Origin of the sequence: Methylobacterium sp. WSM2598 (assembly GCF_000379105.1) — a bacterium.
Taxonomy (GTDB): domain Bacteria; phylum Pseudomonadota; class Alphaproteobacteria; order Rhizobiales; family Beijerinckiaceae; genus Methylobacterium.
The window spans coordinates 5,254,587-5,368,782 of record NZ_KB900609.1 but is presented as its reverse complement, the minus strand read 5'-3'; the positions used below and the strand labels follow the sequence as shown (position 1 = coordinate 5,368,782).

General features: G+C 73.1%; 92 protein-coding genes and 3 pseudogenes (1 of these 95 running past the window's edge). 37 read left to right on the top strand and 58 right to left on the bottom strand.

What is annotated here, in order from left to right:
• Positions 1-139 precede the first annotated feature (139 nt).
• From MET2598_RS0125300 to MET2598_RS0125280, 5 genes are all read left to right on the top strand, one after another.
• The gene (locus MET2598_RS0125300) at positions 140-1,570 is read left to right on the top strand and encodes a homospermidine synthase (protein ID WP_012330432.1); all 1,431 of its coding nucleotides are present in this window, start codon (positions 140-142) and stop codon (positions 1,568-1,570) included.
• Positions 1,571-1,705: 135 nt separating this feature from the next.
• Entirely contained in the window at positions 1,706-2,272 is a 567-nt protein-coding gene (locus MET2598_RS0125295; RefSeq protein ID WP_012330433.1) for a Uma2 family endonuclease, read from the top strand.
• A gap of 14 nt (positions 2,273-2,286) precedes the next feature.
• Positions 2,287-2,628: a hypothetical protein gene (locus MET2598_RS0125290; protein WP_012330434.1), complete on the top strand. Its 342-nt coding sequence runs from the start codon at positions 2,287-2,289 to the stop codon at positions 2,626-2,628.
• 31 nt (positions 2,629-2,659) lie between these two features.
• On the top strand, positions 2,660-4,075 hold the full coding sequence (locus tag MET2598_RS0125285; RefSeq protein WP_018262789.1) for an amidase: 1,416 nt from the start codon (positions 2,660-2,662) through the stop codon (positions 4,073-4,075).
• Between the two features lie 40 nt (positions 4,076-4,115).
• A complete protein-coding gene (locus MET2598_RS0125280; protein ID WP_018262788.1) occupies positions 4,116-6,077 on the top strand; it encodes an SDR family NAD(P)-dependent oxidoreductase in 1,962 nt (653 codons plus the stop codon).
• A gap of 306 nt (positions 6,078-6,383) precedes the next feature.
• On the opposite strand, the gene MET2598_RS0125275 is transcribed toward MET2598_RS0125280, so the two are convergent.
• Positions 6,384-7,421: a DUF2865 domain-containing protein gene (locus tag MET2598_RS0125275; RefSeq protein ID WP_415926897.1), complete on the bottom strand. Its 1,038-nt coding sequence runs from the start codon at positions 7,419-7,421 to the stop codon at positions 6,384-6,386.
• 161 nt (positions 7,422-7,582) lie between these two features.
• On the opposite strand from MET2598_RS0125275, the gene MET2598_RS0125270 reads away from it, so the two are divergent.
• Complete coding sequence (locus MET2598_RS0125270) at positions 7,583-8,104, top strand: CreA family protein (RefSeq protein ID WP_018262787.1); 522 nt, start codon at positions 7,583-7,585, stop codon at positions 8,102-8,104.
• A 130-nt stretch (positions 8,105-8,234) separates the two neighbouring features.
• Here the strand turns inward: MET2598_RS0125270 and MET2598_RS0125265 are convergent, their stop codons facing one another.
• Positions 8,235-8,570 carry a hypothetical protein gene (locus MET2598_RS0125265; protein ID WP_012330439.1) on the bottom strand — a complete coding sequence of 112 codons (336 nt, stop codon included), beginning with the start codon at positions 8,568-8,570 and terminating at the stop codon, positions 8,235-8,237.
• Between the two features lie 345 nt (positions 8,571-8,915).
• Between MET2598_RS0125265 and cysS the strand changes: the two genes are divergently transcribed.
• Positions 8,916-10,298 (top strand): cysteine--tRNA ligase, encoded by a 1,383-nt coding sequence (gene cysS / locus MET2598_RS0125260; protein ID WP_018262786.1) that lies wholly within the window; start codon positions 8,916-8,918, stop codon positions 10,296-10,298.
• A 208-nt stretch (positions 10,299-10,506) separates the two neighbouring features.
• On the opposite strand, the gene MET2598_RS0125255 is transcribed toward cysS, so the two are convergent.
• Positions 10,507-11,100, bottom strand: coding sequence for a TIGR00730 family Rossman fold protein (locus MET2598_RS0125255; protein ID WP_012330441.1), 594 nt, complete (start codon positions 11,098-11,100; stop codon positions 10,507-10,509).
• A 213-nt stretch (positions 11,101-11,313) separates the two neighbouring features.
• On the opposite strand from MET2598_RS0125255, the gene MET2598_RS0125250 reads away from it, so the two are divergent.
• Positions 11,314-12,633, top strand: a complete 1,320-nt coding sequence (locus MET2598_RS0125250) for a LysM peptidoglycan-binding domain-containing protein (RefSeq protein WP_012330442.1) — start codon at positions 11,314-11,316, stop codon at positions 12,631-12,633.
• A gap of 293 nt (positions 12,634-12,926) precedes the next feature.
• Here MET2598_RS0125250 and MET2598_RS0125245 read toward each other — a convergent pair whose 3' ends face one another.
• Genes MET2598_RS0125245 through MET2598_RS0125230 form a run of 4 tightly spaced genes read right to left on the bottom strand, consistent with a single transcriptional unit; the run spans position 12,927 to position 16,297 of the window.
• The gene (locus tag MET2598_RS0125245) at positions 12,927-13,658 is read right to left on the bottom strand and encodes a maleate cis-trans isomerase family protein (protein WP_012330443.1); all 732 of its coding nucleotides are present in this window, start codon (positions 13,656-13,658) and stop codon (positions 12,927-12,929) included.
• Complete coding sequence (locus tag MET2598_RS0125240) at positions 13,658-14,431, bottom strand: ABC transporter ATP-binding protein (protein ID WP_018262784.1); 774 nt, start codon at positions 14,429-14,431, stop codon at positions 13,658-13,660. The genes MET2598_RS0125245 and MET2598_RS0125240 overlap by 1 nt, the downstream gene beginning before the upstream one ends.
• A 2-nt stretch (positions 14,432-14,433) precedes the next feature.
• On the bottom strand, positions 14,434-15,300 hold the full coding sequence (locus MET2598_RS0125235; RefSeq protein ID WP_018262783.1) for an ABC transporter permease: 867 nt from the start codon (positions 15,298-15,300) through the stop codon (positions 14,434-14,436).
• Complete coding sequence (locus MET2598_RS0125230; protein WP_018262782.1) at positions 15,284-16,297, bottom strand: ABC transporter substrate-binding protein; 1,014 nt, start codon at positions 16,295-16,297, stop codon at positions 15,284-15,286. Before MET2598_RS0125230 ends, MET2598_RS0125235 begins: the two co-directional genes overlap by 17 nt.
• Before the next feature lie 233 nt (positions 16,298-16,530).
• Between MET2598_RS0125230 and MET2598_RS0125225 the strand changes: the two genes are divergently transcribed.
• Positions 16,531-17,250, top strand: coding sequence for a GntR family transcriptional regulator (locus tag MET2598_RS0125225; RefSeq protein WP_018262781.1), 720 nt, complete (start codon positions 16,531-16,533; stop codon positions 17,248-17,250).
• A gap of 3 nt (positions 17,251-17,253) precedes the next feature.
• The gene (locus tag MET2598_RS0125220) at positions 17,254-18,006 is read left to right on the top strand and encodes an aspartate/glutamate racemase family protein (protein ID WP_012330448.1); all 753 of its coding nucleotides are present in this window, start codon (positions 17,254-17,256) and stop codon (positions 18,004-18,006) included.
• Positions 18,007-18,029: 23 nt separating this feature from the next.
• Here MET2598_RS0125220 and MET2598_RS0125215 read toward each other — a convergent pair whose 3' ends face one another.
• From MET2598_RS0125215 to MET2598_RS0125195, 5 genes are all read right to left on the bottom strand, one after another.
• Positions 18,030-18,563, bottom strand: a complete 534-nt coding sequence (locus MET2598_RS0125215) for a gamma carbonic anhydrase family protein (RefSeq protein WP_012330449.1) — start codon at positions 18,561-18,563, stop codon at positions 18,030-18,032.
• 64 nt (positions 18,564-18,627) lie between these two features.
• Complete coding sequence (locus tag MET2598_RS0125210) at positions 18,628-19,344, bottom strand: di-trans,poly-cis-decaprenylcistransferase (protein WP_026190938.1); 717 nt, start codon at positions 19,342-19,344, stop codon at positions 18,628-18,630.
• A 56-nt stretch (positions 19,345-19,400) separates the two neighbouring features.
• The gene (locus MET2598_RS0125205) at positions 19,401-19,769 is read right to left on the bottom strand and encodes a transcriptional regulator (protein WP_415926898.1); all 369 of its coding nucleotides are present in this window, start codon (positions 19,767-19,769) and stop codon (positions 19,401-19,403) included.
• Positions 19,756-20,376 carry a hypothetical protein gene (locus MET2598_RS0125200; RefSeq protein WP_012330452.1) on the bottom strand — a complete coding sequence of 207 codons (621 nt, stop codon included), beginning with the start codon at positions 20,374-20,376 and terminating at the stop codon, positions 19,756-19,758. Before MET2598_RS0125200 ends, MET2598_RS0125205 begins: the two co-directional genes overlap by 14 nt.
• A 315-nt stretch (positions 20,377-20,691) precedes the next feature.
• Positions 20,692-22,245, bottom strand: coding sequence for a response regulator (locus tag MET2598_RS0125195; RefSeq protein WP_026190937.1), 1,554 nt, complete (start codon positions 22,243-22,245; stop codon positions 20,692-20,694).
• A 380-nt stretch (positions 22,246-22,625) separates the two neighbouring features.
• Between MET2598_RS0125195 and trxA the strand changes: the two genes are divergently transcribed.
• Positions 22,626-22,949 (top strand): thioredoxin, encoded by a 324-nt coding sequence (gene trxA / locus MET2598_RS0125190; protein ID WP_012330454.1) that lies wholly within the window; start codon positions 22,626-22,628, stop codon positions 22,947-22,949.
• A 123-nt stretch (positions 22,950-23,072) separates the two neighbouring features.
• Here trxA and MET2598_RS0125185 read toward each other — a convergent pair whose 3' ends face one another.
• The 7 genes from MET2598_RS0125185 to MET2598_RS0125155 form a co-directional block, all read right to left on the bottom strand.
• Positions 23,073-23,981, bottom strand: coding sequence for an outer membrane protein (locus tag MET2598_RS0125185; RefSeq protein WP_012330455.1), 909 nt, complete (start codon positions 23,979-23,981; stop codon positions 23,073-23,075).
• A 331-nt stretch (positions 23,982-24,312) separates the two neighbouring features.
• The gene (locus MET2598_RS0125180; protein ID WP_012330456.1) at positions 24,313-25,638 is read right to left on the bottom strand and encodes a bifunctional folylpolyglutamate synthase/dihydrofolate synthase; all 1,326 of its coding nucleotides are present in this window, start codon (positions 25,636-25,638) and stop codon (positions 24,313-24,315) included.
• A gap of 341 nt (positions 25,639-25,979) precedes the next feature.
• On the bottom strand, positions 25,980-26,891 hold the full coding sequence (gene accD, locus MET2598_RS0125175) for an acetyl-CoA carboxylase, carboxyltransferase subunit beta (RefSeq protein WP_018262776.1): 912 nt from the start codon (positions 26,889-26,891) through the stop codon (positions 25,980-25,982).
• A gap of 110 nt (positions 26,892-27,001) precedes the next feature.
• The gene (gene trpA, locus MET2598_RS0125170) at positions 27,002-27,829 is read right to left on the bottom strand and encodes a tryptophan synthase subunit alpha (protein WP_012330458.1); all 828 of its coding nucleotides are present in this window, start codon (positions 27,827-27,829) and stop codon (positions 27,002-27,004) included.
• A 72-nt stretch (positions 27,830-27,901) separates the two neighbouring features.
• Positions 27,902-28,921 (bottom strand): ABC transporter ATP-binding protein, encoded by a 1,020-nt coding sequence (locus MET2598_RS0125165; RefSeq protein WP_018262775.1) that lies wholly within the window; start codon positions 28,919-28,921, stop codon positions 27,902-27,904.
• A gap of 6 nt (positions 28,922-28,927) precedes the next feature.
• Complete coding sequence (locus tag MET2598_RS0125160; protein WP_018262774.1) at positions 28,928-29,209, bottom strand: hypothetical protein; 282 nt, start codon at positions 29,207-29,209, stop codon at positions 28,928-28,930.
• 149 nt (positions 29,210-29,358) lie between these two features.
• Positions 29,359-30,213 carry a LysR family transcriptional regulator gene (locus MET2598_RS0125155; RefSeq protein WP_012330461.1) on the bottom strand — a complete coding sequence of 285 codons (855 nt, stop codon included), beginning with the start codon at positions 30,211-30,213 and terminating at the stop codon, positions 29,359-29,361.
• Positions 30,214-30,329: 116 nt separating this feature from the next.
• Between MET2598_RS0125155 and MET2598_RS0125150 the strand changes: the two genes are divergently transcribed.
• From MET2598_RS0125150 to MET2598_RS43885, 7 genes and pseudogenes are all read left to right on the top strand, one after another.
• On the top strand, positions 30,330-30,962 hold the full coding sequence (locus tag MET2598_RS0125150) for a cysteine hydrolase family protein (RefSeq protein ID WP_026190936.1): 633 nt from the start codon (positions 30,330-30,332) through the stop codon (positions 30,960-30,962).
• Positions 30,963-31,195: 233 nt separating this feature from the next.
• The gene (locus tag MET2598_RS0125145; RefSeq protein WP_018262772.1) at positions 31,196-31,867 is read left to right on the top strand and encodes an SCO family protein; all 672 of its coding nucleotides are present in this window, start codon (positions 31,196-31,198) and stop codon (positions 31,865-31,867) included.
• Positions 31,868-31,883: 16 nt separating this feature from the next.
• The gene (locus MET2598_RS0125140; RefSeq protein ID WP_018262771.1) at positions 31,884-34,358 is read left to right on the top strand and encodes a galactose oxidase-like domain-containing protein; all 2,475 of its coding nucleotides are present in this window, start codon (positions 31,884-31,886) and stop codon (positions 34,356-34,358) included.
• Positions 34,359-34,606: 248 nt separating this feature from the next.
• Positions 34,607-34,951 (top strand): DUF2293 domain-containing protein, encoded by a 345-nt coding sequence (locus tag MET2598_RS0125135; protein ID WP_018262770.1) that lies wholly within the window; start codon positions 34,607-34,609, stop codon positions 34,949-34,951.
• A gap of 79 nt (positions 34,952-35,030) precedes the next feature.
• The gene (locus MET2598_RS0125130) at positions 35,031-37,223 is read left to right on the top strand and encodes a primosomal protein N' (RefSeq protein ID WP_018262769.1); all 2,193 of its coding nucleotides are present in this window, start codon (positions 35,031-35,033) and stop codon (positions 37,221-37,223) included.
• Positions 37,224-37,464: 241 nt separating this feature from the next.
• A pseudogene (locus MET2598_RS43890) lies at positions 37,465-37,746 on the top strand (cupin domain-containing protein); the annotation flags it as partial.
• Positions 37,747-37,897: 151 nt separating this feature from the next.
• Positions 37,898-38,140, top strand: a complete 243-nt coding sequence (locus tag MET2598_RS43885) for a helix-turn-helix domain-containing protein (RefSeq protein WP_442919013.1) — start codon at positions 37,898-37,900, stop codon at positions 38,138-38,140.
• A gap of 79 nt (positions 38,141-38,219) precedes the next feature.
• On the opposite strand, the gene MET2598_RS0125115 is transcribed toward MET2598_RS43885, so the two are convergent.
• Entirely contained in the window at positions 38,220-38,420 is a 201-nt protein-coding gene (locus tag MET2598_RS0125115; RefSeq protein WP_012330467.1) for a Trm112 family protein, read from the bottom strand.
• A 461-nt stretch (positions 38,421-38,881) separates the two neighbouring features.
• On the opposite strand from MET2598_RS0125115, the gene MET2598_RS0125110 reads away from it, so the two are divergent.
• Complete coding sequence (locus tag MET2598_RS0125110) at positions 38,882-39,136, top strand: hypothetical protein (protein ID WP_236728813.1); 255 nt, start codon at positions 38,882-38,884, stop codon at positions 39,134-39,136.
• Between the two features lie 190 nt (positions 39,137-39,326).
• On the opposite strand, the gene addA is transcribed toward MET2598_RS0125110, so the two are convergent.
• Entirely contained in the window at positions 39,327-42,800 is a 3,474-nt protein-coding gene (gene addA / locus MET2598_RS0125105) for a double-strand break repair helicase AddA (RefSeq protein ID WP_018262766.1), read from the bottom strand.
• A 352-nt stretch (positions 42,801-43,152) separates the two neighbouring features.
• On the opposite strand from addA, the gene MET2598_RS0125100 reads away from it, so the two are divergent.
• Positions 43,153-43,713, top strand: coding sequence for a cytochrome b (locus MET2598_RS0125100; RefSeq protein ID WP_018262765.1), 561 nt, complete (start codon positions 43,153-43,155; stop codon positions 43,711-43,713).
• A gap of 64 nt (positions 43,714-43,777) precedes the next feature.
• Here the strand turns inward: MET2598_RS0125100 and addB are convergent, their stop codons facing one another.
• The 8 genes from addB to MET2598_RS0125060 form a co-directional block, all read right to left on the bottom strand.
• Positions 43,778-46,900, bottom strand: a complete 3,123-nt coding sequence (gene addB, locus MET2598_RS0125095; protein WP_018262764.1) for a double-strand break repair protein AddB — start codon at positions 46,898-46,900, stop codon at positions 43,778-43,780.
• Positions 46,897-47,634 (bottom strand): nucleotidyltransferase family protein, encoded by a 738-nt coding sequence (locus MET2598_RS0125090; protein WP_012330472.1) that lies wholly within the window; start codon positions 47,632-47,634, stop codon positions 46,897-46,899. The genes addB and MET2598_RS0125090 overlap by 4 nt, the downstream gene beginning before the upstream one ends.
• A 36-nt stretch (positions 47,635-47,670) precedes the next feature.
• Positions 47,671-49,200: a tRNA (adenosine(37)-N6)-threonylcarbamoyltransferase complex ATPase subunit type 1 TsaE gene (gene tsaE / locus MET2598_RS0125085; RefSeq protein ID WP_236728927.1), complete on the bottom strand. Its 1,530-nt coding sequence runs from the start codon at positions 49,198-49,200 to the stop codon at positions 47,671-47,673.
• A 481-nt stretch (positions 49,201-49,681) separates the two neighbouring features.
• Positions 49,682-50,845 carry an N-acetylglucosamine-6-phosphate deacetylase gene (gene nagA, locus MET2598_RS0125080; protein WP_018262763.1) on the bottom strand — a complete coding sequence of 388 codons (1,164 nt, stop codon included), beginning with the start codon at positions 50,843-50,845 and terminating at the stop codon, positions 49,682-49,684.
• A complete protein-coding gene (locus MET2598_RS0125075) occupies positions 50,842-51,840 on the bottom strand; it encodes an SIS domain-containing protein (protein WP_020493674.1) in 999 nt (332 codons plus the stop codon). The genes nagA and MET2598_RS0125075 overlap by 4 nt, the downstream gene beginning before the upstream one ends.
• Before the next feature lie 17 nt (positions 51,841-51,857).
• A complete protein-coding gene (locus tag MET2598_RS0125070) occupies positions 51,858-52,757 on the bottom strand; it encodes an N-acetylmuramic acid 6-phosphate etherase (protein WP_012330476.1) in 900 nt (299 codons plus the stop codon).
• A 117-nt stretch (positions 52,758-52,874) separates the two neighbouring features.
• Positions 52,875-54,494 carry an ABC transporter substrate-binding protein gene (locus tag MET2598_RS0125065; RefSeq protein ID WP_026190933.1) on the bottom strand — a complete coding sequence of 540 codons (1,620 nt, stop codon included), beginning with the start codon at positions 54,492-54,494 and terminating at the stop codon, positions 52,875-52,877.
• Positions 54,495-54,877: 383 nt separating this feature from the next.
• Positions 54,878-55,285 carry a DUF6455 family protein gene (locus MET2598_RS0125060; RefSeq protein ID WP_018262760.1) on the bottom strand — a complete coding sequence of 136 codons (408 nt, stop codon included), beginning with the start codon at positions 55,283-55,285 and terminating at the stop codon, positions 54,878-54,880.
• Between the two features lie 195 nt (positions 55,286-55,480).
• Between MET2598_RS0125060 and ahcY the strand changes: the two genes are divergently transcribed.
• Together ahcY and MET2598_RS0125050 are read left to right on the top strand one after the other, a co-directional pair.
• Positions 55,481-56,887, top strand: a complete 1,407-nt coding sequence (ahcY, locus tag MET2598_RS0125055; RefSeq protein WP_012330479.1) for an adenosylhomocysteinase — start codon at positions 55,481-55,483, stop codon at positions 56,885-56,887.
• A 364-nt stretch (positions 56,888-57,251) separates the two neighbouring features.
• Entirely contained in the window at positions 57,252-59,744 is a 2,493-nt protein-coding gene (locus MET2598_RS0125050) for a sensor histidine kinase (protein ID WP_012330480.1), read from the top strand.
• A 204-nt stretch (positions 59,745-59,948) separates the two neighbouring features.
• Here MET2598_RS0125050 and MET2598_RS0125045 read toward each other — a convergent pair whose 3' ends face one another.
• Complete coding sequence (locus MET2598_RS0125045; RefSeq protein ID WP_018262758.1) at positions 59,949-63,260, bottom strand: DEAD/DEAH box helicase; 3,312 nt, start codon at positions 63,258-63,260, stop codon at positions 59,949-59,951.
• A 267-nt stretch (positions 63,261-63,527) separates the two neighbouring features.
• On the opposite strand from MET2598_RS0125045, the gene MET2598_RS0125040 reads away from it, so the two are divergent.
• A complete protein-coding gene (locus tag MET2598_RS0125040) occupies positions 63,528-65,309 on the top strand; it encodes an SLC13 family permease (protein ID WP_018262757.1) in 1,782 nt (593 codons plus the stop codon).
• A 33-nt stretch (positions 65,310-65,342) separates the two neighbouring features.
• On the opposite strand, the gene MET2598_RS0125035 is transcribed toward MET2598_RS0125040, so the two are convergent.
• Positions 65,343-66,272 (bottom strand): LysR family transcriptional regulator, encoded by a 930-nt coding sequence (locus MET2598_RS0125035; RefSeq protein WP_018262756.1) that lies wholly within the window; start codon positions 66,270-66,272, stop codon positions 65,343-65,345.
• Between the two features lie 98 nt (positions 66,273-66,370).
• On the opposite strand from MET2598_RS0125035, the gene MET2598_RS0125030 reads away from it, so the two are divergent.
• The 4 genes from MET2598_RS0125030 (at position 66,371) to MET2598_RS0125015 (ending at position 68,930) form a co-directional block, all read left to right on the top strand.
• The gene (locus tag MET2598_RS0125030) at positions 66,371-66,751 is read left to right on the top strand and encodes a hypothetical protein (protein WP_012330484.1); all 381 of its coding nucleotides are present in this window, start codon (positions 66,371-66,373) and stop codon (positions 66,749-66,751) included.
• A gap of 264 nt (positions 66,752-67,015) precedes the next feature.
• Entirely contained in the window at positions 67,016-67,651 is a 636-nt protein-coding gene (locus MET2598_RS0125025; RefSeq protein ID WP_026190932.1) for a MotA/TolQ/ExbB proton channel family protein, read from the top strand.
• Positions 67,651-68,115, top strand: a complete 465-nt coding sequence (locus MET2598_RS0125020; RefSeq protein WP_018262754.1) for an ExbD/TolR family protein — start codon at positions 67,651-67,653, stop codon at positions 68,113-68,115. Before MET2598_RS0125025 ends, MET2598_RS0125020 begins: the two co-directional genes overlap by 1 nt.
• Positions 68,112-68,930 (top strand): energy transducer TonB, encoded by an 819-nt coding sequence (locus MET2598_RS0125015; RefSeq protein ID WP_018262753.1) that lies wholly within the window; start codon positions 68,112-68,114, stop codon positions 68,928-68,930. Before MET2598_RS0125020 ends, MET2598_RS0125015 begins: the two co-directional genes overlap by 4 nt.
• A gap of 18 nt (positions 68,931-68,948) precedes the next feature.
• Here MET2598_RS0125015 and MET2598_RS0125010 read toward each other — a convergent pair whose 3' ends face one another.
• The 3 genes from MET2598_RS0125010 to MET2598_RS0125000 form a co-directional block, all read right to left on the bottom strand.
• Positions 68,949-70,013 carry a LacI family DNA-binding transcriptional regulator gene (locus tag MET2598_RS0125010; RefSeq protein WP_036271012.1) on the bottom strand — a complete coding sequence of 355 codons (1,065 nt, stop codon included), beginning with the start codon at positions 70,011-70,013 and terminating at the stop codon, positions 68,949-68,951.
• A 925-nt stretch (positions 70,014-70,938) separates the two neighbouring features.
• The gene (locus MET2598_RS0125005) at positions 70,939-71,781 is read right to left on the bottom strand and encodes a DUF1868 domain-containing protein (protein ID WP_018262751.1); all 843 of its coding nucleotides are present in this window, start codon (positions 71,779-71,781) and stop codon (positions 70,939-70,941) included.
• A 3-nt stretch (positions 71,782-71,784) separates the two neighbouring features.
• Positions 71,785-74,181: a TonB-dependent receptor gene (locus MET2598_RS0125000; protein WP_018262750.1), complete on the bottom strand. Its 2,397-nt coding sequence runs from the start codon at positions 74,179-74,181 to the stop codon at positions 71,785-71,787.
• Between the two features lie 336 nt (positions 74,182-74,517).
• Here MET2598_RS0125000 and MET2598_RS0124995 point away from each other — a divergent pair, with 336 nt between their 5' ends.
• The gene (locus tag MET2598_RS0124995) at positions 74,518-76,431 is read left to right on the top strand and encodes a potassium transporter Kup (RefSeq protein WP_012330491.1); all 1,914 of its coding nucleotides are present in this window, start codon (positions 74,518-74,520) and stop codon (positions 76,429-76,431) included.
• Between the two features lie 191 nt (positions 76,432-76,622).
• Complete coding sequence (locus tag MET2598_RS0124990) at positions 76,623-77,654, top strand: helix-turn-helix domain-containing protein (RefSeq protein WP_012330492.1); 1,032 nt, start codon at positions 76,623-76,625, stop codon at positions 77,652-77,654.
• 362 nt (positions 77,655-78,016) lie between these two features.
• Here MET2598_RS0124990 and MET2598_RS0124985 read toward each other — a convergent pair whose 3' ends face one another.
• From MET2598_RS0124985 to MET2598_RS0124940, 10 genes and pseudogenes are all read right to left on the bottom strand, one after another.
• Complete coding sequence (locus MET2598_RS0124985) at positions 78,017-78,859, bottom strand: outer membrane protein (RefSeq protein WP_026190931.1); 843 nt, start codon at positions 78,857-78,859, stop codon at positions 78,017-78,019.
• Positions 78,860-79,088: 229 nt separating this feature from the next.
• Positions 79,089-79,658 (bottom strand): NUDIX domain-containing protein, encoded by a 570-nt coding sequence (locus MET2598_RS0124980; protein ID WP_012330494.1) that lies wholly within the window; start codon positions 79,656-79,658, stop codon positions 79,089-79,091.
• Between the two features lie 120 nt (positions 79,659-79,778).
• Positions 79,779-80,939 carry a hypothetical protein gene (locus MET2598_RS0124975; RefSeq protein WP_018262748.1) on the bottom strand — a complete coding sequence of 387 codons (1,161 nt, stop codon included), beginning with the start codon at positions 80,937-80,939 and terminating at the stop codon, positions 79,779-79,781.
• Positions 80,940-81,051: 112 nt separating this feature from the next.
• Positions 81,052-81,510: a hypothetical protein gene (locus MET2598_RS0124970; RefSeq protein ID WP_012330496.1), complete on the bottom strand. Its 459-nt coding sequence runs from the start codon at positions 81,508-81,510 to the stop codon at positions 81,052-81,054.
• Positions 81,511-81,553: 43 nt separating this feature from the next.
• Positions 81,554-82,768: an MFS transporter gene (locus MET2598_RS37335; RefSeq protein ID WP_036270522.1), complete on the bottom strand. Its 1,215-nt coding sequence runs from the start codon at positions 82,766-82,768 to the stop codon at positions 81,554-81,556.
• Complete coding sequence (locus tag MET2598_RS0124960; protein ID WP_018262746.1) at positions 82,765-84,102, bottom strand: NAD(P)-binding protein; 1,338 nt, start codon at positions 84,100-84,102, stop codon at positions 82,765-82,767. Before MET2598_RS0124960 ends, MET2598_RS37335 begins: the two co-directional genes overlap by 4 nt.
• Positions 84,103-84,149: 47 nt before the next feature.
• A pseudogene (locus MET2598_RS37330) lies at positions 84,150-84,475 on the bottom strand (ArsR/SmtB family transcription factor).
• A gap of 54 nt (positions 84,476-84,529) precedes the next feature.
• Entirely contained in the window at positions 84,530-85,585 is a 1,056-nt protein-coding gene (gene arsB / locus MET2598_RS0124950) for an ACR3 family arsenite efflux transporter (RefSeq protein ID WP_012330500.1), read from the bottom strand.
• A 7-nt stretch (positions 85,586-85,592) separates the two neighbouring features.
• Positions 85,593-86,018 (bottom strand): arsenate reductase (glutaredoxin), encoded by a 426-nt coding sequence (gene arsC / locus MET2598_RS0124945; RefSeq protein WP_012330501.1) that lies wholly within the window; start codon positions 86,016-86,018, stop codon positions 85,593-85,595.
• 115 nt (positions 86,019-86,133) lie between these two features.
• Positions 86,134-86,493 carry an ArsR/SmtB family transcription factor gene (locus MET2598_RS0124940; RefSeq protein WP_018262744.1) on the bottom strand — a complete coding sequence of 120 codons (360 nt, stop codon included), beginning with the start codon at positions 86,491-86,493 and terminating at the stop codon, positions 86,134-86,136.
• A 50-nt stretch (positions 86,494-86,543) separates the two neighbouring features.
• Between MET2598_RS0124940 and arsH the strand changes: the two genes are divergently transcribed.
• The 3 genes from arsH to MET2598_RS0124925 all read left to right on the top strand — a co-directional run bounded on the left by arsH (position 86,544) and on the right by MET2598_RS0124925 (position 90,670).
• The gene (arsH, locus tag MET2598_RS0124935) at positions 86,544-87,287 is read left to right on the top strand and encodes an arsenical resistance protein ArsH (protein WP_018262743.1); all 744 of its coding nucleotides are present in this window, start codon (positions 86,544-86,546) and stop codon (positions 87,285-87,287) included.
• Positions 87,288-87,693: 406 nt separating this feature from the next.
• Entirely contained in the window at positions 87,694-88,665 is a 972-nt protein-coding gene (locus tag MET2598_RS0124930; protein WP_012330504.1) for a DctP family TRAP transporter solute-binding subunit, read from the top strand.
• A gap of 13 nt (positions 88,666-88,678) precedes the next feature.
• Positions 88,679-90,670, top strand: a complete 1,992-nt coding sequence (locus MET2598_RS0124925; protein WP_018262741.1) for a methyl-accepting chemotaxis protein — start codon at positions 88,679-88,681, stop codon at positions 90,668-90,670.
• 117 nt (positions 90,671-90,787) lie between these two features.
• Here the strand turns inward: MET2598_RS0124925 and MET2598_RS37325 are convergent, their stop codons facing one another.
• The 5 genes from MET2598_RS37325 to MET2598_RS0124900 all read right to left on the bottom strand — a co-directional run bounded on the left by MET2598_RS37325 (position 90,788) and on the right by MET2598_RS0124900 (position 97,214).
• Positions 90,788-91,225 (bottom strand): multinuclear nonheme iron-dependent oxidase, encoded by a 438-nt coding sequence (locus MET2598_RS37325; RefSeq protein ID WP_018262740.1) that lies wholly within the window; start codon positions 91,223-91,225, stop codon positions 90,788-90,790.
• A 67-nt stretch (positions 91,226-91,292) separates the two neighbouring features.
• Complete coding sequence (locus MET2598_RS0124915; RefSeq protein WP_012330506.1) at positions 91,293-93,236, bottom strand: adenylate/guanylate cyclase domain-containing protein; 1,944 nt, start codon at positions 93,234-93,236, stop codon at positions 91,293-91,295.
• 292 nt (positions 93,237-93,528) lie between these two features.
• A complete protein-coding gene (locus MET2598_RS0124910) occupies positions 93,529-94,932 on the bottom strand; it encodes an MFS transporter (protein WP_012330507.1) in 1,404 nt (467 codons plus the stop codon).
• Positions 94,933-95,011: 79 nt separating this feature from the next.
• Complete coding sequence (locus MET2598_RS0124905; protein WP_012330508.1) at positions 95,012-96,532, bottom strand: aldehyde dehydrogenase; 1,521 nt, start codon at positions 96,530-96,532, stop codon at positions 95,012-95,014.
• A gap of 19 nt (positions 96,533-96,551) precedes the next feature.
• Entirely contained in the window at positions 96,552-97,214 is a 663-nt protein-coding gene (locus MET2598_RS0124900) for a GntR family transcriptional regulator (protein ID WP_236728812.1), read from the bottom strand.
• Positions 97,215-97,322: 108 nt separating this feature from the next.
• Here MET2598_RS0124900 and MET2598_RS0124895 point away from each other — a divergent pair, with 108 nt between their 5' ends.
• Complete coding sequence (locus MET2598_RS0124895) at positions 97,323-98,117, top strand: alpha/beta fold hydrolase (RefSeq protein WP_018262738.1); 795 nt, start codon at positions 97,323-97,325, stop codon at positions 98,115-98,117.
• 7 nt (positions 98,118-98,124) lie between these two features.
• Here the strand turns inward: MET2598_RS0124895 and MET2598_RS43060 are convergent, their stop codons facing one another.
• Positions 98,125-98,283 (bottom strand): hypothetical protein, encoded by a 159-nt coding sequence (locus tag MET2598_RS43060; RefSeq protein ID WP_236728811.1) that lies wholly within the window; start codon positions 98,281-98,283, stop codon positions 98,125-98,127.
• Between the two features lie 263 nt (positions 98,284-98,546).
• On the opposite strand from MET2598_RS43060, the gene MET2598_RS0124885 reads away from it, so the two are divergent.
• Positions 98,547-99,815, top strand: coding sequence for an adenylate/guanylate cyclase domain-containing protein (locus tag MET2598_RS0124885; RefSeq protein WP_018262737.1), 1,269 nt, complete (start codon positions 98,547-98,549; stop codon positions 99,813-99,815).
• Positions 99,816-100,142: 327 nt separating this feature from the next.
• Here the strand turns inward: MET2598_RS0124885 and MET2598_RS0124880 are convergent, their stop codons facing one another.
• From MET2598_RS0124880 to MET2598_RS43055, 5 genes are all read right to left on the bottom strand, one after another.
• On the bottom strand, positions 100,143-102,071 hold the full coding sequence (locus MET2598_RS0124880) for an adenylate/guanylate cyclase domain-containing protein (RefSeq protein ID WP_012330513.1): 1,929 nt from the start codon (positions 102,069-102,071) through the stop codon (positions 100,143-100,145).
• Between the two features lie 327 nt (positions 102,072-102,398).
• The gene (locus MET2598_RS0124875) at positions 102,399-102,596 is read right to left on the bottom strand and encodes a hypothetical protein (RefSeq protein WP_018262736.1); all 198 of its coding nucleotides are present in this window, start codon (positions 102,594-102,596) and stop codon (positions 102,399-102,401) included.
• Between the two features lie 200 nt (positions 102,597-102,796).
• Positions 102,797-103,726, bottom strand: coding sequence for a Brp/Blh family beta-carotene 15,15'-dioxygenase (locus tag MET2598_RS38240; RefSeq protein ID WP_012330515.1), 930 nt, complete (start codon positions 103,724-103,726; stop codon positions 102,797-102,799).
• Positions 103,727-103,731: 5 nt separating this feature from the next.
• The gene (locus MET2598_RS0124865) at positions 103,732-104,490 is read right to left on the bottom strand and encodes a bacteriorhodopsin (RefSeq protein WP_018262734.1); all 759 of its coding nucleotides are present in this window, start codon (positions 104,488-104,490) and stop codon (positions 103,732-103,734) included.
• A 515-nt stretch (positions 104,491-105,005) separates the two neighbouring features.
• Positions 105,006-105,158 (bottom strand): hypothetical protein, encoded by a 153-nt coding sequence (locus tag MET2598_RS43055; protein WP_236728810.1) that lies wholly within the window; start codon positions 105,156-105,158, stop codon positions 105,006-105,008.
• Between the two features lie 731 nt (positions 105,159-105,889).
• On the opposite strand from MET2598_RS43055, the gene MET2598_RS0124855 reads away from it, so the two are divergent.
• Positions 105,890-106,741 (top strand): DUF1206 domain-containing protein, encoded by an 852-nt coding sequence (locus tag MET2598_RS0124855; protein WP_012330518.1) that lies wholly within the window; start codon positions 105,890-105,892, stop codon positions 106,739-106,741.
• Positions 106,742-106,859: 118 nt separating this feature from the next.
• Here the strand turns inward: MET2598_RS0124855 and MET2598_RS39845 are convergent.
• A pseudogene (locus MET2598_RS39845) lies at positions 106,860-106,964 on the bottom strand (IS5/IS1182 family transposase); the annotation flags it as partial.
• Positions 106,965-108,235: 1,271 nt separating this feature from the next.
• Here MET2598_RS39845 and MET2598_RS37315 point away from each other — a divergent pair.
• Complete coding sequence (locus tag MET2598_RS37315; RefSeq protein ID WP_036270520.1) at positions 108,236-111,406, top strand: tetratricopeptide repeat protein; 3,171 nt, start codon at positions 108,236-108,238, stop codon at positions 111,404-111,406.
• Positions 111,407-111,785: 379 nt separating this feature from the next.
• Here MET2598_RS37315 and MET2598_RS0124840 read toward each other — a convergent pair whose 3' ends face one another.
• Positions 111,786-112,064 carry a hypothetical protein gene (locus tag MET2598_RS0124840; protein ID WP_012330520.1) on the bottom strand — a complete coding sequence of 93 codons (279 nt, stop codon included), beginning with the start codon at positions 112,062-112,064 and terminating at the stop codon, positions 111,786-111,788.
• A 1,154-nt stretch (positions 112,065-113,218) separates the two neighbouring features.
• Between MET2598_RS0124840 and MET2598_RS0124835 the strand changes: the two genes are divergently transcribed.
• Complete coding sequence (locus MET2598_RS0124835) at positions 113,219-113,752, top strand: GlcG/HbpS family heme-binding protein (RefSeq protein WP_236728809.1); 534 nt, start codon at positions 113,219-113,221, stop codon at positions 113,750-113,752.
• Positions 113,753-113,856: 104 nt separating this feature from the next.
• Here the strand turns inward: MET2598_RS0124835 and MET2598_RS0124830 are convergent, their stop codons facing one another.
• A protein-coding gene (locus MET2598_RS0124830; RefSeq protein ID WP_018262727.1) for a flagellin hook IN motif-containing protein crosses the window boundary here: on the bottom strand, positions 113,857-114,196 show its 3' end. It continues 1,742 nt past the right edge of the window; 340 of the gene's 2,082 nt are visible here — the last part of the coding sequence; its start codon lies beyond the right edge, outside the window; its stop codon occupies positions 113,857-113,859.

Here is a 114,196-nt window from a genome sequence, read left to right as displayed (position 1 = left end):
GCCTCATGGCGGCGGCAACGCTTCGTTCCCCCGGACGGCCGGTTGACCCTGCGGGCCGGAGTCGCCAATCACCGCGTCGCCGGCCCGTCACCGATCTCGGCTAACCACGCGCACTTTCCCATCCACGGAGGCACTTCCCATGACCGACTGGCCCGTCCACGGCCATATCAGCGGCCCCATCGTGATGATCGGCTTCGGGTCGATCGGACGCGGCACCCTGCCGCTGATCGAGCGCCACTTCACCTACGACAAGGCGCGCTTCACGGTCGTGGAACCCTCCGACGCGCACAAGGCCCTGGCCGAGCGGCACGGGCTGCGCTTCGCGCAGGTGGCGCTCACCCGCGACAATTACCGCGAGGTGCTCACCCCCCTCCTCACCGAGGGCGGCGGCCAGGGCTTCTGCGTCAACCTCTCGGTCGATACCTCCTCGCGCGACATCATGGAGCTGTGCCGGGAGATCGGCGCGCTCTACATCGACACCGTCGCCGAGCCGTGGCCGGGCTTCTACTTCGACAAGAATGCCGGCCCGGGCGACCGCACCAACTACGCGCTGCGCGAGCAGATCCTCGACGCGCGCCGGCGCAGGCCGGGCGGCACGACCGCGGTGTCCTGCTGCGGCGCCAATCCCGGCATGGTGTCCTGGTTCGTCAAGCAGGCCCTCCTCAACGTCGCGGCCGATCTCGGCCTCTCGGTCGAGGAGCCCAGGACCCGCGAGGGCTGGGCGGCGCTGATGCGCGAGGTCGGGGTCAGGGGCATCCACATCGCCGAGCGCGACACCCAGCGCGCCAAGTCCGAGAAGCCGATGGGCGTGTTCGTGAACACGTGGTCGGTCGAGGGCTTCGTCTCGGAGGGCAACCAGCCGGCCGAGCTCGGCTGGGGCACCCACGAGACCTGGATGCCGGAGAATGCCCGCACCCATGCGGGGGACGCGCCGGCGATCTACCTGCTCCAGCCCGGCGCCGACACCCGCGTGCGCTCCTGGACCCCGACCGCCCAGGCCCAGTTCGGCTTCCTCGTCACCCACAACGAGGCGATCTCGATCGCCGACTATTACTCGGTGCGCGAGGGCGGCAAGGTCGTCTACCGGCCGACCTGCCACTACGCCTACCATCCCTGCAACGAGGCGGTGCTCTCGCTGCACGAGATGTTCGGCCAGGCCGGCCGCGTGCAGGAGAAGCACCACATCCTCGACGAGAACGAGATCGTCGACGGCATCGACGAGCTCGGCGTGCTCCTCTACGGCCACGGCAGGAACGCCTACTGGTACGGCTCCCAGCTCTCCATCGAGGAGACGCGGGCCATCGCGCCCTACCAGAACGCCACCGGCCTGCAGGTGACCTCGGCGGTGCTCGCCGGCATGGTCTGGGCGCTGGAGAACCCGGAGGCCGGCATCGTCGAGGCGGACGAGGTCGATTTCCGCCGCTGCCTGGAGGTCCAGCTGCCCTATCTGGGGCCCGTCGTCGGGGTCTACACCGACTGGACGCCGCTGGCCGACCGTCCCGGGCTGTTCCCGGAGAACATCGACGCGAGCGATCCCTGGCAGTTCCGCAACGTGCTGGTGCAGCGCTGAGACGCGGGCGCGGCGCCCGCTGCGGCGCCGCGCCCCACCGTCGCGCAGCGCCGCAGGGCCGCACGGCGAAGAGCCGCCGCAGGCTGTCGCGCTTGCCCGCCCGGTGCTAGCATCGGGGCACGGACGGGAGCTTCGATGTCCCTCGCGCTGCGCCGCGAGCCGCGCATGCGGTTCGCCGAATTCCTGAACCTGATCCGGGCGCGCCCCGACGAGGAACGCTGGGAACTCCTCGACGGCGAGCCCGTGCTGATGGCGCCCCCGACGGGGCGCCACCAGCAGATCGTGATGAATCTCGGCCGACACCTCGCCGAGCTGGCCGAGCGGCGCGGCTGCCGCGCCCTGCCGGGACTCGGGCTGCACAACGACGCCGTGGACGATTTCGCGCCGGTGCCGGACCTCGTCGTGCGCTGCGGCCCGCTCCTCCAGGACGGCTACGCCCGCGATCCGATCCTGGTGGCGGAGGTGCTGTCGCCCTCGACCATGCACGAAGACCGCGGACGCAAGGCCGCGTTCTACCAGTCGCTCCAGACGCTGCGGGCCTTCCTGATCGTCTACCAGGACGAGACGCGGGTGGAGGTCTGGTCGCGGGGCAACGGGCCGGACTGGACCAAGCGGGCGCTCGGCGGGGGCGACGCGATCGACCTGCCGGATCTCGGCGGGAGCCTGCCCGTCGCCTCCCTGTATGCCGGCCTCCACACCTGACCACGGGTCCGCCCTTGCCCCATTTCGACGAATTCTACGCCAACAAGCTGCGCGGCACCCTCGGGGTGACGGATGCCGAATCGGTGCTCGACCTGCGCGGCACGCCCCGGGCGAAGGCGGAAGCCTCGCTGACCGACATGCTGGAGCGCAGCCGCTTCGCCAAGGGCAAGACCGTGGCGGTCCGCCTCGACGCCCCGGTGCCGGGCGGCGGCGAGACCCTGTTCCAGCCCGTCGGCCGCCTGCTGCTCGAAGCCAAGCGGCGCGGCTGGGTCGACCGCCTGCAGACCCTGCCGGCCCAGGACGGGCTCGGCTTCTACATCGCGCTCGCCGGCAAGCCGGCCCGGGAGGGCGCGTGACCGCCCGCGCGATCTCTCCCCGCGAGGCGCGATGACCGAGTCCCTGGCCGACCTCTGCGCCACCGACCTCCTCGCCCGCTACGCCGCGCGCGACCTCTCGCCCGTCGAGGTGACCGAGGCGGTGCTGGCCCGGGTGGAGGCCATGGAGCCCACCCTGCAGGCCCTCTGCCTGCTCCTCCCCGAGGAGGCCCGGGAGGCCGCCCGCGCCTCCGAGGCGCGCTGGCGGCGCGGCGAGGCGCTCGCCCTCGACGGCGTGCCCGCCACCGTCAAGGAGAACATCGCCACCCGGGGCGTGGCGATGCCCCTCGGCACCGCGGCACGGCGCGACGCGCCCCCGAGCCCGGAGGATGCCCCCGCAGCCGCCCGCCTGCGCGAGGCCGGGGCGATCCTGTTCGCGCGCACCACCATGCCGGATTACGGCATGCTCTCCTCGGGCCTCTCCAGCATCCATCCCCTCACCCGCAACCCCTGGGACCCGACCCGGACCCCGGGCGGCTCCTCGGCCGGGGCGGGCGCCGCCGCGGCTGCCGGCTACGGGCCCCTGCATCTCGGCACGGATATCGGCGGCTCGATCCGCCTGCCGGCCGGCTGGTGCGGCATCGTCGGCCTCAAGCCCAGCAACGGCCGCGTGCCGGTCGACCCGCCCTATTACGGCCGCTGCGCCGGGCCGATGACCCGCAGCGTCGCCGACGCGGCCCTGGCCATGCGCGAACTCAGCCGCCCGGATCACCGCGACGGCACCGCGCTCCCGCCCGCCGGCCTCGACTGGCTCGCCCTCGACGGCCTCGACCCGAAGGGCCTGCGCCTCGGCCTCCTGCGCGAGGCGGGCGTCGGCCTGCCGGTCGACCCCGCCGTCGCGGCGGTGATCGAGGACGCGGCCGCGCGCCTCGCGGCGGCGGGCGCTCGGGTGGAGCCGGTCGCGCCCTTCCTCACCCGCGCCATGCTCGACGGGCTCGACACGTTCTGGCGCGAGCGCGCCTGGAGCGACATCGGCGCCCTCGCCCCGGAGCGGCGCGCCGCCGTGCTGCCCTTCATCCGCGACTGGGCGCAGGCCGCGCGGGGGTCGAGCGGCGCGGCCGTCTTCGCGGGAATGAGCCAGATGGGGGCGATGCGCGACGCGGCCCTGCGGGCGATTCGCCCCTTCGACTTCCTGATCAGCCCGGTGGCGCCGATCCCGGCCTTCCCGGCGGAGCTCGCCTCCCCGACCGACGACCCGATGCGCCCCTTCGAGCATATCGGCTTCACGGTCGCCTTCAACATGTCGGAGCAGCCCGCCGTCGCGGTCCCGGCGGGCCTCACCCCGGAGGGCCTGCCGGTGGGCCTCCAGATCGTCGGGCATCGCTTCGACGATCTCGGCGTGCTGCGCCTCGCGCGGGTCTTCGAGGATCTGCGGGCGCCGCTGCCGCGGCGGGCGCCGGCCGCGCCGCCGCGGGCCCCGGCGCGTTGACAGCGGGGGAAGCCCGGCCGATACCCGCGCCGGCTTCCCGATGCGCAGACCGACCCTCAAGAGCGCGGCGATCGTCGCCCACGACCTCGTGGCGACCGCCCTCGCCGTCACGCTCACCTTCCTGATCCGCTTCGATGACGCGCGGCTGGCCGAGCGCCTCGCGCATCTGCCGGTGCTGCTCGGCCCCTTCGTGCTCTATGCCGGGCTCGTCTATCGCTGGTTCGGGCTCTACCGCACCAAGTGGCGCTTCGCCTCGCTCCCCGACCTCGCCGCCATCGTGCGGGCGGTCGCCGTCCTGGCCCTGTCGCTGCTGCTCCTGGATTACGCGCTGGTCTCGCCCGCCCTGTTCGGGATCTACTTCTTCGGCAAGATCGCGATCGGGCTCTACTTCGTGCTGCAGCTCTTCCTGCTCGGCGGCCCGCGCGTCGCCTTCCGCTACCTGAAATACAGCCGCTCGCGCCAGAGCCACGCCCGCGCCGCGACGACGCCCGCGCTCCTCCTCGGCCGCGGCGCGGAGATCGAGGTGGTGCTGCGCGCCATCGAGGCCGGGACGGTGCGCAAGCTCGCGGCCCAGGGCATCCTCTCGCCCCGGGCCGAGGATCGCGGCCAGAGCCTGCGCGGCGTGCCGGTGCTGGGCGCCTTCGCCGACCTGGAGCAGGTCGTGGCGGACCTCGCCGCCCGCGGCGTCGCGGTGCGGCGCCTCGTGGCGACGCCGAACGCCCTCGCACCCGAGGCCGATCCCGACGGGCTCCTCGCCCGCGCCCGCCGCCTCGGCCTGCCGCTCGCCCGCGTGACCACCCTCGGCGAGGGCCTGCGCGACGCCGAACTGGCGCCCCTCGAGATCGAGGACCTGCTGCTGCGCCCGACCGTCCCGATCGACCGGCCGCGCCTGGAGCGCTTCCTCGCCGGCCAGCGCGTCGTGGTGACGGGGGGCGGCGGCTCGATCGGCTCGGAGATCTGCGCCCGGGCCGTGGCCTTCGGCGCCTCGGCGCTCCTCGTCGTGGAGAATTCCGAGCCCGCCCTGCACGGGGTGCTGACGCGGCCGGCCCTGGCCGAGAGCGAGGCGGAGGTGAGCGGCGTCATCGCCGACATCCGCGACCGGGAGCGGCTCTTCCACGTCCTGCGCGCGTTCCGCCCCGACGCGGTCTTCCACGCCGCCGCGCTCAAGCAGGTGCCCTACCTGGAGCGCGACTGGACCGAGGGCATCAAGACCAACGTGTTCGGCTCGGTGAACGTGGCCGACGCGGCGCTGGCGGCGGGCGCCCGCGCGCTGGTGATGATCTCGACCGACAAGGCGATCGAGCCGGTCTCGCAGCTCGGCGTCACCAAGCGCTTCGCCGAGATGTACGCGCAGGCCCTCGACGCGGCCGGCGGGCCGGCGCGGCTCGTGGCGGTGCGCTTCGGCAACGTGCTCGGCTCGGTCGGCTCGGTGGTGCCGGTGTTCAAGGCGCAGATCGCCCGCGGCGGGCCGGTCACGGTCACCCATCCCGAGATGGTGCGCTACTTCATGACCGTGCGCGAGGCCTGCGACCTCGTGCTCACCGCCGCCTCCCACGCCGACCGCGAGGGTCGCGACCCGCGGGCGGGCGACCAGCGCGCCGCCGTCTACGTGCTGAAGATGGGCCAGCCGGTGCGGATCCGCGACCTCGCCGAGCGCATGATCCGCCTCGCCGGCTTCGAGCCGGGCCTCGACATCGAGATCGCCGTGACGGGCGCGCGGCCCGGGGAGCGCCTGAACGAGATCCTCTTCGCCCGCGACGAGCCGATGGTGACCCTCGACGGGATCGAGGGGGTCATGGCGGCCAAGCCCGTCTTCGCCGACCGGGCGCAGCTCGCGCGCTGGCTCGAGCGGCTGCGCGCGGCGGTGGCGCAGGCCGACCGCGCGGCGGCCGAGGCGGTGTTCGCGGAGGCGGTGCCGGATTTCGCCCGGCGGCCGGGCGCGGCGCGCGAGGCGCCGGCGGCCGAACTGGCGCCGCGGGATGTCGGGGCGGGCGGGGCGTGAGCGAAGCCGACATCCGCATGGCCGAAATCGGAGATGGCGAAGCAATCAACCGGAGCACGAGCCCGCGCGGCGCCTGAGCGAAGCCGCCATCCGCATGGCGAAGCAATCAACCGGATGGCGTAATGACGCCCGCCCTCGGCCGGACCGCGCTCGCGCCGGAGGACGCGCGGCGTACCGGCGGTCGTGAGAAGAAGCGACCGCTGGCCCGGTCCGGCAACGCGTCCTTCGCCCAATCGGCCGGCGGTCCGGGCCACGGGATGCTGCGGCGTCCGACCGTCCCGGGGACGCGGGTCGCGCGGCCCCGGATCAGGGCGTGGCGACGGGCTCGGTCCCGGGCGCCGGGCTCGCCGGCGCCGCCGCCTGGGGCCCGTCGATGCGCGCCTGGATCGGGACCGGGATGATCGTCGGCGCGATCACCCGCACGGCGGGCCTCTCGTCGGGCCCGGCGGGCTTCGCCGCGGGCGTCGCCGGCGCCTCGGCGCCGGGCGGCTCCTCCAGGCCGTTGCGGGCCGCGGCCGAGGCGGCCACCACCGCGGCCGAGCGGTCGGCGCGGCCGACGAGGGTGAGGCGGACCTTCGGCCGCGAGAGCGCCTCCGCCTGGGCCGGCGTGACGAAGATGTCGCCCTTGTGCTGGACCAGCATGCTCTCGGCCTTCACCAGGGCCTGCGCCCAGGTCTGGCCCTGGCCCCGGCAGGAGCAGTTCGGCACGAAGGTCTTCTGGAATTTGAAGGCGTTCGGCAGCGCCGCGTAGGCGCGCCGGGTCTGGATCGCGGCCGCGTCCTTGAGGCCGTTGTCGCTCGCCGGCATCGAGTAGGCGGCGGCCTCGGTGCCGGGGCAGAGGGCCTTGCACATCTCGTCGGCGCCCTCCCGCCCGTCCGGCAGGTTCGGCATCGGGAAATAGGCGCCGTCGCACAGGCGCACGCAGATCACGTGGCCGCCGCCGCGGGCGAAGCCGTCCGCCAGCTTCGCCGCGGCCGGCAGGCCCGTGCACGAGTCCTTGACGGCGGCGACGAGCTGCTCGCGCCGGGCATCCGCCACCTGCGTGTTGCCCGCCCCGTAGCCGGCGTTGAGGGCCCGGATCCGCTGCTCGACCTGGGCGCATTGCGGCGGGCGCATGTCGAAGAACAGGAAGCGCCCGCCCTCGCAGCCGATGGAGCTGCGGTAGGCGACGAGGCGCTGGATCTCCTCGACCTGGCCGCGGTTCGACTCCCGCTGCAGGTTGGCGAGCTCGGCGCGGAAGCGCTGGCAGGCGGCGGCGTTCGGCTCCGCCCAGGCACCCTGAACGAGGGCGGCCACGGCGACGATCCCGGCGAGGAGCCGGGCGAGCAGGCGGGACAGCGTCATGGCGTTCCGGCGATGGATCTGACAGGGGGCGGGCTCGGCCGCGGAGGCCGAGCCGGCGGCGTCCCGCATCGACGCCGCGAGACTTGGCTGTTCTAACCGCCCTCGCCGTTCGGCAACAGCCTTCCTACATGCCTTAACGTTGGTTTGACGGGGATCCGGGAATGGTGTGGCGGCGGAGTCTCATGCGGGTGGCGCTGGCGGCGGGAATGCTCGCAGGTCTCGGCGGAGCGGCGCGGGCGGAAGAGCCCGACCGCATCTTCGACAAGTCCACGGTCTGGCGGCCGCTGACGCCGAACGACAAGCTCGTCGTCTACGGGATCGACGATCCGGACGTTGGGGGGGTGGCCTGCCACTACACCCTGCCGGAGCGCGGGGGCATCAAGGGAACGCTCGGGCTCGCCGAGCAGGTCTCGGACATCTCGCTGTCCTGCCGGCAGATCGGGCCGGTGCAGTTCAAGCGCAAGCTGACCCAGGGCGAAGTGGTGTTCAGCGAGCGCCGCTCGCTGATCTTCAAGAGCATGCAGATCGTCAGGGGCTGCGACGCCAAGCGCAACACCCTGGTGTACATGGTCTATTCCGACAAGCTGATCGAGGGTTCGCCCAAGAACTCGACCTCGACGGTGCCGCTGATGCCGTGGGGCACCGAGCCGCCGCCGAAATGCGGCGACTTCCTGAAGGGCTGATCCGCTGTCCGGACGATCACGTCCGGAGAGCGGATGCCAAGCCCGCGCGGCGCGTGAGCGACGCCGACATCCGCATGGCCGAAATGGGAGATGGCGACGCAATCCGTCGGATGTCGGATGACGACCCGCGTCAATCCCGGCAGGTGATGCGGATCGGGCGGTCGGCGGGCCGGCTCACGGGCGCCGACGGGGTGTCGATTGCACCCGTGTACTCGTCCTGCGCGGCGGCCCCGAAGGAGGCGGCCTTGGCGAAGCCCTGGGACTCGCACCACGCATCGGCGACCACCTGGCCGCACTCGCCGCCGCCGGTGCTCAGGCACTCGGCGACGCCGTAGCCGTCGCTCGACGGGATCAGGAAGGTCTTCTCCGCCCCGGGCGCCGCCGCCGCCTCCGATCCAGCGGCCAGCGCGGGGCCGGCGAGCGCGAGGAGACCGACGAGGCCGAGGGCGGCGAGGGAGCGACGCATGGGATTGCCTTCTGGATCGGAACGCTTTGGCAACCGACACTCGGAGGCGTCGGTAAACAAAGGCTAAACGGAACCCGCGCACGGCCGGCGGGCGGGAGGGCGGAGAAGGGTTTGGGCGGGTGGCCCGCGCCCGTCGCCGGCGGCTCGAAAACCGTGCCGAGCTGGGCTAACCCGGTTCGGCCGTCCGCGGCGTCTCGCGGCTGCAACAGCGGCCGGAAACGGATGACCCGCCCGATCCGGCGCGGATCGCGATTGGGCCGGGGGGATCTCCGGCAGGCCAATGTGTTAGAAGCGCCGCGGGCGCGCCCGACCGCGCCGCCGCATCATCCCAGGGAGCAGGGTTTCATGGCCCCGTTGTTGCGCCTCTACAACACGCTCACGCGGGCCAAGGAGCCGTTCGCCCCGATCGACCCGTCCCGGGTGCGGATGTACGCCTGCGGCCCGACCGTCTACGACGCGGCCCATATCGGCAACGGCCGGCCGATCATCGTCTTCGACCTGCTCTTCCGCCTGCTGCGCCACCTCTACGGGGCCGACGCGGTCACCTATGTCCGCAACGTCACGGACGTGGACGACAAGATCAACGCGCGGGCGGCCGAGCGCGGCGTCTCGATCCGCACCCTGACGGACGAGACCCTGGCGGGCTTCCACGCGGACCTGCGCCGGCTCGGCGTGCTGATGCCCGAGGACGTGAACCGGCCGGGCGCGCGCCCCGCCTTCATCGAGCCGCGGGCGACCGACCACATCGCCGAGATGGCGCAGATGATCGAGCGGCTCGTCGCCGCCGGCCACGCCTACCTCGCCGAGGATCACGTGCTGTTCGACGTGCCCTCCATGCCCGATTACGGGGCGCTCTCACGGCGCCCCCTCGACGAGATGGAGGCGGGGGCGCGGGTGGACGTGGCGCCCTACAAGCGCTGGCCCCTCGACTTCGTGCTCTGGAAACCCTCGAAGCCGGGCGAGCCGGCCTGGCCCTCCCCGTGCGGGATCGCGGCGCCGGGCCGTCCGGGCTGGCACATCGAGTGCTCGGCCATGTCGTGGAGGCATCTCGGCGAGACCTTCGACATCCACGCGGGGGGCATCGACCTCGTCTTCCCGCACCACGAGAACGAGGTCGCGCAGTCGCGCTGCTGCTTCGGCACGCCGGTGATGGCCAATGTCTGGCTGCACAACGGCTTCCTGCAGGTCGAGGGCGACAAGATGTCGAAGTCGCTCGGCAACTTCGTCACCCTCAGGGAGGTGCTGGCGGACTGGCCCGGCGAGGCGGTGCGGCTGGCGATGCTGCGCACCCATTACCGCCAGCCGATCGACTGGACGCTCCGGGCGCTGGAGGAGGCGAGCCGCACCCTGGAGCGCTGGTACGAGAGCGTCGGGGACCTCAGCCCCGCGCCCGCCGTGCCGGAGGGGGTGCGGGACGCGCTCCTCGACGACCTCAACACGCCGGCCGCGCTCGGCGAATTGCACAGGCTGGAGGATCCGGCGGCGCTCAAGGCCGGGGCGGGGCTGATGGGGCTGCTCGGCGCGACCCGCTCGGCCCGGGCCGAGGCGGCGGTGGCGGCTTCCGGGATCGACGTCGCGGCCGTGGAGGGGCTGATCGCCGCGCGCAAGGCCGCGCGCGCGGCGAAGAACTGGGCCGAGTCCGACCGCCTGCGGGGCGCGCTCGCGGGGATGGGCGTCACCGTCAAGGACAACAAGGACGGGACGACGACCTGGACCGTGGAGGGGTGAGGCGGGATCCGCTTGATCGACGCGGATCCCGGATCACCAGCCTGCGCGGCGCCTGAGCGCGGCGCCTGAGCGAAGCCGACATCCGCATGGCCGAAATGGGAGATGGCGAAGCCATCAATCGGATGTCGGATGAAGCGGGGCCCCTCCCCGGCCGGGTCGGCGCCCGGGCCCGAGGGGAATGCCACCCCGCCCCGACGCCGCGGCGCCGTCAGAACCGCTCCTCGATGAGGGCGTCCGCCTCGGGCCGGGGCGGATGGGCGCGCAGGGCGCTCTCCAGCATCCCCACCACCGCCTCGGGGCGCTCGGCGACGAGGTAGTTGAGGTCGAGCCCCTCGCGGATGAAGCCCTTCGCGCGCATGTGGTCGAGCAGCGCCAGGAGCGGCGCCCAGAACCCCGCCACCGACAGGAGCAGGATCGGCTTGGCGTGCTGGCCGAGCTGCGCCCAGGTCATCTGCTCGACGAGTTCCTCCAGGGTGCCGATGCCGCCGGGCAGGGCCACGAACGCGTCCGAGCGGTCGAACATCAGCCGCTTGCGGGTGTGCATGTCGGGCACGACGATCGTCTCCTGCACGTCGTCGAGCATCCGCTCGCGCGACTTCAGGAAGTCCGGGATGATGCCGGTGACGTGCCCGCCCGCGTCGAGCACCGCCCGCGCCACCGTGCCCATCAGCCCGACATTGCCGCCGCCGTAGACGAGGCCGATCCCGGCCTCCGCGAGGGAGTGGCCGAGGGCCCGCGCGGCCTCCCGGAACACCGGGTCGGTGCCGAAGCCCGAGCCGCAATACACGCAAACCGTCCGCATCAATGCTCCGCGTTCCGCTGCCGCGCCGGCGCCCGGACGGTCCGGGGGCCGGCCGCGGGGCGGCGCAAGATCCGGTCCACCTCCGCAAGGTTCCGCAGCTTGGTGTCTTCCGGACATGCCTGATAATATGGCGGCGATCGACCAGCGTTGTCGACCAGGAGGCGAATGGCCGCGCGCCGACCCTGAAGCCGGCGCGACCAGGAGTGGAACGCCATGACGGCGGAGTTGCGGCGAGGCGTGGCGCTCGCGGGCATCGGGCTCGTGAGCGGGATCGTGCTGATCGGCATCGTGTCGAGCGGCAACCGGATGCTGTCGACGAGGGACGCGCCCGAACCCGCCGCCCCCGGCGCGGCGGCCGAGCAGCAGGCGGCCCTGGCGCCCCCGCCCGCGCCGCCCTCCGCGCCGCCCTCCGCGCTGCCGTCCACTTGGCCGCCCTCGGCGGCGCCGCGCGCCCCGAGCTTCGACGTGATCCGGGTGGAGCCCACCGGCGAGAGCGTGGTGGCCGGCCGGGCGGCGCCGGAGGCGCAGGTGGAGCTCCTGCGCGACGGCGAGGTCTTCGCCCGCACGCAGGCGGATGCGAGCGGCCAGTTCGTCCTCGTGCCCCCGGCCCTGCCGCCCGGCAGCCACGCGATCGGCCTGCGCAGCGTCGCGCCGGACGGCACCCGCACGACGGGACCCGAGAGCGCCGTCGTCGCGGTCGCGGCGAACGCCGCCAGCAAGCCGCTCGTCGCCGTGAGCGCTCCCGGCCAGCCGACCACCGTGCTGTCGCAGCCGGAGGAGGCGCCGAAGCCCGCGCCGTCCGTCGTCGCCGCGGCGCGGGAGGCCCCGGCGGCCCCGCCGCCCGGGACGACGCCGATCCGCATCGCCAGCGTCGACGCCGAGACCGGCGGCAAGCTCTTCGTGAGCGCGCAGGGGGCGCCGCAGACGAATGTGCGGCTCTACCTCAACGAGACGCTGATCGCGCCCGGCCGGACGGGATCCGACGGTCGCGTCGCCTTCTCGATCGGGCGCGGGGTGCGGCCCGGGGATTACCGGGTGCGGATCGACCAGGTCGACCCCGCGACCGGCTCGGTGAGGACGCGCTCGGAAGTGAAGTTCGCCGTCCCGCCGAGCGTGGAGGCCGCGCCGGTGGTGGCCGCCGCGCGACCCGCCCCCGCCGGGCCGCCGAAGCCGGCGGGCCATCCGGCGCCCTCCCCGGCCGCGGCGCCCGCGCCCCCCGGCCCCGCGACCCCGGCCGTCGACGCGGCGATCGCGCCCGCGGGACCCGCCGCCCTCGCCGCCGCCGGGCCGGCCTCCGGGCGGATACCGGACCCGTCCACGGTGTTCGTGAGCGCGGTCAGCACGGCCACGGTCACCCGCGGGGACAATCTCTGGAGCATCAGCCGCAAGGCCTACGGGAAGGGGGTGCGCTACACGGTGATCTTCGGCGCCAACCAGGCCCAGATCCGCAACCCCAACCGAATCTATCCGGGGCAGGTCTTCGTGCTGCCGGGCGAGGCCCCACCCGCCGCGGTCGGGGCGAAGCGGGGCTGAGGATCGCGCGACCCGGCCTCGCCCGGGACGCGCGATCGGCCGATGCCGAGGCCGCTCGCTCCCGCATCGGGCGATCCGGCTCGATCCTGCGTCGACGGATCGATCATGGGTGGCGCGCCGGCGCTGCGGGGCCATCCCGCCCAATGCCGCCGGTCATTTCTCATGACCGGTGGTGCGGCACTCGAATTGTCGCCAAGCCTCTCGTTCGCCAAGCCTCTGGTTCACCAAGCCTCTGGTTCACCAAGCCTCTGGCTTGAAATCGAAAATTCGAGATGGAGCGACGGCCCGCTGCGTCAGCATCCTGAGCCGTTGGTACAAGGCGCGAACAGCCGCCCCCAGCGCGCGAGCGGCGCCGGGTCGGCCCCGGCCCGGCGCAGGGCCGCCCAGAGCGTGACGGCGATCGAGTCGTAGACCGGGAGGCCGAGCTCCGCCTCCAGGGCGGGGGCGAGCGCCGTCCCGTCCAGGTTGGTGCAGACGATCGCCACCGCCTCCACGCCCTCGGCGGCCACCGCCCGGACCATGCCGGCGAGGTCGCCCTCGGGCAGAGCCGCGAAGGAGAAGTTGTCGGAGAGGCCCGCATGCCGCTCGGCCGCGCAGGCGAAGCCCGCCGCCTCCCAGTTTGCGCGGATGCGGGCCTGCACGTCGCCCCGGTAGGGCGTCACCAGGCCGATCCGGCGGTGGCCGGCGCGGCGGAAGACGTCGCGGAAGCCCAGCACCGCCGTGCAGGCCGCGATCCCGGTCCGCGCCTCGATCCCGGCGCAGAGCGCCTCGTCGCGGTCGAAGCCCAGCCACGCCGCCGAGGTGCCGTTCCAGGCCACCACGTCGACCTTGGCGTCGGCCAGGAGATCCGCCGCCGCCAGGACCGGCTCCGCGTCGAACTGGCCGAGATCCTCCGGCGCGAGCGAGATCGCCGTGACCCGGAAGCGCGAGAAATGGGCCGTCACGCCGGGAAGGTCCCGCAGCATCGCGGCGGTCGCCGGTTCGAGCCGCGTGTTCGACGAGGGCGTCAGCATCCCGAGCCGCATCAGGCGGCCCGAGGCGGACGGGCCGATTCCGCGCGGATCAGGCCGAGCACGTGGCGCTTCACGTCGTTGAAGGCCGGGCTGGTCACGTCCCGCGGCCGGGGCGCGTCGAAGGGCAGAACCTCGCGGATGCGGCCGGGCCGCCGGCTCATCACGGCGACGCGGGTGCCGAGCACCAGCGCCTCGTCGACCGAGTGGGTGACGAAGATCACGGTCGCGCCGACCCGCTCCCAGATCGCCACCAGCTCCTCCTGCATCTCGCTCTTGGTCTGGGCGTCGAGGGCGGCGAAGGGCTCGTCCATCAGGATCACGGCCGGGTTCATCAGCAGCGCCCGGGCGATCCCGACCCGCTGGCTCATCCCGCCCGACAATTCGGCCGGGTAGTGCCGCTCGAAACCGCGCAGGCCGACGAGGTCGAGATAGGCCTGCGCCCGCTCCCGGCGCTCCGCCCTGCCGACGCCCTTCAGCGTGAGGTGGAAGGCGACGTTGTCGATCACGGTGAGCCAGGGCATCAGCGTCGGCTGCTGGAAGACCACGCCGCGGTCGGCGCCCGGCCGCTCGACGCGCCGGCCCGCCACCCGGATCTCGCCCGAGCTCGGCGCCTCGAAGCCGGCGACGAGGTTCAGGAGCGTGGACTTGCCGCAGCCGGAGGGGCCGAGCAGGCACAGGAACTCCCCCGCCGCGAGCGACAGGCGGGTCCGCTCCAGGGCGACGAGGTCCTGGCCGTCGCGGTCGCGATACACCTTGCGGACGTCGAGGAGGTCGATCGCACTCATGCTCAGCGGCCCTGCACGGTGGTGCCGCGCTGCCAGTGCAGCACCGTCGCCGCCACCGCCTTGAGGCAAAGATCGGAGAGGTAGCCGAGCAGCCCGATCGAGATCATCGCCGCCAGCACGATGTCGTAGCGCAGGAAGTAGTAGGAATCCCACAGCACGTAGCCGAGCCCGCTCTTCACCGCGACCATCTCGGCCGTGACGGTGAGCATCCAGGCCGAGCCGATGGCGATGCGCAGCCCCGAGACGATGGCGGGCAGCGCGGCCGGCAGCACGATCCGCGCCAGGAGCTGGCGCTCGCTCGCCCCCATCATCGCCCCGGCGCGGATCAGGTTGCGGTCGACCGAGCGCACGCCGTGGATCGTGTTCATCAGGATCGGGAAGAACGCCCCGAGGAAGACCAGGAAGATCGCCGGCCTGTCGGCGATGCCGAACCAGATGATCGCGAGGGGGATCCAGGAGACGGGCGGGATCGGGCGCAGCATCTGCAGCGTCGGCTCGACGGTGCGCTCGACGAGGCGCCACCAGCCGATCGCCACCCCGAGCCCGACGCTGCAGAGCGCCGCGATCGCGTAGCCCGCCAGCACCCGCGACAGGCTGGCGAGGGCGTCCGCGGGCCAGTGGCCCGAGGAGCTCTGGGTGCTCTCGTCGAGGCCGAGCATCCAGTCGGCCAGGGCGTGGAGCACCGCCGAGGGCGCCGGCAGGAGGGCGGGCGGCAGCGCGCCCGAGCGCGCGAAGGCCTCCCAGCCGGCGACGAGGAGGAGCGGCAGCGCCGCCCGCTCGGCCCATCCGGCGAGGCGCCGCCGCAGGACGGCACCGGGCGGCAGGCGCAGGGCCGAGGCCGGCCGCGGCAGGTCAGTGGCCGAGGCCATCGCGGCTCTGCTTGGTGGCCGCTTCCAGGAAGGAGTAATCCATGTTGGCCTCCACCTCCTTCGACACGTCGCGGCTGATGTACTTCAGGTCGCGCATCATCTCGGCGATGGCGAGCGTCCGGGCCCGGTACATGCGGTAGTCGGGCTCGGCGTTCTTGAGCGCCTCGGCGGCGACGTCCTTGGACAGGCCGGTCTTCTGGTTGATCACGTCGACCCAGACGCCGCGATCCGCCTGGAGCTTGGCGACGAGGGCGACGTCGGCATCGACCACCGCCTGCACGGCGGCGCGGCGGGCCTTGATCACGTCCGAGCGGGTGACGATCAGGTTGGTGAGCTTGCCGGCCGCCTGGTCGTAGGGGAGCACGAAGTGGTTCGCGGCCCCGGCCATCCGGATCTGCGAGGCGAAGGGCTCCACCGAGCAGACGAGGTCGACCTCGCCCCGCTGCATCGCCGCGAGGTGGTCGGACGGGTTCGGGATGTTGACGAACTGGATGTCGCGGTTGGGATTGATGCCCTGCTTGAGGAGGGCGCCGCGCATGTGGATGTCCTGCGCGTTGCCGCGCGAGGCCGCGACCTTGAGCGGCGTGCCGGCCGCCTTGCGGGCCTCGACCAGCGCCTTGAGGCCCGCCCAGTCCTCGGCCGCGAGGTTGAGGCCCTTGGCCGACAGGCATTCCGAGCCGCCATTCACCTCTCCGGCCACCGCGACGAGGTCGAAGCCCTTGTCGAGGGCGGTGACGTAGTGGAGGTAGGTGACCTGCGCGACGTCGAGGCTCTTGGCCACCAGGGCGGTGAGGACGTCGTTGCCGGAATTGAAGCCCGTCGCCTCGACCGTCACCCCCTTGCCGAGCCCCTTGCCGAGCTCCTTGCCGAGCTCCTTGGCGAGATCCGGGATCAGCGCCATCGGCAGGCAATGGGCGCATTTCGCGTAGCCGAGCCGCACCGGCGCGCCGTCCTGCGCGGTGGCCGCGCCCGACCAGGCCCAGAGGGCCGCCACCATGACGAGACCGAAACGATGCCGGAGCACGGGACACCTCGGGGGCTGCCGCAGCGGCCGATCCGCCGCTCCCGCAGGAGCCTGATCGGCTCCGCGGCCGGCCGCAACGGATTTTTCGGTCATTGCATGCAATTCGTGCTAAATGGCGGCGCAAGCGCCAGAACATGCCCGCAATTGATGCGCCCGCGCGGCCGGCGAGCCGCTATGCTCGGGCGTCACCCCGCGAGGTCCCCTCCATGGATCAGGTCCGGCGTCCGCGCGGACGCCCCCGCAAGCCCGCCCTCCTCGGCCCCGTCACCGGGTCCGGCCGCCTCTCCCTGCACGAGCAGGCGGTGCGGCGGCTGCGCGCCATGATCGTCGAGGGGGCGCTCCCGGCCGGGGCGCCGCTGGTCGAGACCGAGCTGTCGGAGGCGCTCGGCGTGTCGCGCACGCCGCTCCGGGAGGCCGTGAAGCTCCTCGCCATGGAGGGCCTCGTGGAGCTGCGGCCCAACCGCTCGCCCCGTATCGCCGCCCTCGATCCGGAGGCGGTCCGGGCGCTGTTCGAGGCCCTGGCCTGGATCGAGCGGGCGGGGGCGGAGCTCGCGGCGCAGCGGATGGGGCGGGACGACCTCGACCGCTTGCAGGCGCTCCAGGCCGCGATCGAGGCGCATCACCGGAACGGGGAGATCGCCCCCTACTTCGCCGCCAACCACGCGACCCACGCGCTGATCGTGGCCTGCGCCGGCAACCCGCCCCTGCGCGAGGCCCACGAGGCGCTGCACGCCCGGGCCGAGATCGCCCGGCGGCGCGCCCTCGACAGCCACGGCCGCTGGAGCGAGTCGGTGGCGGAGCACCGGGCGATCCTGGCGGCGCTGGTCGCCCGCGACGGGCCCCGGGCCGGCCTGCTCCTCGCCGAGCACGTCTCCCACACGGGGGCGGCCCTGCTCGCCGCCCTGTCCCGCTCCGACGCGGCCTGAGCGATGCGCCTCCTCCTCCTCAATCCGAATACCAGCCGCGACGTCACGGCGCTGATGCGCGACACCGCCGCCGCCGCCGCGGCGCCCGGCACCGAGATCGTGGCCGCGACCGCGCCGCGGGGGGTGCCCTACATCGCCAACCGGGCCGAGGCGCAGATCGGCGGCGCCATCGCCCTCGAGATGCTGGCGGAGGCCGGGCCGGGGATCGACGCGGCGATCCTCGCGGCCTTCGGCGATCCGGGCCTGGTCGGCGCCCGCGAGCTGTTCGACATCCCGGTGATCGGGCTCGCCGAGGCCGCGATGCTGAGCGCCTGCCTGCTGGGCGGGCGCTTCGGCATCGTCACCTTCGCGCAGGGGCTGCTGCCCTGGTACCGCGACTGCGTCGCGATGCACGGGCTCTCGGCGCGCTGCGCCGCGATCCGGGCGATCGAGGGGCGCTTCGCCTCCCTGGCGGGGGTGCAGGCGGAGAAGGAGGACCAGCTCGTGGCCCTGGCCGAGGCCGCGGTGCGCGAGGACGGCGCCGACGTGCTGATCTTCGCGGGCGCGCCGCTCTCGGGGCTCGGGCCGCGGGTGCGCGAGCGGGTCCCGGTGCCGGTGGTCGATCAGGTGGTGGCGGCCGTGAAGCTCGCCGAGGCCGCGGTGGCGCTGCGGCCCCGCAAGGCCGCGTCCGGCGCCCTCAGCCGCCCGCCCGCGAAGGAGAGTCGGGGCCTGCCGGAGGCGCTGGCGGCGCGCCTCGCCCACACCGATCGGGGCTGAGGCGGGGAGCGCCGCCGCCCCGCTCAGGGGTCGAGGCGCCGCAGCCCCGCCTCGTAGCGCCGGCCATTGGCGACGTAGCGCGCGGCGGCGAGGCGCAGTCCCTCGACCGCCTGCTCGTCGAGGCTGCGCACCGCCTTGGCGGGCGCGCCGACGATCAGGCTGTTGTCGGGGAATTCCTTGCCTTCGGTCACGAGGGCGTTCGCGCCGACGAGGCAGTTGCGGCCGATCCGGGCGCCGTTGAGTAGCGTCGCGCCCATGCCGACCAGGGAATTCGCACCCACGGTGCAGCCGTGCACGATGGCCCTGTGGCCGATCGTGACGTCCTCGCCGATCTCCAGGGGGAAGCCCGGATCCGTGTGGAGCACCACCCCGTCCTGGATGTTGCAGCGCGCCCCGAGGCGGATCGGCTCGTTGTCGCCGCGCAGCACCGCCGAGAACCAGATGCTCACGTCGAGGTCGATCTCCACCTGCCCGATCACCTGGGCATCGGGAGCGATCCAGACCCGGGCCGGGTCGGCGAGGCGGGGATGGTGGGCGTCGAGGGCGTAGAGCGGCATGGCAATCCCGATGGAGGCGGTCTCAGGGTCTTCTACCCCAGCCCGCCTCCCGCGCCACCTGCCCTCAGGCGGCGGCCGGGACCGTCCCGAGCCCCCCGAAGCGCCGCTCGCGCCGGGCGAAGTCGCGCAGGGCCGCCGCCAGGTCGTCCCCGCCGAAATCGGGCCACATCCGGTCGGTGAAATGCAGCTCCGCGTAGGCGCATTCCCAGAGCAGGAAGTCGGAGAGGCGCTTCTCGCCGCCCGAGCGGATCATCAGGTCCACGTCCGGCACCCCGCCGCTGAGCCGGCGCCCGAAGGCCTCCCGGCTCTCCGCCCCGACATCGGCACCGGGCGCGCCGGCGGCGGCCGCCAGGATCGCGTCGCGGGCCGAGTAATCGACCGCGATGCGCAGGTGCAGGCGCGCGCCCCCCGCGGTCTCGGCCTCCGCCCGCGCCAATGCCCCGGGCAGGCCCGCGGGCAGCCGGTCGCGGCGGCCGATCACGGTCAGGCGCGTGCCGGTGCGGGCGAGGCGCTCCGTCTCGCGCCGCAGGTAGCGGCGCAGGAGACCCATCAGCGCCGCCACCTCCGCGGGCGGCCGGCGCCAATTATCCGACGAGAAGGCGAAGAGCGTGAGCGTCCCCACGCCGAGATCGGGCGCGGCCTCCGCCACCCGGCGGATCGCCTCCACGCCCGCGCGGTGCCCGGCGCTGCGCGGCAGGCCCCGGGCCGTGGCCCAGCGCCCGTTCCCGTCCATGATCATCGCGACGTGGAGGCCGCCCCCCTGGGAACAAGAACTTTGCACGACAAAGTCTCCGGGCGATGCGTCTGAGGAGCGGGGAAGGACGGGAGGGCGCGCCCTCAGGGGCGCAGGGAGCCGAACGCCGCGGGCGCCTCGTCGAGCGCCTCGGCCGCGTCGCGGACCACCTGCTCCAGCACCGCGAGGTAGTCGAGGAAGCGGCGGCGCCCGCCCGGGGTGAGGCGGCAGACCGTCTGGGGCCGGTTCTGGGCGTAGCCCTTGCGCAATTCCACCAGGCCCGCCTCCTGCAGCACCTGCAGGTGCCGGCTGAGATTGCCGTCCGTGAGGCCGCAGAGCTGCTTGAGGTCGGCGAAGAGGAGGCCGTCCGGGTGGGTGACCAGGGAGGTGAGCACGCTCAGCCGCGCCCGCTCGTGGATCACCCGGTCGAGGCCCTCGTAGGAGAAGCGTCCGCTCGGCTCAGACATCGGCATCCCGGCAGGTGAGATGGAGGATGAGGGCGAGGAGGACCTGCCCGATGCCGAAGGGCAGTCCCATCGCCCAGGGCGACAGGTCGCGGGTTCCGGCCGCCACGACCAGCCCCGCGAGCCCGGCGAGGAGGTACCACGCCCCCGCGAGCGAGACCGCCCGCGGCAGCGTCCGGGTCGCGGCGAACAGGCCGAGGCTGACGAAGACCTGCCAGAGCCCCGGCAGCAGCCAGAGGCTGTCGGGCGCGACCCGGACCAGCACCAGGGCGACCAGCGCGCCCGCCGCGAGGGCGGGCAGGAACTGCTCCACCGCCGAGCCGATCATCGCGTCCGCGAGGCCGGAATGCAGGCGCCGCGAGCGCGTCACCGCCTCGGCGCCGATCAGCGCCACGGCGAGCGCCGCGACCGCGATCCAGTACAGCAGGTAGGCGAGCGCCCCGACCGGCATCAGCCAGAGCGCCTGGAGCCCGGCGGCGAGGAGGGCGATCCCGCCCGTCGCGGCGATCGTCGCCGGGCCGAGGCCGCGGAAATGCGTGTCGCGGGCGATCTGGCTGCGAATCGCCACGATGTCGGCGAGGGCCCGGTCGAGGTCCCTGTCAGTCTGGTACGGCATCGAGGCGTCCCGCGAGCCCCCCGGCAGGGCTGCTTTGCAATGCAAAGTAGGGCCGATCGGCGGTCGGCGCAAGGGCTTCGGCGGCGCCCCGCGGGCGCGGTTCGGGCTGCCCGGGCCGGGGGTGACGTGCGGCGGCGGGCGGCGCCGCGCGAGGCCGCGAAAAAGCCCCGCTGGCGGGGGCGCAGCGGGGCTGATCGGAGTGTCGCTCGTGAAAGCGGCGCCAATGCTACTCGGCCGCGTCGCCTTGTCCAGTCCGAACCGCCCGGCCTCACCCGAACGGATGAGCCGCGTCCCGGGGGCGGGGACCGGCGCCCGCTACCCCGCCGAGGAGGCGAGGGCCGCGCCGCCCGGGGGCCGCGCGCGCTCGCCCTCGAGCAGGGTCCAGTGGGCGATCACGGCGGTCAGCTCCGCCCGCTTGAAGGGCTTGGCGATGACGTCGTCCATGCCGGCCTCGCGGCAGGCCTCCAGGTGACGGGGCAGGATGTGGCCGGTCATGGCGACGATCGGGATCCGCCCCGAGGGCCCGCCCATCTGGCGGATCCGGCGCGTCGCGGTCAGGCCGTCCATGGCCGGCATCTGCACGTCCATCAGCACGAGGCGGTAGGGTGCGGAGCGGATCATCGCCACCGCCTCGACGCCGTTCGAGGCGGTGTCGACGGCGTAGCCCTCCTCCTCCAGGATCAGCCGCACGAGCTTCTGGTTCGCCGGGATGTCCTCGACCAGGAGGATGCGGGGAGCGGCCAGGAAGGGCTCGGGCTCCGGCGGGGCGGCGGCGGGCGCCGGCGCCACCGGCTCCAGGTCGAGGCGCACCCAGAAGGTCGACCCGTAGCCCTCGTGGCTCTCGAAGCCGATCTCCCCGCCCATCAGCGCCACCAGCCTGCGGCAGACCGCCAGGCCCAGGCCCTTGCTGCCGACCCGCGGGGGGTCGGGGCCGTCCTGCGACAGCAGCGTCGCCTGGCGCTCCGGCGGGATCCCCGGCCCGGTATCCTTGACCGCCAGGGTGACGCGCCCGCGCCGGCTCACCGCCTCCTCGCAGCGCAGGCTGACGCCGACCGCGCCGGCCGCCGTGAAGGCGACCGCATTGCCGAGGAGGTTGAGCAGGATCTGGCGCACCCGGTCCGCGTCGCCGCGCACGCGGGCGGGCACGTTCGGCGCGATCTCGACCGAGAGGCTGAGGGCCTTGGCCTCGGCGGCGGGCCTCACCATGGCGAGGCTCGTCTCCACGAGGGCGTGCAGGTCGAAGGGCTCGCTGCGCAGGGCGACCTTGCCGGCCTCGATGTTCGAGACGTCCACGACGTCGTCGACGAGCGAGAGCAGCGCGAAACCCGAGACCTGGATGATGTCGAGCCGGCGCCGATCCTCGGGCGAGCGGTCGGGATCGGCGAGGAGGAGATCGGTGAAGCCCAGGATGCTGCTGAGGGGCGTGCGGATCTCGTGGCTCACGCGGGCCAGGAAGGCGCTCTTGGCGGCGCTCGCCGCCTCGGCCGCGTCGCGCTCGCGGGTGCGGGCGGCGAGGTCGCGGTCGAGGCGGCGCAGGTCCTCCGGCGAGGGCAGCGCCGCGGCGGCGGCCAGGAACCGCCGCAGACAGGCGAGCAGCGGCAGCGCGGCGAGCGCGGCGAGAACCTTGGCCGGTGCCTCGATCCCGCCATCCGGGACCAGCGGCGTCCCCGGACTCCACGCCGTCCAGGCCTCGGCGAGCTGCGCCGCCGCGCAGGCGAGCAGGAAGGCGCCGATGCTCCAGGAGAGCACCCGGACCCTCAGGTCCGGACGCCTGGTCAGGACCAGCATCAGCCCGACCGCGAGCGAGAGAAAGCTCAACCCGAGGATTGCAGCCGCTGCCGTATGGGTCCAGATCAGTTCGGTCCGCACGGCAAGCAAATCCCACGCGAGTAACAGCGGTTGACCTCGCGCAATTCCTGCAGCGCATCCAGCATCAGGCTTTCCCCCAACCGACGTTATCCTCCGCAGGACGGATCTCATCGGGCCGCGAAGGGGGGATGAGCGGTCCGCAGAGACGTTGGCCCCGCGGTGAATTTTGACGATCCTCCTGCGGAAATCAACCTAAGCTTGCCTCATTTGATGGACTTTCGTCACGGCAGGGGCGGCCGGCGCCCGGATGTGCGACGGCGCACGGGGATCCCGGGCAAGCGTGGCCGTGCGCGCTTGATCGGGCCCTCCCGGCTTCCTACGTTGCGCGGACGCGGGATGAGGCCGGGTCTGCCGCGTCCCGGACAAACAAGGGTTTTGCGATGGCAACCGTGAAGGTGACCGACGCGAGCTTCAGGCAGGATGTCCTCGAAGCGTCCGAGCCCGTCGTCGTCGATTTCTGGGCCGAGTGGTGCGGTCCCTGCCGGGCGATCGGGCCGGCGCTCGAGGAGATCTCGAGCGAGATGCAGGGCCGGGTGAAGATCGCCAAGGTGAACGTGGACGAGAATCCCGGCATCGCCTCGGAATACGGCATCCGCTCGATCCCGACCCTGATGATCTTCAAGGACGGCAAGCTCGCCAGCCAGAAGGTCGGGGCGGCGCCGAAGGGCGACCTGTCGCGCTGGATCCAGTCCGCCAGCGCCTGATCGCGGCGCCCGCGCGATCCGCAGCGAGCCCGGCCGAGAGGCCGGGCTTCTTTTTCATGCCCCCTCAACGGAAAAGCCCGGCCGAGAGGCCGGGCTTCCCCGCAACCGGGCTGTCGCCCGATCCTACCAGGTACCGAACTTGTAGTTGAGGCCGGCGCGGACCACCGCGAACTCCGTGTTGCGGCGAGCGAGGTTGCCAACCGCCGGGAAGCCGGCGGTGTTGCTCAGGATGATGGAGTTCGGCAGGCCGGCGACGATCACGCCGGCGTTGTCGAACGCGTAGGCGCCGTTGCGGCGGTTCCGGTCGAGGTTCACGTAGAGACCTTCGACCTTCAGCGTCACTGCCGAGGACCGGAAGAAGTTCAGGAACGAGTCGGTGGGCAGCGCGTACTCGATGCCGCCGCCGGCCGTCCAGCCGGTCTGGAAATCGTCGGTGTTCGGCAGGCCGAAATTGGTACCGCCACCGCCGCCATAGGCGAAGCCGCCGGTCCCGTAGAACAGCACGCGGTCGAAGGCGTAGCCGAGGCGGCCGCGCACGGTGCCGAAGTAATCGAGCCCGGACAGGCCGCGCGGGTCGAACAGGCGCAGGCCGTTGGCGCCGTTGAACTGAGCGCCGGGCTGGTTCGGGATCGCGAACGAGAAGGCGTTGCGGTTGCGGCCGAAGTCGACGTACTGCGCGTCCGCCTCGATGCCGACCACGACGCCCGCGCCGGGCGTGAACTGGTAATTGTAGCCGATCTGGCCACCGCCGCTGAAGCCCTCGGTGTTGCGGTCGCCCGTCCAGCCGATGGCGAGGGCCGAGCCGGCCGGGCCGGCGACCACGCGCGGGTCGCGGGTCAGGACGATCACGTCAGGGTTGGTGCTGCTCGCGTCGAACCCGTAGCCCGCGTTGAAACCGGCGTAGAAGCCAGTCCAGGTGAAGACCGGAACCGGCGCAATCACCGGAGGAGCGACGCGGCGCGGCAGATCGGCCGCCGAAGCGGCCGCGGTCAGCGCAGTGAAAGCAGCAAACGCACTCAGAAGTCTCTTCATGATGGTCCCCAGCAGGTTCCCCGATCGGGAGACAAGCTAGACCATTCCGGCCGGGCCCGATGTAGCGCATGCGCCACAGGATCTCCCGAAAGCCACAACCCGGAGCATCAATCTCGCGGGCGAGCACGCGGGCGGCGGCGGCGCGGAAATCGTGAACGGCCGGAGAAGAACGGGTTTCTATTGACAGAGCGGAAGCGGGCGGGACCCGTTCTCATACGGGATCCGCTTGATCGAAGCGGATCCCGGATCCCAAGCCCGCGCGGCGCCTGAGCGACGCCGACATCCGCATTGCCGAAAGGGGAGATGGCGAAGCCATCAACCGGACATCGTATCAGACCGGTGGCGTCCCGTTCGCGGTCAGCACGGCGCCCGCGAGGTAGAGCGAGCCGCAGATCAGCACGCGCGGCGGCGCCTCCCAGGCCCGGTCCTGCAGGGCCACGAGGGCCGCCTCGATGCTCGGAGCGGTTGTGGCAGGCAGGCCGACCGAGGCCGCGATGGCGGCGACCTCCTCGGCGGGCCGCGCGGCGAGCTGCCCGCTGATCGGCACGGCCACGACCGCGCGGGCGAGCCCGACGAAGTTCTTCAGGAACCCCTCCGCGTCCTTGGTGCCGAGGAGCCCGGTGACGAGGACGAGGGGCGCGTCGCCGCGCTCCTGCAGGTCCGCCATCGCGGCCGCCAGGATGCGCCCGCCATCGACGTTGTGGCCGCCGTCGAGCCAGAGCTCGCTGCCGGCCGGCATCAGGCCGGGCAGGCGCCCGCGCCCGAGCCGCTGCAGGCGCCCCGGCCAATCGACCTGGCTGAGGCCGGCCTCGAAGGCGGCGGTGCCGAGATCGCCGAATCCCGCCGCCCGCAGCGCCGCGATGGCGGTGCCCGCGTTGACGATCTGGTGGCGCCCGGCGAGGCGCGGGCGCGGCAGGTCGAGCAGCCCCTCCTCGTCCTGGTAGACGAGGCGCCCGCGCTCCTCGTGCACCGAGAAATCCTGGTTGCCGACCAGGACGGGCGCGGCCCGCAGCGCCTCCGCGCGGGCGCAGAGCACCCGGTCGGCCTCGGCGTAATCCTGCGGCGCGATCACGGCCGGGCAGCCGCGCTTGAAGATGCCGGCCTTCTCCCCCGCCACCGCCTCGACGGTGTCGCCGAGATATTCCGCGTGGTCGCGCCCGATCGGCGTCACCACGGCGGCGGCCGGCCGGTCGATCACGTTGGTGGCGTCGACGCGGCCCCCCAGGCCGACCTCCAGCAGGAGCACGTCGGCCGGGCACTCGGCGAAGAGCAGGAGGGCCGCCGCCGTGGTGATCTCGAACACCGTGATCGGCTCGCCCGCATTGGCCGCCTCGCAGCGGGCGAAGGCGTCCGCGAGGCGGTCCTCCGCCACGAAGCGCCCGCCGCCGACCTGGCCCAGGCGGATGCGCTCGTGGAAGCGCACGAGGTGGGGCGAGGTGTAGACGTGGACCGAGAGGCCGCCCGCCTCCAGGATCGCCCGCATGGTGGCGATGGTCGAGCCCTTGCCGTTGGTGCCGGCCACGTGGATGACCGGCGGCAGGCGCCGCTCGGGATGGCCGAGGGCGGCGAGCAGGCGCTCGATGCGCCCGAGCGACAGGTCGATCGTGCGCGGGTGCAGGGCCAGGAATCGCGCCATCAGCGCGTCGGAGGACTCCATCGGGCGACCGTCTCGTGTGGCGGGGCGTCGGGTCTCGCTATCGGCCCGATCGCCGGTCAGGTCCAGACCCGGATCGCGTCCGGGCCGTCCCGCCTCGCTGCGCGCGACGGCCGGACGCTCGATCGGGACCCGCACGACGCTCACCGGCCGAAGGGATCGGGCGCGCGAGGTGATCAGACTTGTCGAAGGCCAGCAAGCCCGACTTGATGGCATGGGTCCGCGATCGGGTCCGCGATCGGGTCCGCGATCGGCCGGCTGCGCGGCGGATCTCCCGGGCCGGGCCGCGCCGCGCGCCGGGTCGGCCCGCGCGGGTGCGGCGCGCGCCGCGGCGGCGGGGTCGCTCAGGCCGGGACCGGCTGCGCGGCCGCGGGGGCCGGCGCGGGCGTCGCCGCCGGCGCCTGCATCAGCAGGCCGCAGAGCCGGGCCACCGTCGCCTTCAGGTCGCGCCGGTGCACGACCTGATCGATCATCCCGTGCTCGCGCAGGTACTCGGCCCGCTGGAACCCGTCCGGCAGCTTCTCGCGGATCGTCTGCTCGATGACCCGCGGCCCGGCGAAGCCGATCAGCGCGCCGGGCTCGGCGAGGTGGACGTCCCCGAGCATGGCGTAGGAAGCGGTGACGCCCCCGGTCGTCGGATTCGTGAGCACCACGATGTAGGGCAGCCGGGCGCGGTTGAGGCGGCGCACCGCCACGGTGGTGCGCGGCATCTGCATCAGCGACAGGATGCCCTCCTGCATCCGGGCGCCGCCGGAGGCCGCGAACAGCACGTAGGGCGTGCGCTTGTCGAGGGCCGTCTCGGCCCCGCGCACGAAGGCCTCGCCGGCCGCCATGCCGAGCGAGCCGCCCATGAAGCCGAAATCCTGCACCGCCAGGGTCATCGGCAGGCCGCCGACGCGGCCGAACCCGACCTTGAACGCGTCCGCCATCCCGGTCTTGGCCCGGGCGTCCTTGAGCCGGTCGACGTAGCGCTTCTCGTCGCGGAACTTCAGGGGATCGACCGGCGCCTCGGGCAGCGGCACGTCGAGCCAGGTGCCCTGGTCGAACATCATCTTCAGCCGCTGCTGGGCGCTCATCCGCAGGTGGTGCTCGGAGCCCGGTATCACGAAGTCGTGGGCCTCCACCTCCTTGTGGAAGACCATCTGCCCGGTCTCAGGGCACTTCACCCAGAGGTTCTCGGGCGTCTCGCGCTTGAACAGGGTCTTGATCCGGGGCCGGACGACCTCCGTGATCCAGTTCATGGTCTCGACCTTCATGGGCTGTCTCCGGTCGGGCCCGCGCATCATGCGCCGAAGCGACGGCCGCTCCGGCGGGACACACGATGCGCGGGCGAGTCCCTCGGCGGAATGGCCTCGTCCCGTTCCGCTCAGCGGGCGGCGGCGCGCACGCCCGCGGCGAGGTCGCGCACCAGCGCCGAGACCGCCGCGACGCTGCCCGAGGTGGCGCGCCCGTCGAGGTCGAGGGAGCGCGCGAGCGCGTCGACCAGGGCCGAGCCGACCACGACGCCGTCCGCGCCGCGGGCGATCGCGGCAGCGTGCGCCCCAGTCTTGACGCCGAACCCGACCACCACCGGGAGCGCGGTCCTGGCGCGGATGCGCGCCACCGCCGCCTCGACCTGGCCGAAATCCGGCGTCGCCGACCCGGTGATGCCGGTGATCGAGACGTAGTAGACGAAGCCCGAGGTGTTCGCCAGGACGGCGGGCAGGCGGCGCTCGTCCGTGGTCGGGGTGGCGAGCCGGATGAAGGCGAGCCCCGCCTCCTGGGTCGGCAGGCAGAGCTCGTCGTCCTCCTCCGGGGGCAGGTCGACGACGATGAGCCCGTCGACCCCCGCCGCGACCGCGTCCGCGAGGAAGCGCGCGACGCCGTAAATGTAGAGGGGGTTGTAGTACCCCATCAGGATCACCGGCGTGGTCCGGTTCTCGGCCCGGAACCGGCGCACGAGGGCGAGGGTGCCGGACACGGTCTGGCCCGCCTTCAGCGCCCTCAGGCCCGCCGCCTGGATCGCCGGGCCGTCCGCCATCGGGTCGGTGAAGGGCAGGCCGAATTCCACGATGTCGGCGCCCGCCTCGGGCAGCGCGCGCAGCACCTGGAGCGAGGTCTCGGGGTCCGGATCGCCCGCCATCACGTAGGTGACGAGGGCGGCGCGTCCCTCCGCGCGGCAGCGGGCGAAGGTGTCGTCGAGGCGGGTCGTCATGGCTGTCCTCAGGGCCGTCCGGGGGCGGCGCGGCGGGCCGCCCGGGGGCGTCTCGCCCGCCGCGCTACACCATCAGGGGGGAGAGGTGAAGCCACCGGCCGAATCGGCCGCAGCGGCGCGCAGGGAGGAGAGCGTCACCACGCCGCCCTCCGCGAGCCCCACCGCCTCGTCCGTCCCGGCGACCAGCGCCGAGAGCGCGTCCCGCAGGGAGGCCTGCGGCGGCAGGGAGGCAAGCGGCCGCAGGGAGGCAAGCGGCGGCAGCGAGGCAAGCGGCGGCAGGGAGGCAAGCGGCGGCAGCGAGGCAAGCGGCGGCGGGCCGGCCGTCCGGGCGGCGGCGGCCGGGATCAGGGCGAGGCGGCGCAGCCAGCGGTCGGCGCCGACGAACTCCTCCGCGAAGGGATCGGCGGGCCTGGCGAGCAGGCGCTCGGGCGGGTCGACCTGCACGAGGCGGCCCTCCCGCATCAGGGCGACGCGGTCGCCCATGCGCAGGGCCTCGTCGATGTCGTGGGTGACGAACAGCACGGTCTTGCCGAGGCGCCGCAGGATGGCGCCGATCTCCGCCTGCAGCCGCCCGCGCACGAGCGGGTCCACCGCCCCGAAGGGCTCGTCCATCAAAAGCACGGGCGGGTCGGCGGCGAGCGCCCGGGCGACGCCGACCCGCTGGCGCTGGCCGCCCGAGAGGGAATCGGGCCGCCGGTCGCGGAACGTGGCGGGGTCGAGCCCGACGAGGTCGAGCATGGCATCCACCCGCTCGGCGATCCGGCGCCGGGGCCATCCGAGCAGGCCCGGCACCGTGGCGACGTTCTGCGCCACGCTGCGATGGGGGAACAGCCCGACGCCCTGGAGCACGTAGCCGGTGCGCCGCCGCAGCCCGATCGGGTCGAGCTCGGCCACGTCGCGCCCGCCGACCCGGACGCGCCCCGTGCTCGGGGTCACGAGGCGGTTGACCATCCGCAGGGTCGTCGACTTGCCGCAGCCCGAGGGGCCGATCAGCACGCAGGTGGTCCCCTCCTCGACGGCGAGGTCGAGCCGGTCGACGACCGGCCGGGCATGGCCCGGATAGGCCTTGCCGGCGCCCTCGAAGCGGATCATCCGGGCTCAGCAGCCCGAGCAGATCGAGCCGAGGGTGCGCTTCATCTTGGCGTCCCAGGCCTTGTCGCGGGCCGCGGCCTTGCGGGCCGAATCCTCCGGGCTCGGCAGCGCGGCGCTCCCGGCCTCGGGCTTGCCGCCGACCGTGTCGGGCCGCGGCTGGCGGTGGCCCCGCACGCCGGGCGCCGGCTGGGCGAGGCCGGGCGGGCTCGTCGGGTCCGGCTGCTGGGCGGCCGCGAGGTCCGGCAGGATGGCGAGCCCGAGGATGGCCGGGGCGAGGAGGATGCGCATGGGGTTCGTCTTCGATGCTGGAGAGAGCGGAAACCGGACGTGCCGCGAACCGGACGTGCCGCAGACCGGACTTGCGGCCGATCCTAGCGGCCCGCGGGGCGGCGGGCCACCCGTTCGGCGCCGCGCGGCGCCGGGCGCCTCCCGCGCGCTCACGGCGGGCCGTCGGCCGGGGGCGGGAGCAGGCCCTCGATCCACGACGCCACCGCCCGCACCAGGGGCTGGCCCTCGTCCTCCGGGTGGCCGATCAGGAAGATCGGGCGGCTCACGGCGGGTGCGAGGCGCCGGAGCGCCGGATCGCGGCCCGCCATGATCTCCGGCAGGACGGCGCGCACGCCGCCGGCCCGGGTCAGGCGCAGCAGCGTCTCCAGCCGCGAGACGCGGTGGCGCGGCCCGGCCCGGCCGGCGGCGCGCTCGGCGAAGCGGACCTCGGGCAGGTGCGCCAGCGCCCCGTCGAGGGCGGCCCAGGGCAGCCGCTCGGGCGCGCCCTCCCCGGCCGCGGCGAAGACCGCGTAATCGAGCCGCCCGACCGGCCGGGCGGCCGCCGCGCCCCGCGCGGGCGGCCCGAGGCGCAGGGCGAGATCCGCCTCGCGCCGGGTCAGGCTGAGGTTGCGGTCCTCCGCGATCAGGTCGAGCCCCAGGGCGGGCCGCGCGGCGAGGAGGCGCGGCACGGCGGGCGCCAGGAGGTGGTCGCAGAGCACCGCGACCGCGGTGACCCGGACCGGGCGCCATCCGGGCCCGGGCGCCTCGTCCGACGCGGCCTCGCCGGCGACCTCCCGCAGCGCCCGCTCGGCGGCTTCGAGCCGCGGCATCAGGGCGAGGCAGGTCCGGGTCGGGACGAGCAGGCCGCCCTCCCGGGCGAGGAGCGGCCGGCCGAGCGCCGCCTCCAGGCGCCGCACCCGCCGCCCCGCCGTGGTCGCGTCGATGCCGAGCCGGCCGGCCGCGGCGGAGAGCCGGCCGGTCCGCGCCACGGCGAGCAGGGTCTGCCACGCGTCCCAGCTCTCCATCGCGTCCTCCCGGGCTGCATTCCCGCAGGTTCGAGCACGGCTCTCGCCGCTCGCCAAGCGCCGATGCCGATGCGAGTCCGGGGGCGGCGCGGCGCGCGCCGCCGGAGATCGAAGCCATGCACGAACCCAGAACCCTTTTGCAGCTCGCGGGCGCGACGCCGACGCCCGCGCGGATCGCGCGGGCGGTCCTCGTGGTCATCGACGCCCAGGGCGAGTACGCGGACGGCGCCCTGCCCCTCGACGGATTCGGGCCCGCCCTCGCGGCGGTCCGCGCCCTCCTCGCGGCGGCCCGGGAGGCGGGCGCGCCGGTCGTGCACGTCGCCCATCGCGGGCGGGACGGCGGCCTGTTCGACCGCGGCGGCCCCGGGGGCGCCATCGTGCCGGAGGCGCTGCCCCGGCCCGGCGAGCCGGTGATCGAGAAGACGCTGCCGAACGCCTTCGCCGGAACCGACCTCGCGGCGCGGCTGCGGGATCTCGGGCGGACCGACCTCGTGCTCGCGGGCTTCATGACCCACAATTGCGTGAGCGCGACCGCGCGGGCGGCGCTCGACCTCGGCTACCGGGTCACGGTCGCGGGCGACGCCACCGCGACCCGGGCCCTGCCCGACCCGCTCGGGGGTCCGCCCCTCCCGGCCGAGGCGGTGCAGCGGGCCGCCCTCGCGGCGCTCGCGGACCGCACCGCGGTCGTCGCGCCGGCGCGGGAGATCGTCGCGCCCGCGCCGGAGATCCTCGGCGCCGACGCCCGCTGATCGCCCGGGCTCCCGCCCGGCGCGCCGGGCGGGAGCCCGAAACGGGAAGATCGGCCGCCGCGACGCCCGCCTCCGGCCCATCGCGGAACAATTCGCCTGCGAGGCGTCCCGATCCGGCAAAGTCATCTGAAAATTAACGCTGACTCGACGGCCCCGATCTGCGACTTTGACCGACGGTCATCTCAGCTACTATCTTAGGGGAAAGGAAGTTTCACGAAGGCGAATTGTTCACCATGGCGACACCTCGCGCAGTCCGGATCGGCGCCCTCCTGCTCGGACTGGTCGCCCTGGCGGGGTCGGTGCCGGCGGCCCCCGGCGGGGCGCTCGGGCCGGAAGGCGGTCGGCCGAGCGCGATCGAGGATCTCGTCTGGCCGGACGCGCCGGGGACCCGGATCCGGCGGGACCAGTCCGGTCGCCCCCTCACCCCCGAGACCCTGCGCGACAAGGTGGCGGTGGTCGGCTTCGTGAGCACGCAATGCCCGATCACCTGCGTGGTCCTCGCCCGCGAGCTCGACGCGCTCGCCGGGGCCGTGCCGCCCTCCCTGCGCGACAGGGTCGTCATCGTCGCCGTGACGGTGGACCCGGCCCGCGACGACGTGGCGGCCCTGCGGCGCTTCGGCGAGGGCATGGGGATCGACCCCGGCCGCGTGCGGCTCGTCACCAGCGACCCGGCCGCCACGGCCCATCAGGCGGCGCTGCTGCGCTATCCGGCGGACCGGCTCCCGCTGCCGCCGCCGCGCCTCCTCGTCTTCGACCGGCGGGGCGACCTCGCGATGATCTACGGCACCGAGCCGGTCGACCGCCCGCGCCTCCTCACCGACCTCGCCCTCCTCGAACGCTTCGAGGCCGGCATCCACGCGCCGCCGCGGCCGGACGGCGCGCCGCTCCCCGCCTCCAACCCGTGACACGAAGGACACCGAGATGACCCGCAGGCTCCCGCTGGCGGCGCAGCGTGCGCGCCGGCTCCTCCTCGCCACGACGATCCTGGGGGCGCTGCCCGCCTTCCCGGCCCTGGCTGCCCAGTTCGGCGTCGTGGTGAATCCGGTGCAGGACCCGCTCTTCGCCAACCTCGCCATCCCGGATTCCGCCCCCGCGACCGGGATGTGGTCGGCCGTCCAGGCGTGGCCGCTCAACGCGATCAGCACGGCCCTGCTGCCGAACGGCAAGCTCGTCAGCTGGGGCACGCCGGTGAACGCGCCGGGCACGCAGGACGGCCACAGCTTCGCGATCTGGGACCCCTACCAGGGCTTCGCGCCGGGGAGCCACACGATCCTGCCCGGGGTGCTGAACGTCAACAGCTTCTGCGGCACCCAGGCCCTGCAGGCGGACGGGTCGCTGCTCGTCTCGGGCGGCATCTTCGACAACGGCAACGACAAGGGCAGCGCCGTCGTCAACACGGGAGCGACCGGGGTCTCGGCGCTCGGCGCGCGGCTCGCCGCCGATCGCTACTACGCCACGATGATCACCCTGGCGGACGGGCAGAAGCTGATCATGGGCGGCGCCTATCCGTACGCCAGCGGCTGGGGCGACCCGAACGGGAGCATCGCCAAGGGCCTGATGAGCGGGATGACGCCCGAGATCTACAACCCGGCCACCGGCTGGCGCAGCCTGTTCGGCGCCAACAGCCGCGACGCGTTCGGCCCCGACTTCAATCGCTGGTGGTATCCCCGTGCCTGGGTCGCGCCGAACGGCAAGGTGTTCGGGATCACCAGCGACCGGATGTGGTTTCTCGATCCGACCGGGAACGGGTCGGTCTGGGCGATGCCGTTCCGCGCCCCGCAGCGGTCCGTCACCGTCGCGACCGACGCTCCCAATGTCGGGCCGAACTCCACGGCCGTGATGTACGACACCGGCAAGATCCTGCAGGTCGGCGGAAATTCCTACGACAACGGGACCGGGTTCCTGGCGAGCAGCCGCGCGACGATGATCGACATCAACGGGAACGCGCCCATCGCCAACGACATCGCACCGATGAATATCGGCCGCTCCTGGGCCAACGCGACGGTTCTGCCGACCGGGACGGTCGCCGTCACCGGCGGCAGCAAGTCCGTCGACGCGGCCGGGGGCGACACGGTGCTCGAGGCCGAGCTGTGGGACCCCCGGACCGGGCAGTGGACGCTCGGCCCGCGCGCCGCGATCTATCGCGGCTACCATTCGAGCGCGGTGCTCCTGCAGAGCGGCGCCGTCCTGACCTCGGGCGGCGGCGCGCCGGGCCCGGTCTCGAACCAGAATTCCGAAGTCTACTACCCGCCCTACCTGTTCACGACCGTGAACGGCAAGGCCGCCCTGGCGCCGCGGCCTCAGATCGTCAGCCTGAACACGGTCAGCCTGGCGCATGGGCAGAGCCTGCAATTCGAGTTCACCTCCGCGAACGGCCTCGCCCAGGTCGCGCTGCTCGGCCTCAGCCAGGGCACGCACAGCTTCAACACCGGCCAGCGGCGCAGCCTGCTGTCCTTCACGCAGGCCGGTCAGGTCGCGACCGTGCAGGCGCCGGCCACCCCGGCGCTCGCGCCGCCGGGCTATTACCAGATCGTGGCGATCGACCAGAAGGGCGTGCCCTCGCCGGGCGTGATCATCGCCCTCGGCAGCGGCGTCGCCCCGCCCCCGCAGGTCGCGGCCCCGGTCGGCAACGTCGCGCAGGGCGGCGTGACGCCCCCGCCGCCTCCGCCGCCTCCGCCGCCTCCGCCGCCCCCCGCGCCGCCCCCTGCACCGCCGCCGGCGCCCACCGATCTCTGGCTGCCGATCGGCAACACGGCCAAGCGCATCGCGGTCGGCCGCGACGGCACCCTGGTCATGCTCAACGCGGTCGACGGCAGCCTCTCGAAATTCGCCCCGGACAAATCGTGGGTCAAACTGACCGGCAACTTCAAGGATGTGGCCGTCGTCGACGCCAGCAGCATCTACGGCATCCAGATGGACGGCGTCATCGTCCGCTTCGACGGGCGGACCTGGCGGCGGGTCGGCTACGGCGGCAAGACGATCAGCGCCTCGGCCGACGGCACGATCGTGATCGTGAACGTCCTCAACGAGATCTGGAAGAAGTACGGCGACAACGATCAGGAGGCCTGGGGCCAGATTCCCGGAAAGGCGCAGCGCGTCGCGGCGATGAGCGCCAACAGCTTCTGGTCGATCGGCCTGGACGGGAACGTGTACCGCGCCGATCAGACGGGAAAGTGGGTCGTCGTCGGAGCCAACGCGGTCGACATCGCCGCCTCGGCGGACGGCAGCGTGGCGGTGATCAACTCGGACGTCGGCGCGCTCTGGCGCAAGTTCGGCGACGACACCGTCGAAGCCTGGGGCTGGGTGAAGACCCCGGGGCCGGCTCAGGCGGTCGCCGTCCCGAACGGGCAGCACGCCTTCGTGATCGGACGCGACGGCGTCATCTACCGTCAGTGAGACGCTGTCCGGACGATCACGTCCGGATCGCGAGCCCGCGCGGCGCCTGAGCGAAGCCGACATCCGCATGGCGCAGCCATCAGGCGGATTTCGTATGACGGATCCCGCCCCTCTCCGCCCCGCCGGCTCCCTCCGGCGGGGCTTCGCGCTCGCGGGCCGCCCCGGCGCGGACCGCCCCGGCCGAGAGGCCGCGGCCCGCGCAGCCGCCGGGCCTTGTGGTAGGAGAGCGCCAGCCGCAGGAGAGCCGCATGCCCGGACGCCGCCCCGATCCCGCGCCGCGCCAGGTGCCGACCCGCCGCGAGAGGATCGCGCAGGCCGTCGCCCGGCTCGCGCCGGGCCTGCCCGCCTTCGAGGCCGAGGCGATCCTCGACCGGGCCCTGGCGAGCCCCGGCCTGCGCGGCGCCGCCCCCGAGAACGCCGCCTGGCTTGGGATGGTGGCCTATGCCCGCCACGTCTTCACCGAGTACGACGCGCTCCTGGCGGAGGGCTACGATCAGGACAGCGCCCGCCACTTCGTCCTCGACGATCTCAACGCCGTCCTCGCCGGCTGGGGCGTGCGGCGGCGGATCGGCGAGGAGGCGGAGGAGGCGTGAGGATCCGGCGAAACCGCGCCGGCCTCCCTATATTCCGGTTTCGTTCTCCGCCTCCTGCCCCGGAGCCCCGTCCCGCGCGATGAGTGCCGCGATCGCCGACGTCCTGATCCCGCTCGCCCTCGACACGGCCTACAGCTACGCCGTGCCGGACGGCCTCACCCTGGCCGAGGGCGACGTGGTCCAGATCCCCCTCGGGCCCCGCGAGACGGTCGGGGTGGTCTGGTCGCTGCGCGAGAGCGCCTCGGGCGGCAACCTGCGGCGGGTCACCGGCAAGATCGCGGATGACGGCATGCGCGCGCCCCTGCGCCGGCTGGTCGACTGGATCGCCCGCTACACTCTGGCCCCGAAGGGCTCGGCCCTCGCCATGGCGCTGCGCCTGCCCGAGGAGGGTCCCCGCGGCGAGACCGCCCGGATCGGGGTGCGCGCGACCGGGATGCCGCCGAGCCGGGTGACGCCGGCCCGCACCAAGGTGCTGGCGGTGGCCGCCGACGGGGCGGTGCGGGGCAAGCGGGCGCTCAGCCTGGAGGCGGGCGTCAGCGCGAGCGTGGTCGACGGGCTGATCGACGACGGCGTGCTGGAGACGGTGGCGCTCGCCCCCGAGCGGGTCGCCGAGCCGCCCGACCCGGACCACCCGCACGCGGCCTTGTCGGAGGCGCAGGCCGAGGCCGCCCGCGCGCTGATCGCCAGCCTGACCGCGCCGCCCCGCGCGGGCGGTCCGGCCGGGGACGGGGGCGTGACGCTCCTCGAAGGCGTCACCGGCTCGGGCAAGACGGAGGTGTATTTCGAGGCGGTGGCGGAGGCGGTGCGCCGGGGCGTGCAATCCCTGGTGCTGATGCCCGAGATCGCCCTCACCGCCCAGTTCCTCGACCGCTTCGCGGCCCGCTTCGGCGCGCGGCCGGCGGCGTGGCATTCCGGCGTCGGCGGGCGGCGGCGCGAGCGCATCCGCGCGGGCGTGGCGGCGGGCGAGATCCCGGTCGTGGTCGGCGCCCGCTCCGCCCTGTTCCTGCCGTTCCGGAGCCTCGGCCTGATCGTCGTCGACGAGGAGCACGAGGCCGCCTACAAGCAGGAGGACGGGGTCTGCTACCACGCCCGCGACATGGCGGTGGTCCGCGCCAAGCTCGAGAACGCCGCCCTGGTGCTCGCCTCGGCCACGCCCTCGATCGAGACCCGGGTCAACGCCCAGCGCGGCCGCTACCGCCGCGTGGTCCTGCCCGAGCGCTTCGGCGGCCGGCGCCTGCCGGAGATCCGGGCGATCGACATGCGCCGGGAGCAGATCCCGCGCGGGCGCTACCTCTCCCCGACCCTGACCGCCGCCATCGCGGAGACGAACGGCAGGGGCGAGCAGGCCCTCCTGTTCCTCAACCGGCGGGGCTATGCGCCCCTCACCCTCTGCCGGGCCTGCGGGCACCGCTATCAATGCCCGAACTGCTCGACCTGGCTCGTGGAGCACCGCTTCCGCCGCGCCCTCGTCTGCCACCATTGCGGGCACGCGGAGCGGCGGCCCGAGGCCTGCGTGGCCTGCGGCACCTTCGACACCCTCGCGGCCTGCGGGCCGGGCGTCGAGCGCATCGCCGAGGAGGTCGCGGCGACCTTCCCCGAGCGGCGGGTGATCGTGCTGTCGAGCGACTTCCCGGGCGGGGCCGAGCGCCTGCGGGCGGAGCTGCAGACCGTGGCGGAGGGCGGCTGCGACATCGTCGTGGGCACGCAGCTCGTCGCCAAGGGCCACAACTTCCCGCACCTGACGCTGGTGGGCGTGCTCGACGCCGATATCGGTCTCGCCTCGGGCGATCCGCGGGCGGCGGAGCGCACCTTCCAGCTCCTGCAGCAGGTGACGGGCCGGGCCGGCCGCGGCGAGAAGCCGGGCCGCGCCCTCGTCCAGACCTATCAGGCGGAGCATCCGGTGATCGCCGCCCTGATCTCGGGCGACGCGGAGCGCTTCTACGAGGAGGAGACGGCCGCCCGCTCCATGGCGGGGCTGCCGCCCTTCGGCCGGCTCGCCGCCCTGATCGTGTCGGCGGCCGAGCGCGAGGCGGCGGAGGCGCATGGCCGGGCGCTCGCCCAGGTCGCGGAGCCGCCGCCCGGCGTGATGGTGCTCGGGCCCGCGGAGGCGCCCCTCGCCCTGGTGCGCGGGCGCCACCGCTTCCGGCTGCTGGTCAAGGCCGAGCGCGAGGTCGACATCCAGAGCTACCTGCGCGACTGGCTCGCCCGCGGCCCGAAGCCCCGCGGCAGCGTGCGGGTCGGCATCGACGTCGACCCGCAGAGCTTCCTGTGATCGGGGCGGCTCGGCCGCGCCAGGCAGAGTTGGGCGGCGCACCTCCGCTCCACTCTTGTTCTTGAATCCTCTTCGCCGCCGAACCGGTGACCCCTTCGGCACCGGCCGGTCCCGGCCGGCGGGATGATGTCATCCGACATCCGGTTGATGGCTTCGCCATCTCCGATTTCGGCCATGCGGGCGCCGCGCTCGGGCGCCGCGCTCGGGCGCCGCGCGGGCTTGTGATCCGGGACCCGCTTCGATCAAGCGGATCCCGGATCAGGGCAGGTCCACCCTGGTCAGTTCGGCCGAGAGCGCCCAGAGCCGCTCGGCCTCCCGCGGCGACCGCTTCGCCTTCGCGGGAGAACCCGCCGGGATGCTGCTCCGCGACCTGCCGGCCCTGCTGCACGTGCGCGAGGCCACCGCCCAGGCGGCGGTGCTGCGCTGGGCGCTGGAGCTGTTCGCGGACGAACTGCAACGGCCCCGGCCGGGCGGCGCGCTCATGGCCGACCGGCTCGCGCAGGTCATGCTGGTCCAGGTGCTGCGCCTCTTCCTCGCCGCCGAGCCCGGGAGCCGGACCGGCGAGCCCGAAAGCCGGACCGGATGGCTGCGGGCGCTGGCCGACCCGCAGCTCGCCCGGGCGATCGGGGCGATGCACGCCGCGCCCGGACGGCGCTGGACGGTGGCGGACCTCGCTGCGGTCGCCCGCATGTCGCGGTCGAGCTTCGCCGACCGCTTTCCGCCGCACGGTCGGCCAGCCGCCCCTCGCCTACCTGGCGGGCTGGCGCATGGCCCTCGCGGCCGACCGCCTGCGGCGGACGAGCCAGAGCCTCGCCGCCATCGCGGCCGCGCTCGGCTCCGCGTCCGAGGCGGCCTTCCGCACGCAATTCCGACGCCGGATGGGCTGCACGCCGGGCCGCTATCGCCGACGGGGATGACCATCCGCCGCCCCGGCGCGAGGCACGCGGCGCCCGCGCCGGCAGGGAGGGCCGGGATCGCCAGATGCGCGGCCCGGACTCACTCGGCGAGCGGGCGGGCCTCCTCGGGCAGCATGATCGGGATCCCGTCGCGGATCGGGTAGGCGAGCTTGGCCGAGCGGCTGATCAGCTCCTGGCGGGCGGAATCGTATTCGAGCCGGCCCTTGGTGAGCGGGCAGACCAGCAATTCCAGCAGCTTCGGGTCGATGCGGGTCGGTTCGACGGAGGGCGTATCGGCCATGGCGGGATCCTCTGAGGCTCGTCGCGCACTCCTAAGCGGAGTCGAGCGGGCAGGCCACCGCTTCGTCCGCCGAGAGATCCGCCGCGGGCTCCCGGCGGCGCGGGACCCGGCGCGGCCCCCGCCCCGCCGCTCCGCATCTTCCGAGCATGGCCCGAGCATTGGCGCGGGACCCTCGCCCGACACGGGCCGAGTCCGCCTTCCTCGTCGGAATCCACGCGAGAATACCTGCGGATGAGCGCGGCCGCCTTCATCCGGCCCTTGCATTGCAGCATTGTTTGGGGGCATGATAAGCGGACGCTCTCCTTAGGGAAGATTCATCACGGAGGGTCGCCGCCGCTGCCCTCCGTCTTTCCGAGGCGACATCCAGCATGGGCCTTCAGACCATTCGTCCTTTCAGCGTGATCCGCGACATCGCCGCGACCGACGCGCCCGCGCGGCGGGGTCATGCCGCAGATTCTCCCGTGGAGATCCGGGGGCCCGCCTCGTCCGAATACTGGACGATCCCGTCCGGACTCGATGTCGCCGAGGCCCGCGAGGCCGATCCGCCGCGCCTGACCGAGGCGACGACTTCCCCGCTCGGGACGGTCGCGGCGGCCGGTCTCGACGCGCGGGAGGCGGCGCTCACGGCCGCGCGGGTGCGGGACGCCCTGTCCAGCGAGCGCCTGCCGATCGGCAACACGGCGCCGCAGAACCTGCGCACGCTGTTTCGCGTCTGATCCGCCGTCCGGACGATCACGTCCGGACAGCGCCTGATCCGGGATGCGCTTGATCGAAGCGGATCCCGGATCCCAAGCCTGCGCGGCGCCTGAGCGACGCCGAGATCCGCATGGCCGAAATGGGAGATGGCGACGCACTCCGTCGGACGGCGGATGATCCCGCCCGCAGGGCGGGCCGCGGCCCGCCGTCTCAGGCGGGACGAAGCGCCGCCAGCGCCGCCGCGCACTCGGCCCCGCTCAGGCGCCGGATCACCGGACCGGCCGTCCAGACGAGGAGCGGGATCACGGCGCGGTCCGGATGGATCCGGGCGAGCAAAGCCGCGTAGAGCGCCACCTGCGCGGCCATCCCGCCCGGGACCGGGGCGCCCTCGGCGGGCGGGCGGCCGGTCTTGAAGTCGCAGAGCCAGACCGCCTCCTCGGTCACGGCGAGCCGGTCGATCCGGCCGTGAACCGGCCATTCCGCGCCGCCCAGGCTCACCTTCCCGGCGAGCGCCACCTCGGCCCGGGCCAGGGGGCCGAACAGCACCGAGAGGTCGGGATCGGCGAGGAGGCGCAGGACCGAAGTCGCGAGCGCCTCGCGCTCCGCCGCCGGCAGGCCCGGCGCGCGGGCCGCCACGAAGGCGCGCGCGGCCGCCGCGCGCCGCTCCGGCGCCAGGGCCGGCAGGTGCTCCAGCAGGGCGTGGATCAGCACGCCGCGGCGGCGCGTCGCCGGGTCGCCGGAGCGCGGCTGCGACCGGCGCGGCTCGTCGGCGGCGCCGAGGCCGGACGGGCGCAGCGGCGGAAGCGGCTCGGCCTCGGGCGCGACCGGGCGGAAGAGCCAGTCCGGCCGCTCCCCGGGCGGCGCCGGCGGCACCGCCGTGGCCGGGGCGGCCGGCAGCGCGGCCCCGTGCCGCCACGTCTCGGCCGGCCCGTAGGGCATCTCGGCCCGCTCGACGCCGCCGAAGGCCGCCACGAGGCCGCGTCGGACCATCTCGCACCAGGATTCCGGGGTCTCCCGGTCGCGGCCGCGATAGGGGGCGATGACGAGGCGGTCCTTGGCCCGGGTCATCGCCACGTAGAGCAGGCGGTTGTGCTCCTGGCGCGCCCGCTCGTGCAGGGCCTCGCGGGCCGCCGCGCCCGCCGGGCAATCATGTCCCTTGGAGGGCGACCAGACCGGCACCGTCCCGTCGGCGACGCCGCCCGCGCCGCGGACCGGGACGGGCAGGAGCGGCGGGTCGTTGCGGCCGAGGGGCTCGCAGCCGTCGATCAGCACGACGAGGCCCGCCTCCAGGCCCTTGGCGCCGTGCACGGTCATCACCCGCACCTCGTCGCGGGCCGATTCGAGGTCGCGCTTGACCGTGTGCCCGCCCGCGTCGCGCCCGCCGCTCGGGGCGTAGCGCGAGAGGAAACCCGTGAGGGAGGGCGCGTCTGCCCCCTGCTCGGCCTGGGCCGCCGCGGTGAGGAAGACGTCGATGGCGTCCCCGGCCTCGCCCCCCAGCCGGGCGACGAGGCGCGCCCGCCCGCCCAGGGGCCCGAGCAGGTCCGCGTAGAAGCCGAAGGGGCCGCTCTCCTGCGCGAGGCGCCGCCAGGTGGCGAGCGCCGCCGCGCCCCGCAACGCCGCCGGGTCCCCCGCGCCCGCGTGCCGCGCCAGCGCCGCGGCGAGGGATTCCTCGGGCGCGCGCCGGGCCGCGAGCCGCACGAGGTCGTCATCCGTGAGGCCGACCAGGGGAGTCTTGAGGGCGCAGGCCAGCGTCAGGTCGTCGTCGGGCAGGAGCGCCGCGCGGCCGGCCGCGACGAGGTCCATGACGGCGATGTGGGCCGCGATGTCGAGCCGGTCCTGGCCGGCCACCGGCACGTCCTCGGCCTTGAGCGCCCGGATCACCCCCTCGAAGGCTGCCGAGCGCTTGCGGACCAGGATCAGGATCTCGCCCGGTCGCCAGATCCGGCCGTGCTCGTCGCCCTCCCGCGTCCAGTGCCGCACCGCGCGGGCGACCCGCCGCGCCACCACCAGGGCCGGCGCCCCGGCCTCGACGGCGTCGACCGGCTGGACCCAGGCGTCGGGCTCCGGCTCCTCGCAGGGCTCCTCGGTCGGCCACAATTCCACCTGCCCGGGCGCGCCGACCCGCACCGTCTCGTGCACGGTGCCGATCGCCCCGTCGCCGAAGGACAGGCCGCGGTAATGCGCGGCGAGGGCGAAGGTGGCGTCGACCCCGCGCAGCACGCCCTTGGCCGAGCGGAAGGAGAGCGTGAGCCCGACATCCTCGAAGGCGAGCCCGGCCCCGCGCGCGGCCCGGCGCCACGCCTGCCGGGTCGTCTCGAACTCCTCGGGCGCCGCCCCCTGGAAGCTGTAGATCGACTGCTTCGGGTCGCCCACGGCGAAGCGGGTGCGCGGCAGGGGGCCGCGGCGCGCGCCCTCGCCGGCGCAGAAATCCTCGGTGATCCGGCGCAGGATCTCCCACTGTTCGGGATTGGTGTCCTGCGCCTCGTCGATCAGCACGTGGTCGACGCCGCGGTCGAGCTTGTAGAGCACCCAGGCCGAATCGACCCGGGTCAGCAGGTCGAGGGTCTTGTGTATCAGGTCGTCGAAGTCGAGGGCGCCGAGGCGGGCCTTCTGGGCCTCGACCCGCCGGTGGATCTCGGCCGCGAGGGTGAACAGGGCGGCGGTGCGCTCCTGCGCGCGGGCGGCCTTCAGCCGCTCGCGCAGGCGCCCGAGCCGGGCCTGCTCGTCGAGGAGCATCCGCCTCACCGCCTCCGGCACCGCCTTGGTGCCGAGGCTCGCCGGGGCGTAGGGGTCGCCCTCCCCCTCGTCCTTGAAGAACACCGCGAGGTAGAGCGGCAGGTCCTGCGGCTCCTCCGCCGCCGCGGCGCGCGCGAGCGCGTCGGCCCGCTTCTCGTCCGTGGCCTTGCCGGTGCGGAGCTGAGCGGCGAGCCCGGCCCAGTCGGCGGGGGCGCCCTCCCGCATCCGCGCCTCGATCGTCCCGACCGCCTCGTCCGGGGCGAGGCCGAGCGCCTCGCGCAGGCGCTCCAGGCGCGCCGGCAGGCCCTGCGGGTGGAGGAGGACGGCGCGGGCGCGCACCGCCTCGCCGATCGCCCGGCGCAGGGCCTCGCCCGCCGCCTCGGGCGCGACCCGGGCGAGGGCCTGGGCGAGGTCCGGACGGGTGCCGTCCACCGCATCCGCCAGCACGTTGTCGATCGTGCGGTCCACCGCCTCGCGGGTCTGGGCCTCGTCGAGGACGACGAAGCGGGCCGGCACATTCGCCTCGAACGGGACGAGGTGGAGGAGGCGCTCGCAGAGCGCGTGCAGCGTCTCGATCTTGAGGCCGCCCGGCGTCTCGACCGCGCGGGCGAAGAGGCGCCGCGCCCGGCGCAGGGTCGCGGGGTCGGGCCGCTCGCCCTCGAGGGCGGTGAGTTCGGCGCGCAACGCCTCCTCCGGCAGGGTCACCCAGCGCCCGAGCCGCTCGAAGACGCGGATCGCCATGTTGGCGGCCGCCGCCTTGGTGAAGGTGAGGCAGAGGATCTTGGCCGGCGGCGCCCCGTGCAGCAGGAGCCGCACGACCCGGTCGGTGAGCACCTTGGTCTTGCCGGCCCCCGCATTGGCCGACACCCAGGCGGAGGCGCGCGGATCCGCGGCGCGGCGCTGCGCGGTCTGCGTGACCGCATCGACCACGAATCCCTCGATCCCCATCGCGTCCCCGCCTCTCAGCGTCATTCCGCCGGCCGCGACCGGCCGGTGCCGAAGGGGTCACCGGCTCGGCGGCGAACCGGAGGACCGCGTCAGCGACACATCATGCGAAACCAAGAGGCTGAGCAGGATTGCCCGATGCCATTCCGCTCAGGCCCCCTCGGCCGCCCGCCAGCTGGCCCTTCATGCCTGCCGGGAGCTTGGCCTTTCATGCCTGCCGGGGGCTTGCGCGGGATCAAGGAAGCGGGAAGCGGCAGCGCTTATGCACAGGCAATGCCGCCGCACGGGCCGCGCCGAGGCGGCGCGGTGCATCGTTGAAAATTAGAATCATTCCAATATAAGCAGCGCGAACGCGATGGAGGTGGCGATGGCCCATTCCGCGACCGTGGCGCCCGAGGAGGTGCTGGTCCGCTACGACACGACGACGATCGTCCTGCACTGGCTGACCGCGCTGCTGGTGGCCCTGCTCTGGATCCTCGGCCAGACCAACGATTGGTGGCCGCGCGGCCCGCTGCGGGGCGGGCTGTGGTCGCTTCACGTCCTACTCGGCTTCGCCCTGATGGCGACGCTGGCGACCCGGGTGGTCTGGCGGATCGGCCCGGGCCGGGCGCTGCCCTCGGCGGAGGACGGGCCCCTGCGCCTCCTCGCCCGCGCGACCCATACGGGACTCTACCTGCTCCTGATCGCGGTGGTGGGGCTCGGCCTCGCCGACGCGCTGGTGCGCGGCTTCGTCCTGTTCGGCGCGATCCCGCTGCCGCAGGTCGGCGACCAGGCCCTGCGCCGCCCGATCAACGCGCTGCACGAATGGGCGGCCAACGCGGTGATGGCCGTGGCGGGGCTGCACGCCGCCGCCGGGCTCTTCCACCACTACGTGCGCCAGGACGGGGTGCTGGGGCGGATGTGGCGGGCCTCGTGAGGCGCCCCGCGGCCGGGGCGGGCCCCGGTCCGGCCGGGGCGGGCCCCGGTCCGGGGGGGCGCGGCTACGCCCCCTCCCCCTCCACCAGCGACCATTCCTTCACCCGCGCGAGGTGGTCGTAGGGCGAGAAGGCGCGGGCGTATTTCGGGTAGGGCCGCGACAGGTAGGCCGCCTCGCCCCGCAGGAAGCGGGCGACGAGGCCCTGGAAGCGGCGCGCATGCTCGTCGATCAGCTCCTCGACCGAGCGGGCCTCGCCCCGCGGCGGCTTGAGCGGCACCGGGTCGAGGGGCACCTTGCCGCCGCTCGCCCGCACGTAGAGCAGCTCCGGCGCGCCGGTTCCCGGGCCGAGATCGCGGAAGCCGCCCGCCCGCAGCATCGCGGCCTCCAGGGTGAGCTGCGGCGCGAAGCCGGCGAAGACCTCCCTGGCGCTCGGCGGCTGGCCGGTCTTGAAGTCGACGATGACGTGGCCGCCGTCCCGGCGCGCCTCGATCCGATCGGCCCGGGCGCGCAGGGTGAAGTCCTCGGCGGGGCCGATCGGGATCCGCCAGCGGCCCGAGATCTCGGCATGGACCCGCCTGAGGCCCGGCCGCCGCTCCACCTCCCAGGCGAGGAAGGAGGCCGCCATGCGCTCGAAGCGCGGCCACCACTCCGCGTAGAGTTCCGGATAGGCATCGGCGATCGGCGCGAAGGCGTTGACCGCGAGGTCGTAGAGGGGCAGGCGCGGATCCGCGGGCAGCGCCTCGGGGAAGCGCTGCGCGAAGCCGCCCAGCACGTCGTGCACGATCGTGCCCCGGTCGCTGGCGCTCGGCTGCACCGCCACCGGCTCCAGCGGGTCGAGGCCCAGCACGTGCCGCGCGAAGATCCCGTAGGGGTCGCGCACCAGGGTCTCGACCTCGGTGACGCTGAGCGCGCGCGGGAACAGGGCGGGGTCCGGCCTCGGGGCCGGGCGCGCCGGGCGGGGCGGCAGCGGCTCGGTGCCCCGGTCGAGGGACGCCGCCAGCGCCCGCAGCCGCCCGCCCGCCGCGAGGCAGCCGGACCACGCCGCCTCCCCCATGAAGGCGCGCAGCCGCTGCAGGAAGCGCGACGGCACGGTCGGCGAGCCCTCGCGCTTGTGGGCGCGGGTGATCACCGCGTCCGGGCAGCCGAGCGCCTGCACGAGGTCGTGGGCGGTCTGGCCGAGGCGGCGCTCCGGCGAGGAGAGGCCCACAGCCGCGCGCATCGGCCGGTTCAGGAAGGCGTCCGTCTCGGCCTTGGGCGGCCAGACGCCCTCGTCGAGGCCGCCCAGGACCACGCGGTCGACCCGCAGCAGCCGCGCCTCCAGGAGGCCGAGGATGCGCAGCCGCGGATGCGGGCGCTCCGCCCGCGCGCTCACCACCCGCTCGCGGGCGAGCGCGGTGAAGAAGGCCGGGTAATCCGAGAACCGGCCCTCCAGCATGCCCGCCTGCGCGAGGGCGAGATCGTCGAAGAGCCCGTCGAGCACCGCGACCGAGGGCTCGTCCTGCGGCGCGTCGGGCCCGTCGAGCAGGAGGTCGCAGGTCTCGCGATGGGCCTGCGCCAGGGCGACGAGGTCGCGGACGCCCTCCTCCTGGTCGGGGGCGAAATCTCGGGGGGCGAAATCCCGGAAAGCGCGGTCGAGCCGGGCGACGAGGTCGGCCGCCGCCTCCCAATCGGCCTGGGTCAGCCGCCGCACCGGCCGGGGGGCGTGCGGGCGCTCGCCGCCGCGCGCGACCCGGAGCGCCTCGGCGAGGCCGGCGAAGCCCTTGGCGGGAGCGGGACCGCGCAGCACCCCGATCTCCAGGGCGGCGGCGGCCCGCTCCAGCGCGGGCCGGGCCAGGCCGAGCCGCACCAGCGGATGGGCGAGGAGCGCCAGCACCCGCTCGGGCTTGGCGTCGAGGGCGGCGACGTCGGTGGCGAGCCGCGCGAGGCGCCCGGCGAGGCTCAGCGCCAGCGGCTGCCCGGCCGTGTCCTCCGCCACGATCTCCCAGCGCCCGAGCTCCGCCGCGACCCGGCGGGCGAGGCCGCGGTCCGGGGTGATCAGGGCGGCGCGGCAATCCGGCCGCTCCAGCGCCTCGCGCAGGGCCACCGCGATGGCGAGCGCCTCCTCGCGCTCGTCCGCCGCCTCGACGAGCGCGAGCCCGGCGCCGCCCGCGCGGGCGAGCGCCTCGCGCGCCCCGGGATCCAGATCCGCCCAGGCATCCGTGGTCTCGGCCGGGCGCAGGGCCTGCGACAGGAGTTCGGCCCGGGCCCGCGCGGCCGGTCCCGGCGCGCCGAGGGGCCGCACCGCGGCGCGGGGGCAGTCGAGGCCGCGCAGGAGCCGGTGCAGGATCGCCTGCGGGTGGCCGTGCGCGACCGCCTCCCCGGTCTCGATCGCCGCCCAGCCCTCCTCGTCGAGGGCGAGGTCGAGGCCGGGCAGCACCACCGCCCCGCGCGGCATCGCCGCGATGGCCCCGATCAGGGCGGCGGTAGCGGGGATCGAGCCGGTCGAGCCGGCCACCACGATCGGGTCGGCCGGGCGCTCGCGGCGCAGGCGCGCGGCCTCGGCGAGCACCAGGGCGCGGCCCCGCGCCACCGGGTCGCTGACGCCCCGCTCGGCCAGGATCGCCGGCCAATGCTCGGCGGCGATGCGCACGAAGTCGAGGGTGAGCGAGAAGTACTGCGAGTATTCCGCCTCGACGGCGCGCCCGATCTCGTCCCAGGGCAGGCCCTCGACGGTGAGCGCGTCCATCAGCCCCTCGAGATCGGCCGCGAGGCCGACCGCGTCGGCCGGCGAGGACGGCACCCGGAAGGGCACCTCCTCGCCCATCGGCAGGAGCCGGCGGTCGATGCCGGCGGCCCAGGCCTGGACGAGGCGGGCGAGGATCAGGCGCCGCTCCAGGGCAGGGATCGGCGGGTGCGCAACCGCCTCCGGGCACTCGCCGGGGGCGAGCGCCGCGAGGTCGAGCTCGGCCTCGTCCGCCTCGCCGAGGGGCGTCATCCGCGGCAGCAGCACCGCCGGCCCGCAGCGCGCGGCGAGTTCCGCGGCGAGCGCCCGGGTGGCGCGCCGGGTCGGCAGGAAGAGCGTGACGGCGGCGAGGCCGAGCGGCCCCTGCGCGACCGGGCCGACGAGCGTGCCGTCGAGGAGCGCGTCGGCGAGGGTCGCCAGGAACGGCGCGCCGGGCGGGATGGTGAAGATCCGGGCCGCGCTCACGGCTGCACGGCGCTCGCGCGCACGCGCTCCTCGGCGGCCTGCAGCGCCTCGGGCGTGCCCACGTGCAGCCACTGCCCGTCGAGGCGCAGGCCGTGCAGCCGCTCCCGGGCCACCGCCCGGTCGAACAGCAGGTTGAGCGAGAAGGGGCCCTCCGGCGTGTCGGCGAAGAAGGAGGGGCCCACGACGGCGACGCCCGCGTAGACGAAGGGCGCCACCTCCCGCTCGGCGCGGCGGGCGAGCCGGCCGGCCTTGTCCATCTGGAAGTCGCCGAGCCCGTCATAGCCGAGGCTCGTCGCCGCGGAGGCGACGAGGAGCAGCATGTCCATCGCCTCGGGGTCGAAGGCCGCGACCATGCGGGCGAGGTTGGGGCGCGGCCCCTCCAGCCAGAAGGAATCCGAGTTGAGGATCAGGAAGGGCGCCTCGCCGAGGAGCGGCAGGGCCTTGCGCACGCCGCCGCCGGTCTCCAGCAGCCGGTCGCGCTCGTCCGAGAGGACGATCCGCGGCGGCCCGTTCCGGCGCCGCAGATGCGCCTCCATCAGGTCGGCGAGGTAGTGGACGTTGACCACGACCTCCGCGATGCCGGCCTCGGCGAGCCGGTCGAGGGCGTGGTCCACGAGGGCGCGGCCCGCCACCTCGACGAGGGGTTTGGGCATGGTCGCGGTGATCGGGCGCATGCGCTTGCCGAGCCCGGCGGCGAGCACGAAGGCGCGGGTGATGGCGGACGTGTGGGGCATGTCGCTGATCGGCGGGATTGGAGGATCGGGCGGGGATCAGGCGGCGGGGACGAGGCCGGGCAGGCAGGCCTCGTACCAGGCCCGCACGCCCGCGAGCGCCGGGTGGGCGAGGTTGCGGTTGAGGTAGCCCTCGATGCGCGGCACGTGGGCGAGGTAGCCGGGCTTGCCGTCCCGCCGGTCGAGGCGGGTGAAGATGCCGAGGATCTTGGTCGCCCGCTGGGCGCCCAGCACCGCGTAGGCGTGGGCGAAGCCCTGCACGTCGAAGTCCGGTTCGCGCAGCTTGCGCTCGCGGGCGTAGAGGCCGAGGAGCCGCAACTCGAACTCCGCCGAGGCGTCGACACGGGCGTCCTGCAGCAGCGAGGCGACGTCGTAGGCCGGGTGGCCCAGAACCGCGTCCTGGAAGTCGATCAGGCCGATCCGCTCCAGCCCGTCCCGGCCCGGCAGCCAGATCAGGTTGGGAGAATGGTAGTCGCGCAGGACCCAGGTCGGGCGCTCCGGGGGCAGGCCGGTCAGCGCCTCGGTCCAGGCGGCCGTGAAGGCGGCGCGCTGCGCCCCCGAGAGCGGGGTGCGGGCGTGGTGGGGGGCGTACCAGTCGATGAGGAGTTCGGTCTCGAACAGCAGGGCGTCGAGGTCGTAGGGCGGCAGCGTGTGGTCGCTCCCCTCCGCGACCGGGAGCACCGCCGGCAGGGCCGTGCCGTGCAGCCGCGCCAGCACCTTGACGGCCTCCGCGTAGCGCTCGGGCCGCGGCCCGCTCGCATCCGCCACCGGCTCGGTGCCGAGATCCTCCAGGATCAGGAGCCCGGCCTCGAGATCCTGCCCGAGGATCTTCGGGGCGCTGAGGCCGAGCGCGCGCAGGCCGCGGTCCACGGCCACGAAGGCGTGGACGCTCTCGGCGAGGTGGACGATGGCGCTGTAGGGCTTGCCGTCGCGCACGGGCGGGCCGTCCGCGCGCGGGGGCGAGATCATCAGGATCGCGGTGGTGCCGTCGGGCTGGGTCAGGCGCTCGTAGGCGCGGCTCGACGCGTCGCCCTGCATGGGGGTGCGGGTCGCCTCGCCCCAGCCGCTGCGGTCGAGGAGCGCGCGCAGGGCCCGCGCCCGCTGCAGCCGCTCGGCCATGCCGCCGCCGCCGATGAGCCGGGCGAGCCGGGCGGTGTCGCCGAATTCGGGCTTGAGCGCGAGGTCCAGGGCGAGGGTCGGCCCGCTGCGCGGGGGCAGGCGGTCGGGCCACTCGACCAGGGTGATGGCGCGCTCGGTCAGTTCGTCGAAGCCGAGCTCCACGAGCTCGTCGGGCCCGCGCAGGCGGTAGAGGTCCGCATGCACGACGGCGACGCCGCCCCTGCCCTCGTAGGGCTGGATCAGCGTGAAGGTCGGGCTCGGCACGTCGAGGTCGGGCTCGCCGGTCAGCTCGCGGATCAGCGCCCGCGCGAGGGTGGTCTTGCCCCCGCCGAGCCCTCCGGAGAGCGCCACGAGGTCTCCCGGCTGCAGCAGCTCCGCGAGGAAGCGCCCGAGATCCTCGGTCGCGCTCTCGTCGGGCAGCACGATCTCCCAGGGTGTGCGCGCGTCCATCGCCTCCCGGTCCACTCCGGTCTCCTCCGCGGCCCCGCGGCCTGTGCGTGTCATAAACGAGGAACCTTAATCGAACCACGCGTCCGCGACATGGCGCGTTTCCGGGGTGGGACGGGGATCGGTGCTGCCGAGACGCGGGAGATCCTGTTTCCCCATGGGAATTGACTGGACCGTCGATCCGATTCCTCCTTGCGACCGGAGCGATGCGGCGGCGAAAAGAGATTGAGGATCGAGCAGGAGCTTTCCCGCAAGCCGGTCCGGATTTCAGCGCCGCTGCCGCGCGGCTTCGCTTCGCGGCATCTTGTGCCGGGTCCCGCATCTTCCTCCGCCGACGCCAGCGCAGGACCAGGATATCTGATACCAACCGCTCGGAATGCTGACGCATCGAGCCGTTGATTCATCTCGAATTTTCAACTTCACGCCAACGGCTCGGCGAGAATTCGAGAGCAGCACCACCGGTCATTGGAAATGACCGGTGGTATTACGCCGCCGCCCGCGCGAACTCTCCCCTCACGCAGGTCCCCCAGACGGCCAGATCGCGATCGAGCACCACCAGGTCCGCCGCGAGGCCCGGGGCGATGCGGCCGATGCGGTCGTCGCGGCCGATCCAGCGCGCGGGCGTGAGCGAGGCCATCGTGAGCGCCTCGGCGAGCGAGGCGCCGCCCCGGCGCACCATGTGGCGGACCGCGCCCGCCATCGTCAGGGCCGAGCCCGCGAGCGTGCCGTCCGGCCCGGTCAGGCGGTCGCCCCGGCACGCGATCGCGCGGCCGAACAGGGTGAAGCCCGCCTCCGGGCGGGGATCGCCGACCGGCGGCATCGCGTCGGTGACGAGCATCAGCCGGCCCGGCCCCTTGAGGCGGAGGGCGAGGACGAGGGCGGTGTCGCCCACGTGGTGGCCGTCCGCGATGATCCCGGCGAAGACCCGGTCGTCGACGAGCGCCACGCCGACCGCCCCCTCCTCGCGTGCGGTGAGCTGCGACATGGCGTTGAAGAGATGCGTGGCGCCGGTCAGCCCCTCGGCGAGGGCGCGGCGGAAGGCCGTCCCGTCATCCGCCGTGTGGCCGGCGCTGACGCGCGCGCCGCGGGCGACGAGCGCCGCCACGGTGCCGGGCGGGGCGACCTCGGGCGCGAGGGTCACCAGGGTGACGCCCCGCGCGCCCAGGCCGGTCAGCAAGTCGACGTCGCCGGGCGCGAAGGCGGCGAGCCGGGCCGGATCGTGGATGCCGGGCCGGCGGGGGCTCAGGAAGGGGCCTTCGAGGTGGATCCCGAGGATGCCGGGCATCCCCGCGGCGATCGCCTCCGCCACCGCCGCCACCGCCGCGCGGATCACCGGGCGGTGGTCGCTGATCAGCGTCGGCAGCAGCGAGGTCGTGCCGCCGCGCCGGTGCGCCGCCGCGATCCGGGCGAGCGTGCCGGGCGTCGGCGCGTCGTTGAGGAGCGCGCCGCCGCCGCCATTGACCTGGAGGTCGACGAAGCCCGGCGCCAGGATCGTGCCCGGCGGCAGAATCGTGCAGGGCAGGCCGGGCGGCGGCTCCGCCGCGAGGTCCTCGATCCGCCCGTCCCGGATGACGAGCGTGCGCGGGCCGAGTTCGGCCTCGCCGTCGAAGACGCGGGGGGCGGCGAGCGCGAGGCCGGGGCTGCTCACAGAGTCTCCGTCACCTTGGCGAGGCCGGGGGGCGAATCCGGGTCGAAGCCGCGCCGGCGCGCCTCCGCCTCGATGGCCCGGTAGGCCGGGACGAGCATCAGGATCGGGTCGCAGGCCGGGTGGCCGTCGCCGGGCCAGGGCAGGCTGCCGAGGGGCCCGCCGCAGGCCTGGACCGGCACGCCCGCCCCGCGCAGGTCCCGCACGAGGCAGTCGATGCCCGCGCTCAGCCGGTCGGCCTGCCGCAGGGCGAGGACGGGCGTGCGGGGCGAGAGCGCCGCCCGCGGCCCGTGCCGCAGCTCCGCCGCGCTGTAGCCGAGGGCCGGCAGGCGCAGGGTCTCGGCGAGCTTGAGGGCGATCTCGCGCACCGGCCCGAGCCCGTGGCCGCGCCCGGTGACGAAGGCGGCGGTGGCGGCGGCGAGGTCGGTGCTCCAGGCCGACCAGTCGAGGCCGAGCGCCCGGTCGAGCCGCGCCGGCAGGGCCGCTAGGCCCGCCGCCAGGGCCCCGTCCTCGGCCCAGGACGCGACCAGGGCCGCCCCGGCGACGAGGGAGGTCACCACGGTCTTCGTCGCCGCGACGGCGCGCTCGGGCCCCGCCCCGATCGGCAGGACGAGGTCGGCGGCCTCGGCGGCCGGGGAGCCCGGATCGTTGACGATGGCGAGGGTGAGCGCCCCGCCCTCGCGGGCGGCCCGCGTCGCCGCCACGAGGTCGGGCGAGCGGCCGGATTGCGAGATCACCACGAAGAGCGCGCCCTCGACCTGCGGCGGGCGGCCGTAGCCGGTGACCACGGAGGGCGCCGCCGCCGAGACGGCGAGGCCGAGCCGGGTCTCGATCAGGTAGCGCAGGTGGATCCCCGCATGGCTCGAACTGCCCCGCCCGCAGATCACCGCGAAGGGGAAGCGGCGCCGCGCCAGGCCGCGGCCGATCCGCGCCGCCTCCGAATCCCCCGCGCAGAGGGGGGCCGCCACCGCCGGGATCTCGGCGATCTCCCGCGCCATCAGGGTGGCGGGGGGGCTCACGGCCGGGGCTCACGGCCGCCCGCCGCCGCGAGGGCGTGGCGCAGGGAGCCGCCGTGGCGGGCGAGGAGGCGGGCGGCGCCCTCCGGATCGGCGCCGCAGCCGATCAGCACGGCGCGCTTGATGTCGCCCTCCGCCTCCGCCAGGGCCCGGGCCGCCGCCTCGGCGCCGCAGCCGGCGAGTTCGGCCACCATGGCGACGCCCCGCGCCCGCAGCTTCCGGTTGGTGGCCCGCATCGCCACCATCCGGCCGCGATAGACGCGGCCGAGCCGGATCATGATCAGCGTCGAGAGCAGGTTGAGCACGACCTTCTGGGCGGTGCCGGCCTTGAGCCGGGTCGAGCCGGCGAGCGCCTCCTCGCCGGTCGCGACCAGGACGGGGTGGTCGCAGCTCTCCAGGACCGGCGTGCCGGGATTGTTGGCGATGCCGATGGTGACGGCGCCGCGCCCGCGGGCGCCGCGCAGGGCCGAGACCGTGAAGGGCGTGGTGCCGCTCGCCGAGAGGCCGACCACCACGTCCCGCGGCCCGACCCCCGCGCCGGCGATCCAGGCGGCGGCCTCGGCGCTCGAATCCTCCGCGTCCTCGACCGCCTGGGTGAGGGCGCCGTGGCCGCCCGCGATCGCGAAGCCCAGGCGCGCTTCCGGCCAGTCGAAGGTCGGCGGCAGCTCCGCCCCGTCCTGCACGCCGATCCGCCCGGAGGTGCCGGCGCCGACGTAGATCAGGCGGCCGTCCTCGCGCAGGGCCGGGGCGGCGGCCTCGGCCGCGGCGGCGATGGCCGGCAGCGCCGGCCCCACCGCCGCCACCGCGGCGAGCTGCCCCTCCCAGAGGGCGCCGAGCACGTCGAGGCCGTCCCAGGCGTCGAGGTCGACGTAGCGGGGGCTCCCGCGCTCGGTGCTCATCCGTCCCGGTCCCTGAGGCGCCGCAGCCGCGCTCCGGCACGGCTTCCTGGTCTCTAACTCGACCCTTCCGTCAAGGATCCCTCGGGGCGGCCGGGCCGCGGCACGGCGGCGCGGGGCTCAGGCCAGCGTGGTGAGGTCCTGGAACCAGTGCTGCGCCTGGGTGTAGCCCTTCACCTTGGCCGAGAGGGCGTGCGGGTTGGTGTCGTGCACCACCCAGACCTGCACGGCGTCGTCCACCACGATCTCGTGGATGCGGGCGAGGAGCCGGTCCTGCTCGGCCGGGTCGAAGCTCGCCTGGACCTTGTCGCAGAGGGCATCGACCTCGGGGTTGCGGTAGTGGCTCCAGTTCACGCCGGTCGGGGCGATCTGCCTGGAGGAGTAGAAGCGCAGGATCGCGTAGAGCGGGTCCGAGGTCACGTAGGCGATGTTGCCGCCGGTGACGCCCTTCAGCGAGGGATCGGCCGCGCCCTGGCGCCAGGCCGTGTAGGCGACCTCCAGCTCCACCGGCTGGAACTCCACCGCGATGCCGATTTCGGCCCAGCTCTGCTGCACGAACTCGTTGATCGGCAGCGACAGCATCTGGCCCGAGCCGCCGGTCGGGATGATGAACTTGGTGCGCAGCGGGTTCCGGACCGAGTAGCCGGCCTCCTCGACCAGCTTGCGGGCGGCCTCGACGTCGGTGCGGATCGCGAAGCTCGGCTTGCCGAACCAGGGGCTCGACGGCTGCACCTGCCCGACCGCCGGGGTGGCGAGCCCGCCCATCAGCGCCACCACGCCCTCGCGGTCGATGGCGAGGTTCGCCGCCCGGCGCAGGCGCAGGTCCCGCCAGGGGCTGCCCTCCAGCATCGACAGGTGGTAGTTCCAGACGTGCGGCGTGTCGTTGCCGACGACCCGCATGCCCGCCGCCTTGAGCCGCGGCACCGCGTCGGGGGCGGGCGTCTCGATCAGGTCGACGGTGCCGCTGAGCAGCGCGTTCGCGCGGGCGAGCGCGTCGGGGATGCAGGTCAGCGTCAGCCGCGCGAGCCTCGGCATCCGCTTCCTGTTCCAGTAGGTCTCGTTGGGCACGAGGTCGAGCCGCACCCGCGGCACGAGCTGGCCCATGCGGTAGGGCCCGGTGCCGGAGGGCTGGAAGGCGAACTTGGTCCAGTCGCGCCCCACCGCCTCGTACTGGGCGGGCGAGGAGATCAGGAACCACAGCATCTGGTAGGGGAACAGCGCGTCGACCGCCTTGGTGGTGACCTGCACGGTCATGGCGTCGAGCTTCCGGTAGGAGGCCACCGAGGGCAGGCGCGGGCGCACCTGCGAGGCCTGCCGCTGGTCGTAGTGCGCGGCCTTGTCGTTGAGCACCTTCTCGAAGTTCCAGATCACCGCGTCCGCGTCGAAGGCGGAGCCGTCGTGGAAGGTCACGCCCTCGCGCAGGCGGAAGATCCAGTTCCGGCGGTCGGCCGGATCGCTCTCCCAGGCGGTGGCGAGGCCCGGGATCAGCTTGCCGGGCCGGTCGGCCACGTCGAGTTCCCAGGCGACCAGCGGGTCGTAGAGGGTGAGCCCGGTGAATTGGTAGCCGCCCGCCCCCCGGTCCGGCTGGCCGGTGGTGAGGGGCAGGTCGAACATCGAGATGCCGTAGGTCAGGCTCCCGGAGGCTGCTCCCTGGGCGAGCGCGGACCCGGTCGGACCCAGGGCCGCCAGGGCCGCGGCGCCCGCGACGAAGCGCCGGCGGGAGAGGGACAACTCACTCATCGAAGACCCCGTGTGACGCGCGGCCTTCCCGGCCGCGGCGGTTGCGCGGCCGACCTCTGCAAATTGTATGCAACATGCCAGCGGCCGGCCTGCGGCGGGGCGCCGCCCCGCCCCCAGGCCAGTCCGGGGCCGAGCATCCTTCCGCCGGCCGGGACCGGCCGGTGCCGAAGGGGTCACCGGTTCGGCGGCGATCCGACGGACCGCGTCTGCGAAACCTGATGCGAAACCGAGAGACCAAGCAGAATTGCCCCATGCAGTTCCGCTTGGCCGGGGCTCGGCGGCTAGAGCATTTTCCGACGAAGGGGATGCCGGTTCGTCGCAGAACATGCGGCAAGATCAAAGATCGAGAGCGGCACCCGGTTGCAACGTGATCGGGTGCTGCTCTAGGCCGCCCGCGCCGCCTCGACCAGGGCCGCCAGGCGCGCCGCGTTCGGGCAGTAATCCGAGTGGGCGACGGCGGCGAGGCCCGCCGCGAGGTCGCGCTCGCAGCGGCTGCCCTGCCCGCATCCCGCGCAGGCCCGCTCCAGCGTGGCCATGGTGGCGGGGGCGGTCCGCCCGACCGCCTCGGGGTCGAGGCCGAGGGCGTGCATCAGGGGCACGAGGCCGAGCGCCGGCCCGGTGCCGTCCGCCGCCGCGGGCGGGGCGAGGCGCTCCTCCAGCATCACGCGCAGGCACTCGTCGTCGACGGCGCGGATCTCCTGCGCGGCGGTGAACAGCCCGGCCCAGGCGGAGAGCGGGGCGAGCATCCAGTCGCAGGGACCGGCAAGGTCTCGGGTGGCGTGCGCGGACATCGGCGTTCTCCCTTCACCAACCCGCCCCGGATCGCCCTTCGGCCCGCCGGCCGCCTTGCGCCAAATCAAGGCGCCGCCCGCAACCGGGGCGAGCGGCCCGCCCGCGACACGCATAAAGACATCTTTATGTCTTGATTGCTTCCTGGCCGGCCCCCTGCTATAGGCCGGCGCGGGACGCCGTCAGGGAGCACCAGGATGCCGAGCAACCAGGATTACATTGTCAGGGACATCGGGCTGGCCGATTTCGGCCGCAAGGAGATCGCGATCGCCGAGACCGAGATGCCCGGCCTGATGGCGGTGCGCGCGGAATACGCGGCGAGCCAGCCGCTCAAGGGCGCCAAGATCGCCGGCTCCCTGCACATGACGATCCAGACCGCGGTGCTGATCGAGACCCTGAAGGCCCTCGGCGCCGACATCCGCTGGGTGTCCTGCAACATCTACTCGACCCAGGATCACGCGGCCGCCGCCATCGCGGCCGCCGGCATCCCGGTCTTCGCCGTCAAGGGCGAGACGCTGACCGAGTACTGGGACTACACCGCCAGGCTGTTCGACTGGCACGACGGCGGCATGCCGAACATGATCCTGGACGACGGCGGCGACGCCACGATGTTCGTTCATGCCGGCCTGCGCGCCGAGCGCGGCGACACCGCCTTCCTCGACGCGCCCGGCTCCGAGGAGGAGGAGATCTTCTTCGCGCTGATCAAGCGCATGCTCAAGGAGAAGCCGAAGGGCTGGTTCGCCGGCCTCGCCGAGTCGATCAAGGGCGTCTCCGAGGAGACGACCACGGGCGTGCACCGCCTCTACATCCTCGCCAAGGAGGGCAAGCTGCTCTTCCCGGCGATCAACGTGAACGACTCGGTGACGAAGTCGAAGTTCGACAACCTCTACGGCTGCCGCGAGTCGCTCGTCGACGGCATCCGCCGCGGCACTGACGTGATGATGGCCGGCAAGGTCGCGATGGTGGCGGGCTTCGGCGACGTGGGCAAGGGCTCGGCCGCCTCGCTGCGCAACGCCGGCTGCCGCGTCATGGTCTCGGAGGTCGACCCGATCTGCGCGCTCCAGGCCGCGATGGAGGGCTACGAGGTCACCACCATGGAAGATGCCGCCCCGCGGGCCGACATCTTCGTGACCGCCACCGGCAACAAGGACGTGATCACCATCGACCACATGCGGTCGATGAAGGACCGGGCCATCGTCTGCAACATCGGCCACTTCGACAACGAGATCCAGGTCGCGGGCCTCAAGAACCTGAAGTGGTCGAACATCAAGCCGCAGGTCGACGAGATCGAGTTCCCCGACGGGCACCGCATCATCCTGCTCTCCGAGGGCCGGCTGGTGAATCTCGGCAACGCGATGGGGCACCCCTCCTTCGTGATGTCGGCCTCCTTCACCAACCAGACCTTGGCCCAGATCGAACTCTGGACCAATCAGGGCAAGTACGAGAACCAAGTCTACACCCTGCCCAAGACGCTCGACGAGAAGGTCGCGGCCCTGCACCTGGAGAAGATCGGCGTGAAGCTGACGACGCTGCGTCCCGATCAGGCCGCCTATATCGGCGTCCAGGCGAGCGGGCCGTTCAAGCCCGACCACTACCGCTACTGAGCGACGCGTTCCGGCCCCGCGGGGCCGGGACCCGACGGATGCGCGGGCCGGGCCGAGGAGCTGGGCCCGCGTCGCGGCCGGACCGCGCTACGGCCCTGCGGGCGGATGCTTTTCGAGATTGCATGCAATACCGCATAATCGCCGCGCCCGTTCCATCTCCGTTCCGCCGCAGGTGTGGCATTTCTGTGCCCAGCCACGCTGAGACGCGGTGCGCATCGGCCGAGCCGGTGTTTTCGCTTCCGGCCGGATTCGGGTGCACGCTACAGTCCCGGTGATTCTGAAGTGTGGCCCGGAGTCGCCGCGTCCGCCGGCGACGGCGGGACGCCGGAGGGCGTGGCGCGGCCCAGCGGGAACGGGACGAGTGATGGGGGTAGGACGGACGCTGCGCCGTCGGCCATCGGCCGGCGCGATCGCGGGCGCTTGGGCGGTTTCGGCCGTGCTCACGGGTCTGCCGGAGGCGGCCATGGGGGCGCCGGCCCTCGTCCCCGTGCCGAGCTCGCTCGCCCACAGCGCGATGGCGCTCGCGCTGCTCGTCGGCCTCATCGTGTTCTCCACCATCCTGTCGCTGCTGCACATCCGCGAGCGGGCGCGCTGGGCACGGCGGGAGCGGGACCTCTCGGCCGAGGTCGCGGACCTGCGCGGGGCCCATGACCGGGCGGCCCTGCTCCTCGGCTCCGAGCGGCAGATCGTGGTGGTCTGGAGCGGGCGGGACGAGCCCCTGATCGAGGGCGACGCGAGCCTCGCCATGGACGGGACCCGCACGGCCTCGCCGCGGCGGGTGCTGGCCTTCGGCACCTGGCTCACGGCCGCCGACGCCGCCGCCCTCGACGCGGCGGTCGATACCCTGCGCAGCCGGGGCGAGCGCTTCCGCCTGACCGCGCGCACCCTCGGCGGGCGCACGGTCGAGGCGCAGGGCCAAGCCGTGGGCGGGCGGGCGCTGCTGCGCCTTCGCGAGATCACCGGCGAGCGCCAGGAACTGGTCGAGCTGCGCGCGACGCTGCAGGAGGCGCGCGGCAGCCTCTCCGTGCTCGCCGCCCTCCTCGACGCCATCCCGCAGCCGGTCTGGCGCCGGGGCCGCGACGGGCGGCTGCTCTGGGCCAACGCCGCCTACGTGGCGGCCGTGGAGGCGACCGACCGCGAGCGCGTGGTCGCGGAGGGGGTGGAACTCCTCGACCGGGCCGCCCGCGACGAGGCGGAGCGGCGCCGGACCAGCCGCGAGGCGGGTGCCCTGCGGGTCTCGGCCGTGGTCGCGGGCGCGCGGCGCACCCTCGACGTCACGGAGGTGGCGCTGGAGACCGGCAGCGTCGGCATCGCCGTCGACGTGTCCGAGCTCGAGAGCGTGCGCGCCGACCTGCAGCGGCAGATGGAGGCGAATGTCCGCACCCTCGACCAGCTGCCGACCGCGGTGGCGATCTTCGACGCCCGCCAGCGCCTGATCTTCCACAACGCCGCCTACCGGCAGCTCTGGGACCTCGGCCCGGCCTTCCTCGACGGCTCTCCCCTCGACGGCGAGATCCTGGACGCGCTGCGCAACGCCCGCAAGCTGCCCGAGCAGGCGGATTTCCGCTCCTGGAAGACCGGCGTGCTCTCGGCCTACCGGGCCGCCGAGGCGCAGGAGAATTGGTGGCACCTGCCGGACGGGCGGACCCTGCGCGTCGTCGCCGACCCGAACCCGCAGGGGGGCCTCACCTACCTGTTCGACGACGTCTCGGAGCGCGTCCACCTCGAATCCCGCTACAACGCCCTGATGCGCGTGCAGAGCGAGACCCTCGACACGCTCAAGGAGCCGGTCGCGGTGTTCGGCTCGGACGGGCGCCTCAAGCTCGCCAACCGCGCCTTCATGGCGATCTGGCGGATCGGGCCGGAGACCCTCGCGGCCCAGCCGCACGTGGACGAGATCATCGGCCTGTGCCGGTCGCTCAGCGCGGCCGAGGAGCCCTGGACCGAGATCCGCGGCGCCGTGACCGGGCTGATGGATGCCCGCCACGCCGTCGCCAGCCGGCTCGAACTCAAGGACGGCACCGTGCTCGACTGCGCGGCGCAGCCGCTGCCGGACGGCGCGACGCTGCTCACCCACATCGACGTGACGGCGAGCGTCAACGTCGAGCGGGCGCTCACCGAGAAGAACGAGGCGCTGGAGCGCACCGCCCGCCTGCGCGACGAGTTCGTGCACCACGTCTCCTACGAGCTGCGCTCGCCGCTCACCAACATCATCGGCTTCACGGAACTGCTCGGGGACGAGACGGTCGGCGCGCTCAACACGCGGCAGCGCGAATACGCCGACCACATCATGCGCTCCTCGGCGGCCCTGCTCGTCATCATCAACGACATCCTCGACCTCGCCTCGATCGATGCCGGCTCGATGGAGCTGACGCGCGAGGTGGTGGACGTGCAGGCGACGATCGCGGCGGCGGTGCGGGGCATCGAGGACCGCCTCGCCGAGGCGGCGATCACCCTCGACCTGGACGTGCCGGCCGATATCGGGGGCTTCGTGGCGGACGGCAAGCGCATCCGCCAGATCCTGTTCAACCTGCTGTCGAATGCGATCGGCTTCTCGGCGCCGGGCCAGACGGTGGTGGTCCAGGCCCGCAAGACGGGCGCCGAGATCGCCTTCTCGGTGATCGACCAGGGCCGCGGCATGCCGCCCGAAGTGGTGGCCCGGGTCTTCGACCGCTTCGAGAGCCACACGCTGGGCACGCGCCACCGCGGGGTGGGGCTCGGCCTGTCGATCGTGCGCTCCTTCGTGGAGCTGCATGGCGGGCGCATCGACATCGCCTCCGCCCCCGGCCAGGGCACCCGCGTCACCTGCACCTTCCCGATCGGCAACGGCAAGGCGAATCTCGCGGCGGCGGAGTGATCCGAACTCCGACGGATCGCGTCGCCACGCGGATGTCGGCCTCGCTCAAGCGCCGCGCGGGCGTGTCACCCGCTGTCCGGAAATGATCGTCCGGACAGCGTCCGAGCCATGATTCCGGACAGGCGATGACGGCTTTGGCCGGTGTCGTGACGAGCCGATCACCAGAGCGCCGCATCGCCCGCCGCGGGCTCCGGCCCCGCCCGCTCACCCCTGCGCCGCCTCCAGCGCCCGCACGAAGCGCCGCGCCAGCCGCCCGCAGGCGACCGGGTCCGCGCAGGGCCGGTGCAGGATCAGCCGGTCTCCCCGGCGCTCCACCTCGGCGATCGCCCGCGCCACCGCCGCGGCGCGGCCCGGATGGAAATCCGCCGCGAGGCCCTGCGGGCCGGCGCCGAGCTGCGCGATGCCGAGGTCGCGGCAGGCCATCCGCAGGCCGGCCAGGGTCAGCAGCGTCTCGGTCTCCGGCGGCAGCGGGCCGAAGCGGTCCTCGATCTCGTCGCGCAGGGCTTCCGCCTCCTCGGGGGAGCGCAGCCGCGCGATCCGGGCCGCGAGGCCGAAGCGCAGCTCCGGCTCGGGCAGGTAGGCGGCCGGGATCGCCCCCGCGAGGCCGAGGCGGATCTCGGCCGGCGCCGCCTCGGGCGGCTCGCCGCGGGCGGCGCGGATCGCCCGCTCCAGGAGGTCGCGGTAGAGGCCGAGCCCGATCAGCTTGACGTGCCCGGCCTGCTCCTCGCCGAACAGGTCCCCCGCCCCGCGCAGGTCGAGGTCGCGGGCGCTCAGCGCGAAGCCGGCGCCGAGCCGGTCCAGGGCCGTCAGGGCGCGCAGGCGCGCCTCGCTCGCCGGCGGGGGCGGCGCCTCCGGGTCGGTGAGCAGGTAGGCCGCCGCCCGGCGCTGGCCGCGCCCCACCCGCCCGCGCAGCTGGTGGAGCTGCGCCAGCCCGAAGCGCTCCGGGTGCCAGACCAGCATCGTGTTGGCGCGCGGCACGTCGAGCCCGCTCTCGATGATGTTGGTGGCCAGGAGCACGTCCCCCTCCCCTTCCGCGAACCGCACCATCGCCTCGTCCATCGCGGCCGGCGGCATCTCGCCGTGGGCGACGGCGAGGCTGAGGTCCGGCACGATGGCGCGCAGCCGCGCCTCCATCGGGGCGAGGTCGGCGATGCGCGGGCAGACCACGAAGCTCTGGCCGCCCCGGCGGTGCTCGCGGGTGAGCGCGGCCCGCACCGTCTCGGGGTCGAAGGGCGCGACCACCGTGCGGATCGGCCGGCGCACCACCGGCGGCGTCGCGATCACGCTCAGGTCCTGGAGCCCGACCAGGGCCGATTGCAGGGTGCGCGGGATCGGCGTCGCCGTGAGGGTGAGGACGTGCGCGCCGGACGCGGCGCGGCGCAGCCGCGCCTTCTGGGCCGCGCCGAAGCGCTGCTCCTCGTCGATGACGACGAGGCCGAGATCGGCGTAGACGAGGCCGCGCCCGGCAAGCGCGTGCGTGCCGATCACGAGGCGCACGCTCCCATCCGCCAGGCCGGCCCTCACCCGCTTGGCCTCGGCGGGCGGCACGAGGCGCGAGAGCTGGGCCGGGACGATCCCGAAGCGGGCGAAGCGGCGCCGGAAGGTCTCGACGTGCTGGCGCACCAGCACGGTCGTGGGTGCCGCCACCGCCACCTGCTTGCCGGCGAACAGGGCCGCGGCGGCGGCGCGCAGGGCGACCTCGGTCTTGCCGAAGCCGACATCGCCGCAGACAAGGCGGTCCATCGGGCGGCCGGCGGCGAGGTCCGCCATCACGGCGTCGATCGCGGCCGCTTGGTCCGGGGTCGGCGGGAAGCCGAACCCGGCGCCGAACCGCTCCATCTGGCGCTCCGGCGGGACGAGGGCGGGAGCCGTCGCGCGCCGGCGCGCCTCGGCGAGGGCGAGCATGCGCCGCGCGCTCTCGGCGACGGCCGCCTCCACGCCGGCGCGGCGCGTCGCCCAGGTACCGCCGGGGAGGTTGCCGCCGTCGAGGCGGTCGAGCGTCACCGCCTCGGCGGCGGCGCCGTAGCGCCAGATCCGGCCGGCCTCCGAGAGGGGGGCGAGCCGCACCGCGTCGTCGGCGAAGCGCAGCCGCGCCGCCTCCCCGCCCCCGCCCTCGGGCCCGCGCAGGAGCTCCAGCCCCTCGAAGACGCAGAGCCCGTGATCCTCGTGGATGACGACGTCGCCGCGATGCAGGTCGGGATCGGCGAAGGGCAGCGCGGCGGGGGCGCCCTCCCGGCCGGGCGCGGCCCGGGCGGGCGCGGCCCAGGCGGGCGCGGCCCAGGCGGGCGCGGCCCGCTTGCCGAGCAGGTCGGCCGCGGCGATCACCGTGAGGGCGTGGTCCGGCACCCGGAACCCCTCGGCGATCGGCGCCTCCAGCACCGCCACGCGGCCGGGCTCGGCCCGGAGCGCGGCGGCCCAGTCGCGCGCCCGCAGGAGCTTGTGCCCGAGCTGGTCCACGGCCTCGCGGGCGAGGCGCCCCAGCGCGCGGCCGGGCCCGGCCAGGATGACGCGGTCGCCCGCCTCGCACCGCGCGGCGAGGAAGCGCCCGAAGGCGGCGGCGGGGCGGCGCTCGCGGGCGAAGGCCGGCACCGCCCGGTCCTCGGACGGCAGGGCCGTGGCGATCCGGCGCCGCCCGAGGAGCGCCCGCCACTCCTCCGGCGCGAGGTAGAGCCCCGCGCCCGCCCGCGCGCCGCCCGCCTCCGCCAGCTGCTCGAAGAAGGCCTCGGCCCGCGCCTCCGCCCCGGCCTCGACCACGAGGCGGGCGCCCGGCACCGGGTCGAGGAGCGTCGCGAGGCGCGGGTAGAAGGCGGGAAGGCGGTGCTCCTGCCCGGTGAAGGGCCGCAGCGGCTCGGGGGAATCGGGACCGAGGATGAGCTCGGTCGCCGGGTCGATCAGCAGCTCGGCCGCCTCGCCGAGCGAGCGCTGGGTGACCGGATCGTAGGAGCGGATCGCCGTGATGTGCCCGTCCTCGTGCTCGACGCGGCACGGGACGGGGGCGGCGGCCGGGAAGACCTCGAAGGTGCGGCCGCGCAGGGCGATCTCGCCCGGCTCGTCGACCCGCTCGTCGGGGATGTAGCCGAGGCGCGTCAGGGCCGCCTCCAGCGCCTCGGCCTCCACCTGCTCGCCCACCCGCAGGAGGACGCGGGCCTGCGCCCAGGTCTCGGGCGGCGGCACGCGCTGGATCAGGGCGGGCGCGGTCGTCAGGACGATGGCGGGAGGAGCCGGCTCGGAGAGCCAGCGCAGCACCCCCGCCCGCGCGCCCATGGCGCCCCGCGAGGGCGAGGTGCGGTCGCCCGGCAGGCAATCCCAGGCGGGATAGACGGCCACGCCGAGCCCGGGGGCGAGCGCCCGCAGGATCGCGGCGATCCCGTCGAGGCGCCGCGCGTCCCGGGCCACCAGCACGAGGGGCGATGCCGCCGCGCTCAGGCGCAGGAGCGCCTCCGCGAGGGCGCCGTCGGGGAGGGCCGGCGCCACGATCTCCGCGGGGCGCGCGGCGCGCGGCTGACGCTTCACCATGCTTCCATCGACGTCTGATCCCTCCGCGCGGCGCGGACAACGTCCCGGCAGGCGGCAGGGTTCGCGGCGCGGGCCGCAGGAACAGCGCGCCGTCGCGAGCGGTTCTTCGAGCCCCGTCCCGGCCGCCTGGAGGCCCATGCCGCTCTCGCCCGGAGGCCCGCGCCGCCGCGGGACAAGTCCGCTCCCCCGCCGGGAATCCGCGCGATCCAGTCGGGGATCGCCGCGATCTCGTCGGGGATCGCCGCGATCCCACCGGGGATCGCCGCGATGACGCATCAGCAGATCATCGCCTGCGCGCTCATCGCCGGCACGATGCTGCTCTTCGTCTGGGGGCGCCTGCGCTACGACATCGTGGCCGGGCTCGCGCTGCTCGGCGGGATCGCGAGCGGCCTCGTCCCGGCCAGGGAGGCGTTCGGCGGCTTCTCGGACGACATCGTGATCATCGTGGCGAGCGCCCTCGTGGTGAGCGCCGCGGTGGCGCGGTCGGGCGCCGTCGAGGCGGCCCTGCGCCCGATCGCACCGCGCCTGCGCAGCGCCCAGGCGCAGGTGGCGCTCCTCGTCGCGACCGTGGCGGTGCTCTCGGCCTTCATCAAGAACATCGGCGCTCTGGCGATCATGCTGCCGATCGCCTTCCAGCTCGCGCAGAAGGGCAACCGCTCGCCGTCGCTCTTCCTGATGCCGATGTCCTTCGCGGCCCTGCTCGGGGGCCTCGTCACCCAGATCGGCACCTCGCCCAACATCATCGTGGCGCGGCTGCGCGGCGAACTCACGGGGACGCCGTTCCGGATGTTCGACTTCGCGCCGGTGGGGATCGGCCTGATGGTGGCCGGGGTGGCGTTCCTGTGCGTCGGCTACCGGCTGCTGCCGCGCGACCGGCGCGGCACGCCCGGCCTCGACGCGGCGGTGGCGATCAGCGACTACGCCACGGAGGCGCGCCTGCCGCAGGACTCGCCCTTCGCGGGCCGCACGCTCTCCGACCTGACCGCGAATGCCGACGGCGAGGTCAGCGTCACGGGCCTCGTGCGGGACAAGACCCGCCGCACCGTGCCGCTGCCGGACGCGGTGCTGCGCGCCGAGGATCGGGTGATCCTGCGCGGCGACCCCACCGCCCTCGACCGCTTCATCGGCGAGGCCGGCCTGCTCCTCGACGGGCAGGACCGGCCGACCCGCGAGGAGGACGGGGCGGAGGACGAGGTCGGCACCGTCGAGGCGGTGATCGGCCCGACCTCGGTCCTGATCGGGCAATCGGCGGGCCGCATCGCCCTGCACGAGCGCTTCGACGTGAACCTGCTGGCGGTCAGCCGGGCGGGCAAGCGCTTCACCGAGCGCCTGCGCGACATCCGGCTGCGCACGGGCGACGTGATCGTTCTCCAGGGCCGCGAGGCGGGGCTGCCGGCGCGGCTGCGCGACCTCGGCCTGTGGCCCCTGGCGGCGCGCAGCCTGCCCCTCGGCAGCGCCCGCCGGGGCTGGATCACCCTGTCGATCCTGGCCGCGACGGTGATCGCGGTCGCCTTCAGCCTCGTGCCGGTGACGGTCGCCTTCTTCGCGGCGGCCCTCGGCGTGGTGCTGTTCCGGACCCTGCCGGCCCGCGAGGCCTACGAGGCGATCGAGTGGCCGATCCTGGTGATGCTCGGGGCCCTGATCCCGGTCAGCGACACGCTGCGCACCACCGGCACCACCGACCTCTTCGCGGGCTGGCTGTCGCAGCTCGGAATCCTGCTGCCGGGCTGGGGCGCGGTCGGTCTCATCATGCTCGCCGCCATGGCGGTGACGCCCTTCCTCAACAACGCCGCGACGGTGCTGGTGATGGCGCCCCTCGCCGCGAGCTTCGCCACGACGCTGGGCTACCGCCCCGACGCGTTCCTGATGGCGGTGGCGATCGGGGCGGGCTGCGACTTCCTCACGCCGATCGGCCACCAGTGCAACACGCTGGTGATGGGGCCGGGCGGCTACCGGTTCGGGGATTACGCCCGCCTGGGCGCGCCGCTCTCGCTGCTGGTGCTGGTCGCGGGCGTGCCGCTGATCCTGCTGGTGTGGCCGCTGGCCTGACGCCCCCCTCCGGGTCCCGGAGGGGCCGCTCCGTCAGGCCTCTGCCGGCGCGGTGGCGAGGCGGCGCAGCAGGTTGCGCAGCCAGCGATGGGCCGGGTCGTCGTCGTAGGAGGCGTGCCAGAGCATCGACATGGCGACCTCGTCGAGGGGGACCGGCGCCGGGCTCACCGTCAGGCCGAGCGCCTCCGCGAAGAGGTGGGCGAGCCGGGCCTGCATGGTGGTCAGGACCGGGGCGCTGCGCACCAGGAACGGCACGGCGAGGAAGCGCGGCGAGGTGACGGCGAGGGTCCGGCTGCGGCCGAGCTTGGCGAGCGCGTCGTCGACCACCCCGTGCGCGGTCTCGCGCAGGCTCGTCAGCACGTGGGGAAAGCGCAGGTAATCCTCGAGCGAGATCGGCGGCGCGAGGCCGACCAGCGCCGCGTTGAACAGGCAGACGTAGGAATCGCGATAGAGCAGGCGCTGCTTGTGGTGCTGCTGGCCGCGGAACGACAGGTCGATGGCGAGGTCGACCCGGTCGGCATCGATCTCCTGCAGGATGTGGGCGCGGTCGACGGAGCGCAGGAGCAGGCTGATGCCCGGCGCCTCGGCGCGCAGGTAGGCGAGCAGCGTCGGGCCGAGCAGCACCTCGGTGGAATCCGGCAGGCTGATCGTGAAGGTGCGCGCGACGGTGCGCGGGTCGAAGGCCTCGTCCCGCCGCACCAGGACCTGGACCTGCCGCAGCAGCGTCCGCACCGGCTCGGCGAGGGAGAGCGCCCGCGGCGTCGGCCGCATGCCCTCCGGGGCCCGGGTCAGCAAGTCGTCGCCGAACAGCGCGCGCAGCCGCCCGAGGCTGCTGCTCATCGCCGACTGCCCCACCCCGACCCGCGCCGCCGCCCGCGTCACGCTGCGCTCGGCCAGCAGCGCGTCGAGGGCGACCAGGAGGTTGAGGTCGATCCGGGAAAGATCGATGTGATCAATAGTCATTATCGATGCGATCTGTTTGATCCATGCTGCGGCGCAGCGCATATGGGGCCCAGACGCGGTGCCGGATTGGGCGCCGCCAGCCTGAAAGTCTCGCCATCATGAACGCTCGCACGCTCGTCGTCGCGGCCGCGGCCGCCCTGTCCCTTCTCGGCCCCGCGCGGGCCGAACCGCTCGCGCCGGCGCGGGCCGGGTCCCTCGGACCCGCCCAGGCCCGGAGCATCGACCTCGGTCCCCTCGCCGGGGTCGCCTACTACACGCCCGAGCCGCGGGGCTACCACGTCGTGGTGACGCTCGCCCCGCGGGCGGCGGCCCCGGCCGTGCGGCTCGAAGGCGTGCTCGCCGAGGGCCAGAGCCTCACGGTCTCGACGCCCCGCCAGAGCGGCGCCGCGGCGCGGGTGATCGAGATCCGCCGCGAGGGCGACGCGGTCAGCGTCTCGGCCGGGCCGGTCGAGGTGCAGGAGACGGCGGCCCTCCGGTGAGGACGCCCGGGCCGGCGCGGAGCCCTCCGCGCCGGCCGCCCGGCCATCCAGGTCCGAGGGGGCCGCCGAGGGGACCGCCGAGGGGGCCGCATCGCTCCCGACCCGGCGTTTTCCCGGCACGACGCCCCGCTGACGCAAGGTTCACCCCGGGCCTGTCACGAAGCCGACACGGACGGAAGTAATAGAACGTTCCAATTGCGCTCGGCGGGCTCTGCGGCGCCGATCATCGGCGTGCCGGGACCCCGCCCATCCCGGGATTGCACGATGGACGCCATAACGTTCTCACCGTCGGCCATGTTCTTCCAGGCAGGATTGGTCGGCCGGGCCGTGATCCTGACCCTCGTCGCCTCCTCGGCGTGGTGCTGGGTCCTGATCCTCGAGAGCCTCTACACCACCGCCAAGCTTCGGCGGTCGCTGAGGGGTCTGGAGCGCGGCGAGGTTCCGGACCTCCTGCGGCCGGTGGTCGAGGCGGGGAGGCAGGCGGCGGCCCTCGTGCTCCCCGAGGAGAGCCTCGGCGAGGTGCAGCGGCGGACCGCCGCCGCGATGGAGCGGGCGGCCGCCCGCGCGATGACCGCCACGGAGGGCGGCTACTCGCACCTCGCCGTGATCGCGTCCGTGGCCCCGTTCGTGGGGCTGCTCGGCACGGTCTGGGGCATCATGAACAGCTTCATCAGCATCGCCGACGCCAAGGACACCAGCCTCGCCGTGGTGGCGCCCGGCATCGCCGAGGCCCTGGCGACCACCGCGATCGGCCTGATCGCCGCCATCCCGGCCGCCGTGGCCCACGGCCGCCTGGGCGCCGTGCTCGGCCGGCTGTCGCAGCATATGGGCCATCTCATCGAGGCGCTCGCCGTCGACCTCGTCGTCAAGGCCCGCGCGGTCGACCGGGGAGCCCGCTGATGGCCTTCTCCAGCCGCGGGAGCGGCCCGTACGGGTCCTCCGCCGACATCAACGTCACGCCGCTCATCGACGTGATGCTGGTCCTCCTGATCGTCTTCATGGTGACGGCACCGCTGCTGACGACCGGGATGAAGGTGAACCTGCCGCAATCCCGGGCCGCCAAGCCCATCGACCCGAAGGAGCCGGCGGTCGTCGCCGTTGCCAAGGACGGCAGGGTCTTCATCGGCACCGACGAGATCGCGCTCGACCGGCTCGTCCCGGCGGTGACGGCGGCGATCGAGAACGACCTGTCGCGGGTCGTTCACCTGAGGGGCGACAAGGACGCCTCCTACGGCGACGTGGTCAAGGTCATGGACCTGCTCGCATCGAGCGGGATCACGCACCTCGCCGTGGTCGCCAACCGCGGGAGCGCCGGCGAGGCGGGACACCCCGCGCCCCGGCGGGCGACGGGATCCGAGCCATGACCGCGGCGGGACTCGCCGAGGCGCGGGACCTCGCGCCGCCGCGGTCGAAGGGGGACCATCCCCGCGCGCTGGCGCGCGCAGCGGCCTTCGCCGTCGCGCTCGCGGCCCATGGGCTGCTCCTGTGGGTGCCGCGGCCGTCCCCGGCGCCGCCCTCCGCCGTCGAGACCCTCGAGATCAGCGTGGTGGCGCAGGGCGACGCCACGACCGACGAGGCCGAGGAGACGCGCAGCGCGGCCGAGATGCCGCCGGAGCCCGAACCCGCGCCGCCGGAGCCCCCGCCGCCCCCGCCGCCGGCGGAGGCCGAACCGCCGCCGGTCCGGGAGAGCCCGGCCGCCCCGGCGATCCCGGTCCGCCCGCCGGAGCCGCCCGCGCCGCCGCGACCCGCCCCGCCCAAGCCGCCCAAGCCGCGCCCGCCGGAACGGCCGCGGGCGGAGACGAGGCCGCCGCGCAAGCCCGACTCCAAGCCCAGCCAGGCGAGCATGGCGCAGCACCGGGCGCATGCGGGGGCCGACCAGGGCGCGAATATCCGGTCCGGCCAGGCGGTCGCGGCCTACGGCGCGATCCTGAAGGCGGAGATCAACCGGCACAAATCCTATCCGGCCGCGGCCCGCGACAGGCAGGCATCCGGCGTGGTGATGGTCAGCTTCGCGATCGGGCCGTCGGGCCGCATCGCGAGCGCGGCGATCGGCCGATCCTCGGGCGATCCGGCCCTGGACGCGGCCGCGCTGCAGGCGGTGCGCGCCGTCAGCCCGCCCCCGCCGCCCGGAGGGCATTTCAGCGGCCGCATCGCGATCGAGTACGCGCTGCGGCGATGACGCGGCGGGACCGCAGCGTCATCGCCGCGCCTCCGCGAAGGGCCGCGTGGAGTCGCGCACCACGAGGCGCCCCGGGTACAGCTTCTGCGCCGGATCGTGCGGCGCCCGCACGCCCTCGATCATCTCGATCAGGGTCGTGACCGCGAACTCCACCATCTCCAGCGTCGGAACCTCGATGGAGGTCAGGCGCGGCACCGTGTAGGCGCACTGGACCAGGTTGTCGAAGCCGACGACGCTGATCTCGTCGGGGACCCGGACGCCCTGCTCGTGCAGCGCCTTCAGCACGCCGAAGGCGACCCGGTCGTTGGCGGCCACGATCGCGTCGGGCCGCGGCGCACGCCTGAGCAGGCGCAAGGTCGTCCGGTATCCGCTCTCCGAACTCCAATCGCAGGGGACCACGAGGTCGTCGCGCGGGCGCAGGCCCGCCGCCGCCAGGGCCTCCCGGTATCCGCTGAGCCGATCGGCCACGGCGGGCAGGTGCCGGCCGTCGCGCTCGCCCTTGTAGAAGCAGATCGCCTTGCAGCCGGTCCGGACGAGGTAGCCGACGATCTGGCGAACCGCGTCGCGCTCCGCCCGCATCGCGAAGCTCGCCTCCGGCACGTCGAGGCCGAACACGAAGAACGGGACGGACTTGGCCCGCAGCGAGGCGATCAGCGGGTCGTCGCGGCGGTCGGCGAGCACGACCATGCCGTCGACCCGGGCCTCGCTCACGAGGCTCGTGATCCTGCTCAGGCCGTCCGGCTCTCCGGCGTTCCAGCGGCGATGGACGAGCGTGTAGCCGTGGCGGTCCGTGACGTGGGCGAAGGTCTGCAGCACGATGCCCTGGTAGGTCTCCTGCATCATGCCCGTCACGTCGTCGTAGGGCTGGGCGCCGACCGAGAACACGCAGGCGATGCTGCGGCTCGGCTTCTTGCGCAGCGAGCGGGCCGCGAGGCTGGGGACGAAGTCCAGCTCCCGCATCGTCGCGCCCACCATCTCCCGCGTGGAGCGCGCCACCTTCTCCGGGTGATTCAGCACCAGCGACACCGTCTGAAAGCTCACGCCGGCGCGGCGTGCGACATCCTTGATCGTCACGCGAGCCATCTTCACCTCAGAGAACGTGATGGGATCGAAATTCCGGTCTCCAGAGGCCCGCCAGCCGGTCGGCTCTCCTGCGATCGATGACGGTCATTGCGAAACGTTCATGCTCATTCAGATCGGCCCTGATGTCGAAGATCCGGCTTCGCACGCGGGAGCGCTTCTTCCCAGGTACAGGGGTCGCCAGGTACAGGGGTCGAGTATTGGCGCCGGGTGGAGGACCCGGTCCTCGATCACCCTGGGTTCATGATCCCCGGACATCGTCTTACCGATCGAACCTGAAGCGATCCGGCGCCGTTGTCCAGGCTCGGCCGATGGATTCGTCGGACGCGGGGCTGCCGGCCTCGACGGGGAGCCGGAGGTGATCTCGGGCACCGGACGCGGCCGGGCGAGGCACGGCGCCCGACCGCCGCGTTCAGGCCGGGGCGGGCGTTGCGCCGCCTCCATCCCGGCCGCGCTCCCGACGCGCGGGCCGAAAGCCGAGCGGCAGCCGAGGGCGAAGCGCCTCGTCCCGGGACACGATCCACCCTCAGGCCGCCGGATCACGGCGCCCCCGAGCGGACCCGCCTCGGCAGGCCGGCGCCTCGCATGATGCGAAAACAAGAGATCGAGCAGAATCGCCCCATGGCATTCTGCCTAGAGCATTTTCCGACGAAGTGGATGCCGGTCCGTCGAAGACAATGAGGAAAGATCAAAGGCCCGTCGCATGTCCCGCTGAAGTGGATGCCGGCTCGGCGCAGGTGATGCCATAGGTGCCGGATCCGCCGCAGGTTTGCGTGGCAGAACCGGCGACCGCGCTCGTGATCCGGGATCCGCTTGATCGAAGCGGATCCCGGATCCCAAGCCCGCGCGGCGCCTGAGCGACGCCGACATCCGCATTCCCGAAATGGGAGATGGCGAAGCCATCAACCGGATGGCGTGTGAAACCCGTTCAGGGCCGACGGCGCGCGAGACGAAGCCGCGGGCGGAACTGGAACATGTCGTCGAAGAAGCAGAAGGCCGGCGGCCCCAGTTCGAGGACCGGCAGCGCGGCGGCGAGCGCCGCGATCGCCTCGCGCCGGACGACCCGGTAGCGGGCCGCCTCGGCCTCGGTCAGGGGGGCGATCGCGTAGGTCTGCGTGGTGTGGAAGCGGTAGGTGTCGTGACCCGGCTGACGCAGCTTCAGGAGATCGGACAGGCGGTCGCGCAGGCCCCGCAGCTTCGCCTCCTCGGCGGCATCGACCGGGATCAGCCGGATCGCCTCGCCCGGCCGCACGTCGCCGTTGGAGGCGCCCTCGGCCACCTTCATCCGGAAGCGCGGCTCGCAGCCGAGGTCGAAGGTCTCCAGCTTCTCCAGGAAGACCCGGTCGCACTGGCCGAGCGGCGCGTCGAGGGGCAGGTCCGCCGGCCAGAAGCCGGGCTTCCGGACGAGATCGACCACGCCCTCGAAGACCGTCATGTGATAGCTCGACGGGGGCGTGAAGACGAGCTTGTCCGCGTAGGGTTCCGCCGCGATGGTCGCGCGATACGCCATCAGGGCGGCGGCCGGACCGTCGATGTCGATGGGGCACACGATGGTGTTGCCGGGACAGGGCAGCAGCTTGCCCCGCGACGTGAACTTGAGCCCGATCCAGGGGAAGGGCCGGGACGCCGCCGCCGGATCGGGACTCGCCAGGGCGGCGGTCACCGGCCGTCCCGGCCCGCTGCCCCACGCGGCGGCGCCGGAGAGTTGCAGGATGCGGCGGCGCGAGATGATCCGGCTCCCGCCGTCGCACCGCCTTTCGCGCCTCGTCATGGCTCAGAAATCCAAGGTCAGGCTGGCGGTCACGGCGAAGGGCGAGCCGAGATAGAAGCTCGGCGCGTTCGCCGCGCTGAGCGCGAAGCCGGTCGTGTTGCCAGGATTGATGTAGATGTACTTCTTGTTGAAGAGATTCGTGACGTTCAGCTTGAATAGCCCGTCCTGCGCGCCCGGGATCGCCTCGACCAGGGATGTGCCCTTCAGCTTGTAGCCGAGACCGAGATCGACCGTGGCGTAGCCCGGCAGGGAGATGTCGTTGGTGAGCGTGGCGTAGACCTCGCTGGTGTACTTGGCGCGGGCGAAGGCGAAGAAGGGCCCGTCCTCGTACATCACGGTCGCCGCCGTCAGGGACAAGGGGGAGTTGAAGTAGAACTTGCCCTTGGTGCGCAGCGCCGGCGATTTCGGGTCGGGAACGATGTTGCCGTCGATCGTGTCGTGGTTGATGGCCTGGGAGAGCAGCACGCTCCAGCCCTCGTACGGCTTGGTCGCCACCTCGACCTCGGCGCCGACCGCGGTGGTGCTGCCGATGTTGGTGTACTTGCTCGAGAGGGAGCCGTCGCCGTTGGCGGTCTGGGCGATCCGGTCGCTGTACTTGATCAGGAAGCCGGTCGCGTTGACGTTCAGGAAGTCGCCCTTCAGGCGGTAGCCCAGATCGAAGCTCAGGGCGCGCTCCGCCTTGATGGTCGGCACCTGGATCAGGTTGGTGGCGCCGTTGACGAGGCGGCCATCCGCGAAATTGGGCGGGACCCTGGCATTCATCGACGCGTTCGCGAAGACCTGGTTCGCCGCGTCGAGATCGTAGCGCATCCCCACCGCCGGCAGCAGGAAGGCGTAGCTTCTGTTCACCGTGTAATCCAGGTACGAATCCGTTCTGGTACTCGTGCCGGACGGAAGATTATGGAAGCTGCGCGAGTAGAACTTCTGCCGCAGCGAGAGATCGACGTGCACGGCGTCATCGAGCAGCGATATGCTGTCGGAAATCGCCACCGTCGTATTGTAATAATCCGTCTTCCAGTTGCGGTTCGTGACGATATTTCCGTCGAAGCCGCGCAGAAGGTTCGACTTGAACCAGATATCAGGCAAAGTGTTATTCGTCTGATCGATCTGCTGGAACGGATTCATTTGATGCTGATAGGTGTACTCGGTCCAGAGGCTGCCCGTGACGGTGTGGTCGTCGAGCCGCCCGGTGAGGCTGACGACGTTGCCGACCCGGTCGAAGTCGCTCTGGCTCATCTGGCCGAGCAGGGCGTTGGTGCCCCGGGTGCCGTAGGCCGAGAAGGCGCCGATCGGGCTCGACAGGAACTTGCCGGCGTAGCCGGCCTCCTTGAGCACGATCTCGCTCGTGCTCCCGGATTCCTGGTGCAGGAAGTAGGGCGTCAGGCGCAGCTCGACGCCGTCCGAGAGCGGGAAGCGCCCGTCGATCGACGCGTAGGCGTGGCGGCCGGGCTCCCAGGAATAGCCGGAATAGCCGGTATTGGCCGGCGTGGGGGTGACCGCCAGACCGGTCGCCGAGAAGGTCGCGCCCGGACCGGTGAGGATCGTCGGCGGCGTCCGCAGCCAGCCATTGCGATAGCCGAAGGCTTGGTACTGATCCTTCGTCACGGCCCGGACGAAGGTATTGGCGAACTCGTTGTAGAACGACGTGAAGCTGATGCTGCCGCCATTGTCGAGCTTGACGTCGAACCGGCTGTCGACGTGATGCCGCTCCGCCTCTCCGGGGCCTGCGAAGTAGTCCGACCGCGCGTGCGAGTAGGACACGTAGCCCTTCAGCACCTCGTCGAAGAGGGGGCCGGTATTGGCGCGCAGGAACGTCTTGTTGAGGAAGTAGGAGCCGAACGATTGCGAGAAGGTGACCGCCGGCGCGTCGGCCGGTCGGCACTGCTCCATGCTGACCTGGCCGCCGATGGCGCCGTGCTGCGCGACCGTGCCGGCGCTCGTCCCCTGCGTGACGTCGACCGCGCAGAGATTCTCGCTGTCCGTGTAGATCTGGGGCAGGACCGAGAAAGTGCCCGGATCGTTGAGCGGCACGCCGTTGAGGGAGAGGCCGATCTGCGTGCTGTCGAAGCCGCGGATCGAGTATCCCCCGCCGAACAGACCCGAGGGATCGCGCGAATAGGAGTTCACGCCGGCGATTCCGCCGATCCGCTGCGCCAGATTCGCGGTGCCCGGCTGCCGCGCGATGTCCTCCCGGCGCAGGGTGGTGGCCGCCGCAGTGCCGTTCTGCTCGGCCAGGAGCGGCGCCCCGCGGTCGCCCGCCCCCTCGCCGCGCGCCGCCGCCGCCTCGACCGAGACCGTGCCGAGGTCGGTCGCCCCCTGTGCCAGGGCGGCGTGCGGGAGGGCGGCCGCGGCCAGACACGCGATCAGTCCTTTATAGAACGTTCTAATTTTCACCGACATGCCCCCACAGCACGCGTCGCGCCGCGGCCCGCCCCCTCGTGACGCGCCGGCTCACGGACCAGATTCGGCGCCGCGCCGCGGCGGGCGAGCCCGATTTCTCCTGGAACGTTCTAATTCTTACCCAGAGGAAGCTGCAGATTTGTGACACCCGCGCGGGACGCGGCCGGACCGGCCGGCTGGCCGAGGCGACCTCATCCGGGATCCCGAATGCCGGCCGCGCCGTTCTAGGGGCTGTGAGGGACCGGAGGCGGGTGTCGTGCTGGCCCGGGCCGAGCGCCCGGCAGGAGCCGAGGGCAGCCCACCCGATGGGCGCGGGCCGCAGCGAGGGAGGCCAAGGTGGAAGCGACTGCAGAGGCGGACCAGGTCCATGCTCCCATCCCGCGCGTCCCGGCCGCCCTGGCGCTCGGCGCCCTCGGCATCGTCTACGGCGACATCGGCACGAGCCCGCTCTACGCCCTGAAGGAAACGATCCGGGCCGCCTCCTCCGGCGGCCCGCCCCGGGCCGAGGCCGTGGTCGGCTCGGTGTCGCTGATCCTGTGGGCCCTCGTCCTCATCGTCTCGATCAAGTACGCGATCCTGATCATGCGGGCCTCCAACAAGGGCGAGGGCGGCATCGTCGCCATGCTGGCCCTGCTCGGCGCCCGCCACGCGCCGCCCCGCTCCTGGCGCGCCATGCTGCTCGTGCTCGGCCTGGTCGGGGCCGCCCTGCTCTACGGGGACGGCGCGATCACGCCGGCCATCTCGGTCCTCTCGGCGATCGAGGGCCTCAAGGTCGACGCGCCCGGGGTGAAGCCCTTCGTGGTGCCGGTGACGCTGGTGATCCTGATCGGCCTGTTCGCGGTGCAGCGCCGGGGCACGGGCTTCATCGGCCGCATCTTCGGGCCGGTCATGCTGCTGTGGTTCTGCGCCATCGCCCTCGCGGGGGCCGCCGGCATCGTCGGCGACCCGCGCATCCTCGCGGCGCTCAACCCCGCCCACGCCGTCGAGACCCTGCTGACGGCGGGCCTGCCGGTCAGCTTCGCGATGCTCGGCGCGGCCTTCCTGGCGGTGACCGGCGGCGAGGCGATGTACGCCGATATGGGCCATTTCGGCTGCGGCCCGATTCGCCTGGCGTGGTTCTCGATCGTGCTGCCGGCCCTGGTGCTGAACTATCTGGGCCAGGGCGCGCTGCTGCTGCAGGACCCCTCCGCCCTCGAGAACCCGTTCTTCCAGCTCGTGCCGTCCTTCGCGCATTACCCGATGGTGGCCTTCGCGACGCTCGCCACGGTGATCGCCTCGCAGGCGATCATCTCGGGCGCCTTCTCGCTCACCCAGCAGGCGATCCAGCTCGGCTTCTTCCCGCGCATGCGGATCGTCCACACCTCCAGCCGGGAGGCGGGCCAGATCTACATCCCGCTCGTGAACTGGCTGCTCGCCGCCGCGACGCTGGGGGCGGTGCTCGCCTTCGGCTCCTCGGACGCGCTGGCGGGCGCCTACGGCATCGCGGTGTCGCTGCTGATGGTGATCACCACGGTCCTGGCGACCCTGATCGCCCTGCACTGGGGCTTCAACCCGCTCCTGGTGCTGGCCGCCAACGGGACGTTCCTGCTCGTCGACCTCACCTTCTTCGGCGCGAACAGCCTGAAATTCCTGGAGGGCGGCTGGTTCCCGCTGCTGCTGGCGGCCGGCGTCGCCTTCCTGATGCTGACCTGGCGCCGGGGCATGCTGCTGATGGAGGAGGCGCGGGTCCAGGTCCGGCTGCCCGAGAAGGAGTTCCTGGCCCGGGTCGAGGCCAAGCACCTGCCGCGCATTCCCGGCACGGCGGCCTTCCTGACCTCGGGCGACGAGGGCATGCCGCTGCCGCTGATGAATTTCGTGCATCATCTGCGCGTCCTGCACGAGCGGGTGCTGCTGGTGACCGTCAAGGGCCTCGACGTGCCGCGGGTCCCGATGGCCGAGCGCTTCACCGTGGTGCCGATCACCCCGGACGTGACGCGCCTCGTGCTGCGCTTCGGCTTCATGGACGGGACGAACGTGCCGGCGGTGCTGCGCGCCGCGGTGGAGGCCGGCCACCTGCCCGGCATCGACCCCGACCGGCTGACCTACCTCATCAGCCACGAGACGGTGGTGCCGTCGCCGCAGCATCCCGGCCTGTCGGGCTGGCGCGAGGAGATCTTCGCGCTCATGCAGCGCAACGCCGAGGAGACGGCGAGCTACTTCTGCGTCCCGACCAAGCAGGTGATGGAGGTCGGGGCCGAGGTGCCGGTCTGAGGCGGGATCCGGCGCAGGCGGGGAGACGGCGCGGCCCGTCCGGCCGCCTCGCCGCCAGCGCAGTGTTGTGCGCCGGCAACAGGCCGCCCGATTCCGCCGCGCGGCGCGGCGTGATCGCGCCGCGCGTGCTGCCAGCCCGCTGACCTTGGGTTATCCGCGCGCGGATCATCGTGCGGCGACGCAGCAGGCCCATGGCGGATCGGACCATCCAGAGCGGCGGGAGCGACGGCGCGCGGGTGCTCAGCCACAAGTTCGAGCCGCCCGCCGATCCGCGCGACCTGGCGCGCGCGTGGTGCGAGCACATCGCACCCGCCTTCGAGGTCGGCCTGCGGCCCGAGGCCGACCTGTCGGCGCCGATCGCGATGCAGACCTACCACCTCGGGGACCTGATCGTCGGGGACGTGATCGCGCCCGCCCACGTCCTGGAGCGCGGATCGCGGATGATCGAGCGGCAGGGGATCGACCACATCCTGATCCAGTTCTACCGGCGCGGGCAGAGCACCGTCGAGCGGCGCGACGGGAGCGAGCGGGTCACGGAGGGGCAATGCGTGGTCTTCGATCTCGCCCAGCCCGTCCGCATCGTCGCCGAGCCGGTCGATGCGACGAACCTCGTCGTGCCCCGCGCCCGCCTGGAGGACCAGGGATGCCAAGTGGGCGGCCTCCACGGCCGCGCCTTCGACTACGACGGCGACCCGTTCGGACGGCTGTTCCACGAGTTCCTCGCCAACCTCGTCGCCTGCGGCGACCTGCTCCATCCGCGCGAGGCCGCCGCCGGCGCGCGCGCCCTGGTGCAGCTCTGCGACACCTTCCTGCGCGGGCGCGCGGGGAACGGCCCCCCGCAGAACCTCGACGCGCGCATCCGGGTCCGGCGCTTCATCGAGCGTCAGCTTCACGATTTCGACCTGGGCCCGGCCATGATCGCGGCGCAGCTGGGCCTGTCGCGCTCCACCCTGTACCGCCTCTTCGGTGAGACGGGCGGCGTGCTGGCCTATATCCGGGACCGCCGCCTGATGCGCGCGATGCGCCTCCTGGTCCGGTCCGACGCGGCGCAGCCGATGCGGATCTCGCAACTCGCCTACGCGGTCGGCTTCGCCGACGAGAAGACGTTCCGGCGCGCCTTCCGGCGCCGGTTCGGGTTCCTGCCGAGCGAGGCGATGGCCTACCAGCTCGGCCCCGACGATGCCGGGATGCCGGTCCTGCGCCGCTGGTTCGACAACCTGTAGGGACGATGCCGGGGAGGCTCGGGATCGGTCCGGCCGAAGCGGCCCGCGCGTGCGGCGCCCCGGGCAAGCCCGGGGCGCCTCTCGGCCGAGCGGCCAGGTGATCGGGACTGGGGACGCGTCCGCCGAGATTCGCTCGAGCGCCCGCTCATCCGCCATCCGGTTGATGGCTTCGCCATCTCCGATTTCGGCCATGCGGATGGCGGCTTCGCTCAGGCGCCGCGCGGGCTTGGCATATGCCATCCGGTTGATGGCTTCGCCATCTCCCATTTCGGGAAAGCGGATGGCGGCTTCGCTCAGGCGCCGCGCTCAGGCACCGCGCAGGCTGGTGATCCGGGACCCGCTTCGATCGAGCGGATCCCGGATCAGTTGGTCGAGAAGGTGTAGTTCAGGCCGCTGCGCAGCACCATGAAATCGTCGCCGAGCGCGCGACGGCCGGGCGTGCGGAGGAAGACGTCGCCGGTCCCCGTGTTGACGGCGAGCAGGCTGGCGCCGCCGTTGCGCGCGAGGTTCACGTAGAGACCTTCGAGCTTGAGCGTCACCGCCGAGGCGCCGAAGACGTTCAGGAAGGAATCCCTCCCGAGGGCGTACTCGACGCCGCCGCCGACGGTCCAGCCGGTGCGCATCTGCGCGTTGTCGGTGGCGCCGAAGAAGCGCCGCGCGCTGCCGCCGCCATACGCGAAGCCGCCGGTCGCGTAGACGAGCGTGCGGTCGAAGGCGTAGCCGAGGCGCCCCCGCGCGGTGCCGAAATACTCGAGCCCCGCCGTGGCGCGCGGATCGAAGAAGATCGCGTTCGGGTTCAGCACGGTGTTGGGGCCCGCGAGGACGCCGGAGCGGCGGCGTCCCGCGTCGAGGTACTGCGCGTCGGCCTCGACGCCGACGACGACGCCGCTGCCGGGCGTCATCTGGTAGTTGGCGCCGACCTGAAGGCCGCCCGTGAAGCCGTTCTGGCCCCGGTTGCTGAAGCCGAAGGTTCCCCCGACCGTGCCGATGGCCCGGTCGTCGATCAGGAAAGCCGCGTTCCGGTTGCGGCTCTCGCGGGTGGTGAAGGCGTAGCCGACATTGCCGCCCACGGAGAAGCCCGTCCACGTGAAGACCGGAACCGGCGTGAAGCTCGGCGGCTGCACGCGGCGCGGCAGATCCGCCGCGCAGGCCGGACCCGCCACGGCAATCGCGAGAAGAGCGGATGATAATCTCTTTTTATTCATGGCCTCGGACTCGTTTCGTCGAGGCCGGCTGCATGCCCTGATCTTGGAACGGAGTCTATGACGCGCCCGCAACGTCGTTCTTGTTGGTCATCTCCTGAGACTCCGCGACCTCACTTTGGGACAGGGCGGCGGGACGGCGGCGCGACGGCGGCCGGAGCGGAGCCGCCCGGCCGGCGCCGCACGGTTCGCTTCTCACTCCGCGCGGACCCGGCAGCGTCCCGCGCCGCCGTCAGCGGCCGAACAGGCCGGGATGCCGCGCGCGCAGGGCGAGCGTCAGCGCCAGGGTCTTGAGGTCGGTCAGTTCAGCCCGGTCGGCCAAGGCGGCGAGCGCGTCGAGGGGCATCTCCACGACCCGGATGGACTCGTGCTCGCCGGGCGCCCCGCCGCCCGCGCCGACGCGGTCGGCCTGCCGGTAGGGCGCGAGGAACAGGTGGATCCGCTCCGTCGAGATGCCCGCGCAGGAATAGGTGGTGCCGACGGGCTCGAGGTCGCGCAGGCGCAGGCCGACCTCCTCCAGCGCCTCGCGCCGGGCATTGTCCGCCGGCGTCCCGTCCTCGATGAGGCCGGCCGGCGCCTCCAGCAGCGTCTGGGCGCCCTCGGCGTAGAGGGCCGGCACGCGCAGCTCCCGCACCAGCACCGCCACCCGCCGCTCGGGATCGTAGGGCAGCACGCCGACCGAATCGCCGTGGTCCTCGATCTCCCGCACGGCCTGCGACCCGTCGGCGAGCCGCACCTTCGCGATCCCGAAGCGGCTCCAGCCCTCGTGCAGGACACGCAGGTCCAGGATCTTCGCCTCCACGCCGCCCTCCTTCCGCGCCGGCCCGTCCCCGGGCGCGACGCGCTCCGGGGCGGGAACCGCTCCCGGGCCCGCGACGAGACGGCAACCGCGAGGGCGGCCGGATGTTGCGTGGCGCGGCGCTCAGCCCTTCCAGTTGCGGAGGGCCGCGAAGGGGCTGTCCTCCGCGGCGGGCCGGGGCGGGGCCAGCACCGGCTCGACCTGGGCGACCGCGTCCGCCAGGGAGAAGGCGGTGCCGCTCGGGAGCTTGCCGCCGGCCGCGTCCTGGTGCCCGCCGCCGCGGAACAGCCGCGCCCCCGCGAGGGCCGTGCCGTCATTCGAGCGGAAGGACAGGGTGCCGGTGCGCTGCACGTTGACCACCCGCGCGGCGCGGCCCTCCGCCATGATCAGGTCCGAGACCCGCTGGAAGGTGCCGGGATCGAGGCCGAAGGACAGCAGCGTCCCGTCCGGGAGCGGATGGAACAGCGCGTCCGAGCGGGCGAGCAGGCGGGCCACCCTCAGGCGGGTGGTCAGGGCCGGATCGTCCCCGGGCGCCTGCCGCATCAGGTCGTCCACGATGGCGCCGCGGATCTCGGGGACGCGGCGTTCGAGGTCGGCCGGCGTCGCGCCCGCGCGCAGGGCCGCGGCCGCGTCGAGCAGCAGGCGCGACACGACGCCGTCATGGGCCGGATGCCCGGCCGGCACCAGGGTGGCGACGTTGTCCCAGAACGCCTCGTCGAGCGCCTGCCCGCTCGGGAAGCGCGGATCGTGCTTGCGCCAGAGGTCGACCGCGTCCACGGCCTCGACGAGCACGGCGAGGTCCTCGGCGCGGTCGGGCTCCGGGCGGGTCGCGAACAGGGCGCGGTGGGTGAGGGCCATCCGGGTCGCGCTCGATCCCTCGTCGATCAGCACGGTGACCGCCGGATCGTCGACGCCGAAGCGCAGCAGGCCCGGGCGATCCGGGTCGGGCTGCGGCGCGAAGCCCTGGCGCCCGAGCTGCTCGACCGACGAGGCGTGGTGGTCGAGCACGACGAGGCCGTGCCCGTCGCCCGGCTCGCGGCGCCGGTTCATGGCCGCGAAGCGGCGCAGGAAGGCGATGGTCGGCTCCTCGAGCCCGAGATCGGTGAGGAGCAGGGTCTCGCGCGCCCTGGCGCGGCCGAGCCGCTTCAGCTCGGCCTCCACGACCGGGCCGACATCGCCGTAGCGGGGCACGTGCACGACCCGCTCCGGGTCGCAGAGGCAGGCGACGACCGTCGAGGCGCCGTAGCCGTCGAGATCGTGGTGGGTGATCTGGGTCAGGGTCACGGGTGGGTCTCGGCCGGCGGCGATCGGGCGAGCATAGACGCGGCCCGCCCGGTCCGGCGAGTGGGCCGGGACGCCACAGCCCCCGCCGGGGCCCCGCGCCCGAACCCCGCGCTCAGGTCCCGCTGCGGCCGCCGGAGGTGCCGGCCCCGCGGCCGACATCGCCGCCGCCGGCGAGCGGGTCGTCCCCCATGTCGCCGCCGAGGTCGCCCGTGCTGCCGACGCCCCCGCCGATGTCGCCGGTGCTGCCGCCGGCGACCCCGCCCTGGTTGGCGCCGAGGTCGCTGCCGAGATCGCCGGTGCCGCCGCCGGCCAGGGTCCTGCGGCGGGCGAGCCCCTCGCCCGCCGTGCCGACCGACCCGCCGCCGGGAAGCCCGTCCGTGCCGGCCCCCGGCGCCCCGGCGAGCCCGCCGAGGCCGCCGCCGCCCGATCCGGGCGCGTTCGCCCCGAGCCCGCCGGGCGCGCCGCCGCCGAGCTGGCCCGTGCCCCGATCGACCGGCTGGCGGCGCTCGTCGGCGCCCTCGCCCCCGGCCGGACCGCCGCCGAGGCCTCGCTCTGTCTCGCCCACGCTCATCGCTCCGCCCTCCTGTCCGCCGCCCGGGGCGGCGTCAGCCGGGTCAACGATCCGGCCGGGATCCCGGTTCGCGGGCGGGCGCGCCCTCCCCTGCGGCGCGGCGCTCCCGCCAGAGCGCCGCCACCAGCACGAGGTTGGCGAGGGCGAGCCCGGTCAGGAGCGCGAGGGCCGCCTGCGCGCCCGCCGCCGCGAGCACGAAGGCGCCGGCGGAGGGGGCCAGGGCCTGGGCGACGAGGTTCGGCCGGGCGAGCCGGCCCACGAGCGGCGCGTAGCGCGGCGGACCGAACAGGGCGAGCGGCAGCGTGCCCCGCGCGATCGAGTAGACGCCGTTGCCGGCGCCGTAGAGGACGAGCGCGAGGGCCGGCCACGCGACGCCGAACGCCAGCAGGACGAGCCCGGCCGCGATCAGGCCCATGGCGGCGGTGAGGGTCCAGATCGGGTGGTGCCGGCCCCGGTTCGCCATCTCGATCACCCGCGCGCCGACCTGGGCGGGGCCGACCACGGCCCCGAGGGCGACCGCCGCCGCGAGGGACGCGCCGCGCGCCTGGAGCAGGGTGAGGAGGTGCACCGAGACGATCGCGGTCGTCGCCCCGCCGAGCGTCAGGATGCCGGCGAGGCACAGGAAGGCCCGCCGCTCGCCGGGCGCCAGGGCGGCGCTCCCCGCCGGGGCCGCGGCCGTCTCCGGGAGCGGCGGCGGGGCCGGGATGACGAGGAGGACCAGGGGCAGGGCCAGGGCGAGGAGGAGGCCCGCATAGGCCAGGCAGGTGCCCCGCCAGCCGAGCTGCGCCACCAGGACGGCCGAGAGCGGCCAGCAGACCGTGCTGGCGAAGCCGCCCCACAGGGTCAGGGCCGAGATCGCCGGCCGGGCGCCCGCGCCGTAGAGGCGCCCCAGGGTGGCGAAGGCGGCGTCGTAGAGGCCGCCGCCCATGCCGGCGCCCAGGATCAGCCAGCCGGCGAAGAAGACCGGCAGGCTCGGCGCGAGGCCGATCACCGTGAGGCCGAGCGCCAGCACCAGGATGGCGAGCGCCAGGACCGGGCGGCCGCCCGAGCGGCCGATCGCCCGGCCGACCCGCGGCGAGACCAGGCCGGAGACGAGCAGGCCGGCGGACAGGCTGCCCACGATCCAGGGCAGCGGCCAGCCCGTCTCGGCGGCGATCGGCGGCGCCAGCACCGTGAGCAGGTAGTACGACGTGCCCCAGGTCAGGATCTGGACCACCCCGAGGGCGCTGACCACCGCCAGCCGGGGGCGGGCGCTCACGCGGCCCGGCCGCAGCAGGACCCGGCCCCGGACGAGACCGCGCCGCCGCTGTCCCCGCCCGGGTCCGCGCCGCGCACGGTCGTGCAGATCCCGGTCTCCGGGAGAACCAGCGCGACCTCGTCGGCGGCCGCGCGATCGCCGGCCAGGGCCGCCGCGATCGAGCGCACCTGCTCGTAGCCGGTCATCATCAGGAAGGTCGGGGCCCGGCCGTAGCTCTTGATCCCGGCCGTGTAGAAGCCCGGTTCCGGGTGGGCGAGCTCCCGGTGGCCGTGCGGCGGGACCGAGCCGCAGGAATGCAGGTTCGGGTCGATCAGAGGGCCGAGCGCCCGGGCGCTCTCCAGCCCGGGATCGAGGTCCAGGCGCAGCTCGCGCGTCAGGGCGAGGTCCGGGCGCTGGCCGGTGGCCGTCACGATCCGGTCGACCGGGCCGAGCGTGCACGGGCCGCTCCCGGTCTCGCCCTCGACCAGGAGGCCCGCGCCGGCCGGGCGCAGGGCCGTCAGGGCGAAGCCCCGCACCAGGCGCGCGCGGCCGGCCTCGACCAGGGCCCGGAGCCGCAGGCCGAGATCGCCGCGCGCCGCCAGCCGGTCCTGCGCCCCGCCGCCGTAGACGCGCGACAGGTCCGTGCCGCGGGTGGCCCAGAGCAGCCGGGTGCCCTCCTCCTCCTCGGCGAGCCGGCCGAGGTCGAGCAGCACGTTCGCGGCCGAGTGGCCGGCCCCGACCACCAGGGTGGTCCGCCCCGCATAGGCGGCCCGGTCGCGGCCGAGCACGTCGGGGATCCCGGTGGCGATCCGGTCCGCCAACGCCGCCTCGCCCGCGGCCGGCAGGCCGTCGGCGCCGAGCGGATTGGGCGTCGCCCAGGTGCCGGAGGCGTCGATCACCGCGCGGGCGAGGTCGCGCCGGAGGCGCCCGCCCCGCTCCCGCACCGCGAGCACGAAGGACCGCGCCGCCCGGTCGCGGCCGGCGGCCTTGTCGAGGCCCCTCCGGCTCAGGGCCGTGACCCGGGCCCCGGTCTCGATCGCGGGCGCCAGGTCGGGGGTCGCGGCGAGCGGGGCGAGGTAGCGGCCGACCAGCTCGGCCCCGGTCGGGTGCGCCGATTCGGGCGGCATCTCCCAGCCCCGGCGCGCCAGGAGCGCCCGCGCGGCCGGGTCGACGTTGAACGCCCAGGGCGAGAAGAGCCGGACGTGGCCCCAGTCCCGGACATGGGCGGCGACCTCCGTCCCGGCCTCGTAGACCTTCACCGGCAGGCCGCGGGCGACGAGGTGCGCCGCCGCCGCCAGGCCGACCGGCCCGGCGCCGATCACCGCGACCGGCAGGGAGGCGGGGGTGTCGGACATCAGCTTTCTCCGCTCTTTCCAGAATTATCGAAATAATGGGCACGAGGTCAGGCGGCGGCGTCCCCGCGCGCGCAGCCCGCATCGGCGCAGCACTCCGCCGTCAGGAAGTCCAGCAGGGCGTCCATGGACGGGTAGACCGCGCGGCAGATCAGCGTGGTGGCCTGCCGCTCCTGGGAGACGAGGCCGGTCAGGATCAGGCGGTGCAGGTGGTGGGACAGGGTCGAGGCCGCCGCGAGGCCGACCCGCTCCTGCAGCTGCCGCACCGGCAGGCCGGCAGGCCGGCGGGCCCGGCCCGCACCAGCGCGCGATAGACCCGCAGGCGCGTCGGGTTGCCGAGGGCCTCGAGCTGCTTGGCGGCTTGTTCGACATTCATCGAAATATCCTGCCCCGAGGCCGCGGAACCGTCAAGCCGCGGATCCGCCGCGGCTCACCCCTCCTGGGGCGCGAGCCGCGCCCGCGCCGCCCCGCGCTCGTACCAGTCCTTGGAGCGGTTCACGATCCGGACCACGCTGAGCATGACCGGGACCTCGATCAGCACGCCCACCACCGTGGCGAGCGCCGCGCCCGACTCGAACCCGAACAGCGAGATGGCCGCCGCCACCGCGAGTTCGAAGAAGTTGGAGGCCCCGATCAGCGCGGAGGGGCCGGCGACGCAGTGCTGCTCCCCGGCGAGCCGGTTCAGGAGGTAGGCGAGCCCGCTGTTCAGGTAGACCTGGATCAGGATGGGGACCGCCAGGAGCGCGATCACGGCCGGCTGGGCCAGGATCTGCTCGCCCTGGAAGCCGAACAGCAGGACGAGGGTCGCCAGCAGCGCCGCCAGCGAGGCCGGCCCCAGCCGCGCCAGGAGGCGGTCGAGGGCGGGCTGGCCGCCCGCGGCGAGCAGGCTGCGCCGGGCCGCCTGCGCGACCACGACCGGGATGACGATGTAGAGCACGACCGAGAGGACCAGCGTGCCCCACGGGACCGTGATGGCCGAGAGCCCGAGCAGCAGCCCGACGATGGGCGCGAAGGCCACCACCATGATGCCGTCGTTGAGCGCCACCTGGCTCAGCGTAAAGTGCGGCTCGCCCCGCGTGAGGTTCGACCACACGAACACCATCGCGGTGCAGGGCGCCGCGGCCAGGATGATCAGCCCGGCGACGTAGCCGTCGATCTGGTCGGCCGGCAGCAGCGGCCGGAACAGGTGGCCGATGAACAGCCAGCCCAGCGCCGCCATCGAGAACGGCTTCACGGCCCAGTTGACCAGGAGCGTCACGCCGATGCCGCGCCAGTGCCGCCCGACGTGGCGCAGCGCGGCGAAGTCGATCTTGAGCAGCATGGGCACGACCATGAGCCAGATCAGCCCCGCCACCGGCAGGTTGACCTTGGCGATCTCGGCCGCGCCGACGGCGCGGAAGACGCCCGGCACGGCGTGGCCGAGCGCGACGCCGACGACGATGCAGAGGGCGACCCAGAGGGTCAGGTAGCGTTCGAAGGTGCCCACGGTGTCCTCAGGCGGTGGCGACGCGGCGGCCGCTCTCGTCGACGACGCGCTCGCCGTCCTCCTTCACGAACTCGCCCTGCTGCGCCGGCAGCAGGTCCAGCACCGCCTCGGAGGGGCGGCACAGGCGCACGCCCAGGGGAGACACGACGATCGGCCGGTTGAGCAGGATCGGGTGCGCGGCGATCGCGTCGAGGAGCTGGTCCTCGCTCAGCGACGGGTCGCCGAGCCCGAGCTCCGCGTAGGGCGTGCCCTTCTCCCGCAGCAGGTCGCGCACGGTGACGCCGGCGCGCCGGGCGAGGGCGCGCACCATGGCGCGGCTCGGCGGCGTCTTCAGGGACTCGACGACGTGCGGCTCGATGCCGGCGTTGCGGATCATCGCCAGGGCGTTGCGCGACGTCCCGCAGGCGGGGTTGTGGTAGATGACGACGTCCATCAGGCGACCTCCGGCCGGGGTGGGATGGGGCGCGGAGCCTCCGCGCCGTGCGGCGGGCGGGCGGCCGGACCTGCCCGGCATGCCCGGCCGCGGAAGAGGCAGGCCGCCCGCGCGCTCACGCACGGGACACCGTCTCCTGCGGCCCGCAGCAGGCCGCGAGCGCGGTGACGGCCGGGGCGCAGACCTCCGGGCGCCCGCCGCAGCAATCCCTCATCAGGAACTCGATCAGGCCCGAGAGCGCCCCGTAATCGGCGCTGTAGATGATCGAGCGGCCCTCGCGCCGGGACCGGACCAGGCCCGCATGCGCCAGTTCCTTGAGGTGGAAGGACAGGTTGGAGACGGCCACGCCGACCTCGGCCGCCAGGCTGCCCGCCGCCATGCCGTCGGGACCGGCCGCCACGAGGCGGCGCACGCTCCGCAGCCGGTGCGCCTGCGCGAGGGCCGCGAAGGCGGCGAGGGCTTGCCGTTCGTCCATCGACGATCCAATAATTCTACTCTTGTTGAAACGTACGAGACTCTGCGCCCGTGGACAAGCCCCTTCAGCCCTTCGCCGACGGCCTCCCGAACCTCGCCGAGGCCCATTTCGCGGTGCCGAGCCCGGCGGCGCTGGAGCCCGGCCGGCGCCTGACGCACGCGCCGCGCTTCCTGATCCTGTACGGCTCGCTGCGCGAGCGCTCGTTCAGCCGCCTCCTCGCCTACGAGGCGGCCCGGCTCCTGGAGCGGATGGGCGGGGAGGTGCGGATCTACCACGCGCACGGCCTGCCCCTGCCGGACGACGCGCCGGCCGATCACCCCAAGGTGCAGGAACTGCGGGCGCTCTCGCTCTGGTCGGAGGGGCAGGTCTGGGTGAGCCCGGAGCGGCACGGCGCCCTGACCGGCGTGATGAAGAGCCAGATCGACTGGCTGCCCCTGGCCGAGGGGGCGCTGCGCCCGACCCAGGGGCGCACCCTCGCCGTCATGCAGGTCTCGGGCGGGTCGCAATCCTTCAACGCCGTCAACGCCCTGCGCGTGCTCGGGCGCTGGATGCGGATGATCACCATCCCGAACCAGTCCTCGGTGCCGATGGCCTACCGGGAATTCGACGAGGCGGGGCGGATGCGGCCCGGCCCGCTCTACGACCGGGTCGTCGACGTCTGCGAGGAACTGGTCAAGTTCACCCTCCTGACCCGCGATCGGGCCGAGTACCTCGTCGACCGCTACAGCGAGCGCAAGGAGCGCGCCCCCGAGCGGCTGCGGGCGGTCGAGGCGGAGATCGGGACGGGGCGCTGAGGCGCCCCGCCGCGGCGGCCGGCCTCCCGGGGCCGCCGCCCGATCCCGGGCGAGACCGCCCCGCGCGCGGTCCAGGACGCGGTCCGGGACACGCGCACCGGCGGTCATGTCCCGTGGCCGTCGGTTCCGTTCCCGAATCGTCGTCAGGCCATCGGCGCGTGTCGGCCCTGCGAGAGGCTCAACGGCCCGATGCCGCGGCATCCCGCGCCCTCGGCACGAGCGCGCGGCCCTCGGCGCCTGCCCGAGGGCTCCGATCCGGCCGGGTTCTCCGCGGCGCGCCGGAACCAGATCTGCCCCTACGTTACTAGTTGATGGACGATGTCCGCGCGCATTTCATCAATTCATTAAAACCTTCTCGCGTAATTCGGATCCATACGGCACGTGAGATCCGATGATGCGAAGGCAAGTGCGAGCGGCTTTGGCCGTCCTCGGGCTCTGCTCCGCGGTGGTGGGCGGTCGCGCCGAGGCTCAGGAGCGGGTTCTGCGCCTGGGCTACCTGTTCTCCCAGGCGTCCCAGCTCGGCGCCGGCGCGCAGCGCTTCGCCGAGGAGGTCGCCAAGCGGACCGGCAACGGCACCCGCGTCGAGCTCTACCCGAACGGCAGCGTCGGCGGCGAGGTCGAGATGGTCGAGGAGCTGCGGCTCGGCCATCTCGACATGGCCTTCCTGACCAGCGCGCCCTTCGCCAGCCTCATCCCGGAATTCGGCGTCTTCGACATCCCGTTCCTGTTCCGGGACGCGCGCCACGCCCAGGCGGTGCTCGACGGGCCGATCGGCCAGGGCTACCTGCGCAAGTTCCAGCAGAAGGGCATCCTGGCGCTCGCCTGGGGCGAGAACGGGATGCGCCACATCACGAACGGCAAGCGGCCCGTCACCGGCCCGGAGGATCTCCAGGGTCTCTCGATGCGGGTCCCGCAATCCGACGTGATGCTGGCGGGCTTCCGCGCCCTCGGCGTCAAGGCGGAGCCCCTCGCCTTCCCGGCCCTCTACGGGGCGCTGCAATCGGGCCGGTTCGACGGGCAGGAGAACCCGATCGCCGTGATCACGGCCTCGCATTTCGAGCGGGTGCAGACGCACCTGACGCTGAGCGGGCACATCTATTCCTGGGCCGCCATCCTGATCGCCAAGCCCGCCTGGGAGGGCCTGAGCCCGAGCGAGCAGCGGGCCTTCGCGGAGGCGGCCCGCGCGGGCGGCGAGGTCTCCCGCGAGGTGGCCGGGCGGGCCGAGAAGGAGGGCGTCGAGGCCCTGCGCCGCGCCGGCATGGCGGTCGTGGCCTCGGTCGACCGCGCGGCCTTCGCGCGGCGCCTCGAGGCCACGAACGCGGAATTCGGCCGCCGCTTCGGCGCCGACCTCATCCAGCAGATCAAGTCCGTCCCCTGACCGCGAGCCCCCCATGCCCACCCTTGGTCTCGACCGGCTGTCGGTCGCGCAGCGCATCCTGGCCGGCTTCGGCGTCGTGCTGCTGCTCCTCGGCGCCTCGGCCCTGCTCACCTTCCGCAACGCGAGCGTCCTCACCGCGGAGGTCGCCCGGGCGGGCGAGCGCGTCGAGGCGGCCGAGAGCGCCAGCGAGTTCGAGCGCTTCCTGAACGGCGTGCGCCGGCTCGTCCTCAACTACATGCGCACCGAGCAGGGCGAGATGCTCGTCGAGCTCAAGGCCGGGCTCGCCAAGCTCGCCGCCGAGAGCGAGCGCATGGCGCGGTCCGGCGGGGCCGAGGCGGGCCCGCTCGCCGCGCACGCGAAGGATTACGCCGCCCAGGCCGAGACGCTCGTGGCGACGATGCAGGCGCGCAAGGCCGCCCTCGGCGAGGTGGTGAAGCTCGGCGCGGCGCTGTCCAACGCCGGCTACGCGATCGCCGCGCGCGCCGCCCGCGAGCCCGACCTCGCCGCCGCGTCCTTCCGGGCCGACCGGGCGCTGCAGAGCGCCATCGCGGCCGCCATCCTGTTCCGCAGCAGCGGCAACCCGGCCGATGCCGACACGGCCGGCGTCGAGCTGGCGCGCTACGGCCGCGAGATCGACGCGCTCGCGCGGGGCGACGAGGGCGGCACGCTGCAGGCCTCTCTCAAGGTGGTGGCCGCGAAGCTGCCCCCCTTCAAGGCCGCCCTCGGCAGCAGCCTCGACGGGGCGGGCAGCGTCGAGCAGGCCTACCAGGTGCTGAAGCGGACGGGCGACGCGCTCATCGGGCTCGGCAGCGCGACGCGGGCGCAGGCGGTGCGCGAGCAGCAGCACCTGATGGGCCAGGTCGCGGCGGACGCGGCCGAGCTGCGCCTCATGGTGCTGGCGATCGGCGCGGCGGCCGTGATCCTCGGCGGCGTCCTGGCGTGGCGGGTCGGGCGGGGCGTCGCGCGGCCCCTCGCGGCGATGACCGGGGCGATGCAGCGCCTCGCTTCGGGCGACTACGCGGTCGTCGTGCCGGCCCTCGCCCGGCGGGACGAGATCGGCGCGATGGCGCGCGCCGTGCAGGTGTTCCGGGAGGCGCTGGTCGCCAAGCAGGAGGCCGACGCGCGGGCCGCCCGGGAGGCCGACGCGACGATGCGGCGCGCCGACCTCCTCGACCGCGTCACCCGGCACTTCGAGCAGAACGTGTCGCTGCTGACCCAGGGCCTCGCCGGCGCCGCGACCGAGATGGAGGCGACGGCGCGCGCGATGAGCGCCACGGCCGACCAGACCGCGCAGCAATCGGCGGCCGCGATGGGCGCGGCCGCGCGGACGGCGGGCAACGTCCAGACCGTCGCGGCCGCGAGCGGGGAGATGTCCGCCTCGATCCGCGAGATCGGCCAGCAGGTCGGGCAGTCGGCCCGCATCGCCCACCGGGCCGCCGAGGAGGCGAACCGCACCGACGTCCTGGTCGGGCAGCTCGCCGCCGCGGCCGAGCGGATCGACGCGATCGTCGGCATGATCGGCCAGATCGCCGGGCAGACCAACCTTCTGGCGCTCAACGCGACGATCGAGGCCGCCCGCGCCGGCGAGGCCGGCCGCGGCTTCGCCGTGGTCGCGAGCGAGGTCAAGGCCCTGGCGAGCCAGACGACGCGCGCGACCGAGGAGATCGCGGGCCAGATCCGGGCGATCCAGGACGCCACGCACGAATCCGTGGACGCGATCCGGAGCATCGGCCGCACGATCACCGAGATGGCCGGGGTCGCCGGCGCCATCGCGGCGGCCATGGAGGAGCAGGGCGCGGTGACGCAGGACATCGCCCGCACCGTGCAGGAGGCGGCGCGCGGCACCGGGCAGGTCACCGACGGCATCGCGGGGGTCCGCGACGCGGCGGGCTCGACCGGCGCCGCCGCCACCCAGGTGCTCGGCGCGGCCCAGGAGCTGGCCCAGCACTCGGAGCGCCTCACCCAGGAGGTCGGCGCCTTCCTGTCCGCCGTGAAGGCCGCCTGAGCCGGCGGCCACCCGGCTCCCGGGATCGCGGGTCCCGGGGGATGCGAGCGGGGCGCTCCGGCCCTCGCCGACCGGGAGCGCGGCCGACGGCGCTCCGGCCGGACCGCGGCCCCTCCGTCAGGCCGCGGCGCGCGCCACGGTCACCCGGGCCCGGGCGACCTCGGCGATCAGGCCCTCCGGGTCCGAGAAGTCGAGGTCGCGCTCCAGGAGCACCGCCCGGACCGGAGCCCGCGCCGCGAGGGCGGCGAGGAGTTCCCAGCTCACCTCCGAGACCGGCGCGCCGTGCGTGTCGATCAGCCGGCCGCCCTCCCGCGCGCCGCCGGCGAGGTGGACCTGCACGACCCGGTCGAGGGGCAGCGCGGCGAGGAAGGCCCGCGCGTCGAAGCCGTGGTTGGCCGCGTTGACCTCGACGTTGGTGACGTCGAGGCGCAGGCCGCAGCCCGTCGCCCCGGTCAGCCGGTGCAGGAATTCCGGCTCGCTCATGGTGGCGCCGGGAATCGCGAAGTCCGCCGTGATGGTCTCCGGGAGCAGCGGCCTCTCCAGGCCGTCCTGCACGATGCGGACGTCAAGCGCCGCGCGGGCTCCGGGATCCGGGATCCGCTCCGATCAACCGGATCCCGGATCAGGCGTCCGGGAGGCCCGCCTTCCTGAGCCCTTCGGTGATGCGGCGGTACTCGTCGAGGAAGGTCGGGTCGTCCGACCAATCCGCCTTCGCCCATTTCTCGACCGTGTAGCCGGGCATGAGCTTCAGGAGCTCGGCCACCGCGTGCCCGGCCTCGCTCGCGCGCCCCTTCCACGCGTAGGCCGCCGCCAGGTCGATGTAGGTCTGCCAGAACGGCCCGTCCGCGATGGCCTGGTTGCAGGTGGTGATGGCCTCGTCCCAGCGGGCGAGATGCGCGTTGGCGTGACAGATGAAGTACTTCCAGATCTTGGCGGCCGGGTCGCGGGGACTCAGCCGCAGCGCCTTCTCGGTGTAGGCGAACGACTCGGCGGACTTCCCGGACAGGATCTTGACATTTCCGATCGTCGCGTAACCCTGCGCGAAGTTCTTGTCCAGCTCGACCGACTTCAAGTAGAGCGGAAGGGCGGCATCGAAATTCTTGCGATACTTGTAGATTTCCGCCTTGACGTAGAACGCCATGGGGTCGTTCGCGTGCTCGGCGAGGTAGGCCGTGACGATGCGGTCGGCCTCGGCGATCTCGGCGGCGGGATCCGGGCTCCAGCGCGAGATGACGCGCGAGCTCATCGCCCGGGCGAGCCCGAGCTTGGCGAAGCCGTTGGTCGGGTCGCGGCGCAGCGCCTGCTCGAAGAAGGCCACCGCCTCGCCGAGGCTCTCCCGGCTGCGCGGCTTGTTGACCGCGGCCCAGCCCCGCATCGCGAGATCCGCCGCGTCGGGATTGTCGGGCCGCTCGCGCAGGGACCGCTGGCTCTCGGCCTGGATGAGCTGGATGTCGAGGGAGCGGGCGAGGCGTCCCACGAACTCGGCCTGCAGCTCTCCGAGGCGCGCGCGCTCGCCCTCGAAGCGGTCCGCCCAGAGATGCGCCCCGGTCTCGGCGGAGATCAGCTGCGCGTTCACCACCACCCGCTCGCCCGTCCGGCGCACGCTGCCCTCCAGCGCGTAGCGCACGCCGAGGTCGCGCCCGACCTGCTTCACGTCGGTGGGTTTGCCCTTGTAGGTGAAGGCGGTGTTGCGGGCGATGACGAAGCTGCCGGCGAGGTGGGAGAGGTCCGTCGTGAGATCCTCGGTGATCCCGTCGGCGAAGAAGTCCTGCTCGGGGTCGTTGCTCAGATTGGCGAAGGGCAGCACCACGATCGACAGGCGCGGTCGCGGGGCCGGCTCGCTCTCCCGCGTCGCGGTCGCCGGCGGGCCCGGCGCGGGCGCCCGCGCCGGGCCCGTCCGGTACGACCAGCCGAGGGCGCCCGCGGCGAGCAGCGACAGCACGCCCCCGGCGAGCAGGACCGCCCTGAGCGGCCTCCGCCGCGGGGCGGGGTCGGCCTCGTCGGGCCGCTCCTCGCCCTCGGCCAGGCCCGGGATCGCGGCCGCCGGCAGGGCGTAGACGCCGACCGGCCGGGCGATGTTCCTGAGTTCCTGCTCGCCGCGATCCTCGAACGGGTAGCGCAGCTTGTCGCGCACCTGGTCGTGGACGCTGCGCGAGATGCAGATCCCGCCGGGCTCCGCGAGCGGCTCCAGCCGCGCCGCGACGTTGACGCCGTCGCCGTAGAGGTCGCCGTCCGGTTCCGCGACCACGTCCCCGAGGTTGATGCCGACCCGCAGGCGCAGGGCCCGCTCCTGCGCCTCGCCGGCGCCGCGCAGCGCCATGGCCTTCTGGATGGCGACGGCGCAGGCGACGGCCCGCACCGGGCTCGGAAATTCGGCGATCAGGCCGTCGCCGGTCGACTTCACGATGCGGCCGCGTGCAGACAAGATCGCGGGATCGACCAGTTCGCGGCGCAGGGCCTTCAGCCGACGCAGCGTCCCGGCCTCGTCGAGGCCGATGAGACGACTGTAACCGACGACGTCGACAACCAGAATGGCCGCGAGCCGGCGCTCGACGAGCTTGTCCATTGGGCCCTCCCTGGCACTCACTATAGCGAAGGGGAGCGGCCGTGTTGAGGATCGCGCGGGGACGGGGCGGGCCCCGCCGCCTCGGCGCGAGGCGCTCCCCGCCCGGGCGGGGCATCGGGTCCCGGATCCGGGGGCGGTCGCGGGGTCCTCGGGGCCGCGGCGGCGAAGGGGCCCGCGACGCGGCCCCGGGGCCGCGCCGCGCCTCGGCGGAATGGCCCGATGCACCTCTGCCGAGGGTCCCGGCCCCGCGTCATCGGCGGCGCCCAGCGGTGGCCCCTTCGGCGAATGAGGCTCAGGCGAGGCCGCGCTGCACCGTGCGGACCGGCTCCTCCTGCACCCCGCCGAGGTCGCGCGGCTTCATCTCCTCCAGGCTCTGCTGGCGCGGCTCGACGCCGAGGGCCAGCACCGTGACGATCTGAACGGCGAGGAGCCCGATCATCAGCGCCATCACGCCGCCGATCCCGTAGGTCTGGAACAGCGAGACCACGATGAAGGGCGTCACGATGGTCGCGCCGCGGCCGAAGGTGTTGCACAGGCCCGAGGCGCGCAGGCGCACCTCCGTGGGGAAGAGTTCGGGGATGTAGATCCCGAACAGGAGCGCGACGAGGACGTAGATCGGCACCGTGAGGCCGAAGCCGACGAGCGGCAGCAGCACGGGGTCGGTGGTGAGCGGGTAGAGGAGGCCGAACAGGATCGCCGCCGCCGAGGCGCCCGCGATGGTGGGCTTGCGGCCCCAGCGGTCGGCCGTGAGGGCGCCGATCGCGCTGCCGATCGGGGCGCCGAGCCCCATCAGCAGCGAGTAGCCGAACGAGGTCGCCACGCTCAGGCCCTGCTTGATGAAGAAGGTCGGCAGCCAGGTCACGAAGCCGTACAGCAGGGTGTTGATCACGATCAGGCACAGGCAGCCGACGATCACCCGCCCGAGGAGCGGCGGCCGGAACAGGGTCGCGAAGGCGGCCTTGGGCGCGGGCGGGCCGAGCGGCGCCGGCGGCGGCAGCGCGCCGCCGCGCGCGGCCTCCCGCTCGATCTCGCGCAGGAGCGCGTCGGCCTCCTCGGTCCGGCCCACGGCCTCGAGCCAGCGCGGCGATTCCGGCAGGCGCTTGCGGAGGTACCAGACGCCCAGGGCGCCGAGGCCGCCGAGGACGAACATCGCCCGCCAGCCAAGCAGCGGGATCACCACGTAGCCGGCGAGCGAGGCGACCGGCAGGCCGGTCACCACGAAGACCGCCATCAGCCCGAGCCAGCGCCCCCGCGAGCGGGCCGGCACGAACTCCGTCATGGTCGAGTAGCCGACCACGTTCTCGGCCCCGAGCCCCACCCCCATGATGAAGCGCAGGACGATCAGCACGGTCATGGAGGGCGCGAAGGCCGCCGCGATGGCGGCGAGGCCGAAGATCAGCAGGTTCGCCTGGTAGGTGAAGCGCCGGCCGTAGCGGTCGCCCAGGAAGCCGGTCAGGAACGAGCCGGCCATCATCCCGACGAAGGTCGACGAGACGAACAGGGCGTTCTCCGGCAGGGTCGAGAACCCGCTCTTCAGCGTCGCGCCGAGCACGGTCCCGGCGATGTAGATGTCGAAGCCGTCGAAGAACATCCCGATCCCGATCAGCCACATGATCCGGTAGTGGAACGGGCCGATCGGCAGCCGGTCGAGCCGGCCTCCCGCGTTGACGGGGGCAGTCGTGGCGTCTGGTCTCATGGCGTTTCCTCGGGGTGATGCGGGCGATGCGGAGGGCCCCGTCTGACGCGGTGTGCCGGCCCTCCGAGGGCGCGTGGGATCAGTTGAGGCGGCGCTGGCCCGCCGTGTCGCGGTACCAGTCGAACGGGGCATCGTGCGTCGCCACCATGATGCTCTTGACGTTGAAGTGGTCGTCGAAGCTCTCGGCGCCGCACTCGCGGCCGAGCCCGCTGTCGTCGACGCCGCCCCAGGGCGAGGCCGGGTCGAGGCGGTGGTGGTCGTTGATCCAGACGATCCCGGCCTTCACGGCGGCGGCGACCCGGTGGGCGCGGGCGACGTCGCGGGTGCGCACGGCCGCCGCGAGGCCGAAGGGCGAGTCGTTGGCGAGCCGCAGGGCCTCGGCCTCGTCCCGGAACGGCGTGACGCTGGTGAAGGGGCCGAACACCTCCTCCTGGAAGATCCGCATCTCGGCGCGGACATCCGCGAAGACGGTCGGCTCGACGAAGTAGCCCTCCTCGAAGCCCGGGATGCGCGCCGCGCGGCCGCCCGCCACCGCCCGCGCGCCCTCGTCGCGGCCGTGGGCCGCGTAGGTGAGCACGCGGTCGCGCTGCTTCTGCGAGATCACCGGCCCGAGCTGCGTCGCCGGGTCGAAGGGATCGCCGATGCGGATGCTCTTCGCCTTGGCGGCGAGCTTCTCCACGAACGCGTCGTAGATCGTGTCCTGGACGAGGTGGCGGCTGGCGCAGACGCAGGTCTGCCCGGCCCCGATGAAGGCCCCGAAGGCGGCGTAGTTGACCGCCTGGTCGAGGTCGAAATCGTCGAAGACCATGACCGGGGTCTTGCCGCCGAGCTCCATGGTCTGGTGGGCGAAGACGCGCGCGGCGGCGCTGCCGGCGATGCGCCCCGCCTCGGTGCCGCCGGTGAGGACGAGCTTGTTGATGTCGCGGTGCTCGGCGAGGGAGCGGCCGGTCGTGGGGCCGAGGCCCAGCACGATGTTGAACACGCCGTTCGGCAGCCCGGCCTCGGTGAAGATCTGGGCGAGCTTCAGGGTGGTGAGCGGGGTGTACTCGGACGGCTTGACCACCGTGGTGCAGCCCGTGGCCAGCACGGCGGCGAGCGACTTGCACAGGATCATCAGCGGATGATTGAAGGGCGTGCAGTTCGCCACGACGCCGATCGGCGTGCGCCGCGTGTAGTTGAGGTAGCTGCCCTCGACCGGGATCACCGCGTCGCGGCGCGAGAGGGCGAGGCCCGCGAAGTAGCGGAAGAAGTCCGGCAGGCGCGAGAGCTGCGCCCGGGTCTCGTTCACCGGGCGGCCGTTGTTGAGCGTCTCCAGCCGGTAGAGCGTGTCGAGATTGGCCTCGAAGGCGTCGGCGAGGCGGTTCACCAGCTTGGCGCGGGCGCGGGTATCCAGGCCGCCCCATTCCCGGGACTCGAAGGCCGCGCGCGCGCTGCGCATCGCCCGGTCGACGTCGGCCTCGGTCGAGTTCGGGATCCGGGCGATGACGGCCCCCGTCGCCGGGTTGCGCACGTCGATCAGCGTGCCGTCGCCGGCCTCGATCTCGCGGCCATCGACGAAGTTGCCGCGCGTCTCGACGGCGAGGTCTGGTCTCGACACCATGTTCAAGAAGGTCTCTCCCTCAGAGGATGACGGCGCTTCGCTCGAGCGCCGGGATGATGCGCCGCTCCGCCCGGGCGACGTGGTCCCGCACCCGGCGCCGCGCGGCCCGCGCGTCGCGCCGCTGCACGGCGTCGATGATCCCCGCGTGCTCGGCGATGAGCTGGGCCGGATCGCGCCCCCGGATGGTGGCGAGGCTCACCCGCACGAGCCGGTCGGCCTGCTCGATCAGGTCGCGGGTCACCGCCGCCATGCGGCGGTTGCCGGACGCCTCGGCGAGCGCCGTGTGGAAGGCGCGGTTGTAGGCGATGAAGTCGCCGCCCTCCGGCAGCTCCCGGAAGGCGTCGAGGCCGGCCAGCACGGCGGGCGGCGCGGACTCGGCCGCCTCCCCCGCGCAGGCCGGCTCGACCACCAGGCGGAACTGCAGCAGGTCGCGGGCGTCCGCGACCGAGATCGGGTTCACCTGATATCCCTGGCGCGGGTGAACCCTGACGAGCCGCTCCCGCTCGAGGCGCAGCAGCGCCTCGCGCACCGGCTGACGGCTGACCTCGAAGCGCTCGGCCAGCTCCTGCTCCCGCACCTCCGCCCCGGGCGGCACGCGGCAGGTGAGGATCTCGGCCCGGATGGCCTCGTAGATGGTGTCGCGGAGCAGCACGATCGTGACCCGTTCAGGTTGCCTCAACATCGCAGTCGTGAAATATCACGTCAACGGCTTTCGCGCGGTTCCCTCCCGGGGGCGGCGGGCCGGACGAGGGCGGCCGAGGGGTTCGGCGCGCGGTGCGGGAGGCGGACGATGCGGGTGACGCTGGCGGGCGGGATTTCGGCGGAGGTTCTAGGGGACGGGACGCCGCTCGTCCTGCTGCACTCGCTCCTGTCGGACCGGGCGAGCTTCGACCGCGTCCGGGAGCCCCTCGCCGCGCGGTTCCGGGTGGTGGTTCCCGACCTGCCGGGCTTCGGCGGATCGCGGCCCGCGGCCGGCGGCCTCGCCGCCGTGGCGGACCGGGTGGCCGAGGCCGTCCGGGACCTCGGCGGGGCGGCGCCGATCCTGCTCGGGAACGGTTACGGCGGCTTCGTGGCCCTGCAGCTGGCGATCCGTCATCCGGGCCTCGCGGGAAGGCTGGTGCTCGCCGATTGCGGCGCCTGCTTCCCGGAGCCGGGCCGCCAGGCCTTCCGGACCATGGCGGCCGTGGCGGCCGAGAAGGGGCTCGCGGCCCTCACCGACACGGCGATGCGCCGGCTGTTCGCGCCCGCCTTCCAGGCCGCGAACGAGGCGCTGATGGCGGAGCGGCGCGCCGCCTTCCTGCGCACCGACCCGGCGGTGTTCCGGGCCGCCTGCGCGGCGCTGGCCGGCCTCGACCTGCGCCCGGACCTCGCGGGCGTGACGGTGCCGGCCCTGGTGCTGGTCGGCGAGGAGGACGAGGCGACCCCGCCCGCCATGGCGCGCGACCTCGCCCGCGGGCTGCCGGACGCGCGACTGGCGATCCTGCCGGGCTGCGCGCACGTTCCGCCGCTGCAGGACCCGGCGCTGTTCCTGGCGGCCGTGACGCCGTTCCTGGAGGAGAGCCCGGCGGGGTCCCGGGCCGCCTGAGGGCGCGTCAGCCCACGCCCGCCAGCCCCTCGACCGCCGTCCCGGGCATCGGCACCGCGACGCCGCGCGGCACGGCCGGTTCGCGGGAGTGCCAGCCGGCCTTGGAGCGGGCGCGCCGCCGGCTCGGCTCGGCCAGGGCCGGGTTGGTGTCGGCGACGCGGGTCACGGGCAGGCCCGCCCCGGCGGGCTTGGCCAGCCGGAGCGGGCTCTCACGCGCACGGGCGCGCTCCCGTCCGACCGCCGAAGCGGCCACTCCGCCCCGGGCCCGCGTCGGCCCCTGCTCGGACGTCGGGGGACCCGTCACCGGGCCTGCGGACGAATCCGCGCGTCTTTCAGTGTCTTGCCGCTCCTCAAGTCGCCGTCCTCCATCCAGGATCACACACCCATCCGGTGGTCCGATGCCGATCGCGTTCAAAGGAGACGGTCGTGATGAGCAGAGATGCGCCGTCCAGATCATCGTTGTTATCGCAGTTTCCTGCGAAGCTCCGCCTGGAGAAATTCGACGATTGCACCGAAGCTGACTTCAAGGAGGAGGTTCGCAAGCAGTGCATCGATTCCGTCAAGCTCGTCCTGCCCGTCACGGTCGTGCTCCACCTGCTGATGCCGGTCGGTGCGACGTACGTGTTTCCTCATCCCGAGGTCATCATCACGTACCATTTTTTCATCGCATTGAGCTGCGTGGCAGGTGTCATGATGCTGCGCTGGAGGACGTATCGGAAACACATCCTCAATCTAGGCATTCTGGTCTGGTTCGCCTGCGCATCCGCCGCGGTGTTGGCGCTCATATATACAGAAAATGGGATCTATTATTATATCGGCGCGATCATATTCACCACATTTTACGCCGGCGGCTTCATCAGGACAACTTTCGATCGCGCATCGATCTGCTGTATTTTGGTTTTTACGTGCAGCAACGCCGGACTCTTCCTCAAGTCTTTTGACACGAAAGCGTTCGTCTATGTTAATTCCTTCCTGCTCTACACGATTTTCATTGCGTTGGCGACCTGCTTCTTCGTTGAAAAGACGGAGAGGCAGAAATTCAAACTTGAAAGAGAATTGAGGAGCGAGCGCGACAGGATCGACAGGATCCTGCGGGATATTCTCCCCATGCAGATCTACGACCGCATCAAGGGCGGAGAGAACCATATCGCCGACCTGAATGATCATGTGACCATCAGCTTTTGCGACATCGTGGGTTTCACTCATCTGGCTTCCCGGACGTCGCCGCACGACGTGATCAGGCTGTTGAACGATCTCTTTTCGCAACTCGACGACATCGCGGCCAAGCACGGCATCGAGAAGATCAAGACGATCGGCGACGCCTACATGGCGGCGGCCGGCGTCGGGGACGCGATCCACAAGGACGCGCACGCCGTTGCCGGCTTCGCACTCGACGCGCGCCGCGCCGTCCTGGAGACGGGAGAGCGGCACGGCGCGGCGATCCAGATGCGGTTCGGCATCGCCACCGGCCCGGTCATCAGCGGAGTCATCGGCGTGACACGGCCCGTCTTCGACGTCTGGGGGTCGACCGTCAATCTCGCCAGCCGGCTGGAGACCGCCTCGCCGCCCGGGGCCATCACGCTCGACGCGCGCACCGCCGAGCTGCTCGACCGCCGCTTCCGGGTCCGCCCGAGCGGATGCATCGCCCTGAAGGGCATCGGGGCCGTCGCGACGTTCCAGCTCGTGCATTCGAACTGAGGCGCCCCGCTCGGGATCGCCCCCGCGCGCCGAGCGGCGCGATCCGCCTCCGCCGCGAGGGGGGACGGGACGCCGCTCCCGAGAGGCCGCGGCCCGCCGCGGCGGCCCACCTGCGGGCGGGACTCATCCGACATCCGGTTGATGGCTTCGCCATCTCCGATGTCGGCCATGCGGATGTCGGCTTCGCTCAGGCGCCGCGCGGGCTTGGCATACGCCATCCGGTTGATGGCTTCGCCATCTCCCGTTTCGTCCATGCGGATGTCGGCGTCGCTCGGGCGCCGCGCGGGCTCGAGATCCGGGAGCCGCTTCGATCAAGCCGATCCCGGATCAGTTCTCCGGGAGGCCGGCCTTCCGCAAGCCCTCGACGACGTACTGGTACTCCTCGAGGAAGACCGGGTTGTCGGACCAGCCCGCATTCGCCCATTTCTGAACCGTGTAGCCGGGCATGAGCTTCAGGATCTCCGCGACCGCGGCCCTCGCCTCGGCCTGCCGCCCCTGCCACGCGTAGGCGGCCGCGAGATCGATGGAGGACAGCCAGTAGGGTGAGAGGGCGACCGACTTGTTGCACCAGGTGATCGCCTCGTCCCAGTGCCGCTGATGCGTATGCGCGTGGCAGACGAAGTAGTACCAGACGTTCAACAGAGGGTCGCGCGGACTGAGGCGGATGGCCTGCAGCTCGCTGGAGATCGCCTCGCTCGCCTTGCCCGTCAGCGTCGAGACGTGCCCCTTCAGCGCCTGCGCCATCGCGTAGTTCCGATTGCCGGCGATCGCGGCCTCGTACATCGAGCGGGCGGAGTCGAACTGACGCCGCGCCCGGAAGACGTCGCCCTTGACCACCAGGGCGACGGCGTCGCCGGGGTAGCTCGCCAGGTACTTGTCGATCAGGTCCTCGGCGTCCTTGATGTCCTTGTCCTTGTCGCGGCTCCACGACATCGACGGCTTGGTGATGAGGGCGCGCGACAGGCCCAGGATGGCGCGGGGAAGGGTGGGATCGAGCGCCAGGGCCCGCTCGAAGTAATCCTGCGCCTCGTTGTTGCTCGCCAGGGAGCGCGGCTTGTTCAGCGCCGCCCAGCCCCGCATCGCCAGGTCGGACGCGCCCGGGTCGGTCGGACGTTCCCGCAACGAGCGCAGGCTCTCGGCCTGCGTCAGCTGGACGTCGAGGGAGCGCGCGAGGCGGGCGACGAACTCCACCTGGAGGTCGCCGAGGCGGCCCCGCTCACCGTCGAAGCGGTCGGCCCAGAGATGGGCACCCGTCTCGGCCGAGATCAGCTGCGCGTTGAGCACGACATTCTCGCCGGTCCGGCGCACGCTGCCTTCGAGCACGTAGCGGACCCCCAGGTCCCGCCCGATCTGCTTCACGTCGACGGGCTTGCCCTTGTAGGTGAAGGCGGTGTTGCGGGCGATGACGAAGCTGTCCGCGAGGTGCGAGACGTCGGTCGTGAGGTCCTCCGTGATGGCGTCCGCGAAGAAATCCTGCTCCGGATCGTTGCTGAGATTCGTGAAGGGCAGCACGACGAGGGACAGGCGCGGCGCCGGATTGACGGCCGCGGCGGCAGGGAGGGCGCCCGGGTTCGGCACGGGTGGCCGCGCCGGCGCCGAGAGCCACCATCCGAGCCCGCCGGCCGCGAGCAGGGCGACGAGGCCGGAGGCGAGCGCGACCCGCCTCAGCGGCCGCTCGGCCCGCCCGGGTCCCGGCTCCTCATCGGTCTCGGGAAGCGACGGGATGACGGCCGCCGGCAGCGCGAACACGCCCAGGGGCCGGGCGATGTTCCTGAGTTCCTGCTCGCCGCGATCCTCGAACGGGTAGCGCAGCTTGTCGCGCACCTGGTCGTGGACGCTGCGCGAGATGCAGATCCCGCCGGGCTCCGCGAGCGGCTCCAGCCGCGCCGCGACGTTGACGCCGTCGCCGTAGAGGTCGCCGTCCGGCTCCGCGACCACGTCCCCGACATTGATGCCGATCCGCAGCCGGAAGACGCGGTCCTCGGGCGTGCCGGCGTCGCGCGTCAGCATCCCCTTCTGGATGGCGACCGCGCAGGAGACGGCCCTGAGCGGGCTGGGGAACTCGACGACCAGACCGTCGCCGGTCGTCTTGACGATGCGCCCGCCCGCGGCTGCGATGCGCGGATCGACCAGTTCGCGGCGCAGGGCCTTCAGCCGACGCAACGTGCCGGCCTCGTCCGCCCCCATCAGGCGGCTGTAGCCCACGATGTCCGCGACCAGGATAGCGGCAAGTCGACGATTGAGCGCCTTGTCCATATGGTTCCCCCCTGCGCCCTCCTATAGCCAGCAGGGTCCGATCTGTTGAGGACCGAGAGGTCGCACTCCCGGAGCGATTTGGCGGGACTTGGTGCAAGCGCGCCTTGGTGCCGGCAGAGTTTGGTGCCGAATGAGCATGATCCCGGACCACGCGGCGGCGCTCGCGACGCGGCGCGGGTGGCGAGCGACGCGGGAGCGGTCCCGCCGACGCGCACGGGGACGGGCCAGCGCCGTTCGCGCGCGGGGCGCCCTCCCCGTGGGCCCGATCGGCCGGAATTCGCGGGCCGATCTCCGGCCCGGCCGGTCCGAGACGGCGCCGCGCGGGCCTCAGCCGAGGGCCGCCAGCAGCAGGGCCGTGCGGATCGCGCTGCGGCGCGCCGGCTCGGTCGCGCGCCGGTCATGGGCGACGAGATGCGCCCAGCCGTGCGACAGAACCGCAGCGTCGATGTCGAGCATCACGCCGTCGGCGATCACGCGCGGCCCAGGTTTCGTGTCCGCCAGATAGCCGGAGATGGCTTGGTTCAACTGCTCGTCCGAGACGATCCTCGCCCGGTAGAGCTCACCCAGAGTGCCGCAACCAGTCCACATCGCACTCGAACCGCTCTGCTGAGAGTTGCGCGGACGTGAAAGGTAAAGACAGCAGCGGACGTGATCATCGTCTGTTTGAGGTATGCTGCGATCGCGGGCAAAGTTGTGGCGTGCGCGCATCGGTCGAGGACCGAAGCTCACCCCTCCCTGCCGGGCCGCGAGGGTCTCCCGCGGACGGCGCGCGTCAGCGCGTCGAGGGCCATGTGCGGGAGGGTCAGGGCGGCGAGCCCCTGAAGGGTGAGGGCGACGAGGCGTTCCGGGGCCGGCCCCGGATAGAGGGGCCAGAGGGCGGCGCCGATCGCGAAGGTGAGCAGGGTCACGGGAAGCGCCCGGACCGTCGCCTCGCGCAGGCTGCGCACGCGCGGCGCGCGTCCGTCCCGCACGAGCTCCCGCACGTGCCGGGGCGCGTGGACGCAGACGAAGTAGAGCCCGAAGGCGCTGAGGGGCGGCAGGACGGCGAACGCGGCCACCAATCCGGCCATCTCCGCGGCCGTCGCCCGACGCCGCTCCGCGCAGCCGCGCAGGACCCACCCGCAGGCGAGCGCGACCCAGAGCCACGACGAGGCGCCCAGCCACGTCGGCGATTCGCCGAGAGGCACTCCGGTCACCGCCGAGAACAGGCGGGCGACCCCGTCGGGGTGCAGGAGCGACGGGACGGCGATCGGGAGACCTCCCCGCACCAGCGCCTCGATCGGCCGGCCTGGCCCCGCATCCTCGCTGCCGAAGTGCCACACCGACAGCGCGAAGAACCCCGCCAGCGTCGCGAGGGGCGCGACGCGCCAGCACGCCAGGACGAGGGCCGAGAGGCCGAGATACGGCAGGGCGAAGGCCGGGAACCACAGCCGCCCGAAGCGGGGGCGCAGGAGCGGCCGGGCGATCTCGCCGTCCAGGGCCCCGTGCGGGACCCCGAACAGCAGAACGAGAGCCGTCACCCCCTCCCAGCGCGTCGGCACCGGGAGGGCTCCGGTGAGCGCGAACGCGATGGCCAGCACCGCCAACGGGGCGGCCTCCGGCCGCGACGGGACCGGCCGGGGACCGGCCGCGAGGGTGGGGTGCGCCGCCCGCACGGCGCCTACTCGGCCGGCGCGAGGCTCGGCGCGGAGCGCCGGACGGGCCGGGTCTCGTGGAGGTCGCGGTCCACGATCCTCGCCCGCTCGCCGACCGCCATGAGACCGAACACCACCTTGGCGACGACGTCGAGGACGGCGATCAGCGCCGTGGTGAGGACCGGGCTCACGAGCTTCAGCCCGTCGGTCCCGACGATGAGCACGAGGGGGTAGATGAGCCAGACCACCGACAGGAAGGCCGCGTTGCGCCGGAACGCGGCCCGCACGTCCTCGCGCTCCCTGCGACTCTCCTCGAGCAGCGGCACCCAGATCACGTAGTAGACGCCGAGAAAGGCGCCGCAGGAGACGGCGTACCAGGTCCACTTGATCCACGCCGTCGCCGAGGCGCCGAAGAACAGGGCGGCCGCGATCATCAGCACGTCGGCGGCGAGCATGCCGAACACGGCGCCGTGCCGGCGCATGCCGGAATGCATCGCGTCCGTCGCGAGGGCGTAGAGCAGGATGGGGGTGGTGAAGGTCCAGTCGATGTAGCGCGCGAAGTAGAAGTCCCACTGCGCCGCGGGATCCGCCCCGAGCGGAAGCCGGATCGCGCCCTGACCGCACGCCATCGCCAGGTACGACGCGGCCGCGATGAGGGGGACGATCCCGTGCAGGATGCCGTCCGTCTCCTCTTCCGGAGTTCGGCGCTTGGCTGTGAAGAGAATGGCCGCTGCGCCGAGGGACATCGCGAACAGGGTCAACCACAGCCAAGTCTGCACGGTCATCCGGGCCATCCTTCGCGTGAACAGGTGGCCGGTTCGGCCATCGCCGGCACAATTGCTTTGGGCGCTATCTGTTGCGGCGTGAGGCGACGCGCCGCACGGGCACGGCGGATGAGCGTGGCCGCCCGGACGTGGCCTCCGGCGGGTGGCGCGTCATCGCCCGCGCGGGGCCGCGACGTCCGCGCGGGCGGCCCTTGCGGTCGCGGTGGGCGCTGCCGCTCCGCGCCGTCTCCGGAGCGCGGCCGCGCGCGTCGGGACGCTTCCCGGGGATCGCGGACGCTCGCCCGCATCGGTCTCGATCCCTCGACGGAGCTCGACCATCCGCGTCCGCTGCGTGCGCCGCGCTGAGAGCGGCGCCCGAGCCGCGGCCCGAACTCCGGATTCTCCCTGCGGACGGAGCCTGGAACGCGCTTTCCCGGAGCCGCGAACCCGATCAAGCTGGGACATCGTGGGTCGAGGGCGCGTGGATGCTCGGGCGATGGCTGGTGCCGGCGATCACGTCGGCGTGGGTCGGCTCCTCACCGGCGCTCGCGGAGATGCGGATCCTGGCCGCGAAGATCACGGCTGGCGAGCTCTGGGTGCTCGGCTCCGTCGACGAGCCCGACGACGAGATCACCCTCGATCAACACTTTCGGACCAGGGCCGACGCCAGCGGCCGGTTCGAGTTCCACGTCACCTATCATCCGGCGACCTGCATCGTGATGCTGCAGACGAAGCGCCAGGGCCGCCGCGCCGTGGTCGGCGATTGCGGGCAGCGGGGCGCGGCCGGAGAACCGGGCCCGCAGGGCGCCCCGGGCCCGAGGGGCGAGACCGGGGCCGCCGGGCAGGCGGCCGCCGTCGGCACGGCCGGACCGGCCGGTCCTCCGGGCCCGGTCGGGCCCGCGGGGCCCGCCGGGCCGCCGGGAGAGGTCGGCGCCGCCGGTCCCCCCGGGCCGCGAGGCGAGACGGGCGCGGCCGGACCGGCAGGACCTCCGGGCCCGACCGGTTCGCCGGGCCCGCCCGGTTCGCCGGGCCCGAAGGGTGACCGGGGAGAGCCGGGTCCGCGCGGTCCGGCGGGCGAACCCGGACCGGAAGGACCGTCCGGCCCCCCTGGCGGGCGGGGAGCCATGGGACCTCCCGGCAAAGTCGGACCGCGCGGTCCGGCGGGACCGCCCGGTCCGCGCGGGCCGGCAGGATCGCCGGCCGCCGCGCCGCGGCGCCCGCCCGCCTCCGCGCGACCGGCCGAGCGGCGCGAGCCCCTGCCGATCCAGCCCGCTCCCGCCCCCGAGACCCAGCCCCCCTATTGAGGGCGGCGCTCCCGCCCGGGGCGCGCGTGCGCGTCCCGCGCTCATCGGACGCCCGGAACGCCACCGGCGCCCCGCCGTTCTCCGTGCCTCCCCGCCCCCCGGATCGGAGATCGGCGATGCACCGGGTCGGAACCCACGCGCTCGCGCTCCTCGCCCGCTTCGGCTACGCGGCGCGCGGCGTCGTCTCCTGCCTGGTCGGCGGCCTCGCGGTCCTGGCCGCCCTCGGGTCCGGGGGTCAGGCGGGAGGAAGCCGCAGCGCCCTCGCCACGCTGCTGGACCAGCCCTTCGGCCGCCTGTGGCTCGGCCTGATCGCCGTGGGTCTGCTCGGCTTCGCGGTGTGGCGGGTCGTCGAGGCGGCGACGGATGCCGATCACCTCGGCAGATCGGCCAAGGCGCTGGCGAAGCGTGCCGGGCACGTCGTCAGCGGCGTCGTCTACGGAGGATTGGCGGCCTCGGCCGCGCAACTCGCCCTCGGGCGGCGCCGGGGCGGCGGGGACGACCAGGCGGCGCGGGATTGGACGGCGTGGGTGCTCGAGAAGCCCCTCGGGCAGTGGGCGGTGGGCTCGGCGGGCCTGCTCCTGATCGGGGTCGGACTCGCCCTCGTCGTCAAGGGCTGGAAGGGTGACGTGCTGCAGCGGCTCGCGCCTCCCGAGACGGTCCGCCGATGGGCGGTGCCGCTGGGCCGGCTCGGCTTCGCGGCCCGGGGGGTCGTGTTCGTGCTGATCGGCGGCTTCCTGGTGCTCGCGGCCGTTCAGAGCAGGTCGAGCGACGTCAAAGGGCTCGGCGGCGCGCTGCACGTCCTGCAGCGCCAGCCTTACGGCTGGGCGCTCCTCGCCGTCACGGCCCTCGGCCTCACGGCATTCGGCCTGTTCGGCCTCGTCCAGGCCCGGTACCGGCGGATCGACCCGCCCGACATGTCCGAGGCGAAGGCCGCGGTCGGCGGCATCGTCTCCCGCGCGACGCGCTAGAGCATTTTCCGACGAAGTGGATACCGGTTCGTCGAAGAGGATGCGGCAAAATCAAAGACCTAGAGCAGGGTTCCGTTGCAACTTGATCGAACCCTGCTCTAGGCGGTGTGGGCACTGACCGGATCCAGAGGACGATGGCGGCGAGGGTGACGACGGCGGCATAGTTGCGGGCCGCCCTCTCGTAGCGGGTAGCCACACGCCGGAACCGCTTGAGCTTGGCGAAGCTGGAGGACGAGAACCGGCTGCGCCGCGTGGGGGCTCCACGCCCCCGGCCCGTGGCCTGCCCGCCCCGCAAGGGACAGAACAGGAACAGACCCAACCTCCGCGTGGCATGAAAACGGGGAGCAGGTCAAAGCCCATGATAGACTTACATCAATGCTGGTCTTGCGCATGAGGGCGCCATTCTCTATGATGACAGCAAGCAAGACCGCTTAGCGATAGGCCCCATCAGGAGGTGTCTATGGCGATACATGGCCGATGGGTGTTCATAGCAGCGATAGCTGGCGTCGTGCTGTGCAGCCCGTCCAGCGCGTGGAGTGCGCCAGTCCAGGGTGCGGCAATTCTCGAGTCTCTGCGGGAAAACCCGCTGATCCAGGATGTGCGGGTTTTCTGCTACAATCGGCGAACCGGGCGATTCCTCCATTGGGGATCCTGTCAACGTCGCGCATACCGCCCGCGAGTGTTCTGCTACAATCGGCAAACCGGACGTTTTCTCCACTGGGGAAGCTGCCGTCGCTGACGATCGGACCCGCTGCCGGCCGAGCTGGTGGTTGATCCCGCGGTGCGGTGGTACGGCCGATCACCACTCCGCGGGAGAGGCGCGATGGGCCGGGTTCGTCACGGCCGTGCCGCACGACTGAGCCCAAGGCGACCGCCCGCCGACCCTCACCTCGCAGCCGCGCCCGCATCGCTCCGGCGGGCACGTTCGGGATACCGGCAGCCCGTCTCGCGACCCGGCCGGGCGGAGGGCGCGCAAGGGCGCCGGCCAAGCGCTCTGGCGTCAGTCCGACCACAGTGCAGAAGTGGCGCGCGCGATCACGGCCGACGCCCGGAGGAGGCCTCTGGCGCGGCGGCCCACCATGCTCAGGGGGAGGACGAGGCCATCACCGCCGCCTTCCGCCGCGATGCGCCGCCGCTCCCGCTCCGTGGACGGCCTGGAGCGTCGCGGCGTCGCCCGCCTCCCGGAGGTCGAAGCCGGCAAGCCCGGGACGTCGCGCTTCGCTCGGTGCCCGCCGAGCTCCTTCGATGCCGACAGTGCTCGGGTCCGGCCACCATCGACGGCAGGCGCGAGCGTTCAGGGCGCAAGGGCAGGCGGCGAAGACGCGGACGGGCGCAGACACGAGCGACGGTTGGTCAGTGACGGCTTACGGATCCGGAGAGCATCGCCCGACCAGACGCGCCGCTCACATGGATCCGCCAACGCGATTGCTGTATACTGCAAACTTAACCGACGCCGCGAGGTTGCGACAGGTGCTCTCGCCATGGGGTGAAGCCATGCGCAAAGCAACTGCCTTGGTGCTTGCCTTAGGGCTCCTCGGCCAGGCGAGTTCGGGGGCCCGGGCGTTGGACGCGATTGGCCACAATGCTCGCGGCTTCGAACTGCAAAATCGAGGCGAGCATGAGAAAGCAATCGCCGAATTCAATCTTGCCCTGCGGCTCAATCCCAAACTGGTGTCAGCCTACATCAATCGCGGTTTCGCCTTTCGAAACAAGGGTGACTACGATCGCGCGATCGCCGATTATGATCATGCCTTGCAGATCGATCCAAATTCAGTAGTCGCCTTTAACAATCGCGGTGATGCATTTTATCATAAGGGAGAATACGATCGAGCGATTGCAGACTATAATCGCTCAATCAAGCTGAGCTCCGACAAGGCAGCCGTATATAATAATCGTGGGCTCGCATTCTTCAGCAAGGAGGAATACGATCGGGCCATCGCGGATTACAATCAAGCTTTGCGGCTCGACCCTAAATACCTGAGCGCCGCGCTCAACCGCGGGGATGCGTTTCGAAGCAAGGGCGAGTATGATCGTGCGATCGCGGACTATAATCAAGTCCTGCAGATCGATCCCAGGTCGGTGGTATCTTACAACAATCGCGGGCTCGCGTTCCAGGGCAAAGGCGAATACGACCGAGCTGTTGCCGATTACAACCAAGCGCTCACTCTCGATCCGGGCTACACGATCGCTCTCATCAACCGCGGAGATGTGTTCAGGATCAAAGGTCAGTACGATTCTGCAATTGAGAATTATAACCAAGCCTTGCAGTTAAATCCAAAATCGAAGATTGCCTACAACAATCGAGGCTTCGTGTCCTACAACAAAGGAGAGTACGACCGCGCGATTGCGGACTATAATTCAGCGCTGCAGATTGACCCGAGATACGTGGTCGCGCTCGTCAATCGTGGCGATGCCTTTGTGAGCAAGGGTGACTACGATCGGGCGATCGGAGACTATGGCCATGCTCTCCAGATCAATCCGAATTACGCATTTGCCTATAATGGGCGTGGAGTCGCCCTTCAGAACAAAGGTGAGTATGACCGCGCCATCATGGATTACGATCAAGCCTTGCGACTCGATCCGAAATACGTTTTCGCCTTTGCGAACCGCGGGGATGCCTTCCGGAGCAAAGGCGAGTACGACGTCGCGATCGCCGATTACAATCAGGCCCTTCGCTTAAGCCCAAACTACGCCAAAGCCTACAATGGTCGAGGTCTGGCCTTCCAGAATAAGGCTCAATACAACCGGGCAATCGAGGATTATGAACAAGTCATTCGGCTCGACCCAAGGTTCGTGGCCGCTTACAACAATCGCGGCTTTGCCCTCGTCAGCAAAGGTGAGCCGACCCTTGCGATCGCGGATTACGACAAAGCCTTGTTGCTCGATCCGAAATCTGCGACGGTTTACGCGAACCGTGGGCGTGCCTTTCAGGACAAGGGTGAGTACGATCGCGCAATCGCGGACTATGATCAGGCCTTGCGCCTCAATCCGAAGGACGCCATCGCCTTGAACAATCGCGCGGATATTTTGCGCCTTCGGCACGAGCATGATCGGGCAATTGCAAGCTATGATCAAGCCCTGCAGCTCAACCCGAAATACGTGGGTGCTTATAATAGCCGCGGGTTAGCGTTTCAGGACAAAGGTGAATACGACCGAGCTATTGCAAATTACGATCAAGCCTTACAGCTGAATCCTTGGTATATTGCTGCTTACATCAATCGCGGAGACGCATACCGCCGCAAAGGCGAGCACGCGCGAGCGATCTCCGACTATAATCAAGCGCTTCAGACCGACCAAAATTCTGTGATTGCCTACAATAACCGCGGATTATGTTTTCATGAACAAGGAGAGTACGACCGGGCAATCATCGACTACGACCGCGCCCTGCAAATCGATCAGATGTATTCAACCGGGTTCATCAATCGTGGATTCGCCTTCCATAAGAAGGGAGAATATGATCGAGCAATCGCCGATTATGATCGTGCCTTGCAAATTGATCCCAGGTCCGCAACAGCTTACAACAATCGCGGCTTCAGTTTCCAAAACAGAGGTGAGTACGATCTGGCAATCGCCGACTACGATAAGGCCATTCTGATTAAGCCCGACTTGGCGAATTCTTATTATCACCGCGGGACAGTGCTGCGGCTCAAAGGAGACCTTGAACGCAGTGTCGCGGATTTAACTGAAGCCATACGCCTCAACCCCAGATATGCTGAAGCGTACCAAGATCGGGGCCTCACCTTCCACGCGAAAGGCGAGGCGGACCGGGCTCTCGCGGATTTCGCCGAGGCTGCCCGGCTGAAACCCGAGTTCGAGAATGATCCGGCCTTCCTCGCGGCCCGCCGCGTGGCGCAGGAAGGTCGAGCGGGTCAGGCTTCGGCTGCCTCGGTTGTCGCGGCCGTCCATGCCCCTCCGGTCGTGGCCCCGCCCCCGGTTTCCGCCGCCGCACCGGTGTCGGAGACGCGCGTGGCCCTGGTGATCGGCAACGGTGCGTATGCCTCCGTGGCCTCTCTCGAGAACCCGACGCGAGATGCCAGGGCCATCGCGCGCTCGTTGCGTGAAGCTGGCTTCAAGATCGTCCATCTGGAGAATGACCTCCGCTATGATGACCTGCGAAGAGCTCTGAACAATTTCTCCGCCGAAGCTGATCAGGCCGATTGGGCCGTTGTTTACTACGCGGGTCACGGCATAGAAGTCGGCGGCCTGAATTACATCGTTCCGATCGATGCGCGGCTGAAAACGGATCGAGCCGTCCAATTTGAGGCGGTTCCGCTTGATCAGGTTCTGAGCAGCATCGAAGGCGCGCGAAAGCTTCGCCTCGTGATCTTGGATGCGTGTCGGGATAACCCGTTCCTGCAGCAGATGACGCGCACGGTCGCTTGGCGTTCGGTGGGACGAGGCTTGGCGAAGGTCGAGCCGGAGACGAGCGGCACGCTGGTGGCGTTCGCAGCCAAGCATGGCCAGGTTGCCCTGGATGCGCAGGATGGCCGTGAAAATAGTCCCTTCGCGACCGCGCTGATCAGGAACATCGCGCGACCTGGCATAGAAATCCGCAAGATGTTCGGGATCGTGCACGATGACGTCATGTCGGGCACGGGGCGCAAGCAGGAACCTTTCGTGTATGGCGCGCTCGGGGGTGAGGATTATTTCTTCAACGTGCGCTAGGGCAATACCCGGGCGTCCTTGAACAGGGCGATCAGCGGCTGCACGGACGTGATCACCTCGACGCGCGCGGCGCGCGGCGGACCGTGCGAACTCACGATCGATCGTTTCGCGCGGATGGGCCGCCCGACGGGGCGTCGTACGCCGCGGCGAGCGAGACCCGAGTCCCCCTCCCCTCCCGGACCCCGCACCAGACCGCGAAGCGGGTTGCCCTGGAGCACTGGGCCCCCGTTCACCGCCGCGGGCCCGGCGGTGCGCGGCGTCGTGGCGGCCGAGACGGCGCGACCCGGACGCTGCCCCCCGGCCCACGGACACCTCGCCGCGGTGGCGGGCGGCCCGGCCGGGAAGGTGGAGGCCGGTCAGGCCCGCGAGCGGTGCTGGGTCAGGCCGCCCCCCGCCGCTCGCCCGGCGCGGTGCCGCTCGCACCAGAACGCGCGGACACCTCGCGCAATGCAGCCACCATCGCATCGGTCTGCTCGTCGAGGGCAGGAAGCGTCGGCGCCTCGGGCCCGCGCCTCATGGCCAAGCCCAAGCCGGCGAGAACGGCACAGGCGCTGCCACCAAGCGGAGCGGCGAGCAGCGCACCGAGAGCACCGTAGTCCCTCATGAGAACCGCGGTCGTTAACCCGCCACCAAGGGCGGCAAAGACAAGCAGGAACATAGGGTCCTCGCCAACCGCGAAGCCTGTAGCCTCTAGGCTGCAGATATTAAGGATTGGTCAGTTCAAATCGTTAAAAAAAGGTTAACGCCCAGGTCGATCAGAGCTTCGCGGCGGTCTCGCTGCCCGAAGCGGCGCGATCATGGGAAGCGGCGCAAGCCGGGCGGGGGCCGGTCCCGACCCCGCGCGGGGCGGCGCGTCGGTGCGCGCCGGGACACGGGATCAGGTGCGGGACCCGCGGCCCGTCCCCGGACGACCTCGGACCCGGTCCGGCCGGGGCGCCGGACCGGCGTGACGGGGCATGGATGCGACCGGTCGCGGATGGTCCCGCTGCGGCCGGCGTGCGGGGCACACCTTCGGCCCCGTCGTGGCGGGGCGATCCCGCTCACCCCTAATTGCAACTGGAGCAGATCGACCTTCCAAGCATGTTGCCCTGCCTGATGAGCCGGCTCACGCGCCCTTCGGTCCCGCTCTCGTCGTCGCGCGAGGCGTTGACCGCGGATACGGGCTTCCCGTTCTGGTGCACGCGGGAAGGGCTCGGGACGTCGCGGGACGCGCGCGGACTGCGCGGCCCGGTCCCACGTTGGACCCCGTTGCCGGCCCGCTCCTCAAGTTGAGCCAGTACGGCAGAACCTTGCTGTGGCCGGCCCCTGCAATCCCCTCCGGGGCTCGCGATGATCGGCGCCTCGGGGAGGCATCGCGGTAAATCCACGGGGATCGTGACCCCGCCCGTCCGGAGCAGAGCGAAAAGTCCGAGCGCAAAGCCTGTCGATAGCATGGGTTCAGCCTCTCAATCGCGCCTCGAAGCCACCTCGGCGGCGGCCTCCGCGAGGGCTTGCGCGGTCACGCCCGTGCGCGCGTGGGCCCGGGAACGGAGCGGCAATCCTTGCACCTCAGCGCCGCCCGGATGCTGACGATGGTCAGGTTTCCGAGCGTGAATCTCCGTCCCGATTGCCGCATCCCCGTTGCGAGGGCCGAGCCGGCGAGGAGCCCGTGGGCGGTCGCGGCGGCCCTGCCGAGGGCTTCGCCGCGCCGGGGCTGGCGAGGTGACCACCCCTCCCTTTCCTCGGGTGCGAGGCAGACTTTCCCACGGATCCGTCTCAACTTAAGATGGTCGAGGGCGGGACTGTCACATACCCGACCCAGGGAGGAAAAACATGGCCCGCAAGGCGCTCTCGATGTCATTTTTACTTGGTTGCATTGTCCTTGGCTGCACCGCCCTGGCACCGTCCGGTCGCGCGCAGCAGGCGGTCCCGGCCCCGGCGCAGCAAGCGATCCCGCCCTACGGGCCTCCCCTGAGCCTCGACACCGCGCGCAGGGTCGCCGAGGGCGCCGAGGCGGAGGCGAAGCGGAACGGCTGGCCAGTGGCCGTCGCGATCGTGGACAGCACCGGTCACCTCGTTCTGTTCGAGAAGCTCGACAACACCCAGTACGGAAGCATCGAGGTCGCCACCCAGAAGGCCGTCACGGCGATCAACTACCGCCGGCCCGGCAAGGCGCTGCAGGATGCGCTCGCCAACGGCGGCGTCGGGCTGCGCGTCCTCACGCTGCCGGGCATCAGCGCCTACGAGGGCGGCTACCCGCTGGAGGCGGACGGCAAGCTCGTCGGCGCCATCGGGGTGTCCGGCGTGCTCCCGGTCCAGGACGACCAGGTGGCGCGGGCCGGCGTGGAGGCGATGAGGGCGCGCTGAGCGACATTCGCCGGAGCGGTCGCCGGCTCAAATCATGCGAAGCCAAAAGCCTCACGGCCGGGGCGAGGCCCCGGCCGCGTCGTCCTCGCGAAGTGCGGCGCCGATCAGCGCAGGAGCTGCAGCACGCTCTGCTGCGCCTGGTTGGCCAGCGACAGCGCCGAGATGCCGAGCGAGTTGCGCGTCGACAGCGCCTGAGAGTTCGCCGCCTCCTCGTTCAGGTCCGCGTTGGTCAGGTTCGCCGCACCCGTGTCGAGCACGTTGATCATCTGCTTGGTGAAGTCCTGACGGTTCTGCACCACCGCAAGGTTCGCGCCCAGCGACGAGGCCTGGCTCTTCAGCGAGCTCGCCGCCGTGTTGATCGACTTGATCACCTTGTTGATCGCGCTGTTCTCCTGAAAGTCCGACTGCGACAGCACGCTCAGGCCGAGCTGCGTGTACGACACC

Bases quoted from the DNA above. Each gene is read 5' to 3' on its own strand.
- MET2598_RS0125300 (WP_012330432.1), top strand. From the start codon at position 140: ATGACCGACTGGCCCGTCCACGGCCATATCAGCGGCCCCATCGTGATG.
- MET2598_RS0125295 (WP_012330433.1), top strand. From the start codon at position 1,706: ATGTCCCTCGCGCTGCGCCGCGAGCCGCGCATGCGGTTCGCCGAATTC.
- MET2598_RS0125285 (WP_018262789.1), top strand. From the start codon at position 2,660: ATGACCGAGTCCCTGGCCGACCTCTGCGCCACCGACCTCCTCGCCCGC.
- MET2598_RS0125280 (WP_018262788.1), top strand. From the start codon at position 4,116: ATGCGCAGACCGACCCTCAAGAGCGCGGCGATCGTCGCCCACGACCTC.
- MET2598_RS0125275 (WP_415926897.1), bottom strand. From the start codon at position 7,421: ATGACGCTGTCCCGCCTGCTCGCCCGGCTCCTCGCCGGGATCGTCGCC.
- MET2598_RS0125270 (WP_018262787.1), top strand. From the start codon at position 7,583: ATGGTGTGGCGGCGGAGTCTCATGCGGGTGGCGCTGGCGGCGGGAATG.
- MET2598_RS0125265 (WP_012330439.1), bottom strand. From the start codon at position 8,570: ATGCGTCGCTCCCTCGCCGCCCTCGGCCTCGTCGGTCTCCTCGCGCTC.
- cysS (WP_018262786.1), top strand. From the start codon at position 8,916: ATGGCCCCGTTGTTGCGCCTCTACAACACGCTCACGCGGGCCAAGGAG.
- MET2598_RS0125255 (WP_012330441.1), bottom strand. From the start codon at position 11,100: ATGCGGACGGTTTGCGTGTATTGCGGCTCGGGCTTCGGCACCGACCCG.
- MET2598_RS0125250 (WP_012330442.1), top strand. From the start codon at position 11,314: ATGACGGCGGAGTTGCGGCGAGGCGTGGCGCTCGCGGGCATCGGGCTC.
- MET2598_RS0125245 (WP_012330443.1), bottom strand. From the start codon at position 13,658: ATGCGGCTCGGGATGCTGACGCCCTCGTCGAACACGCGGCTCGAACCG.
- MET2598_RS0125240 (WP_018262784.1), bottom strand. From the start codon at position 14,431: ATGAGTGCGATCGACCTCCTCGACGTCCGCAAGGTGTATCGCGACCGC.
- MET2598_RS0125235 (WP_018262783.1), bottom strand. From the start codon at position 15,300: ATGGCCTCGGCCACTGACCTGCCGCGGCCGGCCTCGGCCCTGCGCCTG.
- MET2598_RS0125230 (WP_018262782.1), bottom strand. From the start codon at position 16,297: ATGGTGGCGGCCCTCTGGGCCTGGTCGGGCGCGGCCACCGCGCAGGAC.
- MET2598_RS0125225 (WP_018262781.1), top strand. From the start codon at position 16,531: ATGGATCAGGTCCGGCGTCCGCGCGGACGCCCCCGCAAGCCCGCCCTC.
- MET2598_RS0125220 (WP_012330448.1), top strand. From the start codon at position 17,254: ATGCGCCTCCTCCTCCTCAATCCGAATACCAGCCGCGACGTCACGGCG.
- MET2598_RS0125215 (WP_012330449.1), bottom strand. From the start codon at position 18,563: ATGCCGCTCTACGCCCTCGACGCCCACCATCCCCGCCTCGCCGACCCG.
- MET2598_RS0125205 (WP_415926898.1), bottom strand. From the start codon at position 19,769: ATGCCGATGTCTGAGCCGAGCGGACGCTTCTCCTACGAGGGCCTCGAC.
- MET2598_RS0125200 (WP_012330452.1), bottom strand. From the start codon at position 20,376: ATGCCGTACCAGACTGACAGGGACCTCGACCGGGCCCTCGCCGACATC.
- trxA (WP_012330454.1), top strand. From the start codon at position 22,626: ATGGCAACCGTGAAGGTGACCGACGCGAGCTTCAGGCAGGATGTCCTC.
- MET2598_RS0125185 (WP_012330455.1), bottom strand. From the start codon at position 23,981: ATGAAGAGACTTCTGAGTGCGTTTGCTGCTTTCACTGCGCTGACCGCG.
- MET2598_RS0125180 (WP_012330456.1), bottom strand. From the start codon at position 25,638: ATGGAGTCCTCCGACGCGCTGATGGCGCGATTCCTGGCCCTGCACCCG.
- accD (WP_018262776.1), bottom strand. From the start codon at position 26,891: ATGAAGGTCGAGACCATGAACTGGATCACGGAGGTCGTCCGGCCCCGG.
- trpA (WP_012330458.1), bottom strand. From the start codon at position 27,829: ATGACGACCCGCCTCGACGACACCTTCGCCCGCTGCCGCGCGGAGGGA.
- MET2598_RS0125165 (WP_018262775.1), bottom strand. From the start codon at position 28,921: ATGATCCGCTTCGAGGGCGCCGGCAAGGCCTATCCGGGCCATGCCCGG.
- MET2598_RS0125160 (WP_018262774.1), bottom strand. From the start codon at position 29,209: ATGCGCATCCTCCTCGCCCCGGCCATCCTCGGGCTCGCCATCCTGCCG.
- MET2598_RS0125155 (WP_012330461.1), bottom strand. From the start codon at position 30,213: ATGGAGAGCTGGGACGCGTGGCAGACCCTGCTCGCCGTGGCGCGGACC.
- MET2598_RS0125150 (WP_026190936.1), top strand. From the start codon at position 30,330: ATGCACGAACCCAGAACCCTTTTGCAGCTCGCGGGCGCGACGCCGACG.
- MET2598_RS0125145 (WP_018262772.1), top strand. From the start codon at position 31,196: ATGGCGACACCTCGCGCAGTCCGGATCGGCGCCCTCCTGCTCGGACTG.
- MET2598_RS0125140 (WP_018262771.1), top strand. From the start codon at position 31,884: ATGACCCGCAGGCTCCCGCTGGCGGCGCAGCGTGCGCGCCGGCTCCTC.
- MET2598_RS0125135 (WP_018262770.1), top strand. From the start codon at position 34,607: ATGCCCGGACGCCGCCCCGATCCCGCGCCGCGCCAGGTGCCGACCCGC.
- MET2598_RS0125130 (WP_018262769.1), top strand. From the start codon at position 35,031: ATGAGTGCCGCGATCGCCGACGTCCTGATCCCGCTCGCCCTCGACACG.
- MET2598_RS0125115 (WP_012330467.1), bottom strand. From the start codon at position 38,420: ATGGCCGATACGCCCTCCGTCGAACCGACCCGCATCGACCCGAAGCTG.
- addA (WP_018262766.1), bottom strand. From the start codon at position 42,800: ATGGGGATCGAGGGATTCGTGGTCGATGCGGTCACGCAGACCGCGCAG.
- MET2598_RS0125100 (WP_018262765.1), top strand. From the start codon at position 43,153: ATGGAGGTGGCGATGGCCCATTCCGCGACCGTGGCGCCCGAGGAGGTG.
- MET2598_RS0125090 (WP_012330472.1), bottom strand. From the start codon at position 47,634: ATGCCCCACACGTCCGCCATCACCCGCGCCTTCGTGCTCGCCGCCGGG.
- tsaE (WP_236728927.1), bottom strand. From the start codon at position 49,200: ATGGACGCGCGCACACCCTGGGAGATCGTGCTGCCCGACGAGAGCGCG.
- MET2598_RS0125075 (WP_020493674.1), bottom strand. From the start codon at position 51,840: ATGGCGCGGGAGATCGCCGAGATCCCGGCGGTGGCGGCCCCCCTCTGC.
- MET2598_RS0125070 (WP_012330476.1), bottom strand. From the start codon at position 52,757: ATGAGCACCGAGCGCGGGAGCCCCCGCTACGTCGACCTCGACGCCTGG.
- MET2598_RS0125065 (WP_026190933.1), bottom strand. From the start codon at position 54,494: ATGAGTGAGTTGTCCCTCTCCCGCCGGCGCTTCGTCGCGGGCGCCGCG.
- MET2598_RS0125060 (WP_018262760.1), bottom strand. From the start codon at position 55,285: ATGTCCGCGCACGCCACCCGAGACCTTGCCGGTCCCTGCGACTGGATG.
- ahcY (WP_012330479.1), top strand. From the start codon at position 55,481: ATGCCGAGCAACCAGGATTACATTGTCAGGGACATCGGGCTGGCCGAT.
- MET2598_RS0125050 (WP_012330480.1), top strand. From the start codon at position 57,252: ATGGGGGTAGGACGGACGCTGCGCCGTCGGCCATCGGCCGGCGCGATC.
- MET2598_RS0125045 (WP_018262758.1), bottom strand. From the start codon at position 63,260: ATGGTGAAGCGTCAGCCGCGCGCCGCGCGCCCCGCGGAGATCGTGGCG.
- MET2598_RS0125040 (WP_018262757.1), top strand. From the start codon at position 63,528: ATGACGCATCAGCAGATCATCGCCTGCGCGCTCATCGCCGGCACGATG.
- MET2598_RS0125035 (WP_018262756.1), bottom strand. From the start codon at position 66,272: ATGACTATTGATCACATCGATCTTTCCCGGATCGACCTCAACCTCCTG.
- MET2598_RS0125030 (WP_012330484.1), top strand. From the start codon at position 66,371: ATGAACGCTCGCACGCTCGTCGTCGCGGCCGCGGCCGCCCTGTCCCTT.
- MET2598_RS0125025 (WP_026190932.1), top strand. From the start codon at position 67,016: ATGGACGCCATAACGTTCTCACCGTCGGCCATGTTCTTCCAGGCAGGA.
- MET2598_RS0125020 (WP_018262754.1), top strand. From the start codon at position 67,651: ATGGCCTTCTCCAGCCGCGGGAGCGGCCCGTACGGGTCCTCCGCCGAC.
- MET2598_RS0125015 (WP_018262753.1), top strand. From the start codon at position 68,112: ATGACCGCGGCGGGACTCGCCGAGGCGCGGGACCTCGCGCCGCCGCGG.
- MET2598_RS0125010 (WP_036271012.1), bottom strand. From the start codon at position 70,013: ATGGCTCGCGTGACGATCAAGGATGTCGCACGCCGCGCCGGCGTGAGC.
- MET2598_RS0125005 (WP_018262751.1), bottom strand. From the start codon at position 71,781: ATGACGAGGCGCGAAAGGCGGTGCGACGGCGGGAGCCGGATCATCTCG.
- MET2598_RS0125000 (WP_018262750.1), bottom strand. From the start codon at position 74,181: ATGTCGGTGAAAATTAGAACGTTCTATAAAGGACTGATCGCGTGTCTG.
- MET2598_RS0124990 (WP_012330492.1), top strand. From the start codon at position 76,623: ATGGCGGATCGGACCATCCAGAGCGGCGGGAGCGACGGCGCGCGGGTG.
- MET2598_RS0124985 (WP_026190931.1), bottom strand. From the start codon at position 78,859: ATGAATAAAAAGAGATTATCATCCGCTCTTCTCGCGATTGCCGTGGCG.
- MET2598_RS0124970 (WP_012330496.1), bottom strand. From the start codon at position 81,510: ATGAGCGTGGGCGAGACAGAGCGAGGCCTCGGCGGCGGTCCGGCCGGG.
- MET2598_RS0124960 (WP_018262746.1), bottom strand. From the start codon at position 84,102: ATGTCCGACACCCCCGCCTCCCTGCCGGTCGCGGTGATCGGCGCCGGG.
- arsC (WP_012330501.1), bottom strand. From the start codon at position 86,018: ATGGACGTCGTCATCTACCACAACCCCGCCTGCGGGACGTCGCGCAAC.
- MET2598_RS0124940 (WP_018262744.1), bottom strand. From the start codon at position 86,493: ATGGACGAACGGCAAGCCCTCGCCGCCTTCGCGGCCCTCGCGCAGGCG.
- MET2598_RS0124925 (WP_018262741.1), top strand. From the start codon at position 88,679: ATGCCCACCCTTGGTCTCGACCGGCTGTCGGTCGCGCAGCGCATCCTG.
- MET2598_RS0124915 (WP_012330506.1), bottom strand. From the start codon at position 93,236: ATGGACAAGCTCGTCGAGCGCCGGCTCGCGGCCATTCTGGTTGTCGAC.
- MET2598_RS0124910 (WP_012330507.1), bottom strand. From the start codon at position 94,932: ATGAGACCAGACGCCACGACTGCCCCCGTCAACGCGGGAGGCCGGCTC.
- MET2598_RS0124905 (WP_012330508.1), bottom strand. From the start codon at position 96,532: ATGGTGTCGAGACCAGACCTCGCCGTCGAGACGCGCGGCAACTTCGTC.
- MET2598_RS0124900 (WP_236728812.1), bottom strand. From the start codon at position 97,214: ATGTTGAGGCAACCTGAACGGGTCACGATCGTGCTGCTCCGCGACACC.
- MET2598_RS0124895 (WP_018262738.1), top strand. From the start codon at position 97,323: ATGCGGGTGACGCTGGCGGGCGGGATTTCGGCGGAGGTTCTAGGGGAC.
- MET2598_RS0124885 (WP_018262737.1), top strand. From the start codon at position 98,547: ATGAGCAGAGATGCGCCGTCCAGATCATCGTTGTTATCGCAGTTTCCT.
- MET2598_RS0124880 (WP_012330513.1), bottom strand. From the start codon at position 102,071: ATGGACAAGGCGCTCAATCGTCGACTTGCCGCTATCCTGGTCGCGGAC.
- MET2598_RS0124865 (WP_018262734.1), bottom strand. From the start codon at position 104,490: ATGACCGTGCAGACTTGGCTGTGGTTGACCCTGTTCGCGATGTCCCTC.
- MET2598_RS0124855 (WP_012330518.1), top strand. From the start codon at position 105,890: ATGCACCGGGTCGGAACCCACGCGCTCGCGCTCCTCGCCCGCTTCGGC.
- MET2598_RS37315 (WP_036270520.1), top strand. From the start codon at position 108,236: ATGCGCAAAGCAACTGCCTTGGTGCTTGCCTTAGGGCTCCTCGGCCAG.
- MET2598_RS0124840 (WP_012330520.1), bottom strand. From the start codon at position 112,064: ATGTTCCTGCTTGTCTTTGCCGCCCTTGGTGGCGGGTTAACGACCGCG.
- MET2598_RS0124835 (WP_236728809.1), top strand. From the start codon at position 113,219: ATGGCCCGCAAGGCGCTCTCGATGTCATTTTTACTTGGTTGCATTGTC.